Origin of the sequence: Chitinophaga sp. CCNWYY40 (assembly GCF_037483205.1) — a bacterium.
GTDB lineage: Bacteria > Bacteroidota > Bacteroidia > Chitinophagales > Chitinophagaceae > Chitinophaga > Chitinophaga ginsengisegetis.
Window position 1 is genome coordinate 403,701 of the sequence record NZ_JBBHLF010000001.1, and the last position, 115,343, is coordinate 519,043.

Sequence of the window (115,343 nt, forward strand, 5' to 3'; positions counted from 1 at the left end):
GGATCAGTACGGGAAAGAGGGTGTCCAGTTCTGCTACCAGGTGGGTTTTTATCTGGTTTACAATACTATCGCCGATGAACATGGAGAGTACGGGCATTGCTTTGGGTAGTCTTTCCCGCAGGAAGCTGTCCAGGTGTGCTTCTACGAGTGGAATAATTTTTTTGATCTTTTCCGGATCCGTCATTTTGGTTTTGATATCCTCAAAAGAAAACTGTTGCGCTACCAATGCCCCGATGCTGTTGGCCAGGTGTGTTTGTCTTTTTGGGAACAATCCCTGCAGGGTGATAAAGCCGATGTTAAAGGGTTTATACGGGCGGAAAAGCAGGGTAACAGCAAGGCTATTGAGTAACCAACCGATGACAGCAGCGATGAGGGGAAGGAAAAAGATCATTGAATGAATTGATTTTCAGATGTTACAAATGTAAAAAATAGGAAGGCAATAAGTAAATGAATTTTTTGGTTCAGGTAAAGGAGCCGGATTGGAAAAGGTTGGGGAGGCCCGCGGTGAACCATAGGGGCATTTCGTCTGGCGGGATGTGAAAAGTTATGAGATTGTCCTTTTGGGTAGCCAGGTGCAGCACTAATTCTTCAGAAGAATCGAGAATGATAAGGTCGTCAATCAGTTTAAAGTGTTGGTTTAATTTATACAGATTGCCATAATAATTCTTTTCAATTTCATAAACAGGGACATTATGTCCACCATTCATAGCGCGTTTAAATACTCTATCCAGTGATATTTCAAGTGTTGCCAATCCCATAAAGAGCATGTTTATCCGGTATTTCTCCTTTTTAAAGGTGCGTATCAATGACCAGCTCTCTTCTTCTGTAAAATGGCCTTCATATACAAAATCTTCGTTTTGCTCAAGTGCGGACTTATACTGCAACTCAAAGGTTTGATCAACATATTCATCCGCTAGCTTGCCGGCTTCTTTGTATGAACACCCCAGTTGTTTCCGGAATTCTATTTGTTTTAGCGATTTTAGCTTGTCGCCATCAAAAGGGGAGTGCTTTTTTATTAATTCTGTGGGTAACAAATCTGGCCCGGCTGAAGATTTACCAGCGCCGTTAGAGCCTGCAATAATATAAAGCGTTGGCACTAGTTGTGTTTGGAGTTAAGCCTTTTTCTGATCAGATCAGCCTGTTGCTGCGACAATTCGCTTTCAACAATAAAGTCATTCAGTTTACGGGAAACCGAAACGATTTTCATTTTGCCATCAGGGTATTCCATATAGTATTTGCCCTTTGGAAGACTTTTATGATAGATCATAAAAGGGTTGCCTTGCAATAAGGTTTCATCCCGCAGTTTTTTAACCGCAATTTGTGCTCTTTTCTCTATTTCTGTCAATGGCCTTATCATATGCTTAATTTCACGTTAGCGAATTTAAATAAAAAAAATCAAGACGGTGGGTCAACTATTTATACAAACAAAAAAGGCTTCCTTTTACAGAAGCCTTTTTTATTTTTCCGGGTGATTGAAGGGTTTCGAACCCTCGACCCTCAGAACCACAATCTGATGCTCTAACCAACTGAGCTACAACCACCATGTTCAACGGTTACCCCGTTTTTGGGAGTGCAAATATAAGTGAAACTTTTATCTGGCCAAGAATTTTTTTAGTACTTTCAGAAAATAAAAAAGGCCTCTTTTTACAGAAGCCTTTTTTGTTTTTTGGGTGATTGAAGGGTTTCGAACCCTCGACCCTCAGAACCACAATCTGATGCTCTAACCAACTGAGCTACAACCACCGTTTTATCGTCAATTTCGTGTATTATTTCGTTGTTGGGAGTGCAAAGATAAGCGAAACTATTTTTAAATTCCAAATACTTTGAATAAAAAAAATTCAAGGGATTACGTATAGATCATATTCTGCAAATGAAACCCAATATTAAAATCGTTTTCATTTGTTAAAAAGAACCGTTCCTAACATTAACAAGCGCCTCTATTGGAACTTCCGGAAAAGGTGTATCTTTGCGCACTTTCCCATTCCATTCCCATTTTTATAAGTGATTAATAATCAGTAGGATGTTATTTTATGGCATCAAAGAAATCCCTGATTTCAGGCGATTTAATGCCCTTTAGTCCGGATAAGTTAACCAAGACAGGAAATATTTAACAAAATCCCTTTTTCTACTAACTGAAATAAAAGCAAGTATTTAATATTTAATTGTATATACATTATGGATCAGCTTAAACTGAAGTTGCAGGAGTACTATCAGCGTTACCAGCAAATGGACCAACGGGTGAAGCCTGGAAAGGAGGAGCCTGGTTTTGAGGACGTGCTGGACATGGAAAACGATATTCTTTCACAATTTGGATTGCCTACATCCCGGCGCTTTGTGCAGATACTGCATGATTTCGTGCATCATGGCCATGTGAGTGACCAGTTGCTGGATTATGTAAGTAAAAAATTACGCACGGCCGCACGTAAGTATCTATTGGCGCCTGTTATGTCCGACATTGACCTGCTTGAAAGCGCCCGCGAACAAAAACGCAGTGCTTACGATGTGTTGCCCGAGCTGGGATACCCCGCACAGGAATATGCCCTATTCCTCATTGGAGAGCTTTTTTACCGCCGCAATATGGCCGCCGGGGATATCCTCGACGAATTGAAGAAAATGCAGCATTTCGACAGCTGGAACGACCTGATGCTGCTCAGTAAAATACATAACCATACCACTCACGAACTGTACACCAAACTGAAGAAACATGAACTGCGCTTTATCGACGAGTTCATTCAGTTTACCCGCCGCCAGGAACCGTCCAGGCTGGTGAATAAACGTGCTACACCACTGGAAGATGGTTATACACCCAACTATAAAACCATTACCAAAGTACAGGTGGAAGATATCATCTTTGATGAACAAACCACTCCCAGCCTGTTTGGTAAAATAAAGAGCGGCAGGGGATACGCCCGCATCACTATCAGCCTGGAATTTTCAGAGCTGAACCAGATCCTGATGAGCAGCGATGAACTGGGGGTTGAAATCAGCAATCATATTAAAAAACGCCTGGCTAATCCAGCTGCGGAGAAACCAACGGTAATAGATATACGCGCTGAATTCGGTGATGTATTGAAACTGGATAACTGCTACCTGGAAGTATATAAACCCCAGCACAGGGAAGGAAATAAATGGGTGGAAGATAAAGATCACTTCTACTTTGTAGATAAAATTCTTACAAAAAAAGAATTTGAAAAAAGAACCAAAGAAGCGGAAGTAAAACGTAAAATACAGGAATGCCTGGAACTGATCGGCGGCTCTTATGTATATTACCAACGCCTTCGCCGTTTAGGTATCACCGACGAGGAAGCCAAACTGCGCGCAGGTTTACAGGATGAGTTGTTGTTTAAGTTATCGTACTTTCTTAACAAGGTAAAGGAATAGCATTTAAATAATTCAGGAGAAGGGGAGATGGAAGCTGCTGATGCTTTCATCTCCCCTTTCCCATTTTCAGAAACTCCCCGGAATTATTTATGTTTACGTAAAAAGAAATGGAAGAACTAACTCTCGGCGTTGGCTCCCGGGTGCAGCACGCACATTTTGGTCAGGGCGTTATTGTGGCTGTTAAATATGCCCAATACCGCGTTACATTTATGGATCATGGTATTAAGATGATCGATAAAACAGACCCGTTGTTTGAAGTACTGGTGGCTGAAAATGTAACCCCGGAAGTGGAAACCGCTTCAGATGTGGAAACGTCGTTGCTGAAGATCCTGCGCCTCTGGGGAGGTATTACGGAAGTAGTGCCGCTGGGCGACCGCTGGAAAGGTGGTACCCTTATTCTTCAACCCGGCGATACCACGCTGAAAGCAAAAGAGCTGCCCATCGATACCTTCTTCCATAAAATAGTGATGCTGCGCGACCGCCTCCGCGTACTGGAGCAAAACATCAACAGCCACAAAGTACTCACCGATGAAGAAAAGGTGAACATGCAGCAGTACATTACCCGCATCTATGGGTCGCTCACTACTTTCAATGTATTATTCAGGGATAAGGAACACTGGTTTACCGGCGAAAAAAGCGGTAATGATTAATGGGCTTCTATATGATAGATCTGTTCCAGTTCCCACCGGTAAGTTTCCGGTAAATGATGAATGAAGATATTTTTTCCGTCGAACGGAAACTTTTCATCGTAACCGTTCACGGGATGTAAGATCACTGGTGTGCCTGCCGGCGTATAATTGTGACTGGCCACGAAATCCGGTTGCTGATACTCCGGCAGTATTTTTTTTACCCGCTTGTAAGCGAAGTGGCCCAATACCCGCTGCATGCGCCTGGAAGCCCTTTTGGAAGGACGGTCCAGCCGGCCGTACATATAATTCAACGCACCCCGCACCGGCCATTTCTGCTTTCTTAATGCGCCTTTGATATCAGTAAACGGATTCACGGTATTGAAGTCGCGCGTTGTTTGCAAAGAGAAGGGTGTTTCCGGTACCCAGTCGCGTGCATTCACTACACGCAGTCCCCAGCCATCGCGGCAAATAAAATCGAAGTCGTATGCATAATAGAGGTTACCCGGCTTAGGCGCTGCACTGGCATATGTTTTAAAAACAATGTCCTTCGGCAAACCGGGCGCATATTGAAAATAGGAACGCATTAATAAAGAAATGGCGCCTCCCTGGCTATGTCCGAAAATGATAAATTCGTGTATGCCTTGCTGATAGTACTCATTGATCTTTTGTATCATTTCCGGTCCCATAGCTGCTACTGCCAGCATCCACCCGGCATGTACATACGCCCTGGAATCTTCTGCCACTTTATAGGGTACGGTGGTGCTGTCGTTTAATTTTACGACGCCCTGTGCCGGGATCATACCGGCATAGAAATTTTCCAGCCAGGAAGCAGCTGTGCCATTGGTACCACGGATGGAGATGATGCCTACATTGTCTTTTCTTTTCCAGAGATCCCAGCGGTTTACCAATCCTGTTTCCGGGGAACGGTATACCAGCTCACAATCAACGGGCGGGCTGCTTTTTACTTTGGTCCACGGGGTGTCCCTGGAGCGTTCCGCCAACTTCAGCAACTCACCGTATTCGGCGGCATTGAAATTGGGTGACAGGTGCTGCGCAAAACAATTACTTCTTACGGAAAATAAAATTAGAAAAGAGAGCAGAGAAATACGAAACCCCATAGAAAATAACAAATTATGAATGACCAATTACAAATGAATAGTAACAAAAGCGCTGCACTTTAAGATAAAATAAAACAATTGAAATGCTTTCATTGTTCTAAATCCGTTTAACTTTCAGGCCTAAATTACTTTAAATATGGCAAAGAGAATTGAGCACGATTTCCTGGGAGAAAAAGAAATACCGCAGGATGTATACTATGGTATTCAAACCCTTCGTGCAATAGAAAACTTTCATATTACCGGTATTCCACTCAAAGTGGAACCCATGTTCGTGCAGGCCCTGGGCTATGTGAAGAAAGGCGCTGCTATGGCCAACCGCGACCTCGGCGTGCTCGATAAAAATATTGCAGAATACATCATCAAAGCATCCGACCGCGTGATTGCCGGCGAATTTGATGACCAGTTCCTCAGCGATCTGATACAGGGCGGTGCAGGTACTTCTGTAAACATGAATGCCAACGAAGTAATTGCCAATGTAGCGCTTGAAATGATGGGCAAAGAAAAAGGGCAGTATAAATTCTGTCACCCCAATAATCATGTGAACTGCTCACAATCCACCAACGACGCATATCCTACCGCCTTCCGCATTGCACTGATCAATAAACTCACCGGCTACAAATTAACCCTGGGTGAACTGGGAGAGGCTTTCCAGGCAAAAGGAGAGGAGTTTAAAAACGTACTGAAAATGGGCCGCACCCAGTTGCAGGATGCAGTACCCATGAGCATGGGCGATGAGTTCAAGGCTTTCGCTACCAACATCAACGAAGAATTATCCAGGGTGGAAGACAGCAAACGTCTCATCTCTGAAATCAATATGGGGGCTACCGCTATTGGCACCGGCGTAAATGCCCCCAAAGGATATTCAGACCTGGTAACCAAGCACCTGGCGGCTATTACGGGCCTGGATCTCGTGCTGGCGGCAGATCTTATTGAAGCCACCGTGGATACCGGCGCGTATGTACAATTATCCGGTGTCCTGAAACGTACGGCGGTAAAGATCTCTAAAATATGTAACGACCTGAGGCTGCTTTCTTCCGGACCACGGACAGGGCTGAACGAAATTAACCTCCCGCCCATGCAGCCTGGATCGTCTATCATGCCGGGAAAAGTAAACCCGGTAATCCCGGAAGTGGTGAACCAAACGGCTTTCTATGTAATTGGCGCCGACCTTATGGTAACAATGGCTGCAGAAGCAGGTCAGCTGCAACTGAATGTAATGGAGCCTACCATTGCTTTCGCGCTGTTCACCGCCATCACCTATATGAATAACGCATGCAGAGCACTGAAAGATAAATGTGTGGCAGGCATCACTGCCAATGCCGACCGCACCAGGGACATGGTGATGCAAAGTATCGGTATTGTAACACAGCTCAACCCGATCATCGGTTATGAGAAATGTTCCGCTATTGCAAGAGAAGCATTGGAAACGGGTAAGTCGGTGCACGACCTCGCCGTAAAAGAAAAGAAATGGGTGACACAGGAAAAGTGGGATGAGATTTTCACTTTTGATAACCTTATCAGACCCCAGTTTATACAATAAAACCAGCGCGGCTGTTATCTTTTCCCGGTTAGTTTAATCCGGGAAAAGATAACAGCCGCACGGCTAAAACTCCTGTTCCAGTCGGCCTACACTGCCATCTTCACCTATACCTTCTACGACTAAACGAAAACGCTTAGTGAAATCATTGTTGTAGAATTCCACCCTGGCAGTGTGCGTCAGCGTGTCTATGGCTACGTTCGGATTCCAGTAAAGCGTGAGGCGTTTATCAGGTAATGCGTGTACTTCTTTTTTCACGGAGTAGTCCGGTGAATAGAATTGTTTCACGATCTGGTAGCCTGCTTTTTTATACAGTTTAAAGCCCCTGATACTTGGATCATTTTTAGGTGAATTATCGCCGCCTTTTTTGGTATATACCGCAATAGCGCCATTGGCGCCGCCGAAGCCACCCATAAACGGAGGACGGAATACTTTGATGAGTGCAATATCCTGGATGGAGAGGGTGCTCAGCATACTCACATCCGACTGCATTTCATTGAGGTATAATCCCGGTGCACCACCGCGCCAGGAAAGCGTTGGATTGTTATAATCGCCTGTAATCTGCAGCCCTGCTACTTTGGATTGCAGGTACTGGAATACGTTGAGTGCAATGGGTGTTTCTTTTGTTAAATCGAAAGAATAGCCATCACCACCGGAGAACATACCGGAAGCGTAACGTTTTTCCGTGGTTTCTTCCGGTTTCACTTTTTTCGCATTTACGTTTACTTCCTGCAGGTACACCGTTTTATTATTGATGGAGCGGTTTACCTTGTTGCCTTCCGCCGCATTGGCGAGGAATTGTTTCAGTGCGTTATTATCAACCGCAGGCGGTATGCGCAGCGGGTAAGGAATCTTAATTTGTGTAGGACGTTCAAAGAAGTGATTATCGAATTTCACGTTTACATCCACGCCTTTTTTCACCAGGTCGTTGCCCTGGTAGTAGATGTAAGCGGTATCCGGGAATACCATGTTGGCCATCTCAAACTGTCCTTTATCGTTGATGGGAGTAGAAGCAAACATGGAGGAGCTGTCTATCGGGAGACGGATGATCATATCCAGTTTACCGGTAGGCATCGGGCGGCCATTGAGCATGGTGGCTACTCCTTTCATGAGTAAGCCCTGTTCGTATGGGAACCTCACTTCAGGGAATTCGTTATTGATGATCTTTTCCCAGCTGAAACGTCTCCAACCGTTGGTCATCATCACCAGGTCCAGGCCTTTCAGGGTGGAGTCGGCATCATTACGGAAATACCACGACGGATTGTAGATATAACCTTTGATATCGGAGGTGAGCAGGAAAGTAGAGATGATGTTATTGGAATTTTTATCTACCGGTACCGCGTCTGCATCCGTAATGGCTACAGAGATATTTGTTTGCATGGTATCGGGTAATCTCAGTTCAAAGGCATTCTTTGTTCTGGGTTCCTTGTGGGTATCTGCGTCCAGTACATCTATCTGCATCAGGTCATTTTTGCGGACGAAGGCAAGGCGTTCTGCCAGCGGCATGCCTGATTTAGCAAAAAGCGTGATCTGGATAATACCTGATGGGAGATGATCGGCGGGGATAAATCCGCTGATGCGGCCTTCCCCGATATCCAGGTTGGCTTTGTACACCAGCTGGCTACCCATCTGGGCAATGATCACGAGATCGTTGATGGAGGTATCGGTTACGTTGCCGGGTACAGCCTGGTAAAAGATACGGCTGCCTTTATTAAATACTTTCAGGGAGGCGCCGGCAGCTACTGCTGCGGGGAGGGGCACCGTTTTGGTTTGTCCTTTATTGTTTTTTACCGTTGCCTGGAAGATGTCCTGTGCATTGGCAGGGGTGATCTCGAAAGATCCCATACCATCGTGCAGGGTTTTGATCACTGCGCTGCTGGCGCCTTTAGCGTCCTTTACGGCGCCGGATACTTCTACCGGGTAACCATTGTTATCGATGGCCTTAAAGGCTACCACGTTAGGCTGACCCACAATCAGGTTACCGCCTTCGGGGAAAAACTGTACGGCAAAATCCGGTGTGGTGGCACTATCGGCTTCCGGTTGTGTTTTTTTGGAAGGATCAAAGATTTCTATGGTCCGGGTATAACTGAATGCGGGATCAAAGTTGAGCATCCAGGCGGTATAAGCTCTTAGCTGGTATACGCCTGCTTTCTGCGTTTCCGGCAGATCGAAGTTACCGGGTGCGCCGGCGTTGCCAACGGCAAACAGTTTCTTTTGTACAATGTTATTGTTTTTATCCAGCAGCTCCACATACAGGTTGGTAGCGGTGGTGGCAGGCATGCCCTGCAGGGTGAGATAGGCTTTGAACCAGATGGTTTCACCGGCTGCGTAGTAGTCCTTATCAAGATGCAGATATACTTTTTCGGCCGGGTAACGGTTGCCGAAGGTTTGTAGTGCCTTTATAATGCGGTCGGACCAGTCAGTAGGGCGCGTTTGTACAGCCAATGCACTCATTACGCCGCCTAACATAACGGCTGGTATTATCCATTTCAGATGTTGTCGCTTTTTCTTCAGGTTCGATTGCATGCAATATAGTTTGAGCGGGTATAATATATGTCAAAAATATAAACTTTGGAAGATTTAATCAGTAAGATTACGGCAGGTTTGTTATTATTGCGTGTTCAACCTACGGTTTTAACAAGATTTTAATGAGTTCAGGAAAGAAACGTTTAGTGATAGCTGGTGGCGGTGCTGCCGGTTTTTTTTGTGCGGTAAATGCGGCCCGCCTATGCCCGCAACTGGAAGTGGTATTGCTGGAAAAAACAGGCAAGCTGTTATCGAAGGTAAAGGTGAGTGGCGGCGGGAGGTGCAATGTAACCCACAATGCGCCTGACATTACGTATATGGCTAAACGCTATCCCCGCGGCCAGAACTTTGTAAAGAAATCGTTTTCCCGGTTCTTTGTGCCCGATACCATCTCCTGGTTTGGAGAAAGAGGGGTAGCGCTGAAGGCGGAAGACGATGGCCGGATGTTCCCGGTAACAGATAACTCCCAAACGATCATCGACTGCCTCCTGCGGGAAGCAGATAAATATCATCTTAACATCCGCACCAATACAGAAGTAACTTCCTTTAAAAAGGGCAGCGACGGGCGCTGGGAGCTGCAATTGCAGCAAGGCCCTGCGCTTACCGCCGACTATTTATGCATTGCCGCCGGAGGCTACGCGCAGGCGGGTAAATTTGCCTGGCTGGAACAAACGGGTCATAGTATTGTACCACCGGCGCCATCCCTGTTTACCTTTAATATGCCGGGCAACCCCGTTACGGGCCTGATGGGAGTAGCCACCAATGCACAGGTGAAAGTAGCCGGTACCAAACTGCAGGAACAGGGCCCTTTGCTGATCACCCACTGGGGCATGAGCGGTCCGGCTGTATTGCGGTTGTCGGCCTGGGGCGCCCGGGAACTGCAGCAACTGCAATATACTTTTACCGCTATTGTTAACTGGATTCCTTCCTACAATGAAAATACCCTGCGGGAACACTGGCAGGACCTGCGTTTTGAATTAGGAAAGCAGAAGATATATAATAAAAACCCTTTCAGCTTACCACAGCGTTTATGGCAATTCCTGCTGCAACAGGTAGGTATTTCTGAAGAGATGAGATGGGCGGATGTTCCGGCGAAAGACCAGAACCGTTTAATGAAGCTGCTGGTAAGCATGGAATTCCCGGTGAAAGGTAAAACTACCTTTAAAGAGGAATTTGTTACCTGCGGCGGTATTACGCTCAGTGAAATAGACCCGGCCACCATGGAAAGCCGGCTGGTACCCAACCTGTTCTTCGCGGGCGAGGTAATGGATGTAGATGGCATTACCGGCGGCTTCAACTTCCAGCACGCATGGACAAGCGGGTTTGTGGCCGCCAGCGCCATTGCCCAGCGGATGACAACATCCGCATCATAGTTTCAGATAATGCACTCCCGGCTCGTATTCTTTTTCCAGCGCCAGCAGCAGGTGGTCGAAATCTTCCGGCTGCCGGAGGAAATCCACTTTGGTAGTATCTATCATCAGTGTGCGCACGGGATGTTGCTTGATATACTGCATGTACATATCGTGCACATTCAGGAGGTATTCGTCAGGTATTTGCTGCTCGTAGGAGCGGTTGCGGTGACGGATATTTTCCTGCAGCTTTGTAACCGGTGCATTCAGGAAGATCAGCAGCTCCGGCTGCACCAGCTGCGGATTGATGATATCGAAAAGTTTCTGGTAAAGGGAATATTCTTCTTCCGGTAAATTAATCTTTGCAAACAACAGGCTTTTAATGAAGAGGTAATCGGAAATGATCACATCGCTGAAAAGGTCCTGCGACTGCAGCATTTCCTTGAGTTGTTTATACCGTTCTGCCATAAAAAACAGTTCCAGCGGAAAAGCGTATTGCTGCGGGCGTTCATAAAAAAGAGGGAGAAATGGATTATCTGCAAATTCTTCCAATATCAGTTTTGCAGAGAAATGGGTAGCGAGCATGTTGGCCAGCGTAGTTTTGCCGGCGCCAATATTTCCTTCTACCGTAATAAATTTATAATGCATGAAAATGGGTTTAAAATTAAGCCTGGTAACGGTTTGCAGGTAATGTATCCGGACAGCTGGCTGCCAGCTCCCTCACGGTTTTATGCAGCACGGGGTGCATATAGTCCGGGATAATTTCCATTAAAGGCACCAGCACAAATTGCCGGAGATGCATCCGCGGATGCGGTACTTTCAGATCCGGCAGGGAATGAATGCTGTCGTTGAAAAAGATCAGGTCGATATCAATTACCCTCGATCCCCATTTCTCCTGGCGGATACGGCCGATCTTTCTTTCTATCTCCAAAAGTGTATGCAATAACGTTAGTGCATCCAATGATGTGCGGATCTCCACTCCCTGGTTCAGGTAGTCCGGTTGATCCACGGCTCCCCAGGGAGCGGTCTGGTATAAGGCTGAGGTTTGTACCACCTCTCCGGCTGTTTCAGCAATCAATTGTACCGCCTTTTGCAGGTTCCCGGTACGATCACCTAAATTGCCACCTATAAGTAATATTGCTGTATTCATGTATATTTCAGGACTCAAAAGTAGCCATATTCCTTATTTTTGAAAAAATGTATCTTTCTATCTCAGTTTCATCTTAACAAAAAAGTATGCGTTTCTTTAAAGTTTTCCTGGCCTCATTCCTTGCATTCATAGCATTTACGGCAATATGCTTCTTTATATTGCTGATAATGATAGGTAGGGCCATTACCCCTGAAAAGGTAACAATTTCCCCCAATAGCGTACTGGTGCTCGAAACGGGGCAGTCGTACAACGAGCAGAATGTAGTTAACCCACTCGCCAAACTGATAAACAACGAATCAGCAGAACCCCCTGGGTTGTATCAGCTGGTAAGATTGATAGAGAATGCGGCCAGTGATGACAACATCAAAGGCATTTATCTGAAAGTAAACGGTAACCCCAACGGCTTTGCCAGTACAGAGGAGTTGCGCAATGCGCTCCTCCGTTTCCGGAAGTCCAAAAAATTTGTATACGCATATGGAGAAGTGATGGACCAGAACGCCTATTACCTGGCCAGCGCGGCAGACAAAGTTTACCTGAACCCAAAAGGTGGAGTCGATTTTACCGGTTTTGCCAGCCAGGTGATGTTCCTGAAGGGAACCCTGGATAAACTGGAAATCAAACCGGAAATTTTTTACTGCGGAAAATTCAAAAGCGCCACCGAGCCATTGCGTGAAACACAGATGACAGAGGCCAACCGTATACAAACCACCCAGTTCCTGGGAGAGCTGTATGGCACGTTCCTGAAAGGAATAGGCACTGCGCGTAATATTGATACAGCTACTTTACATGGCTATGCCAATGAGAATCTTATCCAGGAACCGGCCGATGCACTGAAATATAAGCTGGTAGATGGTTTGAAGTATGATGATGAAGTAGTGGCAGAACTGAAAAGCAAAACGGGCATTAAACAGGATGAGGAAGTAAGCCTGGTGACCCTCGGAAAATATAACAGCGGTACTGACCTTTCTTCCGGCAGTGGCGAAGGACGGATAGCACTGATCTATGCCCAGGGCGATATCATAGGCGGAGAATCAGACCGGGATAAAACCATTGCGAGCGAGAATTACATCCGCGAAATCCGCAAAGCGCGTGAAGATAAAAATATAAAGGCAATCGTGTTCCGGGTAAACTCCGGTGGCGGTAGCGCACTGGCTTCTGAAGTGATCTGGCGCGAATTGTCGCTGGCTAAGAAAGTGAAACCGATAGTGGTGTCTATGGGCGACTACGCAGCATCCGGCGGTTACTACATTTCCTGTATGGCTGATAGCATTTTTGCAGAACCTAATACCTTAACCGGTTCTATCGGCGTATTTGGTGTGATGTTTAATATGCAGGACTTCTTCAAAAATAAAGTGGGTGTTACCTTCGACGGCGTTAAAACTGCTCCTTATGCAGATCTTGGTTCTATGGGCCGTCCGCTTACCGAAGTAGAGAAGCGCTTTATCCAGAATGGTGTTGACAGTACCTATGCTTCTTTCAAATCACGGGTGGTAGCCGGCAGGAAGCTGAACCCCGCTATCGTGGACAGCATTGCCCAGGGGCACGTATGGAGTGGCCTGCAGGCAAAGGAACTGGGATTGGTAGACCGTATCGGTGGTATCAACGAAGCGCTGGCTTGTGCCGCAAAGCTGGCTAAACTGTCGGAGTACCGCTTACGCGAATATCCGGAGTCAAAAATCTCGATCAGCAGGCTGGTACAAACCTTTAGCGGCAACATGCGCGCGCAGATGGTAAAGCAGGAACTGGGCGCCAACTACGAAATTTACCAGCAGGTAAAGGACGTACAGCAGTTGCATGGCGATATCCAGGCAAGAATGCCGTTTAAATATAACTTCTAAGCGTATTTTGTCTTTCTCAGGATTACGCTGATTTTACTTTTGGATTTTATAAGTGATTTAGGGAGATAAAAGTGAATATACCCGCTTTTATCTCCCATTTTTTTGCCGGAAGCCGGAAACTAAAACCTAAAAGCTGGAAAAACGTTGTAGTTTTACCGCCGGTTTTTAAAATAGCAGAATCAGATGAATGGAGCTAAGTACAGTCAGTTGAGGGCCATGCTGGCCATTACGAAAGGAAGTTTAAGAGGTATTTTCCGTAGTCCTTCCGCAGTAGTGTTCAGTTTGGGTTTTCCGCTGGTATTTATCCTGGTGTTTGGGTTTATTGGTAAAAGTACTGTTTCCGTTAAAGTGGGGGTGGACCGGCGGACTGATATTACCAGCAGGTATTACCAGGAATTGTCGCATGCCGGTACGCTGAAACTGGTCGCCGATCAGCCCGAAGCGGAAATGGAAGATGATCTGAAGAAAGGCCGTTTGGTGGCCATTCTGAACATTGTGCCAAAAGAGGGGGCTGATCATGTAACTGCTTATGATATTAATATCCGGACTTCTACCGCCTCCGATGCCGCAAAAAAAGTAACCCTGTTATCGGTGCTGAAAAGCATCGCCGGCAAACTGGATGATGAAACGTATAAACGCCCTACGGTAGCCACTTTTACACAAACAGAGGTACCGGGGCGTGAATTTAAGACCATCGACTTTATTTTACCGGGTCAGCTGGGCTTTGCCCTGATGAGTGCCGCTGTTTTTGGTACGGCCTTCCTGTTTTATAATATGCGCCAAACGCTGGTACTCAAGCGTTTCTTTGCTACGCCCATCAAACGCACTTATATTGTACTGGCAGAAGCGCTGAGCCGGATGATTTTCCAGCTTATCAGCTCCGTGGTGATTATTGCGCTGGGACATTTTGCCTTTGGCTTTACGCTCGTACATGGCTTTGCCACCTTCCTGGAAATGCTGGTATTATCCGTATTCGGGCTGCTGGTATTTATGGGTTTTGGTTTTGTGGTGAGCAGCCTGGCAAAAAACGAAAGTACTATTCCGCCGCTGGCCAATATTGTTACCCTGCCGCAATTCCTGCTGGCGGGCACCTTTTTCCCGATAGATTCCTTCCCGGGCTGGCTGCAACCGATCTGTAAGATCATGCCGCTCACTTACCTGATAGACGCCCTGAGAAAAGTGGCTTTTGAAGGGCTGCATCTCTGGCATGTAGGCTGGGATATTGCCATCCTTACTTTATGGGGTGTTGTCGTATATGCGGTAGCCGTGAAAGTATTCAAGTGGGAATAAGGCGATTTCGTTAGCTTTGTGATACCTAAATCCAGTCACATGCAAGCCTTTTTCATTATCCTGGGTGCGTTCATTGTCCTTGTGCTGGGGCTTTTCATTTTCAGTTTATTCCTGTCTTCTGCCATCAAGGTAGAGCGTTCGCTGGTAATAACGGCTGCGCCGGGAGATATTTTCCCGCTGGTGAACGTAGCCCGTAACTGGGAGCTATGGTCGCCCTGGAAGGAACAGGATCCCAACGTTAAAATTACTTACGGGGAAAAGGAAAGTGGCGTGGGCGCCGGTTACAGCTGGGAAAGCCGCAACCGGAACGTAGGGAAGGGGCATATGACCATCACGGAATCCAAACCCGATCAGCAGGTGGCCACCCACATCGATTTTATGGGTATGGGCGTTACCAAAGGCTATTTCAGGCTGGATCCTGTAAATGGCGGCACCCTGGTTACCTGGGGAATGGTGTGCGATATGGGGCAACACCCCATCCGGAAAGTAATGGGGCTGATGATGGACAAATGGGTAGGAAAGGACTTTGAAAAAGGACTGGCAAACATAAAGCGGCTCCTTAAAGGATAATATATTTTTTCTATGCGGTTTATTAAGTTGTTACTGATCAGTGTGATCATTTTAGGCGTGGTGATTTTCGGGCTGTCGCTGGCATTTCCTTCTACAGCAGTGGTAGAGCGTACAGGTGTTATCCGGGCGCCTGTTGATACAGTATATGCACATATCAGTAACCTGAAAGCCTGGGATGCCTGGAACCCCTGGACCCGCCCCGATACTACCGCCACCCTGGTATACTCCGATCCGCCGTCCGGCCCCGGCGCCTGGTACAGCTGGGATGGAAAACTCAACAGCGGTAAGGTAACGGTACTGGACAGCGATCCGGCCAAGGGGATTCATTACCTGCTCGATATTAAAAGCGTGCGTCCTGTAAACGGAGGCATAGAACTGAAGCCAACGCCGGATGGCAAAGCCACTGCCATTTTCTGGCATATGGAAATTAAACTGGGCATGCTGCCGTGGTGGAAATTAAGGGGATTTGTAGCCGACAGGGTATACGGCCCGGCCATGAACGACGGATTGACGAAGCTGAGCCGGATCTGCGAAGGAAAATAGTATGGAGTTATTTTACCATTGATCCAATAGTTTTGTTTACGATGGTTTTTATGATTTAAATTGTTGTCGTATCTCAACAACTTCTTACAGAAAAAACTAAAAAAATGAAACATTTCTTTTTGGCAACCTTATTTCTGGCCTTTACCAGCCTCGTTTTTGCTCAGGAGAAGGCACGTAAAAGCCCCCACGTTACAGTAGAAGCCAACGGTATTAAAGTAGTGTACGGCCAGCCTTCCAAGAAAGGCCGCGAAATTTTTGGCAAACTGGAACCATTTGGTAAAGTATGGCGCACCGGCGCTGATGAAGCCACCCTGATCACTTTCAGCAAAGACGTGGTATTTGGCGGCAAACCTGTAAAAGCAGGTACTTACACTTTCTTCTCTATTCCTGATCCTAAAACCTGGACCGTTATCCTGAATGGTAAACTGGGTCAATGGGGCGCTTATGATTACGACAAGAACAAAGGCGAAGACGTAGTATCCGTGAAAGTACCACGCGAAAAACTGTCTACACCAGCAGAAAAACTCACCTTCACTTTACCCGGTAATGCCGTGGTATTTGAGTGGGATGACACTAAAGTATCTGTACCGGTTAAATAATATTACCGGGAAAAATATCAGGGGCACAGACACCGCGTCTGTGCCCTTTTTTATTATGATAAGGTAGCCACCAGTTCCCGGATACTGTTGTACACTTCCTCCAATTGTTCGTTGGTGATGCAGTAGGGCGGCAGTATATAAAGAGTATTGCCCAGCGGGCGCAACATCACTCTTTTGGCCCGGAAGAAGCGGTGCAGCTCATCCGCCAAGGCATTCGTGTAACCGTCGGCGTTAGCCGTTACTATTTCAAACGCCAGGATGGTACCCAGCAATCTTGGATTTTTTATAACGGTGTAAGTAAACAGCTCTTTTAAAAAAGCTGCATGCTTTTCGTGTATACGTTCCCGGTTGACGGCGCAGGCGGGATCGGTAAAGAGGTCCAGGCTGGCCAGTGCGGCTGTGCAGGCCAGCGGATTGGCCGTAAAAGAATGCCCATGGAATAATGTTTTCAGCTTATCTGTGGAAAGAAAGGCTTCATATATCGCCGCAGTGCTGGTAGTTACGCCCAGCGCCATTGTGCCGCCGGTAAGCCCTTTGGAAAGACAAACAATATCCGGTGGCGTTTGCAGGTATTCCATCGCAAAATTTTTACCGGTTCTGCCAAAGCCGGTCATCACTTCATCTGCAATCAGCAGTATATTTTTAGCGGCGCAAAACTGCAGCAGCTGTTCAAAGGCGGCCGCATCATACATCACCATGCCACCGGAGCCCTGGAGCAGCGGTTCAAAAACAAAGGCGGCAATATCTTCCGGTTGCAGTGCAATGATGTTGTTTATTATTTGGGAGATGTTTTCCGCAGTGGGTACTTCAATGAACTGGACATCAAACAGGCGGTCATCAAAAACGCGGGTGAACACACTTCTGCCACTCACGCTCATGGCGCCGAAAGTATCACCGTGATAGGCGTTGTGAAAAGCCAGGATCTTATGTTTGGGTGTGCCTTTGTTATCCCAGTACTGGATCGCCATTTTCAGGGCTACTTCTATGGCAGTAGAGCCATTGTCTGAATAAAAAACGCGGCGTTGATTGGCGGGAAGCAGCGGTAGTAATCGCTCCGCAAGATGAACAGCCGGCGGATGGGTGTAGCCGGCAAAAATGCAGTGTTCCAGTTGCAGCGCCTGGGCGGCCAGCTGCTGCGCAATATGCGGATGCGCGTGACCGTGAATATTCACCCACCAGCTGGAGGTGGCATCTATATAGCTGTTATTGTTTTCGTCGAAAAGCAAAGCCCCCTCACCACGTACAATGCCTATTGGTGCAGGCGCGGTTTGCATTTGGGTGTAGGGGTGCCAGATCACGTCCAGATCACGGGCCGACAAAGAAGATGTTTGCATAATTGCTGGCTGTTGGTGCAGGCGCGAAGGTACTATAAAAGGAGGTTATGTTTTCCGGTGCCGCTCCAGTATCTCCAGCAGATCCTCTGCTGCATAAGGTTTGGGCAGCATGTCTTTTACATGCAAACGGGCCAGTCGTTCGGTTACTTCCGGCATAATGTCGGCCGTTAATACAATGATAAAAGCATCCGGCTGTAGCTGTTGAATGTGCGGAATCGTTTCGTAGCCATTCATCTCCGGCATATGCAGATCGAGTATAATACCGTCAAAAGATTGCTGCTGTATTTTTTGTAGCGCCAGTTTGCCATTACTGGCTGTTTCAATCTGTGCGCCTGAATTTTTCAGCTGCAATTCAAGGATACGGATATTGATGGAATTATCTTCTACTACCAGTAGCTTCATATTTTTCAGATAACCTTCCCGGTGTTTATTTTTCTTGTGCATAGGACCGCGCGCTGTTTCAGGTATTGTAAAGCTGATATCAAAACGGAAGGTGGTACCTTCATTTTTTTTACTTTCCAGGATGATGTTGCTGTTGTGGAGCGCCACCAGTTTTTTGGTGATGGCGAGTCCAAGCCCTGTGCCGCCATGATGGCGGGTAGTGGCTGAATCTTCCTGTACAAACGTATCAAATATTTTAGCCTGCATTTCAGGGACAATGCCCACGCCGGTATCCTTTACGGCAAAGGAAAGGGTACAGGCGCCGGCGGAGGCATTTCTCCGGCGTACATCCAGTGTAACTGATCCCGCGCTGGTAAATTTGATGGCGTTGTTCAACAGGTTATTGAGCACCTGCGATAATCTTACCGGATCGCCCTTCAGGGTGGCCGGCAAATGATCAAGCCGGGAAATCAGTTCAATGCCCTTGCCGGCGGCCATTGGCTGGTAGTTACGCATAAGGCCCGTGAGCAGGGCTTCCGGATCAAACGGAATATTTTCCAGTTCAATTTTCCCCGCCTCCATTTTGCTGAAGTCGAGGATATCATTGATCAGCCCAAGCAGGTGGTGGGCGGAGAATTCCAGGCTGCGCACCACTTCCGCCTGTTCTGCTGCCGGGTTTTCCCCCAGGATACCGGCGATGCCGATAATGGCATTGAGGGGCGTACGGATTTCGTGGCTCATTACGGATAAGAAATCACTTCTCGACTGCGCGGCTTTCTGTGCGTTGTCCCGGGCAGTGGTGAGCGCCAGTTCTGTATCTTTCTTATCAGTAATATCCATGATAATGCCCCTGAAGTGCGTAAGTTGCCCCTGGTTGTCAAATACCGCCCTGCCAATGGTGCGCATCCAGGTGAGTTTGCCTTTGGCGGAAAGGTGCCGCAGTTCCAGGTCGAACGGCTTTTTATGATGGATCAGCGCTTCCCTGGCGGCAATGAAAACGGACCGGTCGTCCGGATGATAAAACTCAACGGACGAATGAAAGGTGAGGGGGTAGTCGTGCGGTACCTCTCTCAGTTCATACACTTCGCGGGTCCAGTAGGTTTCGCCGGTGGCTACATTGAATTCCCATCCACCCATTTTACCCATCTGCTGGCAAATACCGAGCAGCTGGTTACTCCGGTGGAGTTCAGATTGTGCCTGCAGGTAGCTGTTGTTCTTTTTTTCAATTTCCGAGATATTCCGGATCATCAGCAGGATGCGCCGTGGGGCGGGCGACTTATCTTTGATGAGCCGCAACTTCAGCTGGTACCAGTTTTGCAGCCCCTGCCTGATATCGGGGTACACAAATTCCTGGTTTTCTCCTGTTTCCAGCAGTTTATCTGTCAGCCGGTCGAAAGTGCCGGCATGTTCGCCCAGTGCTTCCTTAATGGTTTTGCCGATCACTTCTTCCCTGGGCCGGAACAACAGGCTGTCGTTGCTGCACCATATCCCGGTGAAGATCTTCTGTTCATTCATCTCAAATAAAATATCATCCAGGGTAAGCATCAGCAAATCCCATTCTGATTTTAACCGGGTAAAATCGGTTTGCAGTTGCCTGGTTTCCCTTTCCCGGAGGGCGTGAAAATGAAGATGCCCTAATATTTGCAGCAGTGGTTGCAGGAACGTAACGGTATCTGCAGAGTAGCCGCTGGTGTTGCCTGCCAGTCCTATTATGGCCAGCACCTGCTGCAGGTAGGCAACCGGTAAGCCGATAAATGCGGGCGTGCTATCTCCTGCCGGCACTATCAGCGGTTGCCCGTTGGAGGCCACCTCCTGCAGGGCAGGCGTGAAGTTCCAGCTGTGTTCCGGCGCATGATTAATGATCGTAATGGTATGCAGTTGTGAAGGCGTATCGCTTTTCTTCAATTCTCCCACAAAACCGTAAGTGCTGCCTGTGAGTTCCATCAGTTGTCCTAACAGTTGCTGAACGGCATTAACGGGATGTTCCTGCGCTGTATAATCTGCAGGAATACTACCAATGATGTCCAGTAACTTTTGTTGACGCAGCGCTGCAGTAGCCAGCATGAGCGATGTTGGTTTTAATATTCAGGATTAAAAAAAAAGGCCAGATTATGAATACCGGTGTGGTTACATCGTTAAGATAATACCGTGGAAATAAATTTAGGGAATTAACCGGAGAAACGAACAAGGAATTATTATCACCAGCGGAGGGAACGTTTTTTAGTCGTTCTCTCCGCTGATAGATGTGTTATTTTGCCATACCGCCGTTCTTAAACAGGGAATAGGCAGTTTGATAGGTGGCAATACTGTTTTTCAGGAGTGTGCTGTCCATCGCGGTGGCGCGTTGTTCATTGCGTTCTTTGTTCCAGCTGAAGCATTGCGCTTTTTGCTGCGGACTCAGGATGAGCAGTTTACCCGGCTCCAGGTAGCCCAGCTTTTGATAGGTGCTTACCATTGCGCGGGGCTGGTACCCGGGCTCCAGCACGTTTTTGCCATAAAACTTACTGTTGTAAGTCCAGTGCAGCATACCCAGCAGGGTTGGGTAAATATCTATCTGGGAGCACATGGTGCTGATTTCCTGCGGCGCTGCACCCGGAACATTGTACAGGATACAGGGGATATGATATTTACTGATTTCTATTTCATTTTTACCGGCGCTGCTGGCGCAGTGGTCGGCTACAAAAATGATCACGGTGTTTTTAAACCAGGGTTTGGTGCGGATCTTTTTCAGGAACTGCCCGATGGCATAGTCGGTATACTTTACAGCGCCTTCGCGGCTACTACCGGAAGGGATGTCTATTTTGCCGGAAGGATAGGTGAATGGCCGGTGGTTGGAGGTGGTCATCACAAAATCGTAGAACGGTTTCCCGGCAGCATATTTCTGATCGGCGCTTTTAATAGCGGCGGCATAAATATCCTCATCGCATACGCCCCACGCATTTTCGAACTGTACGGCGCTATCCGGGATGTTGGTGCGGGTGGTGGTGATATGATCATCCACCAGTTTATGACGGAGCCGGTCGGTGATATCATAGCCATTATTCCCAAAGTATTTGTTCATGTTATCGAAGTAGCCATCGCCGCCATAAAAGAACGTACTCTCATAGCCTTGCTGCTCAAACAACTGGCCCACAGAAAAGAGATTTTCATTCTTTTTCCGGCGAACAATGCTTTGTCCGGGTGTGGGTGGTACCGCCAGTGTCAGCGCTTCCATGCCTCTTACGGTGCGGGTGCCGGTAGCGTACATGTTGGTGAACAGGATGCCTTCTTTGGCGATACTGTCCAGCACCGGGGTGATATGCCCGGCGTTACCAAAGCGGTCCATGAAATCAGCACTGAAGCTTTCAATGGTGACCATAATCACGTTGGGCGTAACACGTATAGCCGTATCCGTTATACTCCTGTAAATAGTGTTACCGGCGGCCAGGTAATGGCTGTCGGGCGATTGTAACAGGGTACGCAGGCGGCTGAAGGCGCTGTTATCATCTTCCAGCAAATAATATTTATCATACGCCAGCTCATTGTTCAGGTAGGCAGATATAAACGAATACACACCCGCTTTGGATAACTCCTGCGCATACCGGTTTTTGTTTTTTTCTGCCCAGGTATTATTTACCAGGAAAATATGAAGGAACATCAGGCCGGCCAGGACTGCGAAGATGAGCAGCCGTTTTCCGAACGGCGTGTTCGACTGGAAACTGTTGCGGAAAACTCCCCTGCGCGCCAAAGCCCAGGTAATAAGGGCGGTGAATAATAATACGCCGCCAATCAGTAATGGCAATGGGTACGACTGGTTTATATTACTGATTACTTCATACGTGTAAATGAGGTAGTCTACCGCAATAAAATCAAACCGGCCGGAATATTCTCCCCAGAAGGTAAACTCCGCAAAAAAGGAAAACACGAGGATCACCATGGCCAGGAAGAAACCGGTGTAGGTGAATACCCGGTTAAACAGGGTGTTGTTGAGCCGTTGTGGCAGCAGCAGCAGGTAAAGCGCGTAAGCAATGGTAAAGAATAAGGCTACCCCGGCATCGTAAATAAGCCCTTTGCCATAAATAGCCGGTAAATGGGACAGGCGCAACCCGGATTGTGGGAAAGCCCATACCAGTAAGACAGTTCTAACGAGGAACGACAGGATCAGGAGTACGGCGCCAAAGCCCAGGAGCACCGCATACCTGTTTTTTACAAATTTCATGGTGTATAGAATAGAAAATTAAGACCGCGAAGGTACATTGTTCCTAATAAATTTAACTATAAATTAACTTTCAATGACATATTGATGATTCTTCCATCAACAGGCCCCCATAATTGTGCAAATTCCGGGTGTGTAATAGTACCGGTATAAAGGGGTGTATGCTTGCCCTGTCTTGCATCAAAAAGGTTCTCCCCGTTGAGTACCAGGGTAACGTGCTCTCCAAATTGCCGGGATATCATGGCTGCCCAGAACCAGTAGTTGGGCGTTTGTTGATTGTTATCGTCGTACTGATGGCCTACGCGGCTGTTTTCAATACCAAAGCGCCACTTGCCTTCAATACTGTACGCCAGCGTGCCGGCAAACTTATCCTGTGGTGCAAATGCTATGTTGGTACGGGCGGGATCATTGTACCGGGACACGGTATGATTATATCCCAGGTACAGTTCCAGGTGATCCAGTTCAAAACGGAGGTAGGTATCTGTACCGAGACTGTTTACGGCATAAGGCATATTCTGCAGCAGGTACATCCCCTGGTTACCGGGTTGCCGCACCGGCAGGATGGGATCTTTGATATGGGTGTAGTAGAACGCCTGGTTCAGGGTCATGTCTATCTTACCCAAACTGGTATGGTAGTTCCCGTCAAAGTTAATCCCCTGGCTTCTTTCGGATTTTATACCTGCGCTGAGCGGCAGCAGGTAGCGGTAGCCGATGGTTTGGGTTTGGGTGGTGAAAACAGCGGGCGATTTATAGCCGGTCCCCGCGCTCAGGCGGATGGACAGGTCACTCACCGGTTTGTACACAAATGCCAGTCGTGGTAAAATGTACCAGCCGAACTTATTGTGATGATCCGCACGCAGTCCGGCCTCTGCCATCAGCTGATCCGTGATGCGGAGACCATCCTGTACAAAAGCGCCCACCGTGTTGTACTGGTAGTTGCCCAGCAACGTGCTGTCGCCTTTGGCGCGGTGATATATTTCGCCGGTGTTGTTGATGCCGGCTACCCAGTCGTGCCGGCCGGCAGTTTTATGATAGGAAGCCTCCGCGTAGGTACTGGTTTGATTTCCCAGCAGTGCAAATGTTTCCACGTTATTTTCCAGGTGAAAGAAGCTCCCGGCTCCTTTCACAGACAATGTGCCGCCGGCCAGGTTTTTCCGGGTAAACTGCAGCTCTGCGCTGTGTCTTTCGCTGTTATTGACTTCTGTATACTGATGGATGCCGCCGGCAGCATGATCCAGCACCTGCATATCGCCGCCTTCGCGCTTTTCGATGGTGCCGGTATAACCCGCCACGAAAGTGGTTTGGGGATTGATGTACCAGAAGAAGCGGGGGTGGAGCAGGTATTGGCGCAGGCGTGGTACATCGCTGAAGCCATCTTTATTTACGTCGGTGGCGTTTTGAGTAGTAACGCCGGCAAAAAGAGTCATGCCGGTTTTGCCGTATTTTTCTGCGTAGTAAGCGTTCACATTGGTTTCTTTCAGCGTACTACGATTAACCAGCACCGTTAGTTCGGGTTTGCTGCCGGGCGTTTTGGCGATGAAGTTGATAATACCGGCAATAGCGCCACCGCCATAGAGTGTGGAAACAGACCCTTTTATAATTTCCACCTGTTTAAGATCCAGCGGTGGAATAGACAGCACGCCGAAATTGCCGCTCAGCCCTTCGTAAACAGGCACGCCATCACGAAGCAGCTGGGTGTATTTACCATCCAGCCCCTGCATGCGGATGGCGTTGTTACCGCTCACCGCGGAGGTGTTTTGAATATGGATCACCGACAGGTCGCCGAGGATACTGGTCACGTTACCGGGTTTTATGCCGCTTTCTTCCATCATATCTTCTTTTCCCAGTACTTCTACTTTCATGGGGAGGTCTTCGATACGGCGGTTATTCCGGGTAGAAGAAATTACTACTTCTTCCAGGTCCGATACTTTGCTGATGGTGGTATCTTTAAGCGGTTGCTGTGTAGTGTCTTTAACGGGAACGGGCACACGATTTTGTGCGGTTACAATTTCCACCGTGCTCAATAAAATGACAGCCAGTACTATGTGTTTCATATGCTCCTTTATATAGCAAAGAAAAACACTGAATCTGGAGCAAATCTGAACGGTAGGCTATAGGGTTATCTTGAAGGTATGCTGGCCGTTTGTATAATAATAGGTAAGATGAAAATGATAGGAGTCTGCCATTTTTTTAACGATGGCCAGTCCCAGGCCATTGGAATTGGTGTAGCCGTTGTTGTGTTTTTTAAAGCGCTGAAACAACACATTGGCGGGTATTTCGGGTAGATGGCTGGTGTTGGAAATGGTAAAAGTGTCGGATGTTAACCGGATGGAGATATTACCTTGTGGATAATTGTATTTAATAGCATTCCCGAGCAGGTTGCTGACCAGTATATCGGTGAGTGCCGGATGCAGCGGCCACGGCGCGGTGGCGGTTATTTCTTTATGAATATGCAGCTCTTTTTCTTTGATAAGCTCTTCAAAAAGCAGCAGGTATTTTTCAACAACGGTGCAAAGGTCCGGCTGTTCCGTTACCGGGTACTGCTGGTTTTCTATTTTAGCCAGCAGCAACAGGTTGTGATTGAGGCGCGACAGGCGTTGCAGCTCATCATAACCGGCGAGGATGCTGTTCTGTTGTGTTTCCGAGAGGGTATCGTCCTGCAGCAATAATTCCAGTTTGCTCTGGGCAATAGCGAGGGGTGTTTGCATTTCATGGGCTGCATCTTCCGTTAATTCTTTCATACTGGTATAATCCCCGTGAATGCGGGTAGTCATGGCGCTGAGGGCGGTATTCAGCCTGTTAAATTCAAGCGTGGCGGTATGTTCAAAAACGATGCTTTCCAGTTTGTTCAGTTGCAGCTGTTGTATTTTGTCGAGCGACCGGTAAAATGGTTTCCATACACTTTTGCTGATCAGCCAGTTGGAAAGCAATACAAACAGGAGCAGGCCGCCAAAGGCCACCAGCATTACATGGATAATGTTATTTACCAGATCATCTTTTTCTATCAGCGATTTACGGAGTACCAGTTCATAATTTTTATTATTCACACGGATTACCTGGGTTAGTTGCCGGAAGGGGGCATAAGTGTTTTCCGGTTCCTGGTAAATGTTTACGCCTTTCAGGTTATGTTTTGATTGCACCGGATTTGTAGTGGGATGCAGGTTAAATTCCGGTGTTTTAATACTGAAAACGGGGTTGTTCACACTGGCGGTATCGAGGTACCGCATCCACTGGAGTTTGTCATTCACCAGTTCCTCATCTGTTTCATATTTTATCTCCGTATTGAATTTTGCATACAGGTAAAAAGCGCCTGCTGTAAAAACAGGTAGCATGATCAATAAAAAGTACAGGGTTGTTTTTGTCAGCAGTTTCATGTGCGCGCTGTTTTTTAGTAGATGTTATCCGAAACGGTAACCGGTTCCGTATACTGTTTTGATATAATCTTCGCCACCGGCTTCCAGCATTTTTTTCCGGAGATTTTTAATGTGGGTATAAATAAAATCATAGGAGCCGGCCTGGTCGTATTCATCGCCCCAGAGGTGGCCTGCCAGTGCGGATTTGGTGACTACCCGGTGTTGGTTGGCAATGAAATACAACAGCAGCTGGTATTCTTTCCCGGTGAGGGTAATCGGTTTATTATGTACCAGCACCGTTTTGGAGGCGGGTTTTATAGTGATTTCGCTGAAGTTGACAGTAGTATTACCATCAAAGTTTTTCCGGCGTAAAATGGCATTTATCCGGGCATTGAGTTCTGAAAGATGAAATGGTTTGGTGAGATAATCATCTGCACCGAGTTCCAGGCCGCTCAATTTGTCTTCCAGGGAGTCTTTGGCAGAAATGATAATGATACCGGCCCTGGATTCCAGCAGTTTCAGCTCTTTTACAACATCGAGGCCATTGCCTTTTGGCAGGCCGATGTCTGCCACTATGCAGTCGTAGTCAAATTCATTGACCTTGTCAATGGCCTGTGGAAAATCTGCGGCCAGTTCACAGATATAGCCCTGGTGTTCCAGGTATTCCTGTATGCTTGCCCGGAGAGCTGGTTCATCTTCTATAATCAGCACTTTCATGGGCTAAAAGTAGGGATAATTCCTAAAGGAATTCTGTAGCAGTGGTTTGAGATGGTATGCCTGTTGGAAACGTTGCAGTGGTGGGTTTTGACTGCCTTTATGGTTAGGTATCCATATTATGAAAACCGGAAATATCAAGGGCCGGGGAGAAAAATCCCCGTCCTTATTTTTCATCATTTTTTGGCCGGAATGAAAACTATGTACTCTTGTATCTCGTAGATACAATACCGATATCAAACCATTCATTCAGGCATTCTTATGAGTACTTATTTTAAAATGATGGCAGATAGGCTATTACTGAAAAAGTTACCGGAAGCAGCCATCACACAGCGAAAGGCATCAGATGATGATACGAGGGAATTGTGCGCATTGATGGATAATATCCCTAATGCCAAATCAGTTGCGGCCATGTATCAACAGCTGATAAGAACGGGCAGGCTCACAGAACGTTATACCGGTGGTGATCCTGGCAGAAGGTGGCTCGAAGTGGAGCAGATAGTGCTGGACCGGAACGAGAGAAAGAAAGAAAACAAGCGCAGAATTATATGGATGGTGGTGGTTTTCATCACCGTGGGAATTGCTTCCTATTTCGGAGGCGTTTATCTCATGACCAAAGGAAAACACCTGGCCATGCAGGTAGTAAAATAAGCGTACTTTGTACACCTTTAAAATAATACGTCCAGGTAACGGTTTGTTGCCTGGACGTATTATTTTAACCATTTCTGATGTTATTTTCTTTCGGGCATCTTTACGGTCAGTGGTTTTTCATTACGCAACATTCTGGCGGCCTCCCCGGTCAGCCAGAGATAATGATCTGAGGGCTTCCCATCTAAATTAATAAACGGCGTAGTGGCGCTCACAGGTGGCTGGCCGCTTCCCTTAAAAATAGCAGTGGCTTCATTTACTTCATCAAACATTGCTACATACAGCATAGTGGCGCCGGCGGTGAGCGCGGTGGAAATCTGTTGCCAGTAAAACCGTCCGCCCTGGCGGGGAATGGAGCCCACCGGTTTTACGTCGTCCGGGAATTCATAGCGACTGAGGTTATGCCAGCTGAAGCCGGGATAGATGCAGGGCACATATTCCAGGTGGTTGGCGCGGCACCAGGCCAGGTCGTCGATGAGGTTATCGCGGTAGCGGTCCATATCGTTGTGCAGCAGGGGGGAATACCGTTGCACGGTCCAGGGCAGTACAATGTCCGCCTGTTTAATGATGGTATGCAGGTAAGGATCGGGCAGGCAGTCGGCGTTCAAGGTGCGCCAGGCCGTGGGTACGCCCAGCATCACGGCGCAGCCGCCATAAACAGGATCATTTTTGAGAAAATCGATGAGCCTTTCGAGCCCAATATTCCGGAGGTTATAGGGGCGATCAGGAAAACCGATCCCCCAGATAGCCACTACGGGTTTGCCATTTTGCTGCAGGTAAGTTTTGGCGCCGGGCTGGTTGGTTACTTTCAGCTGATCTACCAGGTATTTCCAGTCTTCAATAATAGCGGAACAATCTTCTCCCGAAGCGCTTAACCCGGAAAGGTCGTACATCACGGCAATAGCCCTTTTATATTTTGATGCCGCCGCAAACGCATTTTTCAGCACAACAGAGGAGGCGCTGTCGTGGCGTTTGGCATTATTAAAAAAACGTTGCATAAAAACGCCGTCCACTCCATACTGCTGCATCCATTTGAAGTGAATGTCCACGGTGCTTTTGTCGTACGAACTGAAGAAACGGGCGGGCTGTCCGTTGGCGAGCTTAAAAGGAGTGGCGTATGTTTTCTCATATTCACTCACATCGGGCCACATATCTATTCCACTGCGGGTTTCATCGCCATAGGAAAAACGCCGGGCGCCGGAGCCATCGCCTTCGGCCCGGAACCATCCCTGGTAGCCGGCCATCACCAATCCATGATAAGTAGGGTACTGCGATTCCCTGCTGTGTTTCAATTGTGCCGCGGCGGATAAGCTCAGCAGGAGGAGGAAAGCTGTTAAAATACGCTTCATATGTATACTGTTTGTTATTAACGTGGAACTTGCTTTTAAAAAGAGGAGAACCCGGCTTGCCCGGATTCTCCAAAGGTTTTGCATTCACCTTAGTTGTGTATTCCGGTTTGTAGCCGGAAGAATAAGATGCAAGTAAAACGGAGAGACCTAACAAAAGCGTTAACAAAGCATTAATTGGCCGTATTAATGGCATATTTCCGCAATTAATTTTCAGGAAAGAGACATGTTGTTACTCTTCATGCAGTAACAGCACGGCAGAATAATATTATCTTCCCGTATACAACCAAAATATTTATGCCCGAAAAAAGAAACAGGTTACTATCCATTTTAATGCTGCTACTCCCGGTTTTACTTAGCGCCACTCCGCAGGTATCCACTGCACAGGCTAAGCCGGTGATCATTGGCTATGTGGGCGGATTCAGGGGATTGGTGAATACAGACGGGATTGCACCGCGGAAGCTTACGCACATCAATTACGCTTTTGTAAATGTGCAGCACAACCGCGCAGTGCTGACCAACGAAAAAACAGATACGGTAAACCTGCGTCGCATCAATGAACTGAAAGCCATCAACCCGGAGCTGAAGATCCTGATTTCTATCGGCGGCTGGGCATGGAGTGAAAATTTCTCTGACGCCGTGTTAACGGATACTTCGCGCAAAGCATTTGCGGTAAGTGCCGTGGATATTATCCGTAAATACAAACTGGATGGCGTGGATATCGACTGGGAATATCCCGGTCGTGCGGGGGAAGAAGGCAATATATACCGTCCGGAAGATAAACAAAACTTCACCCTTATGTTTGCCGCGCTGCGGAAGGAGCTGGATAAGTTGCAAAAGGAAACACATCAGAAAAAGCTGCTCACTACGGCAGTAGGTGGCTTTGCCGCTTTCCTGGAAACATCGGAAATGGGTAAGGCCGCCAGATACCTGGATTATATCAACCTGATGACCTATGATTTTTATTCAGATAAAAATGCCGGTCATCATACCAACCTCTTCACACCGGCCGATAACCCCGGCGCGCTGTCGGGCGATAAAGCGGTGAAAGCCTATGTGGCCGCCGGCGTACCTGTGCAAAAGCTGGTAATGGGCATTGCTTTTTATGGCCGTCGCTTCCAACTGGCCGACAGCACCGGCACCGGGCTGGGAGGGAAGATCGTATCACAGTCTTTCGGTAAAGGCTATACGTTTACAAAGGATAGCCTTGTTAATAAAAACGGCTTTCATGCCTACCGCGATGAAAGCGCCAAAGCGCCCTACCTGTTCAACCCCGCCACACGTGAATTCATCACCTACGATGATGAATGGTCCGTACAAAATAAATGCAACTATGTGACCGCGAATAAAATGGGTGGCGTCATGTTCTGGGAATATTCTTCCGACGAAAAAGAATACCTGCTGGATGAGATCAACGCTACTTTATATCCTAACCGCAGCAAGCCTTTGTTTTCAGCGCTGGTGCTGTATGAAGGTGGCGGCCACCACGTGGCTTTTTCAAAAGTAGCTAAAGCGTGGCTGGATAGTGTTGCTGCAAAGAAACACTTTGCAGTTACCTATATCAACAACACGGATGCGGTTAACGATGACTACTTAAAGCAATACCAGCTTTTTATCCAGCTCGACTATCCTCCTTATGGCTGGAAACCTGCAGCAGCGGCGGCGTTTGAGCGATATATCAATGAAGGCCGTGGTGGCTGGATCGGGTTTCATCATGCCACCCTGCTCGGTGAGTTCGATGGCTTCCCCATGTGGAATTGGTTTTCCACCTTTATGGGCGGCATCCGTTTCACCAACTATATCCCAGATTTTGCCGATGGAAAGGTAACCGTGGAAGATAAAAACCACCCGGTGATGAAGGGCATTACATCTCCCTTTACTATTAACAAAGAAGAATGGTATACCTACGATAAAAGCCCACGCCCGCAAGTGCGTGTGCTGGCCAGCGTGGATGAAAGTTCCTATGTGCCCGCTTCCAACAGGAAGATGGGGGATCACCCCGTGGTATGGACCAACGAACATTATAAAGCGAGGAACGTCTATATTTTCATGGGGCACGGCCCTGCGTTGCTGAATAACCCGGCATATACGCAACTGTTTCAGAACGCTGTTTTCTGGGCAGCCGGTAAATGAATGTGGAAGTTTTTAGTAACTTTAAATACCGCCAAACACCCGCCCGGAAAAAGAACCTGTTGACCTACGGCAATATGGACCAATATACTGTACGCAAGCAAGAAAAAATAAACCATCTAAAATGGAAAAGAAATTTCTTATCAGCAGTATGCTGTATTGTTTCCTCCTGCTGCCGTTGCTTTCAAAGGCGCAGCAATTGCCCATTGGTGCGGCTGCGCCGGATTTTACCCTGCCGGCAACAGACGGGAAAAATTATTCTCTGTCCTCTTTTTCTGACGCAAAGGTACTGGCAGTGGTTTTTACCTGTAATCATTGTCCTACTGCGCAGGCGTATGAAGACAGGATAAAGCAGCTCACTTCCGATTATGCCGGCAAAGGAGTAAAGCTGGTGGCGATTATGCCCAACAACGCCGAGGGGTTGCGTTATGATGAGCTGGGATATACCGACCTGGGCGATTCTTTCGACGATATGAAACAGCGCGCAAAAGATAAACAGTTCAACTTCCCTTATTTGTACGACGGCGACAGTGAAATAGTTTCACGGGCATATGGGCCTGTTGCCACACCGCATATTTTTATTTTTGATAAAGACAGGAAGCTGCGCTACCAGGGAAGGATTGATGACATGGAAAATCCTGCAAAGAAGCCCGGGTCAAAGGATGCGCAGAATGCCATTGAAGCATTGTTGCAGCAGCGGGAAGTGCCGGTGGCCACTACGAAAGTATTTGGTTGTTCAGTGAAGTGGAAAGATAAAAGCGGCAGCGTGGAAAAAGCAACGCAGGCATGGGCAAAGGAGCCGGTAACGCTGGACACGGTGTCGGTGGGCGGCATTAAGGAGTTGTTGAAAAACACTTCCGCCAATCTGCGGTTGATTAATATCTGGGCTACCTGGTGTGTGCCTTGCGTGGCAGAGTTCCCGGAGTTTATTATACTGGCTAAAACATTCAGTGAGCGTGATTTTGAGTTTGTAAGTGTTAGTGCAGATGAACCGGAGAAGAAAGATAAAGTATTACAGTTTTTACAGAAGAAGCATTCGTCCGGGAAGAATTATCTTTTCACCGGGAAGGACAAGTATGAGCTGATTGAAGCCGTGGATCCCAAATGGCAGGGCGCATTGCCGTATACTATTTTAGTGGAGCCGGGTGGAAAAATCGTATATGCGCAACAGGGAGAAATAGACCCGGTGGCGCTCCGGAAATTAATTTTTCATAACCGCATGATCGGTCCCATGTATAAATAGATTGGTGTCCGGCCACTTTGTGGTGGGATCATTTACTGCCTTCCACAACAACCCATCCAGGTCGTTGAAGAAGCTGCTGTCGGTGCGGGTGTTACACAACATTACCCAGTTGAATCCTTTATGGGCGCGTATTATTTCGCTGGCCGTGCCTGGCAGGGAACCGGAGTGCCACCAGTTGTGGTAGGGATTAACCGCCCATCCCAGGGCATAACCCGGATTCGCTTCCGAGCCGGTAGTCATAGCCGTGACAGATTTTGCATTCAGTATATCCGGAGGTAACGGGAACCCATCTACGTAGACAAGCAGGCGGGCGAGGTCGGTGGCGGTGGCTATCCATCCTCCATGTGCATCCATGCGGGTAATGTTATAAATATAAGGTTGTTCGCCATGTTGGCCATAGTACACTACTTCATGTGGTTTTTGTTGGGCCAGGGTGTTGCCGCCTATCTGCATATCAGTGATGCCGCAGGGGAGCAGCACTGCTTTTTTTACATAATCTTCATACGGCATACCGGATACTTTTTCAATTACGCGTCCGAGAATACAGTATCCAAAATTAGAATAGGCGTAAACTGTTCCGGGAATATTATCCAATGGCTGATGATCGATTGTCCATGAAATCAGTTGGCCGGCGTTCATATGCGGATGGCTGAACATAGGATCGGCGCCGTTGTTGGTCCAGCCGCCGGAGGTATGTTCAAGCAGTTGCCGGATGGTGATCTTTTTCAGATCTTCCCGGTAGGGTGGTGTGCCATAAAGGGTACCCAATATAGCGTTGGGGCCAAATACCCGGTCGTTCAGCGATAACTTTTTTGCTTCCACTAATTTTAATATAGCCGTGGCCGTTATACACTTGGATACACTGGCAATGCGGAACAGGTGCTGGGTGTTTACCGGGATATGTTGGGTGGTATCTGCATAGCCATAGTTGCCGGTATATACAAGTTTGCCTTTGTACGTTACTGCGATGGCCATTCCCGGTACGTGGTAGCGATCCATAAAAGCATGTACGGTGCTGTCTATCTGCGGCAGGGATTGTGCGGTAGTGATGTTAACTGCCAGCAGGCATAAGAGCAGTAAACGGGTATATCTCATAAAATTAAGGTACAAAAATATTTCCTTCCAGGTAGGTCTTACAGGTACCGCCTATCAGTACGCGGTCGCCGGCGTCCACGCAGTAGAGCTTTCCTGTTCTGGGAGATACCTGCAGGGCGATCATTTCTTTCTTATCCAGTTGCTGGCTCCAGAAGGGGATGAGCGAGCAATGTGCAGAGCCGGTAACAGGATCTTCGAAGATGCTGGCCTGCGGGGTGAAGAAGCGTGATACAAAATCCACGTGCTTTCCTTTTGCTGTAACAATAATGCCGCCGGGGTCCAGGTTGATCTGGTCAAGGATCGCTTTATCCGGTTGCAGGTTGCGTACTATTTCTTCATCATGATACACGAGGATATAATCCCTTGCTTTCAGTACTTCCATCGGGTATACGCCTATTCCCTTGAGTATTTCTGTTGGAAGGGAAGCGGGTACTGCTGGTCGTGATGGGAAGTTAAGCGTGAGCAGGTCATTATTTTTGGAAACGGTAAGCGCTCCGCTTTGCGTGTGAAAAGTAATCTGGTGCATATCCCATCCGAGATGATTGAACAGCACGTGTGCGCTGGCCAGTGTGGCATGTCCGCAGAGGTCCATTTCTATTTCGGGCGTAAACCACCGGAGTTCGTAGTGTCCCTGCTGACCGGAGGGAATAAAGAAGGCAGTTTCGGGCAGGAAATTTTCCGCGGCAATTTTCCGGAGAATATCTGTTGGCAGCCATGCTTCCAGGAGGCATACTGCTGCAGGGTTTCCGCCGAACAGCTCATGTGTGAAAGCATCTACCTGGTAAATGGGTATATGTGGCATGAGGATTAGTTTTGGTGCTGTACCGTAAAGATATTGCTTTTTTGAGCGTGTACCTTCCGGGGAAGGGTGCATGCCCAGAAAAGCAGTCCTGCGGCGCTGATGACGGCGCCGAGTATGCATACGGCGGTCCATCCGGCGAGGGCATATACCGTGGTGGCGGCAATGCTCCCTAATCCGCTGCCGATGGAATAAAAAAGCATGTACCCGGCCACCATGCGGTTGCGTGATTCGGGTCTGATGGTATACAGCATGCTCTGGTTGGTAACATGCACCGCCTGGATGGCCAGGTCCAGCAGGATGATACCGGCAATAAGCGCCATTAGTGAATGCGTGGCAAAGCCCAGCGGCAGCCATGAAATGAGTAGTAACAACAGCGCGATACCGGTGGTGCGCTGGCCGTGGCCGCGGTCTGCCAGCTTCCCGGCACGGGCGGCGCCTAAGGCTCCTGCCACCCCGATTAAACCAAACATGCCAATCACAGATGCCGGAAAGGAATACGGCGGCGCGCTAAGCGGCAGCACCAGCGACGACCACAACACGCTGAAGGCCGCGAAAATGAAGAAGGCAATGATCGCGCGCACCCTTAGCACAGGTTCCTGCAGGAATAACCGGAATACAGACAACAACAATTGCGGGTAAGTGGTAATGGTTTTCTGCGGATCATGAACGGGCAACACCCGGTAGAGGATACCGGCGGTGAGCAGCATCAATGCAGCAGAGAAAAAATATACCGCCCGCCACCCGGCTATATCTGCCAGGGTGCCGGATATGGTGCGTGCCAGCAGGATGCCCAGCACTACGCCGCTGGTTACCAGGCCCACAATGCGTCCCCGTTCTGCCGGGGCGGCCAGTGTAGCGGCATAGGCCACCAGTGTTTGCGTAACTACCGCCAGTAATCCAACCGCCGCAATGCCGGCCAGGAAAGGCAGTTTGGCCGGCGACCATGCTACTGTGAGCAGTGCCGCTACCGCCAGTAACAGCTGCGTTACAATCAGCTTGCGGCGGTTGAACAAATCGCCCAGCGGCAGCAATAACAGGAGGCCGAATGCGTACCCTGTTTGCGTAATGGTAACAATGATCCCCAATGAGCGGGACGGAATATGAAGATCGCTTCCCATTGTGTTCAGCAACGGCTGCGCATAATAAACATTGGCTACTGCAAGGCCGCACGCAATTGCAAAAAGCAGTGCAGTGGACCTGGTGAATTTTTCCATGAGTGAAGTAAATGTTTTGTACTATATGGTACAAAATAGATGATAAAAAAAGGAACTACGAGGTCCCTTGATTAACCGAGAATTTTTAATTGCGTTTCTATCAGTTCGGAGAGGGCTTCATTATCCGGGTAAATGCGCCGGGTAATACCAAGTCCGTTCCAGTTATTGAGCAGCAGGCGCGCCAGCAGTGCCGGTTCCAGTTTGGAATGCAGCGTACCTTTTTGTTTTCCACGTAGCAATGCATCCAGGAATAACCCTTCCAACCCCTGCAGGTGAGTGGCCGCTCTTTTCATCATAGGGTTTTCGACATTGGAAAGCTCTGCTACTGCGTTGCCAAAGATGCAGCCTTTCTGGTGCCTGGTTTTGGTGCTGTGCGCTATCCTGCGGAAAAATTCCCGGATGTATTCCACCGGGTCTTCTGCAGCATCCAGTTCTCTTCTGAACTGTGCAATCGCCTGATCGCTGTGTTGCCCCAGCGCCTTTTCATACAGCTCCTTTTTACCACCTTTAAAAGCCAGGTAAAAGCTGCCCTTACCTATGCCCATGGCAGCGAGAAGGTCTTCCGTGGAAGTAGCCTCATATCCCTGCCGCCAGAAGACTTCAGCCGCTTTGCTGAGTACTTCCCCGTCGTCAAATATTTTCGGTCTGCCTGACATAGCGCGCTCTTTTACCACCCAAAGATATATTCTTTACCAAATAGTACAAAATTTTTCCGGCACAAAAAAACCTGCGGTATACGCAGGTTAATCTTTTGTGTGGAAAATATGCTGACTAGTGATGCGGGGTTTGCGGATGAAGCAGTTGAAACAATTCTCTTTGCAGATCATCATTATGAAGATTGTTTAACTGCTCCGTTGAAATTTCGTAAAAGGCAGTTTTTTTGCCTAATACGCCTATCACAAACGTGTGTCCGGCCTGCACCGGTTCAGCGGTTTGGGGGTGTTTTTTTGATAGTGTTACCACTACATCTTTGAATTTTGACATGTAGTGAATATAACAAAAATTCCGGATTTTGGGTAAAATCACGGATCAGCTCATTCTCACCCCATGCAGTAATTTCTCCATCGCATTCTGTAAAGACCCTGCCCGTGTGACTTCTCCCGAATTCACAAAAAATATCTCATCGGCATTTTCAATCGTATTCAACCGGTGCGCAATGATCACCCGGGTGGTATTTTCCGGCAGTTTTTCCAGGATTTCCCCCAGCAATTGCTCGGTAACGGTATCAATATTGGCAGTAGCCTCATCGAGAATCAGCAGGTCAGGTTTACGCAGTACTGCCCGCATAAAAGCAATCAGCTGTTTTTGCCCGAGACTTACGCCGTCACCGCCGGAAAGTACTTTTGTTTCCAGCCCGTTTTCAAAAATAGCCAGCAACTTTTCCAGGTTAGCTTCTTTGATCACTGCTGTCAGCTGTTCGTTGGAAAAATCTTTATACGCCGGGTTGCCGTACAGGATGTTTTCTTTCACGGTTCCGGTAAACAGGAAAGGTTCCTGCAAAATGAAACCTATCTTCCGGGAACGTTCATCCGCATCATAACTGCGGATATCCCTTCCATTCAGTAATACAATGCCCTGCGTAGGATCATACAAACGTGCCATCAGCGAAGCCGTGGTGGTTTTACCGCCACCGGTAGGGCCCACCAGTGCATAGGTTTTTCCTTTTTCCAGCGACAGGCTGATGTTATGCAGTATTTCCCTTCCTTCCGGATATCCAAAATGCACATTCCGGAATTCCAGCAATGCCGGGGAAGGACCGTAAGCCGTGGTGGCGTTCAGTGTAATGAGATCCGTTTCCAGTCCGAGTATTTCAGAGATCCGGTCCCAGCCTGCCATTGCCACCTGGAAGTTGGCCCACAACGTAGCCAGTTGTCTTAGTGGATTATAGAAATAAGTAGCATACGCGAGATAACTAACGAGTAAGCCTATACTAAATTCGCCTTGTGTGATCAGGTAGATGCCACCGGTTAGTACCAGCAACTGTGCGATACTGGCGCACATGGCATAAAAAGGCAGGAACACGTTGTTGGCAAGCCCCGTACCAATGGCGCTTTCGTAGTTTTTTTCATTGGCATCCTGGAAGCGCTGCCGGAAATAATCGCGGCGGTTGAAGGCCACAATTACTTTGAAGTTGCTCAGGCTTTCCTGTATTTCCGCACTCATGTTACCTACCGTTTTCAGGTTGGCAGCATTTTTTCTTTTTACCCAGGGAGATAATATCCTTGTAAAGATGAGTATCGCCAAAGCGGGCGCCAGTGTGGCAATCCCGATCTTGTAATTGATGATCAGCAGGAAAACACCGGCGCCGATCATGGTGGAAATATTACCGACAAACTGCATCAGCGATTGTGAAAAAAACTGGTTGAGTTTATCCGTGTCATTATTTACGCGGGAAATAAGGTCTCCTGCTTTATTCTGATTAAAGAAGGCCACCGGCAGCTGCTGTATCTTACTAAAAATAGCATTCCGGAGGGTAAATAACGTACGCTGACCAACACCACCCATCAGCTTTGTCTGGAAGTAACTGGTGAACAACGCTGTGAGATAAATGCCCAGCAGGATCCCGGAAAAGATCAGTACGCCGTGGTATTGCTTATGCTGTACATAATGATCGATGGTATAACCTATTAAAAAGGGGCCGAGCAGGTTAAGTATAGAATTCAGCAGGATGGCTGTTAAAGCCACCGCCAGGTTTCTTCTTTCGTGGGAAATCAGCTTCAGCAAATTCCTGAATGCGGAGTAGTTGGATATCTTCTGCTCCTTCTCCGTAAACTTATTAAGATTGTAATTCATAGTTGCTGGTGCTTTGTTGGGAATTAAAGATCTGAACGTACTCGGGACAGGTATGCAGGAGTTCTTCGTGTCCGCCGGAAGCAATAATCTCGCCCTGCATGAGCAGGATGATCTGATCGTAATGCGCCACCGAAGCAATTTTCTGCGTTACAGACAGGAGTGTGATCCCGGGGTATTCTACCTGTACGTTTGCCAGGATTTTCTTTTCCGTATTCGTATCTACACGGGCTGTGAAATCATCCAACAGCAGGATCTTCGGGTTAATGGCCAGCGCACGCGCCAGCATGATCCGTTGTTTTTGTCCGCCGGAGAGACTGGCCCCTCTTTCAGAAACGATGGTATCCAGTTTTTCGGGAAGCGCGTCGGTAAATTCCTTCAGCTCCGCGGTGTGCAACGCTTTTTCCATCGCCGCTTCGGTAACGGTTTCGTTGAACGCAATATTTTCGCGGACACTCATATTAAAAATGATGCTGTCCTGGAACACAAAGCCCACCTGGCTGTGAAAGGATTCACTGTTATAATCCGCTACCGGGCGCCCGTCTATCAGCACTACGCCGGAAGTGGGTTTGATTAAGCCGGTGAGCAGGTAGAGCAACTGCGTTTTACCGGCTGCAGTGGGTCCGATAATAGCTACTTTTGATCCTGCTTTTATGGAGAAGGAAATATCTTTCAGCACTGGTTTCTGACCGTAGTTTACGTTTACATGCTGAAACTCAATATCTCCCTTAACAGGAGTAGTAAGCGAACCAGCGGGCATAATGTCGGGCATATTGATCACGGCGCTGATTCGTTGATAGGAAGCAGTGGCCTGCGCAATAATATTGCTCATAAAACCGATCACCAGTATGGGGAAGATCAGTAACGCCAGGTAACTGCTGAAGGCTGCAAAATCGCCCAGGCTCATACTGTCGGTGATCACGAAATGACCGCCCAGCGCCAGGATGATGAGGTTGGCAATGCCGGCGGTAAATGTAATAACAGGGATCAGTCCCGCGAAAAGTTTCACAATGGATAACCCGAAATCCATCGCTTTACCATTGGCATCCAGAAATTTCTGATACTCCAGTTGCTGCGAATTGATTACCCGGATCAGCGCCGCACCCAGTATACTTTCGTTAATTACTTTATTCAGCCAGTCCATTACTTCCCGGCTTTTGATGAACAGTGATCTTACTTTACGCAATACCAGGAAAAAGGTGATCCCGATTACGGGTAACGTAGCAATCACTGCCAGTGCGAGTTTCCAGTTAATGGTAAGCAACAGGATGCTGGCGCCTATAATAATAAACAGGGAAGATACCAGCGAAACGATGGCTTGCGAAACAAACAGTTTGATGGAATCCACGTCGGCAATCAGGTTGGTGAGTAACCGGGAAGGATTGGCCTGTTCCACCCAGGCATAGCTCTGACCGGATATTTTATCCGATATTTTGGTGCGCAGGTTGCGCGCCACTTTTTCAGACACATATGTTTGTATGATGTTCTGCAGATAGGTAAACACCAGGATGATGATCACCGCCACTGTGAATTTTATCACCAGCGTATTCAGCTGGAAGGTGCCATGCTCATAGCTGTCGATACCGTTTCCGATAATTTTGGGCAACCACAGGTTGAGGCCATTGCTCAGCAATGTAAACAGGATCAGCAGGCTAACCATACCCGTATATGGTTGCAGGAGACTGAATATGCCGGCTTCTTTCTTTTTACTACCCTCTTCTTGTTTCATTTTTAACTGGATGTTTAGCAGGACGCGGCTTTTAAAGGTTTCCACATGAAGACGGATCCGCTCTGCAAATATTGTATAATATCACAACAAGATATTGATTTTTTAGCGGTTCAGGGAATGGATTTCGATGCGATACCGGGAGTGGAAGGAGAGGAAGCGCCGGAGGAAAGGCCGGTGAAAAGAAGAACCAGCGCAGGTCCCTGCCCGTTGGGAGATGCGCTGGCCACTGACTTAAATGCTAACAGCCGCCTTCTTTTTTTCGTAGATGGCGCTGGCAAGCCAATAAAATTCGTCTATAAACCTGGTGGCTGATTTGGCCGTGTGCTCGCTGGTAAGTTCCTGCGTATCACTGAATGCGCCGTATACTTCCGGTACCAGGAGTTTTACCGGCAGTGCATAAGCGCCAACGCTGAGGATTACCTGCTGCAGCTGTGTAGCTGCGTTGACGCCGCCCAGTTTTCCTGCACTCACCGTAACAATACCGATGGCTTTCCTGGAAAATTCGCTGTAAAAATAATCCAGGGCATTTTTCAGTACGCCGGAGAAGCTGCCGTGGTATTCAGGCGTAACAAATATCATGGCATCTGCAGCATGCAGGCGCTGGCTCAGTTCTTTTACCGCCTGTGGCAGTTGCGGGTGCATACCCACCCGTTCTTCCAGCATGGGGAGCGGGTTTTCTGCCAGGTCTATGAGATCAGTCTCCAGTCCTTTGCCCTGTAATTGTTTTTGCAGGTAATGGGCAATTTTGTGTGATTGCCTGCCCTGCCGGATACTTCCGATTAATATGGCTATTCTCATTGTTTTTTATTTTTTGTGAAGACATGCAGCTCCCTGTACTGAAAGTGATGTTTCAGCAGGAACCGGTTATTCGCATTGTTTGGTTGCTACCAGCCGGAGGGCCCTGCCGACGGTATATAGGAGCGCAGTTTGAAAATACGTATGCCTGCGCGTGGCATGCGTATGAGATCCGCCGGATAAGCGTGCCCGTGTTGCATATCCCGGCAAATCGTTTTCTTTATGGAACAAAGATAGTACCTTTGCTGAATAAACCAAATAAACACTTTGTTTATTATGAATAATAACTTTGCCGATAACGAGCGGGCTGTATGGATACTGAAAACACAGGGGCCGCAACCCTTGTGTAAGTTGGCAGAGGAGCTGAAAGTAACGATGGAAGGTGCGCGGTTTCAGTTGCTCAAACTGGCAAATGAAGGATTGGTGCAGGCTACTACCGAAGCCAAAGGCAGGGGCAGACCTAAACAAATCTGGGCGCTCACGGAAGCGGGCAACGCGCGTTTCCCCGACCGGCACCAGGACCTGGCATTGCGTCTGCTGTGCAACATGAATAAAACACTCCCTACAGATACGATGAACGAAGTGCTGGAAGCCACGGCTCAAAGCACCCTCGAAAAATACGAGGAAGAGCTGAAAGGCATCACCGGACTGGAAAACCGTGTGAGCACATTAGCGGATATCCGTAACCGTGAAGGATACATGGCGGAGTATATCAACGAAGGAAAGGGTTATCTTCTTATAGAAAATCATTGTCCCATACAGGCGGCGGCCAGCTGCTGCAGCCGCTTCTGCCGGTCGGAGCAGGAGATGTTTTCCACTATACTGGGAAAGCAAGCGAAAGTGGAACGGGTGGAACATATACTGGATGGACAACGGAGATGCGTATACAGGATCACAGGGAAATGATAATTATTTTAGATCTATGGAAGCAGTTATTTTTTGTGGCATTCAGGCCACGGGAAAAACATCTTTTTATAAAGAGAAGTTTTTTGAGACACACATGCGGATTTCTATGGATCAACTGCATACCCGTAATAAGGAGCGTCTTTTTTTAGAAACTTGTTTCTCTATACAACAGCCTTTTGTGGTTGACAATACCAATCCTTCAAAAGCTGAAAGGGAAAAATATATCCATCTTGCTAAACAATATAAGTATAAGGTGACTGGTTACTACTTTCAATCGGTATTAGCGGCGGCTGTCCAACGCAACAGTGGCCGTTCAGGTAAAGCCAATATCCCCGAAGCCGGGATCAGGGGGACCTATAAAAGATTGGAATTACCATCTGTAGAAGAAGGATTTGATGAACTATATTTTGTCGGGATACAAGAAGGGAAATTTATAATTAAAGCCTGGAATAATGAAGTTTGATGATCTTGATTTAAAAATGCGGGCATTTGAGACAGCCCAAGACAGGCAGATATTGCCTGAAATGTATATGATAGCCAGAATTGACGGTCGTGGTTTTACACGGTTAACCAAAGAGACACATCCATTTGAAGCCCCTTTCGATGAACGTTTCAGGGATTATATGATCGCCACTACGGAACATTTGATGAGTTGCGGATTTAAAGTAATCTACGGCTATACCCAAAGTGATGAAATTTCGCTGCTTTTCGACTTTAATGAAAGCGCTTTTTCACGGAAATACCGGAAGTATATTTCTATTCTCGCAGGCGAAGCCAGTGCCAAATTTTCAACCTTACTAGGCGATGTTGCAGCATTTGATTGTCGTATCTGCGAACTGCCGAATGAGGGATTGGTGGTTGATTATTTCCGCTGGCGGAATGAAGACGCACATAGAAATGCCCTGAATGCTCATTGTTACTGGCGTTTACGACAGGAAGGATTAACTAAACTGGAGGCGACCAAACGCATTGAAAAACTAAGTACAGCTGAAAAAAACGAACTGCTTTTTTCATTTGGTATAAACTTCAATGATTTACCACGCTGGCAGAAGAGAGGTACCGGTATTTACTGGTTAGAAATAGAGAAAGAAGGATTTGATATAAAACAGCAAACAACTGTAACTGTAAGAAGGAAACAACTGCAAAGAAATATGGAATTACCAATGAAAGACGACTATAGCCAGTTCATCAAAAGTATTATAGGGGGCATTTAACCATGTTTAGCCATGTATTTTCCCCTCATCTATAAATAAATCAGCTTTTATCGGTATTTTTATACCGATAAATCATCGTTTATATTGTCAGGAGGGTGTTTCCAGGGATGATAGAGGAGTATTCAAACAAGGAGCATATTTTACTGCAAAAGTTCGCTGGTGGAGAACAATCCGCTTTCCAATTCATATTTAACCAGCATTACAAAGCATTATGTTATTTTGCCTTTACCATTGTCGCTGACGAACAGGAGGCGGAAGACCTCGTGCAGGAAACCTTTTCAAAGCTCTGGGATAAACGGGGCGATTTTAAATCCGCCACCAACATAAAAGCCTTTCTTTTTATTGCAACCAAAAATGCCTGCCTCAATTTTTTGAAAAGCAGGGAACGGCTCCATATCAAAGAAAAAGAATTCTCTTATTTACAGGAAGAACAGGTAACTACAGAAATAGCCGGCTTCGATCCGGTGCTTACGGAAACAGAAATTATTCAGCAGCTGTACCTGGAAATAGAGCATCTGCCCACCCAATGCCGGCGGATCTTTAAAATGAGCTATCTCGAAGGAAGAAAAAATGAAGAGATAGCCACCTCCCTGCAGATCTCCTACAATACCGTCAGGGCGCAGAAACTACGGGCGCTTAAACTTATCAGGAGCAGTCTCATTAAAAAGAACATCCTGCCATTACTGGGTATCTATATTACCCTTCTCAAATATTATCATCATTATTACTGATCCCGTTAGCCGGTAAATTTTTTTTTGATTTATTTAATCGAAAGCAGTTTTTTATTGTTTCTATAGTAAAAGAGGTGAGTTGGAAGCAGATCAAAACAGTGAAACAAATCCGTTATTGCAGCGAATTGCTTACCTGGTAAGCCGTTATCAGCAGGACATATTAACAGCAGCAGAAGAGGAAGAGCTGCGGGCCTGGCGTGATGCCTCCGCAGACAACCGTCTTTTTTTTGAACAGATGACAGATCCGGATATCCTCCGTGATAAGCTGTTGCAATATGAAAAATTTGATGTTGCCGCCGGTTGGAATACTTTCAGTGCAAAGCATTTCCCGGCAAAAGATAACGTGCCGGTACGCCCGGTGTACCGCTGGTGGAGTGCTGCTGCGGCTGTTTTGCTGTTATTGGGGGCAGGCATATATTTTCTTCGCCCTTCCGCCCCGCCTGCCCCGGTAGCGGCCCTTTCCACCACGCCTATACTGCCCGGAACCAGTAAAGCCACTTTAAGGCTGGCAGATGGTTCGGTCATACCGCTGGATAGCAACGGTAACCGCGTGATCATGCAGCAGGGCGCCCTTATTCATTTGAATAACGGCCAGCTGCAATACAACACGCAGGATTATACTGCACAAACCACCCTGAACACGCTGGCTACGCCGAGAGGCGGGCAGTTCCGGCTCACCCTGCCGGATGGAACCAGGGTATGGCTGAATGCAGCTTCCGCTATTACCTTCCCCACCGCATTCGGGCAAGGGAAACGGGAAGTGGAGATAAAAGGAGAAGTTTATTTTGAAGTGGCGGCAATGGCAAAAATGCCTTTCCAGGTAAAGGTCAGCCACCAAACCAATATAGAAGTATTAGGCACCAGTTTTAATATCAACGCCTATACAGATGAACCAGGCATCAAAACGACCCTTATACAAGGAGCCGTGAAAGTCAATGCAGGCAACAGCTCCAGGGTACTATTACCCGGTCAGCAGGCATTGGTAAAAAGTCCCGGGAATATCGATATTGTAGCGCACGCAGATACTGCGGCAATACTGGCCTGGAAGAAGGAGGAATTTAATTTCCGCGACGCAGACATCCCCACCGTGATGCGTCAGCTGGCCAGATGGTATGATGTAACAATTGTTTATGCAGGTAACATTCCTGCCCGCCGGTTCCAGGGAGAAATTCAACGTAATCTGCCACTGTCGGATGTGCTGGAAGGACTGAAAAGTACCGGTATCCATTTCCGCCTGCAGGGACGCAGCATCATCGTGGAACCATAATGGGTTTATTTTTTAGCTATTGTCAACTGAACATTTATGCACGACCAACTTCAGAGATTGTAATGCCGCTATACGGATAAAAAAACCGGAGGTGATTGGACCCACCCCCGGCGAATATGTCCGGATGATAGTAGCACTAAGCTTGTACATACTTGAATACTGATTATCCATCCTAACAAATGCAAATCTATGCAATTGAATTATTATGGTAAAGTCCTTTCTATGCCCGGACTTTCCCCAACCAAAATTGCACTTACTATGAGATTAACGATTGTTCTCATGATTGTGGCGACATTGAAAGTATCTGCGGGTGCCTTCGGTCAAACAGTGTCTGTATCGGTGAAAAATGCACCGATGGAAGAGGTGTTTACCTCCGTAAAGCAGCAAACCGGCTACCTGTTCTTTTACGACCGGGACCTGCTGCGCACCGTTAAACCGGTAACCATCAAAGCAGAAAACACCCGGCTCACGGATTTTCTCGCGGAAATCTTTAAAGGCCAGCCACTGGATTACACGATCAAAGACAAAACCATTTTCATCAAAAAGAAAGCGCTGCCCGCAGGCAGCAACAACATCAGCACCTCACCGGAAGCCATCCAGCAACCGGTGACAGGTGTGGTGAAAGATGCTGCAGGCGCCCTCCTCATCGGGGTAACCGTTAAAGTGAAAGGCACCAACATTGGTACCATCACAGATGAAAACGGACATTTCTCCCTTGCAGCAGGTCCTGGTGATGAACTGGTGGTAACCTACGTAGGCTACGAACCCTATACGGTTCGTATCGGCAACTACGGACCGTTACAGCTGTTTCTCCGCCAACGCACCAGCAGCCTCGATGAAACCGTGGTGATCGGCTACGGCACCACCAGCAAACGTAACAACACCGGCTCGGTATCCAGCATAAAGGCGGAAGATATTGCCTCACAGCCGGTAATGGACCCGCTGTCTGCCATGCAGGGCAGAATGGCCGGCCTGTTCATTACTTCTTCCAACGGTTTACCCGGTTCCAGTTTTAAAGTAGTGATAAGAGGACAAAGTTCTATCGATCATACAAACGATCCCCTGTACATCATTGATGGCGTACCTTTTTATTCCGATCCGCTGAATCAGTTTACTTCCGCCAACGGCCAGCAAAGTCCGCTGGCAACGATCAATCCTTCTGATATTGAACGTATCGATGTGCTGAAAGATGCCGACGCTACGGCTATCTATGGCTCCAGGGGCGGCAATGGCGTGGTGCTCATCACCACCAAAAGAGGCAAATCAGGTAAAACACAGGCTAACTTCAACGTATACACGGGCGCAAGCAAAGTAGTTAATACGGTGAAAATGCTCAATACGCCTGAGTACATTGCCATGCGTAAAGAAGCTTTCAAAAATGACAATAAACCATACGACGAAGAGAGTGCACCAGACCTCACCCTGTGGGATCAGCAACACACCACCGACTGGCAAAAGTTCATGATCGGCGGTACGGGTAATACTACGGAAGCACAGGGTTCTGTATCCGGCGGCAATGAACAAACACAGTTTATATTAAGCGGCACGTATCACACGGAATCAACGGTAATGCCCGGAAGCCTCGGCTACCAGAGAGGTGCAGGCCATTTTAATTTAAACCATAACAGCGCCGATGGCAAATTTAACATCAGCACTTCTGTGAATTATACTGCCAATAAAGATAATTCGCTGGCAAGCGATCTTACTACTTTCTTCAACATGCCGCCGAATTATCCGCTGTATGATTCTACCGGTAAATACTACTGGTTTTCAACCGCACAAAATCCACAGGCATACCTGTTGCGCCGGTCTGAAATAAATACCAATACCCTTGTGGCTAACAGTACTATCAGGTATACCATCCTGCCGGGATTGAATCTGAAAACCAGCCTTGGATATAATAAGTCCAATATGAAGCAGCTACAGGTATACCCGAATGCTACCTTTAACCCGCTTACATCTACCGGGAGTATGTCTTATTTCGGTAATGCCGATGTTGGATCTTACATCATTGAGCCACAGATCGATTATAACAAAACCATCGCAAAAGGCGATCTGCAGGTAATGGTAGGTGGTACCTGGCAGCAAACCATCAGCCAGGGCCAATCAGTAAAAGCAACGGGTTTCTCCAGCGATGCGCTGCTGGAAGATCAGCAGGCCGCCGGCCTCATCACCCCCAATCCATCGCAGTACGCCTTTTACCGTTACACCTCTGTATTTGGAAGGGTTAACTATAACTGGGATGGAAAATACTTAGTGAATGCCACTTATCGCCGCGATGGTTCCACCCGTTTCGGCCCCGGCAACCGCTTCGGTAACTTCGGCGCTATAGGAGCCGCCTGGATATTTACCAAAGAAGGTTTTATGAAAGAGGTGAGTTTCCTCAGCTTTGGTAAACTCCGTGCAAGTATGGGCATAACGGGTAATGATAAAGTAGGCGACTATCAATACCTTGATAGCTGGAACTCTAATCCATATCCTTATAATGGCTTACCCGGACTAACACCAACCCGCCTGGCCAACCCATTGTATAAATGGGAAGAGAACCGTAAAAAAGAAATCGGACTGGAACTGGGATTCCTGAAAGACAGGGTCCTGTTTAATACCAACTATTATCATAACATTTCCAGCAATCAACTGGTGCAGTATCAGCTATCACCACAGGTAGGCTTCCCGTCTATCACCGCCAACTTCCCGGCAGAAGTGCTTAACAGCGGATGGGAATTTGAAGTGAATACTATCAATATCCAGCAGGCTAACTTTACCTGGAAATCATCTTTAAACCTGACGGTGAGTAAAAATGAACTGAAATCGTTCCCGGGGATTGAAGGCTCTGCTTACAAAGACATATATGTAGTAGGACAATCATTAACCATTGTAAGAGGATACAAGTTTACAGGCATCGATCCGGAAACCGGATTGGCACAGTTCTACAGCAACAGCGGCACTACTACCGATCCGGCAGAATACGACGACTATGTAACGCTTGGCAAAACCATGCCGGCATACTACGGCGGGTTACAAAACAGCTTTACTTATAAAGGTTTCAGCCTTGATTTCCTCCTGCAGTTTGTAAAACAGGAAGGCCCGCAAATTGGCTACGGATACGGCAGCCCGGCGATCGGCACCTTCGCCAACCAGGATCTGCGCACGCTGGACCGCTGGAAAAACAAAGGTGACAACACCACTGTGCCCGGGGCTACTACCTCCGCAGGAACGGCTAACTACAGGAGCTATAGCCTCTCTACTGCCAACTGGGGCGACGCTTCATACATCCGTCTGAAAAATGTATCTGTGAGATATGATCTGTCGAAATATACCAAACGCTGGAAAGTCAATAATATCAGCGTTTACGCATTAGCGCAAAACCTGCTCACCTTTACCAACTATAAAGGTCTTGATCCTGAAACCCAGGGTATGGTAATGCCGCCATTAAAAGCATATACCATCGGTTTACAGTTTGCTTTATAAAGAAATATTCCTGTTTTGCAGATAATAAAAAGATTTACCATGAAACGAATTCATATATTTTTAATCGGCGTTCTCCTCTTCAGCAGCAGCTCCTGCAGCAAGTATGTGGATACGCCGTTACCAAAGAATGAGCTGGTATCCGGACTGGTGTTTACAGATGATAAAACGGCTACTGCTGCTGTTACTGGTTTATATGGCAGCATGTACTCATTCAACTACCAGTTTGCGAATGTGCTTATCAACTACCTCACCGCAATGCAGGCAGATGATATGGCCTATTACTCTTCTTTCGCCAACTATGATGTTTTTAAAGAGAACAGGTTATTGCCCAGCAGCCAGTATGTACAAAGTATGTTTGCTGATCTTTACAGTTATATCTACCAGACAAATGCCTGCGTAGAAGGGCTTTCCACAGCCACTGCATTAACGCCTGCTGTAAAAAATCAGCTAATGGGAGAGTCCCTGTTCATGCGTGCTTTCTGTTATTTTTACCTGGTAAATATGTATGGAGATGTGCCCCTGATCACTGGTACCGACTATAAAGCAAATGGTGTGAAACCACGTGCGCCACGTGCGGAAGTGTATAACACCATCATCACGGATCTTAAAGCAGCAGTAGAATTAATGGGAGATGAATATCCTACGGGGCAGCATATACGCCCCGATAAGTCCGTGGCTAACGCTTTGCTGGCAAGGGTTTATCTTTATAATCAGAACTGGGCACTGGCAGAAACCACTGCATCGCTGGTGATCGACAATGGTCGGTATTCATTGGTAACGGATCTGAATAAAGTGTTCCTGGCTAACAGCAATGAAGCTATCTGGCAGCTGCAGCCGCTCAATGTAGTGGGTGGCCGCAACACCTGGGAAGGATTTACTTCTACCCCGGCTATTAACCCCACCACGGGACTCTTTGGTACAGCGGTATTCCGGCTGGATACCATCAACCTGATCAGGAAATACGAACCGAATGATCAGCGGTTTACCAAATGGATAGCTTTCTACAAAACCACTGCCGGCGTTAGTGTTTACTTCCCTTATAAATACAAAGTAAGAACGAGTACCAGCGCCGTTACCGAATACTCAATGGTAATGCGTCTCGCAGAACAATATCTTATCCGCGCGGAAGCCCGTATTCAGCAAGGAAAGCTCAACGATGGCCGCGCCGACCTGGACGCTATCCGCCAACGCGCGGGCTTACCCGGTTTGTCCGCTTCTCTTACACAACCGGCCTTACTGCTGGCGGTAGAGCAGGAACGCAAAGTGGAGCTGTTCGCAGAGTGGGGCCACCGCTGGTTTGATCTGAAACGCACCAAAAGATCAGACGCCGTGTTAGGCCCTATTAAAGGCGCCAACTGGCAGTCTACGGATACCCTGTACCCGATTCCTTCTGATGCCATCAGAACCAATGTTAACCTTACCCAGAACGAAGGGTACAAATAACTATCGCTGATATGAAGAAGTTAACCATCATATTTTTACTGGCTGCCCTGGCAGCCGGTAAAATATATGCACAACAACGGGTGGTGATTAGCCCGGAATACCCGGAACGTGGTCAAACGGTTACCGTCACCTACGATCCCACCGTGCCGGGAGCAGGGATTCCGGCCACAGCCGCCCCGGTAACACTCGTGTTTTCCTATTCCAATTTTTATAACCTCGCATGGCGTATGAACATGCAGCGCACCGGGAATAAATGGACAACCTCCTTTGTGCTGGCCGATTACACCACCTTCGCCACCTTTTACCTGGAGAGCGGCGAGGCTACCGATAAACCGGCAAAAGACCGGCACTACGAAGTAGCTGTGTATAAAAACAAAGTACCGGTAAAAGATATGGCCCTGTACAAAGCCTACAGCCTCAGCGCGCAAATGGGTAAGTCTCCTTTGCTGGCAGATAAACAGGCCGCCCTTTATAAAGAAGAACTGAAACGCTACCCGGATAACTACGAAGCAAAACTGCGCCTGCTGACCTACGAAATGAACAAGGCAACCACCACCAAAGAAAAAGAAAGGTTCAGAGCAGAAGCACACCAGGTGATTGCTGATAAATTTAACAGCGCACCCACCACTCCGGGCAATATGAACAAGGTAACCATGGGCTACCTGATCATTGGTGAAAACACCCGGCTGGATTCCATCCGGCGCGTAGTCATGGAACGTTACCCGGAATCAGGATTGGGCCGGGATATCATGACAGGCGTAGTCGCTAAAGGAAAAGACACTGCCCGGCAAATCACCTTTTTTGAAAACGAACTGAAAAAGGAAACCCCGGAAAACAGGGAATCCTTCATGGAAATGCACGAGGTACTGTTCCGGTACTATGCGGTGAAAAAAGACAGCAGCAAGGCATTGTATCATGCCCGTTTTATGACCACCGAAAAGGAAAACCCTTACAAGGTGATTACCTGGCAACAGGTTGCGCAAACACTGCTGGATAACACCCTCGCTCTGGATACCGCACGCAGTTATGCACAACGTGCGTTAGACAGCGTACGCAGTTACCCGGTAGGCGTGATCCGTCATTTCCCGGAAACAGGATACATCTATCCATATGCGGACGATAGCACGCGCAACGCCGTGTATAATAAGGCCAGCAGACACCTGGCATCTGTACTTGGCCTTATCGACCTGAAACAGGGACTCCTGGCTGCGGCAGACAAACACATGGAACAAGCCGTGGATTACTATGCAGATAAAGAAACACTCGACAATGCGGAAGCATATTACCAGCAAACCAATAATACCGCAAAGCTGAACCAGCTGCAGGAGTTCCGGAAAAAAATACTAATAGAGAAAGTAAAGAAACAACGGATCAACCGCCCCGCACCGTTGCTGAACACCTTTGTGGATATGAAAGGCCAGCCGGTGTCAGCAGCTTCATTGAAAGGTAAAATTATACTGATCGATTTCTGGGCTACCTGGTGCGTACCTTGTATGCAGGAAATGCCCTATCTCCAACGGTTATACGAACAATATAAACAACACCCGGATGTTGTTTTTATGATTGCCAACAGTGGCGCCAGGAATACCCTGGCCGATGCGCAGGGCTGGAGCGGTAACAAGAAATATACCTTCCCGGTGTATTATAATACAGACCCCGCCATAGGAGATAAATTCAAATTCAATATCATTCCGGCTTCCTATCTCATCAACAAAGAAGGAAACATCATTTTCAGTAACATCGGCTTTGAAGGTCCGGAGGTGGAAGAAAAGCTAAAACAACAGCTGGAAATCCTGTTACACGACTAAATACTTAAACAGTCACCATTAAATACTTAAGTAGTCACCATAACCAGCCGGAAATATTCCCGGAGATTTGTCTTATCAAAAAAATAAAACAAATGGCAACAAAAAACAAAATAGCCCTGGTTACTGGTGGCAGTCGCGGATTAGGTAAGAATATGTCTTTACAACTCGCTAAAAGCGGACACGATATCATCCTTACTTATAAAAGCAACCAGGCAGAAGCCGATAAAGTAGTGGCAGAAATACAGGCCATCGGACAAAAGGCCATCGCTTACCAGCTGGATACCGGCGATACAAAAGCGTTCGACGGGTTTCTCGCAGAAGTAGCAGCACATCTGCAGGAAAATACCGGCGAAGGCAAATTTGATTTCCTGGTAAACAATGCGGGCATCGACAGAAGTTCCCTTATCCCCAACACTACGGAAGAGGATTTTGATGAACTGTATCAGGTGCATTTAAAAGGCGTATACTTCCTCACGCAGAAAGCCTTGCCTTTTATTAATAACAATGGCCGCATTATTAACCTGTCGACCGGACTGGCACGGTTTGCCACACCCGGATATGCCGCCTATGCTTCCATGAAAGGAGCCATAGAAGTATTCACCAGGTATCTCGCCAAAGAAGTGGGCGCACGCGGCATCACGGCCAACGTAGTAGCCCCGGGCATTATTGAAACAGATTTTACAAAAGCTACTTTTGAACATGCACCGCAGGCAATTGAATACATCTCTGCCCATACCGCTCTCGGACGCACCGGTGTACCGGACGATATTGGCGGCATTGTAGCCTTCCTTTGCACCGAAGAAGCCCGCTGGATCACAGCACAACGTATTGAAGCTTCAGGAGGCATGTTCCTCTAAGGGACGCAAACAAATTGTGCAGCACGGCAGACTTCCTGCCGTGCTTTTTTTATGGCGGGTGTTTAAAATGCCCTATTTTTAAAATAAAAAGATGTCTGCCGAAGTAGTACTGAAGAAATTATACTTTCATAAAGCAGGCAGCGCACTGATCATAAATGCGCCTGCTGAATACATCAGCCTCATAGGGAACATTGATTATGACACGGCGGCCGCCTTCAGAGCAGTGGGATTAGACGCTGTATCCAGCATTGTTATTGATGATACCTGGATCGCCCTGAGAGTCCGGCCCTTAAATAAACCATGACCGTAATCGGACACCCCCTGTATTAAAACCGGGCATCCGGTGATCGTTTATGGATACTAAAGCGCTGATTATCATGTCTCCTGATTTCCGGCATCGAATTAGAACGCCCGTATATTATGTTTAAGAATTACTTCAGCATTGCACTCAGGAACCTTTGGAGAAATAAAGGTTTTTCAGCCATCACTATATTCGGGCTTGCCATTGGCATGACCACCTGTTTGCTCATCACCTTATTTGTAACAGATGAACTGAGCTACGACCGGTTCAATAAAAAAGCCGACAGGATTTATCGCATCAACGCCGACTTTTTTGTAAACGGCAACGCCTTTAAAGAAAGATATACCCCCAGCCAGCTTGGCCCCGTATTACAACAGGAATACCCCAACGTAGAAAACTATGTCAGGTTTATCCGCCAGGGAAATATCCTGGTGAAAAAAGGAACCACCACCCTGGTAGAAAAAAATGCCTGCTTTGCAGATTCCACCCTCTTCGACGTATTCAGCTTACAGATGATCAGCGGCGACCCTAAAACCGCGCTCACCCAGCCTCATACAATGGTCATCTCCGAAAGGATGGCTCTCAAATATTTCAACAGCACCGATGTAGTAGGGAAAACACTGCAAACAGATAATGTAGCCACTTACCAGATCAGCGGCGTGATAAAAGATGTACCGGATCAGTCGCACCTGCACTTTGATTTTGTGCGGGCCCTGTCCGAATTGCCCGAAAGCCGGGAAAACGGCGGCTGGATGTCAGACAACTATGCCACCTACGTATTAATGCGGGAAGGCGCCACCGGCGCACAACTGCAAAGCTATGTGAATGCTGTTACCAAAAAATATATGGAAGCCCCGCTGCAGAAGATGACGGGCAGCAACTTTGCAGATCTTGAAAAATCAGGCGGGCATTTCGGGTATAACGTTCTGCCGCTGACAAAGATCCATTTGTATTCCCCGCTTGCAGATGAAGCAGAGCCTTCGGGCAATATCCAATACGTGTACATCTTTATTGCGGTGGCTGTCATCATCCTGCTGATCGCCTGCGTGAACTTCATGAATCTCTCTACCGCCCGTTCTGCGGGTCGCGCCAAAGAAGTAGGGGTGCGGAAGGTGCTGGGCTCCCAGCGTTCTTCCCTGATCTTCCAGTTCCTTACGGAGTCTACGCTGACCAGCTTCTTTGCCCTGTTACTGGCAGTGGTCCTGGCCATTTTACTGCTCCCGTATCTCAACCAGTTATCGGGTAAACACATTACACTGGAGGCCGGGTATTTCCTGTGGCTGCTGCCTTTCCTGCTGGTAACGGCCGGTGTGATAGGGTTGCTGGCAGGCAGCTATCCCGCCTTTTTCCTGTCGGGCTTTGAGCCTATCAAAGTGCTGAAAGGCAGATTGAACAGCGGTTTCAAAAATGGCTGGTTGCGAAACAGCCTCGTGGTTTTCCAGTTTGCTTCTGCCATCCTGTTGATTGTAGGCACCCTGGTGATCAACAGTCAGCTGAATTATATCCGGAATAAAAAGCTGGGGTACAACCGGGAACAGGTGCTGATCCTGGGCAATACACAATCGTTGTGGATTCATGCCCGCAACTTTAAAAACGAGGTGCTGAGTATGCCGGGGGTGGAATCAGGTACCATGACGGCCTCTTTGCCTACCGATATGAGCCTCAACACCAACATCTATTCAAAAGATGCGGCCCGCAGCGCCGGGCAGGTAACCGGAGTACCGGAATGGTATGTGGATGCAGACTACATCCATACAATGGGTATGCAAATGGCCAGTGGCCGGAACTTTTCGCCCACCATGCCTTCGGATACTTTCGCCGTATTGCTCAATGAAACCGCTGCCCGGTTATTTGGCTTTAATGACCTGAATGAAAAATATCTCTATGCAGATGGAAGCAGGCCGCTGAAAGTGATAGGGGTGGTAAAGGATTTTAACGCCGGTAGTTTAAGAAATAAAATACCGCCAATGGTGTTCCGGCTGAGGGAGAATCCCCGCGTAATGGCATTCCGTATTCATACCGGTAATATCCAGGGGCTGATGGCAAAAATCAAAAGTGCCTATGAAGCGCAGCCCGGTATGAGCGGGCAACCATTCGTGTATTCTTTTCTTGATGACGATTTTAACCGCCTGTATATTGCGGAACAACGCACGGGTAAGATCTTTATTTCCTTTGCCGTACTGGCCGTATTGATTGCGTCCCTGGGCGTATTCGGGTTAATCACGTATGCAGCGGAACAACGTACCCGGGAAATAGGTATCCGCAAAGTGCTGGGCGCTTCGGTAACGGGGATTGTGGCCATGTTGTCAAAAGACTTCCTGAAACTGGTGCTGGTGGCTATTGTTATTGCCAGCCCCCTCGCCTGGTATATGATGAGCCGGTGGCTGCAGAATTTTGCCTACCAGGTAAAAATGAACTGGACGATCTTTGTACTGGCGGCGTTTATTGCCATCGCCATAACCATTTTAACGGTTAGCTACCGGGCTATCAGGGCGGCCACGGCCAACCCGGTAAACAGTCTTAAAGCGGAATAATCAGTTGGCCAGCGGGAGTTCCAGGTAGAAGGAACTTCCGCCTTCGCGGTTGTTCTCAAACCAGATCTGTCCCTGTTGCGCGGTAGTGTATTCCTTACAGAGGAATAACCCGAGGCCAATGCCCTTTTCATTATCCGTTCCAAAAGTGGAACGTACTTTCAGGGAGAAAATATCGGGTTGCCTGGACAGATCAATACCCATCCCGCTGTCTCTTACTTCAATTAAACATTTATTGCCGGCCCTGCTGGTTTTGATGAAGATAGTTCCCCCGGAAGGCGTGAACTTGGCGGCATTACCAAGCAGGTTGCGTACAATCAGCTGCAGCATATTGATGTCGGCCATCACTTTTATAGAAGCGTCTATATTGGTATCCAGGCTGATCCTTTTTTTGGATACGGCCATTTTGTTGATCTTCAGAATGGGGTGTATGGCGGATGCAACGTCCACGGGGGTGAGATTTACATTTAGCCCGTCCATTTGCGTTTTAGACCACACTAATATATTATACAGCATCTCCTGGGTACTGTTTACCACATACAGCAGCTCGGTTTCTATCTGGGTTTTATTTTCCGGGTCCAGTTCTATTTCACGCATCAGCTGCAGGTACGACTGTATTGCCGCCAAAGGATTACGCAGGTCATGGGAGATGAGTGAAAAGAGTTTACTCTTTTCTGTATTCATGATTTCGAGGGAGCGTGTCTTTTCTTCCCCTCTCTGCTTCTCTTTATTATACGCATTTTTCAGGTAAACAGTTCCCACGAAAATTACGCCCACGCTGATAATATAGGTAGGAGTCATGTCCGCGAAAATGTCTTTCCTCGTTTTATAAACGGTATCTACCGACGCCGGGTAATAATACTCCCATATGATCAGTCCAAGTACGGTGAACAGGTTCAGCGCCAGCCACCAGTAGTATTGCTTCCGCGGGGAAATCAGCATGCCCAGGAAAAACGCCAGGGTAAAGGACAGGAGGGACGCGCCCTGTATCCCCCCGCTGTAGAAATAGTTAATAGCGAAGCTCACGTTGATCATGATCACGGCAAGGGCTATACTGATATTTACCTTCTTCCGGTATCTTGAAAGAAAATAAATAAAGGAAAATGCAGGCACCAGTAAGGCAAAGATGAGAGAGGTAACAGTAAGACCGGTAACATAATTGTACGGGACGTTAATGGCAATAATAAAGAGGGAGATAGCGCATATGGCATTGAATATACGGTTTTCCAGAGAGAACTGTTGGGGGTCTCCGATCAGGAAATGAGAGAACTGTTTCAATCGTTGGGATATCGTTATGGTTCCGGATGTTGACATGTTACTAATTTAAGCAAAAACAACTGCTGTCGGCAGTGAAAATGCCGGGCTCAGGATAATCATATAATTGTAATGTCATAATTTTTTTTCGCTTTTCTACATACCATCTCATTAATTTTAAAAAAAAAAGCAGCTCAGCCAAAAGAAACGCGGACCGCCACTAGAAGCAATATCCGGGCCATTATCTGTAAGCGGGAATAATATTTCCCCAACGCGAAGGGGTATACGTAAAAGCTATCCCTTTCGGCGGTATTTTGCTAAATGCATTTTACAAAAGCGGGAAAGCTAAAATAATTATCATTAATTTTCGGCCGCGGGAAGGTAACGAGGTATTCACCCACTTTTAATATGCGCGAAAAATGATGAGTGATGGAGACTTATTACAGCTTATAAAAAGAGATGATACAGCTGCTTTTGAATCTATCTATGATAAATATTGGCAGGCCCTTTATTTAAAGGCTTGTCAGCGTGTGGATAAAGATGAAGCGAAAGATATGGTGCAGGAAGTGATGATTACCTTATGGAGAAGAAGGAACGATATCCGTGTAATGCAGGAGGGAGACCTGGGCCGGTACCTATTCACCGCCATCCGGTACCGTGTGATCAGCCACTACGCCTTTAGTGCCGCAGAAATTAAAAAGGCAGATTTTTTTGACACTTTCGACGATTATATTACGACAGATACATTAGAAACCAAAGAACTAAAAGCCAGAATCGAAACCGAAATCGGTAGGTTGCCTGCACGTATGCAGCAGATCTTCCGCCTGAGCAGGGAGGATGATTATACCATCGCTGATATTGCGAAAACACTTAATATTTCAGAGCAAACCGTGAAGAATCAGCTGACAGATGCCTTGAAACGCCTCCGTACTTCATTGAAAGCCTCTTCCACCAGCGACTGGACACTGGTAGTAATATACCTCTTCTCCCAGTTGCATCAACAACAGTAGTCTGCCAGACATGGTGCTTCTCCCCGGTGTACCAGTAACGTGGTGCTCCGGACGGCCTATTCTTTTCCCTTTTGTTACCGGTAAGCTCCCGGCAGGGGAGGCGCAGCGGTGTGCTATCCATTACCCTATACGCCCGGTGCAGGCTCTGGCAGGAAGTGATCGTCTCCCCCGGAAGCCATATCATCCGGGGAAAGCGTTCATTTCCCGGAGATCATGTACCGGCAGGCTCCCTTCTCCCGGAGGGAAAATATTTTTTACCCGGACTAGTACCGGATATTATTTTTTGAGATAAGTAATAAAATCGCGCGCTTTGGAAGTCAGTAAAATCAGACAGCTTTTTAAAAAGTATATGCTGGGGCATAGCTCCGGACAGGAAAACCAGTTCATAGAACAATGGTACCAGTCGTTCGATGCCGAAGCTTTACCGGAAATGGATGAAGCGGAGCAGCAGCATATAAAACGCGAAATGTGGCTAAATATCCAGCCGCAAATTGAAGTCGCTAAAACGTTTTATCTTGCCCGTGGCTGGAGAAGGGCTGCAGCAGCGGTATTGCTGCTGGCAGGCGCCGGAGCCGCCTGGTACCTGCTCAATCCTCATCCGCGTGTCACCTGGACCATCTACGCCACCCGTACCGGTGAAAGAAAAACCATCCACCTCAACGATGGATCTGTAGTGATGTTAAACGCCGGCACCACTATCCGGATACCCGACAACCTCTCCAAAGAAAGAAAACTCGACCTGGTAGACGGGGAAGCCTTCTTCGACGTGAAAACCAATCCCGATGTGCCTTTTATCGTAGAAAGCGGTCCGCTCCAAACCACCGTACTGGGAACTTCCTTCAACATCGCCGCCTATAAAGGCGTACACACGCTTAGTATAGGCGTGATATCAGGTAAGGTAAGCATCTCCGGAAAAACATCTCCCGCACACATCCTGGAACAAAATCAGGAACTGGTGTACAACAGAAGCAACGGGCAAATAAAAGTAGCACCGGCAGATGAACAGCTGCCCGGATGGAAGGAAGGCAAACTGGTATTTAATGATGTCACCTTCCACGACATGGCAGTACTCATGGAAAAGAACTTCGGCATTACCATCACCACCACACAGGAACACGTAAGAATAACCAGGTATACCACGGAATTGCCAACAGATATGGAGCCCGAAAAAGCAGCACAGGTGCTGGCGGCAATCCATCATCTGAAAGTACGCACGATCAATCAGCACACCGTTATTTACGAATAATAAACCAAAGCTAATCGCTTAAAACAACTACATACTAATGCCACGTAAATGGAACCTTTTGTTAATGCTAACAATTAATGCCTAACCACGTATGAAGAAAATTGTAAAAAATTTCAGAAAACGAATGCTTGCAGTCGTTTTGGTCCTGACGTGTGTCCCAGCCATACTGCCGGTATACGCCGGCCAGGGACAAATCCTGCAGGAAACCAGCGTCACCATTGCATTGAAAGGAGGAAGCCTGGAATCTGCCATCAGGGACCTGCACCGCCACACAAAAATTAATTTCGCCTACGACCGGCAACTGCTCAGCGGTTATAAAGTAGAAGGCTATACGTTTTCCAACGAACGGCTGGATTACGTCCTGGAAAAACTACTGCAACACAAATCCCTCGGCTATGCAGAGGTAAATGATATTGTAGTGATCAGTAAACTCACTTCTCCCAAAGCGGCGATGGTCCGCCAGGAAGTAGTGGTGTCCGGTGTTATCAAAGATGAAAACGGCAAACCCCTTCCCGGTGTAAGCGTAGCCGTAAGAGGTGTAAGCACCATGACCACCACCGACGCCAACGGCCGGTACAAGATCATCGTAAACGCCGCTACCGATGTACTGGCATTCAGCTTCATCGGTTATGAAACGGCGGAAATAGTAGCGGGTAGTCAAACTACCATCAACGTACAACTGAAAGTAGCCAGCAAATCGCTCGGCGAAGTAGCCGTAGTAGGTTTTGGTACCCAGCGTAAAGTAAGCCTGGTAGGCGCCCAGTCCACTATCCGTCCTGCGGAGTTTAAACAACCGGCATCAGATATTTCTTCTATGCTGGCGGGCCGCATCGCCGGCGTAATAGGAGTGCAGCGTACCGGCGAACCCGGTAAAGGCAGCGCCGATATCTGGATCCGCGGCATCTCTACCTTTGGCGGCGGTAATAAAGCAACCCCGCTTATCCTCGTGGATGGCGTGGAAAGATCTATCAACAACATTTCCCCGGAAGATATTGAATCCTTCACCATCCTGAAAGATGCCGCTGGTACTGCGGTATACGGTGTACGCGGCGCCAACGGTGTAATTCTCCTGAAAACAAAAACAGGGAAAGTAGGTAAACCACAGATCTATTTTGATTATAACGAAGGCGTGAACTCCTTTACAAAAAGACCGGAAATGCTCGATGGCGTTACTTATATGAACCTCGCCAACGAAGCCTCTACTACCCGCAACCACAACCCGGTGTTCTCAGATGAAACCATCGAAAAAACAAAAAACAATGCAGACCCGCTGCTATACCCGAACGTAAACTGGATGGATGCCGTGTTCAATAAATACGGCCATACCCGCAGCGCTAACCTCAACGCCAGCGGCGGTGTGGAAAATGCCCAGTACTACGTATCACTGGGCTACTACAACGAAAGCGGCTTCCTGAAAACAGACGACCTGGAGAAGTACAATTCTTCCTTAAAATATAACCGCTATAACTTTACGTCCAACCTGAACCTGAAAGTAACAAAGTCTACTAAGCTGGATGTTGGCCTGCAGGGATACTTCTCCAACGGTAACTATCCCGGCATTAGTACCCACGATATTTTCCAGAGCGCTATGGATGCTTCCCCGGTTGTATATCCCGTGATGTACCCCGGTGGCTTTGTGCCCGGCCGCTCTGCCAACGGCGGCTTCAGAAATCCTTATGCTGACCTTACCCGCAGAGGCTATCGCAATGAATTCAGAAACCAGCTGTATTCTAATATCCGCGCTACGCAGGATCTGAAATCCATTACGGAAGGCTTGTCCGCCACTGCCATGTTTGCATTCGACGTATTTAACCAGAACTATATTACCCGCTCCAAACGCGAGGATACCTGGTTCCCGGATATGAATAATCCATATAAACCCGATGGCACGCTCAATCTCTTAAAAACATTTACGGGTAACCAATACCTTGGCTTCGATAAAAATGATGGCGACCGGCAAACCACCCGCCAGTTTTATACAGAAGCAGCCATCAACTACGATCGCGGCTTCGGCAAACACCGCGTAACAGGATTGGGCCTGTTTTATACCAGCGATAAAACCAATACCCTCGCCGGTGATTTTATTAACTCCATCCCCGAAAGATACCTCGGCCTGGCAGGTAAAGCAGCCTACTCTTATGACGACCGCTACTTTATGGAATTCAATTTCGGGTACAACGGCTCCGAATTGTTTGCTCCGGAAAACCGCTACGGTTTTTTCCCCGCCATCGGTTTAGCCTGGGTACCTTCCAATGAACGCTTTTTTGAGCCGTTTAAAAATGCCATATCATTCCTGAAGTTCCGCTACTCAAATGGTAACACCGGTCTTGGTAGCGCAGAAGAACGCTTCCTCTATATCACCAAACTGAATGATAACGATAACGGCTATACGTTCGGGAAAGGGTTTAACGGTGGCAGTGGCATCAGCATCACCCGTTACGCATCAGATGTACGCTGGTCTGTTTCCAACAAACAGGACCTGGGTATAGAGCTGCGCACCCTGAACGACCGCCTCCTCGTAAATGTGGATGTATTTAAGGAACACCGTACCGGTATCTTCCTGCAACGCGCTTCCAACGTGGATTTCATGGGACTGGATAATCAACAGTACGGTAACCTTGGCGCCGTGGAAAACAAAGGGCTGGACGCTAACCTGGAATACAATGCCCGTATCGGAAATGTAGAAGTATCTGTGCGTGGTAATATTACCTGGAACCAGGATAAAGTATTGGAAGATGACCGCCCGCCGCAGCTGTATCCATGGATGGAACACCGCGGCAATAACATCCTGGCGCGGTATGGCTATATCGCAGAAGGCTTGTTCGTAGACCAGGCGGAGATCGACAAAAGCGCCGTTCCGGGCTCCCGTTCACAGGTGAAACCAGGCGATATCAAATACAAAGACCTCAACGGCGACGGTAAAATCAATTCTTCCGATGAAACAAAAATCGGTCGCGGCGATGTACCCGCAATGGTATACGGCTTCGGCTTAAACCTCGCTTACAAAGGATTTAATATCGGCTTCCTGTTCCAGGGCATCTCCGATGCCGACCGTATGTTGCAGGGCAGCGCCATCATTCCGTTCAACGGCGGCGGCGGCGAAAGCAATGCCTATAGCATTGCCACCGATAGATGGACCCCTGAAAACCCACGGCAGGACGCATTTTATCCACGCCTCGCCTACGGGGAAGCAGAAAACGTGAACAACACGCAGCCAAGCAGCTGGTGGGTAAAAGATGTGAGCTTCATCCGCCTGAAATCTGCACAGATTGCCTACAACCTGCCCGCCAGTTTGCTGCAACGTATAGGCGTCCGGAATTCATCTGTTTACTTACAGGGTATCAACCTCCTTACTTTCAGCAAATTCAAATTGTGGGATCCTGAACTGAATACAGACAACGGTTCTACATATCCCAATGTGAGAACCATTTCGCTGGGAGTAAACCTGAAATTTTAATCACGTAAGCAACTGATCATGAAAAAGCTATTATACATTTTACTGGGCATTGTGTTATTGACATCCTGCAAGAAATACCTGGACCAGGTGCCGGACGACCGGTTAACCATCGAAGAAACCTTCCGCACCTGGGCTACCGCGCAGAAATTCCTGAACAACGTATACGTCCGTATCCCGGACGAATTCGGACAACGGAACCCCGGTGATTACAACAACCGCGGCTTGTGGACAGGTGGCTGCGATGAAGCAGATTATGTTTGGGGATTTGTACAATCCAATAGCGTGAACATCGGCAGCTGGGATGCCAAATCCGGTTTTGTGGGCGACTACTGGACCAATTTTTATCGCGGTATCCGCGCAGCCAGCGTATTTATCGATAACGCCGATAAAATAACAGATCTCTCCCCGGATCTTATCACCCAATACAAAGCGGAAGCCCGCGCACTGCGCGCCATGTACTATTTTTACCTGATGCGTATATACGGTCCCGTTGTACTCATGGGCGAAAAGCCGGTGGAAGTGGATGCCAGTCTCCAGATGCCCCGTAACTCTTTTGATGAATGCGTGGCCTATGTGATCTCTGAACTGGAAACTGCTGCCGCCAACCTGCCGGTAATACCCAACAACGACCAGGACTACGGCCGTATCAGCAAAGGAATAGCACTGGCCTTCCGCGCCAACGCCCTGATGTATAGCGCCAGCCCGTTGTTTAATGGCAACACCGATATGGCTGCCCTGAAAAATGCAGACGGCAAACAGCTCATCAGCCAGTCGTACGACGCCAATAAATGGAAGCTGGCCGCAGACGCCTATAAATCTTTCCTCGACCAGTTTGTACCTTCTACCTATAGTTTGTTTAAGAAGAATAATACAAAGGGAGAATTTGATCCTTATCTTTCCTGCAGGGATGTATTCCTGACCGACTGGAACCCGGAAGTGATCTTTGCCCGTCCTGCCAATTCGCTGAATTCCCGTCAGTATGAAATGACGCCATTCCACAGCGGTGCGCCTTCCAGCGATGTGCGGGGAAGCGGCGGCTTAGGCGCTACGCAGAATATGGTAGACGCATTTTTTATGAAGAATGGCAGAAGCATCGATGATCCTTTGTCGCAGTATGTGAAAACAGGCTATTCAGATTTTACGGGTCCTAACGAAACGGCGCCCAGCAATATCTATAACCAATGGGTAAACCGCGAGCCCCGTTTTTATGTAAACATCACTTATGATGGAAGCACCTGGCTGAATAAATCTTTTGGAAATATCGTTACCAGGATTTATAATCATGGTAACTCCGGTAAGGCCACAGGCAACAACGATTACAGTCCTACCGGTTACATTGTGCGCAAGGCGCAGGGCCTCGGCAAATGGGATATAGGCGGCCGTACGCTGATGCTCATCCGCCTGGCGGAGATCTATCTCAGCTATGCAGAATGTGTGAATGAAGCCAATCCGGGCAGTCCCGAGGCATTGAAATATGTAAACCTCATCAGGGAAAGGGCGGGTATCCCGCAATACGGATCTGCAGAACTGCCTGCTCCCGCAGGACAGGCAGCCATCCGCGAAGTGATCCGCAAAGAACGCCGCGTAGAACTGGCTTTTGAAAATAATCGTTTCTTTGATGTACGCCGCTGGAAAATAGCAGAACAAACAGAAAACGGTCCTATCTATGGTTTGAACATCGGATCAGATATGCCCGATTTCCTGCAGGTGGTACCTTTTGAAACCCGCGTATTTGAAAGAAAACACTACCTGTTCCCACTGCCCGCAGATGATGTGGACAACGACAAACAGCTGGTGCAAAACCCGGGCTGGTAAAGATATTCAACATAAACTGCCGGAAGCAGGACCTGTCCTGCTTCCGGTTTTAACCCGATCATATGTACAAGATAACCTGTTTACTTTTTGCGGCATTGTTACTGCACAGCAACTGTTCCAAAAGCAATGGAAAAGAAGATCCGGTAACACCCGGACCAACACCCACGGTATCTTTCACTACCAAAGATGCAGCCACGGCTTACGCCAGCTTTAACCAGTATTTCTACAGCACGGCCGATAAACTCTATTACAGCAACACAGAAAAGAAAGGTATCGGCGCCATCTGGGTCCAGGCCATTTACTGGGACATGGCCATGAACGTATATAAACGCACAAAAGATCCGGCTGATCTCCAACGCATCACCGACATCTTCCAGGGCGGTTATAACCGCTACGATAAATACAACTGGAACAACACCAAAGAATGGTTTATTTATGATGATATCATGTGGTGGGTCATTTCGCTTGCACGCGCCAGCCAGGTTACCGGCAACAAAGCATACCTGGATCTTTCCTTATCAGGGTTCAAAAGGGTATGGGACGGCTCTTACGACCCGGTTAAAGGAGGCATGTTCTGGGATTTTAATCATAGCGGTAAAAACGCCTGTATTAACTTCCCCACAGTGATCGCCGCCATGACCTTATATAAGATCACCGGCGAAGCCGCTTATCTTCAAAAAGCAAAAGACGTGTACACCTGGGGCGTAAATAACCTCTATGACCCGGCCACCGGCAGGGTAGCAGATAATAATGTAAATGGCAACAAAGGCTGGTCTGACTATACCTACAATCAGGGTACCTTTATTGGCGCTGCCGTAATGTTGTACAAAGAAACAGGTACTGCTGCTTATCTTGATCAGGCAAAGCTGGCGGCTACCTACACACAAAAAACTATGAGCGATGTAAATGGTATTATGCCCGCAGAAGGCGACTGGAATGAGCAGGGCATCTTAAAGGCCATCTTCGGACAATATGTGATGACGCTAATCAACGACGCCGGCCAAACGCAGTTCCTGCCCTGGATCCAGAAAAATATTAACGCCGCCTGGGGCAACCGCGACGTTACCCGCGGGTTAACCTACCGTAACTATAAAGTGCCTTGCGTAACCGGTGTGCTGCAATCCTATGAGGCCAGCAGCGCAGTATACATGATGCAGATATGCCCTCCGGCAAATTAATAACATGGCATCGTTTTCATGAGGTAAAACGCTATTTTTGCGCTTCAATTAATGTACCTCATGAAAACGATATTGTTTTTTACGCTGACTTGTTTGTTTACTTCTTTTGCAGCCCCTCTTTTTGCCCAGGACCAGGAACCTGAATTCATCTTTAATACCTGGGGGTTAAATAAAGATGACAGCCGGTATATTTTTGCAGATACCGCACTGGTACGTATCAGCCCCGACACCAAACAGGCCGCCATCGATACCCTGCTGGCCGGCGATGATATTACTGCAGTCGATATATTGGCAGGCAAACTGCTCACCCTTAAAGGTCTTACACTTCCCTGGGTACAGATTAAATACAAAAAAGATGGCGTGGAAAAACAAGGCTACGTATGGGAAGGACTGATCTCTTTTTCTCCAATGCGCAGAGGCGATATGAAATTTGTATTTGCCTACGACCGCCGCGTGGATACGCTGATCGACAATGAGAAACGCCCGCAATATATTGTGAAACTAAAAGCAGTGCAGGCCCGTAAAATCCTCGCTGCTACCGCATTCCGGATAATGGATGATGAATCCGCCGGTTTTTCCTATGCGAAGGTAATGGCCGGTCTGGGTCTTACCAACGTGCAAAATATTATTTCTGTTGGCTTTGGTGGAGCAGCCTGTGGTGTTTCCACAAACTATTATTATTTCGCCTGGATGAAAGATGGACGGATCGCCGCACTGCCGGAAAGAATGGATGTAGGCGATGCGGGGGTATATTATCACAGCGAATCCTTTATTTTCCCCGGAGAAAAAGATGGTATGCCCGATACCATCATCCTGAAAATGCATGAGGAAGAAGAAACAGATAAGCTGGATAAGAACGGAGAACCGGTGATGTCAGTAAAAGAAGAGTTTACTAAATATAGTTGGGATGGTGTGAATGGCGTGTTTAAAAAAATTGGGAAGTAAGAACATAAGTACATCATTTCCAATGGCCGCTTGTCCTGGGAAAATTTAACATGGAAATTCCCGGAGATGCTATGTTTCCACACCTGTTTAGGGTATATTCGTATAAGCCCGTTTAAAGCCTGTATTTCGACCCTGGGCATCATTTTACGCAGATCGTGCGTAAAATGATGCTATCCCTTATGATGTACTTAACCTTCAAATTATTCCCATGAAAAAGTTACTTGTAGCGCTTATTGCTGTCACGCTGTTTGCGTGTAATAAAAAGCAGGATATCATTTCCCCTTCTCCATCTGACATTTCTACCAGAGAAAAAATTGTAATTGTTAACTCAAAAACAAAGGATAGCATCGTCATCTTTAAACAGGATGGGCAGTACTATCTGGCAGATGATATGCTTCTCACTGAAGAACAGGTGAAAGGCATCCGGAATAACTATGAGAATGCCGGCACTATCGATAAATCGATTAGTAAAGCTATCCTGGCAATGGTCAGGGATAAAAACGGCCGCAAAGCAGGACATAGCTTTTCACTTGATTCACTGGCGCGTACTTTCACCAGTGATATTAATAAGTTATGGCCAAACAAAACAGTATTCTATACTATCAATGCCAACATTCCATCCAGTACTGATATATTTATGGCGATGTCTGAATGGCATTTTTCCGCGGGAATTACATTTGTGCCGCGAACCAACCAGGCTAACTATGTGGAATTTGTATTCCACCCCAGTGTGAATAATTCATACGTAGGTATGGTAGGTGGCCGGCAGGTGATCAACCTGGTTAATTTCAACAATATGGGAGTAGTGGTACATGAAATTGGTCATGCAATAGGACTGATGCATGAACAATGCCGTAGCGACAGGGACAATTTTATTACGGTGAATTACAGTAATATTCCGGGCGGAGATCAACATAATTTCAATAAATACAGTGGTTTCTCTGGAGTGGAAATTGGAACTTTCGACTACAATTCCATTATGTTGTATGATGAGTTTGACTTCGCAATAAATACTTCCATAAAAACAATTGAAAGCATAACTGGCACGCCTGTCAACCCCAATGCGCTTTTCCTGTCTGACGGCGATATTGCTACTGTGGAATATATGTATAACCCGGTGTATGTGCGTGGTACCTTTATACAGGACAGCTACAACTCGGGGCCAGACTATTACGAACTAACCGGCCATTCTATTTTTCAGTTTTATGCTACGCCCACTTCAACAACACCCATTCCTTTGCCATATGATGTGAAAATGAAAATGTATTATGCCGAGATGTGGACTTATCCTGTTATGAACTCCGGGGAATACATGGTGAATGTACCTGCCGGTACCCAACAGCTGGAATACGACTTTTTAGATAGTGAAACATCGGATTACGGCAACATATTGTATAAGCAGTATAAAAGTGGTGGGCCGTTGCACATTGTTGGATATGTAATACAATAGGGTAACACTAAACGGGTAAAATAAAAGAAGGCGCTTCATCCGTAAAAGAAGCGCCTTCTTTTATTTTGATCTGCGTTTCTTTGTATCTTAGGTAAATGTTAGCTGTCATGGGAAAATGGATCCTGAAAACAATAGGCGTGCTGCTGCTCCTGTATGCAGCTGTTTGTGTCCTCGTTTACTTTATCCAGGAGCGTTTGCTTTTTTTTCCGGAGAGATTACCAACCGGGTATGTCTTTCAGTTCCCGGAGCCCTTCGAAGAACGCACTATCACCACTGCGGATGGCACACAACTAAGCGGACTGTTATTTAAATCCCGCGGCGACAAAGGACTTATCTTTTACCTGCACGGTAATGCAGGCTCTCTCCGCTCATGGGGAGAAGCTGCCGGGGTATATACCCACCTCGGTTATGATGTATTTATGCTGGACTATCGCGGATACGGAAAAAGTAAAGGAAAGATTTATAGCGAACGACAGTTTTATGCTGATGCGCAAACAGCCTACGACAGTGTAAAAACAGTTTACCCCGAGAGTACAATTACCATTCTCGGCTATTCCCTCGGTACAGGCGCTGCGGCACGTCTGGCGGCCGATAATCATCCGAGGCAGCTCATTCTGCAGGCGCCGTATTTCAGCATGAAAGATATGGCCCGGTATTATTATCCCATCCTGCCTTCCTTTCTATTGAAGTATACATTTCCTAACTACAAGAATATACAACGTACTGTCGTACCCGTTACCATCTTTCATGGCGACCTCGATGAAGTGATTTACTATGGCTCTTCCGAAAAACTGAAAGCATATTTAAAGCCCGGAGATACGCTGATAACGCTGAAAGGACAGGGGCATAATGGTATGACGGATAACCCGGAATACCAGGAGCGGCTGAAGGAGGTGTTGGAATAAACTCATACACCCATCACCGTCACTCCTTTCTTCTTACAATACTTCAGCTCCGCCGGATCGCCATCCGTAATAATCGCATCCACTAACTCCAACCCCGCAAAATTCAAATAGGAGGTTTTCCCGATTTTCCCCGCATCGCATAACAGGTAGGTATAACTACTTTGCATAGCCAGTGCAGTGGCAATAGCGGCTTCCTTTTCGCTGTGTGCAAATAATCCCTGCGCCGAGAGGCCATCTACGCCAATAAATGCTTTGCCGGCTTTATACCGTTGGATGTGTTCTGTGGCCATAGTGCCGTGTATAGCTTGCCGGGCGGCGTCATATTCACCGCCGATAATATTGAGCGATACTGCGGAATGTTGCAGTTCAAATATCACCGGGAGAGAGTTGGTGATCACTTTAATCTTTTTGTTTTTTATAAACTGGCATAGGCGGAAAACAGTGCTGCCACAGTCCATGAAAATAATATCGCCGTCGTTGATCTGCGCGGCCGCTTTTCTGCAGATCTTATCTTTTGCTGCCTGGTTGGCGGCTGCTTTGTTCACAAATTCGAAAGGCGAATCCGGCTCACTCACCGGAATGGCCCCGCCGTGGGTGCGATAGAGGAGCCCATCGTCCGATAATTGATTGAGATCCCGCCGGATGGTGATTTCTGAAATACCCAATGCCCGCGCCAGTTCAGCGGTTTCTACTTCTCCTTTCTCGGTTAACAGCGACAGTATTTTTTGTTTTCTTAGCTGGAAATTCATTTTAAATAATTAACTTGATCAAAAATAATCAAAAACGATCATAAACGATCATTTAATATGAAAACAATCAATATTCTGGAAACGGCCATCCTGTCGGACAACTGGTATACGCTGAAAAAAATTACGTATGAAGTGAAGGGCAGCGATGGAGTAGTGGTAAAGCAGGAGCGTGAAGCATACGATCGTGGCAATGGAGCTACTATTTTGTTATATAATAAGGAACATGGCACCGTAGTGTTAACCCGGCAGTTCCGCATGCCTACCTATATTAATGGCAATGAAACCGGTTTGCTGATAGAATGTTGCGCCGGTTTACTGGATGAAGATAATGCGGAAGAATGCATCCGCCGCGAAACGATAGAGGAAACCGGGTACGAGGTAACCAATGTGGAAAAAGTGTTTGAAGCGTATATGTCGCCCGGCTCTGTTACCGAGATCCTGTATTTCTTTGTGGCAGCGTACTCTAAAGAGCAGAAAGTACACGAGGGCGGCGGACTGGAAGCCGAACAGGAAAATATAGAAGTATTGGAACTCCCGTTTGTACAGGCAATGGATATGATCCGTACGGGGGAAATTAAAGACGGGAAAACAATTATGCTGCTGCAATATGCGGCGCTTCATCACCTGTGCGGCTAAACGAAACCGCACGGGCTTATCCGGCTAACACGGCGTTGCGCTCATCTTTCACCAGCAAAGCCTGTTTCTCTTTGCCCCATTGATCCATTGCCTTAATCAGTGGTAAGGTGCTCAGTCCAACTTCTGTGAGGTAATATTCTACTTTTAACGGAATACCGGCATATACTTTTTTATACAGGATGCCAAGATCTTCCAGCTCCTTCAGGTGCATGGTGATCACGCGCATGCTGGCACCATCCACTTCCATCTCGCGGTGAATGTCACTCGGCCGCCTGATGTCGTCATGGATACACTCAATGATCCAGGCTTTCCATTTACCGCCCAATACCTTCATGAAAATGCTGATGCCACAGTGCAGCTCCGGGATTTTCTTCTCGTACATAGTGTTTCATTTGCCCGAAAGATAAACATTTTACCCTGGTTCATAAAAACGAGCAAACAGCGACGCGCTGTAATGCAGCAGGGGAGCATACCGAAAAAATTTTCCCTGGGGGAAACTTTTTTCGGTTATTGTCTGTCACCGCCATAGTAAAGACATTTGAGGCATAAAAAAATGAGACGATGACAACAAACAAAAGTGTTTCCGTAATTGGATTAGGCCCTATGGGATTTGTACTGGCGCGCACCTTACTGGATAATGGTTATCACGTAACGATATGGAACCGCAGCGCGGAAAAAGCAGCGCCGCTGGTAGCCGATGGCGCCGTACTGGCAGCAGATCCTGCCGCAGCCGTATTGGCAAGCCCGGTGATTATTACCTGTCTCAATAATTACGATACCACCCGTAACATTCTTTCTATGCCGGAAGCAGCAGCTGCCTTAAATGACCGCCTCTTGCTGGAGTTAACCACCGGTACTCCACAGGATGCAAGAACAGCAGAAGCCTGGGTGCAGGAGCTTGGTGCACACTACCTGGATGGCGCCCTGCTGGCCACACCCCGGCAAATAGGAAAAGCGGATACGCCTATTTTTTTATCAGGACAAATAGCTGCTTTTGAAAAAGGAGAGACCGTACTGAAAGTATTGGGTGGCAACCTGATGTACATGGGCGCAGCAGCCGGCGCTGCTGCTGCATGGGACCTGGCCATACTTTCCAGCCTGTTTGGTTTGATCACCGGCTTCCTGCAGGGCGCACGGATTTTTGAATCGGAAAAGCTGGATGTAAACGCATTGGGCGATATGATCAACAACATTGCACCGGTACTCGGGGAAATGGTGCGGCATGAAGGCGCGGTGATCAGCGCCAATAATTTCACATATCCCGAAAGCAGCCTGAAAACCTGCGCAGTATCTATTGCTTTAATGGTGAAACAGGCCGCTGAATCAGGCATTCCCGGGGAAGTGCCCGCCTTCATCCTTAACCTCATGAATAAAGGCATTAAAGCCGGTTATGGAGAAGAACAGCTGGGAGCATTGATAAAAGCCATGCGGTAAGTACGGGCGTTAGTGTTTAGTCCGCAGCGGACTAAACACTAATTATGCGTATCTTTATAAACACCTAATTTGTTACCACATGAACATGGAAAGTTATCTCCCGTCAGCGATCCTTTCTCCTTATGTCAGCGCTTATCTGATCATCGAAAGCAAAGACGGTATGGAGAACCGCGTAATGCCGGATACTGCTGTGGTGATGTCTTTCAGGTTTGGTGGTAAAGTGATGACCGGAGATGCCGGAGAAGCAACCGATCTGCCGGTAACAGCGCTGGCAGGTTTGCGCAGAACTTCCCGTCTGTTACATTATGCGCCCGGCACCGGCAATGTGTTGGTGAAGTTCAGGGAAGGTGGGGCTACGGCCTTTTTCAAAACACCCCTGCATGAACTTTTTGATACGCATGAATCGCTCGATCAATTGGTACAGCGCCATAAAATAAGAGAGGTGGAAGAACGGTTGTATGAAGCGAAAAATAACCTGCAGCGGATCGCTATTGTGGAACAGTTTCTTATCGCTGCACTCAGCAGCCGGCAACCGGACTTACTCATCCGCAATGCGGTACAGCAAATTAAAACCGCCGCCGGCCATGTAAAGATCAAATCACTGGCAGCAGACCTGTATATCAGTCAGGATGCCTTTGAAAAACGCTTCCGGCGCAGTGTGGGAACTACTCCCAAACAGTTCTCCGCCATCGTAAGATTACGGCACCTGCTCGATCATTTCCCGGAAGCTGATAGTCTTACGGAAGCTGCCTATGACGCCGGCTATTACGACCAGGCGCATTTTATAAAAGATTTCCGCGCCTTCACCGGGCAAACACCACAGGCATTTTTTCAGCAGGCCACCTGGTGGTAACATCATACCGCCACTGGCTCTTCCTTCTTTTTCATCAATGCCTCAAATTCGCCCTGGTAGGCTTCTCCCCATTTATCCATCGCATCCACTACGGGCAACAACGAGGCGCCAAAATCAGTAAGATAGTATTCTACTTTCGGTGGCAGCTCATGATAAATAACACGTTTGATGATCCCGTGAAATTCCAGTTCCCTTAGCTGCAAATCCAGTACCCGCCTGCTCGCAGAAGGCATCGCCCTTTGCAGTTCACTGGGCCTTCTTACCCCTTTGTTGATCAGGTACACCATATAGGATTTCCATTTACCACCAATAATTTCCATGATGATCGCCATCCCGCACGCAAAACTTTTTGGAATCTTTTTTTCATACATAACCAATCGCTTTTCTGATACGGACAAATTTATCCCTAATAGCCGGATTCCCGGCATACGGATAAAATTTTCCGTATAGGAACATAATATCCGTTATTGTTCTGTTCACCCGATCTGCGTCACTTTGCAACATTGATCATCAAAAAAAATAACATGACCAGCACAACAAATAGTTACAAGGGAAAGAAAGCAGTAATCACCGGCGGTACACACGGTATGGGAATGGCAGTGGTTAAAATGCTGATAGCAGGAGGGGCAGAAGTATTGCTCACAGGAAAAAATCCAAAGAACCTGGAAGCAGCCAAACAGGAACTGGGTAACAGTGCGCACATCATCGCTTCTGACACGTCGTCGATGACCGATATCGAAACCCTGCGCAACACCGTGGCTGCTACTTTTGGACAAATCGATTTCCTGTTTGTGAATGCCGGCTTCTCTTTGCTGGAGCCATTCGATAAAGTAACGGAGGACACTTACGATAAAACTTTTGCCATCAACACCAAAGGCGCGTATTTCACGGTGCAGCAACTGGCGCCACTGATAAAAGATTACGGTGCAATTGTGTTCACTACTTCCATCGCCAACAACGCCGGTTATGCAGGCATGAGCGTATATGCCGGTGCAAAAGCGGCGCTGGCTTCGTTTGTAAAAGGCTTTGCTGCCGAATTGCTGCCCAGGAGCATCCGCGTAAATGCGGTAAGCCCCGGCTTTATCAACACCCCTACTATGGGCGTATCCGGCGCATCAAAAGAAGAACTGCTGGCCTTCGAAAAAATCGGGGAAGCAGTAACGCCGCTGAAACGCAACGGCAGCACGGAAGAAGTGGCAAAGGCCGCACTGTTCCTGGCCTTCGATGCTACATTTACTACCGGTGAAGAGCTGACAGTGGATGGCGGTCTTTCTAAAAGTCTCACCCCGCCCGATCTTTCACACTAATTTCAAAGGGCTGGCTATAAAATCAATAGTCAGCCCTTTCCTGAAATCCCCCTGTCTCAAAAAAAATATTTTAAAATGAGCAATCGCTCACTTATCTTTGTGTCGCATGAGATACAGAGACGAAAATAAGATACAGGCCATCCGTGAGTGTGCCATTGAAATGGTGGCTAAGGATGGACTCGAAAATTTTGGTATCAACCGGCTGGCAAAGGCAGCGGGTGTATCTCCGGCTACTATTTATATTTATTATAAAGATAAAGAGGACCTGCTGACGAGTATCAGCATTGAAGAAGGAATAAAAATGACGCAGGCCACCCTGAAAGATTTTGACCCGAAAATGAGTTTTAAGGAAGGGCTGTGGGTGCAGTGGAAAAACAGGGCCGCTTTTGCACTGGATAACCACCTATCCGCCAACTTCTTTGAACAGCTGCGTAATTCTACTTACAAAGACAAAATGATGGAAACCATCACGCATGAATTCCGCAGGGCAATGGGCGACTATGTGCATAATGCGGTAACACGGGGAGAGATCGACGAAATGCCCCTCGAAGTATACTGGTCCGTTGCCTTTGCGCCATTGTACTCGCTGATAAAATTTCATAACGAAGGACAAAGTCTCGGTGGCCGTAAGTTTAAGTTCTCAGAGAAGATCATGAAAGAAACATTCGACTGTGTGGTAAAAGGATTGATGAAATAGCTCTTTTTTTTGTCAAATTAATAAATGAACGCTCGCTCACAAAACAAAATAGTCATGCAACACGTTCTTATTTTCAAAACAAACATTGCCACTGCGCAAGCCCGCTCCAAAGTAGCCCCGTTACTGGACCAGCAGCCCTTTATTGAAAAGTGGACAGTAGACATGGAAGACGTAGATTGCGTGCTGAGAGTGGTAGCCGCTGAACCGGTGCCGGATCGCATCATCGCATTGATCAACGCCAGCGAGTACGAATGCGCAGAGCTGGAAGACTAACAAATACATAAGCTGAAAATCTCCCTGAATGAAACAAACATCACCCGCATTTTCCGGTCACCAGAAAATGATAGTAGCCCTGTTGGCACTCACACAATTCACGGTCATCCTCGATTTTATGGTGATGTCGCCACTCGGCGATATGCTCATGAAATCGATGAGCATAAAACCCAACCAGTTTGGACTCATCGTATCGGCTTACGCCTTCAGCGCCGGTATCTCCGGGCTGCTCACCGCCGGCTTTGCCGATCGCTTCGACCGTAAGAAATTACTGGTATTTTTTTACGCCGGCTTTATCCTGGGCACGTTGTGCTGCGGACTGGCCAACACCTATTACACGATGGTTGCCGCCCGTATTATCACCGGTTTATTCGGCGGTGTAATCGGATCTATTTCGCTGGCCATCGTTACCGATCTTTTTGATATCTCACAACGCGGCCGCGTAATGGGATTTGTACAAATGGCATTTGGTGCCAGCCAGGTACTTGGTATTCCCATCGGGCTATACCTCGCCAATGCCTGGGGATGGGAAGCCCCCTTTTTCCTCGTAGCCGGCGTAGCCGCTATTGTAATGCTGCTGATCATCCTGCAGCTGCAACCGGTTATTGCGCACCTGGCTGTACAACGCGATAAAAGCGCGTTCACACACCTGTGGCATACCGTGAGAAACCGCGATTACCGCATCGGTTTCAGTGCCACCGCACTGATGTCTGTAGGCGGATTTATGATGATGCCTTTCGGTAGCGCGTTTGCCGTAAATAACCTGCACGTTACACACGAGCAGTTGCCTTTATTGTTCATGGTTACCGGCGTAGGTTCCCTGTTCATTATGCCGGTGCTGGGAAAATTAAGTGATAAAAGAGACAGGTTCACGCTCTTCTCCATTGCTTCCATTTATGCGTTGGTAATCATCATTATTTATACACACTTAACACCGCAACCGCTCTGGATCATCATGTGCCTGAACGTATTGATGATGGCTGGTATCATGGGCCGTATGATCCCCTTCACCGCCTTAACTACCGGTATCCCCGACCTGTCGGACCGTGGCGCATTTATGAGCGTGAACTCCTCCCTGCAACAAATTGCCGGCGGAATAGCGGCAGTAATCGCAGGCATGATCGTAGCACAGAAAGATAAATTCAGCCCGTTGGAACACTACGATACACTCGGATGGGTAATTGTGGGGTTAACGCTTCCCTGTATTTACCTGGTACACCGCGTAAGCCTGATCGTTAAAAGAAAACTCGCCAAAGGCGCCGTGGTGAATACTACGGAAGTAGTGGCGGAGATGTAATATTTTTGGGGAAGCCGGTAATACCGGCTTCCCCAAAAATATTTAATAAGATAAAGGTACTTTCATCACCCGTTTAGGGTTGATTCCGAGAAACTTTTATCTTAGATTTGAATTATGAAACAGATCTCCATTCTCGTTCCCAAAGGCGCTGTTGCGCTCAGCTGCATTGAAGGCCCGTTTGTACTGTTTACCAAAGCCAACGATTTCCTGGAAAGCGTTGGAAAGGACCCGCTGTTTAACGTTAAGCTGGTAGGGCTCTCCAAAGAAGCGCACGAATACGACCGGTTCTTTAAAGTAACCCCGGATGTAGTGATCACAGAAAAACATAAAGCCGACCTGATCATCATTCCCGCAGTGAACGGGGAGCGTGAAACGGTAATAGAACAGAATAAAGATTTTTATCCGTGGATTGTACAGCAGCATGAGGGAGGATCAGAAGTGGCGAGCCTTTGTGTAGGCGCCTTTTTACTGGCGTCCACGGGCCTGCTTAAAGGAAAGCGTTGTTCCACGCACTGGCTGGCAGCCAATGAATTCAGGAACATGTTTCCTGATATAGAACTGGTATCTGAAAAAATCATTACAGATGAAAAAGGTATTTATTCCAGCGGTGGCGCCAATTCCTTCTGGAACCTGCTCATTTACCTGATAGAGAAATACACCGACCGCGATATGGCCATCCTGGCATCCAAGTATTTTGAAATTGAAATAGACCGCACCAACCAGGCTACCTTCACCATCTTCAAAGGTCAGCGCGAACACCAGGATGAATCAGTAAAACAGGCGCAGGAATTTATTGAACAGAACTGGCAGGAAAAGATCACGGTGGAACAGCTGTCATCCATGTTTGCCGTAGGACGCAGAAGCCTCGAAAGAAGATTTAAAAAAGCCACCAGTAACACGGTGTCGGAATATATTCAACGGGTTAAAGTAGAAGTGGCCAAAAAAAGCTTTGAAAGCAGCCGTAAAAACATCAATGAAATTATGTGGGAAGTTGGGTATTCGGATACAAAGGCATTCAGAACCATCTTTAAGAAAACCACCGGTTTGTCACCGCTGGAGTATAGGAACAAATACAATAAAGGAGCAACCGCTGCTAAATAAATCCTTTATTTTTCTGTACCTGTGGAATTGGAAAAGATCTTATGCCACCGTCCTTCCAATACGCCTTTCAGCATGGTGCATAGTTCCTGGAAAGTATTGGGCTTGGTAAGGAATAATTTTGCACCCAGCCGCATAGCATCTTCCATGTCTTCTTTCATATCAGAAGTACTCAGGATCACAATATTTGTTAACTGATGCTGCAGGATTTTCTTCAGCTCTATCAGGCATTCCCGCCCATTCATCAGCGGCATGTTGAAATCAAGGAAAATGTAATCGGGAGCAGGAATTTTATTCTCCTGGAACATAGCTATCGCTTGTATTCCACTGTCACATACATGCGTTTCTATAACCGGGGAAATATTATTGATGGCTTCCTGGAAAAAAATTCTGTCATCCGCATCGTCATCAATAATCATTATTTGTTGTGGTCTTGTCATGGCTAAAATTTTAAGCATTTAGGTCTTCACATTCGTTTGGATCTTCGGCGGGGAAATATGAAGATAAACAAAAATGCGTCTGCATTCAAATTAAAGATTTTGTAATACATATGGTCGCGTTCCTTTAATTACTACACCAGTGGCGCAAATATTGTGAAGATGATAGTATCACCCTGAAAGTACATCCCCATGAAAAAATATTTGTTGTCACTCGTATTGTTGTCCTTCATTTATCAGCTGTCCGCACAGGATAGCGTTCACTTACCGTTACCTGCAAAATCACATACCAACTACAGCCAGGTACGGGGCTGGAAACCGGGAGAAACGCCCATTGCCCCCGCGGGATTCCATGTTTCGTTATATGCGGATGGTTTTGAAAATCCGCGGTGGATGTATGCACTTCCCAACGGGGATATCCTGGTGGCAGAATCCAACAGCAACCACTCCTTTTTTACCAGGATCGGTGCAGCCATTATTGGGGCCAATAAATCCAATAGTATGAAGCATAGTGTGGACCATATTACCCTGTTGCGGGATGCTGATCACGATGGCATACCGGAATTGCGCAGTACTTTCCTCACCGGCCTGGAGCAACCCTTCGGTATGCTGCTGATAGGCAACCATTTTTATGTGGCCAATACCAACGCTTTACTCCGCTATCCCTACAAAACCGGGGACACCGTGATCACCGTGGCGCCGGAAAAAATAACTGACCTGCCGGCAGGAAAAACAAACCGGCACTGGACCCGTAATATCATCGCAAATAAAGACCAGTCAAAAATCTATATCGCTATCGGCTCAGGCTCCGACCACGCAGAAAAAGGTATTGAAAAGGAACAATCAAAAGCAGCCATCGTGGAAATTAACCCGGATGGTACAGGGCGCCGCATTTACGCAGCAGGGTTAAGGAATCCCGTGGGCATGGACTGGGCGCCGGGTACTTCCACTTTATGGGTAACGGTAAACGAAAGGGATAAGCTGGGCAACGACCTGGTACCCGACTACCTCACCGGCGTAAAGGAAGGCGGTTTCTACGGATGGCCGTGGATGTATTACGGTCAGCATAAAGACACCCGCGTGAAAGATCCCGCCCCGCCGGAAGTGAACAATACCATTATTCCCGATGTACAACTGGGCGCTCACACTGCTTCCCTGGGGCTGGTATTTTACCGGGGAGATAAATTTCCGGAAAGATATCACCAGGGCGCGTTCATTGCCCAGCACGGATCCTGGAACCGCAAGCCCATCTCAGGATACAAGGTATTGTTTGTACCTTTTGCCAATGGAAAACCCACCGGTAAACCGGAAGATTTTCTCACCGGCTTTGTAAAAGATTCCACCACGGCAGATGTAAAAGGCCGGCCGGTAGGACTGCTCGTATTAAAAAACGGCGCCCTGCTGGTAACAGACGATAAAACCAACCGCATCTGGAAAGTGGTATACGGACAATAACGAAATGTTTAACTTGCACCGCATGAAAATATTCCAGCAGGCATTACAGCTACAGCAAAGAAGAAGAGGGTTTCATATTATCACCACAGAAATCATACAGGCATTTCCACAACTCTCCGAAATAAAAACGGGGATGCTGCAGGTATTTATCCAGCATACTTCCGCATCACTCACCCTGAATGAAAATGCAGATCCCACCGTGCGGAAAGATTTTGAAATGTATTTCAATAAAGCAGTCCCCGAAAATGATCCGGAATACCTGCACGATGATGAAGGTTCCGACGATATGCCGGCACACCTGAAAGCTGCCCTGCTGGGAAGTTCTGTTATGATCCCTATCCGCAACGGACGCCCCGCATTAGGCACCTGGCAAGGCGTGTACCTCTGCGAACACCGCAACTATGGCGGCCCGCGGAACCTGCTGCTCACCGCATGGGGCGAATAACAATCAGCTTAACGCATCATGAAAAATAATGCCCAGCGTATGCCGGTTGCCGGTATGCACCGGGCTTACGCCATGCTTCATGTTCACACGGTAATATCCCTTACTGCCTTTTACGGGCCGGAAATTGGTGGTAAATATCAGCATGTCGCCCCGTTGTGGCAGCAGCACATTGGCTTTGGACTGCGCCCGCGGAATCTGTTCTGTTAATACAAACTCACCCCCGGTATAATCTTCTTCCGGCTCATTCAGGAACACTACCAGCTGCATGGGGAAATAAATATCGCCGTACAGATCCTGGTGCAACGTGTTAAAGCCATCCTGGCCGTATTTGAGGATCAGGATAGTAGGCTTTGTTTGTCCGTTGGCATGGCAATATTCTTTTAACGCTGTATGCGTAGCAGGGTACCGCTGCGTAATATTTAATACCTCCATCCATTTGTTCGCTACCGGCGCAATAAACGGGTACACCGTTTCGCGGATAGTGGTAATCAGTTCCGGCAGCGGATATTGAAAGTATTTATATTCTCCTTTCCCAAAACGGTAACGCTCCATCACAATGGTTTTACGATAGGTGTCATCTGCCTGGTAGGCATTGATCAGCGAATCACATTCCTCTTTGCCCAGCATGCCTTTCAGCAAGGTATAGCCATGATCGTTCAACTGTGCTGTGGCGTGCTGCCAGTCGTGCGCCAGCAACCGCTTTTTAATATCTTTCATCTGGTGTTTTTTTTATGGAGATACAAAAATAGCTGCACGGGCCACCACAGAAAACCCGGTTCTTGCGAATGGTACTATTTAACGGAACAATTGTATTTTTCAGGGTTTATTATTGCGTGAAATATGCAACGCATAAATTAAATTGTAACGTTGCAAATATCAAAATGAACAATGGAATGTTGAAGCTGGCCATCATCAGTGATATCCACGCAAACCTGCCTGCGTTGATATCCGTATTGGAAGACATAGAACAGTTTGGCGCCCACCAGGTATATTGCCTGGGTGATCTTACAGATGCGGCGCCGTGGCACAATGAAGTAATAGACCTGATCCGGCAAAAGAACATCCCGGTAATTATGGGTAATCATGATGAACGCATTGCCTTTGATCATCCTGTATATCCGCTCAGTAAACACACGCCGGAAGAACAGGCAGCGCGGCTCCGGGCCATCAACTATACAAAAGAAACCATCATGCCGCAACATGCAGCTTTCCTCGCAGAACTGCCGCGTTCTATACAGGTGGATGTTGCCGGCCTAAAAGTATTACTGGTACACGGCAGCACCCGGAGCAACGATGAATACCTTTACCACGATCATGATGAAAATGATTTGCTGGGAATGATGGACGAACACCATGCAGATATTATGGTGACCGGGCATACCCATCTCTCTTATATACGCCCGCTGAAAGCGGCGGGAAAAATGGTGATCAACACCGGTTCCGTAGGCAGGTCAAAGGAAAAAGACCGGTTGGCTGCTTACCTGCAACTAACGGTTGCCGGCAGTGAAATTACGCCGGTTATCCGCAAAGTGCCGTACCCGGTGGAGGAAACAATAGCGGGTATCCGGAACAGTCCCATCCCGGATTTCTATGCACATTTTTTAGCGGGGAGCGATAAAGTGTAGGATGTATCAGGGCTACCTGGCAATTGAAACCGGCCGGGTAGTATCCGCCATGATTACCAGGTCTCTCAATATCGTATATAGTTGTTCAATATTTACCGGCTTGCTTAAAAATCCATCTGCGCCGGAAGCAATCACTTCTTCCTTTACTTCACTATAGGCATTGCCGGATACCAGTATAAAGGGGATCTGCCGCAACTGGTGGTCGGCCCTGAACTGCGACAACATTTCCACACCGCTGGTATAGGGCATGATCATGTCCATCAATATCGCATCCGGTTGATGCAGCCGCGCTTTGGTAAGTCCCTGCGGACCGGAATCGGCCAGGATCGCTTCTATACCCATGCGTTTCAGCGCCAGTGAAAACGCGAGGTGATTCAGGTGGTCGTCGTCTACTACCAGTACTTTCAACCCGTTTAATATGGAATAGTCGATGATATGATCGGTAGCAGGAGGGGGCGTCGTAGTTTCCACCGGCATCCGCAGCGTGAAGATGCTGCCGCCGCCATCCGGGTTATCTGTTACGGAGAGATCGCCTCCCATCATGCGGGCCATATGCCGGGCAATGGGCAGTCCAAGCCCGCTGGATTCTGTATGTTGCCCCGGTTCACTCACATACGGATCAAAGATGTGTTCCTTCCGGTCGGCGGAAATGCCCACCCCCTGATCGGTTACGGAAACCACCAGCTGGTTGTTTTTCATGCCGGCCTTCACGGTAATGATCGACCGGAACGTGGTAAACTTAATGGCATTGCTGAGCAGATTCACGATAATAGTGCGAAGCTTGGATTTGTCTGCCAGGATATACTCCGGCAGGTTGTCGCTCAACGAAATATTTATATGTACAGATCTTCTTTTGGCGAGGTATTCATAGGTGTCGCATAAATGCTGTACCCAGTCGCTGAAGTGGAACGGCGAATGACAGATCTCATCTTTTCCTTCCTCAATTTTCGACCATCCCAATGCGTTGCTCATCACCAGCTGCATATCCTGGCAGGCAAAATGTACTGCTTCCAGGTGGGCAATGCCTACCTGTACCGTCTTTTTTCCCTGGTCGGCTGTTTCAATATAATTTTGCAGGATGCTGTTCACCACATTTAATGGAGATCTTATTTCGTGCGTGGTTTCACGCACATAGATGCGCATGGCCTGGTTGGCTTTGTCAAGCTGGTTTACCAGTGATTTGAGTTGTTTATTCTGAAACCTGCTTTCCTTTGCAAAATAATACAGGGCCGTTCCGTTCAGGAAAGTGGCAGCAATGATCACCAGCCAGTGTAAGTATAATTCGGTTTCCTTACTAAGTGGAAGTGAAGCAATGACCGGGTACCTGAAATTAAGCACCACCAGTATCATTACTACCGCGCTGGCAACAAGCGCCAGTACCTGCGACAACGGCTTTTCAAATACCAGGAATACACAAAAAGCAAGGAAGGGGGCAAACAGGTAGATCTGGGAAGCAGGTCCCAGCAACACGCCAAAAAACCAGATAGAAATACTGTGTAATAAAAACATTAACTGTTTCCCGTAAACCGGTTTACTGTACCGGGTAATCAGCAGCGTGGAAAGAAAGAGGGCGCTTTCCAGCATGGCCGGGTAAAAAATAATTCCGTAGCCGGTCATATAATATAACAGGCATCCAAGCGTAAATGCCAGCAGGCTGGCGCTTATAGCCAGGGAATTGACAATCTTTATAATCCGTTCCTTTGTTTCGTTTGCCTCCGCATTACGGCTGTTCATCCTGGTAAGGGTAATGTTGTTTTTCATAAAATCCAGGTTTTCATGTTAAGGGGTTGCAGGTTTTTCTTTCCTGACGCATTCAAGGTAGAAGAATGTAGATTATCAAGTGTAAATTCTTTGTAAACAACATTCTTGTTTTAACAGAGGTTTAAAATTACCGGGTGAAGATTTGAACAATTAACGCACATTTTTTTGTCAGTTATAAACACTACTTTCATATTTAAATTATTATGTAGATGAATGTCCGTTTGTTTTACCTGGTCATCTGGCTGTTTATCATACCCGTGGCGGGGAAAGGCGCCATCGTTATTGAAGGGCAGCTACCTGCAAATCCGCACAGCCTTATCACCCTGTACGGCTATGCTGATTATATCAGTAAAGCACCGGTGGAAATACTAAAAGTACATACAAACGGCGCGGGAAATTTCCGGGTAACCGTAACGGATTCCTGCGGCCCATTGCTAAAACTGCTGGTGGAAAACAGGTCGCTGTCCTTTTTTGCACTGCCGGGCGGCGCCTATACCATCCGGGATACTACCGGCCAGCTTGCAGTAACTGATGCGGCCGGCGTTCCCGTGAACCAGCTCCTGCATAACATGGAACAGGAGCTACTGAAAAACTGGTATTCCTTATTTGTGGATACCACCGGTAATTTCCGGCTAACCATGCCGGCAGATACCGTTTTTCAGCGCTTTCACAACCTAGTATTAAAATATACCGGAGATATTACATCAGCAGCCTACCCGCTGCTACGCTATGATGCGGCGGGCTATTACCTGGCATTTATCCGTCAGCTGCCGGATACCATTGGTTTGATGGATCATTTTGAGAATGATTATTTCAATAACCCGCGCATCCAGGAAAGAAATCCGTTCTATATGGCACTGCTGGGAAATGACATGATGATAAGAATACTTTACCTGGCCCATCAGCGATACAAAGGCCCCCCCGGTCAACTCATCGATAAGGTGACCCACGAAGCCGCTTACTTTAAATCGCCGCAGCTGCAACAACTGGCACTGGTAGCCGGCTGCAACCAGGCATACCGCATCAGCCGCGAACCGGAGCTGAAAGATGAACTGTCGCGTCGTATCCGCGCCACTATCCCGGATAGCCTCTCCAACTTCCGCATCAGGAACATGCTTTCCCGTGTTATCTCGGAAAATACCCGCGCCCGCATCGGGAATAAATTTCCGCTGCTCACACTGAAAAATGAAAAGAATGAAACCGTGAATTTTGGAGATATCAAATCCGATCTTATCCTGGTCGACTTCTGGGCCACCTGGTGCTGGGGCTGCGTGGAAGGAATGAAAAGCTTTCCCGCATGGATCAGCCAATGCAACGGCAAACTAACCATTGTTACTGTTTCCGTTGACGACAATCTTCAGGCAATGAAAGCATTCCTGGATAAACGCGAAAAGGTTCCCGGGGTACTGTCGCTGTACAACGGCCGCACCGGCGGCTATCCCGATAAATTGCAGCTTACCGGCTACCCCACCTATATCCTTCTTAATAAAAAACGCGAAATAATTGCCATGCCCGGTTATACCTCTGCTGTGGCAGAACAGCTGAAAGCCGCACTGCACTAACGTGTATGGATAGTTGAAAAAAACAGCTGTCGCAATCCGGAAAAATAAATCCCCCGAAAAATTCCCGATATCGAAAATGCTTTGAGCAATATACGTCTACTTTTGCAGGAGGTCAGATACCTGTAAGTATGCTGTATGCTGAATACCCGGATACCTTATGCCCTTGCCTGTACATCGTTTCAATAAAAGCTGTTTAAAATGTATATCAGAAAACTAAAGCTTCAGTTGCGCTCACGGTTAATGGCGGAAAGATGACGGCAATCGCCAAAGCAGATTATTGATATTACTTTTTATGCAGAAAAATATGAATGCAAGTTCAAAGAAAATGGCCGTGAAAAAAGCAAACTCCCGGTCGCTGTTTTACCGCATCTCCGCCTGGCTGCATTTGTGGCTGGGCATTGCTTCCGGTATTATAGTAGTGATCGTATGTATAACAGGGTGCATCTATGTATTCAATGAGGAAATAACCGGCTGGATGGAACCGGAAGCAAATGTTCCGGTGCAGTCGCAGCCGCTCATCGCTCCTTCAAAGATCCTGGAAGTAGCAGCGAAAGAATATCCCGGCAAATCTGTAGGATATGTACTTTATAAAGAAGGCAAAGCAGTGGAAGCCAACATCGGCGCGAGGAGAGGAGGTTCTACCCTGAAGCTGAACCCCTACACCGGCGCGGTGATCAATAAGGTAAACCGTAAAGAAGGAGAACTGAATTTCTTCAGATGGGTGCTTAACGGGCACCGCTTCCTCTGGCTGCCGTTTAAGATCGGCCGCCCTATTGTGAACTACAGCACCCTGATCTGCGTAATCACCCTCATCAGCGGCCTGGTATTATGGTGGCCGAAAAGATGGAATAAAAGTACCCGTAACCAAAGCTTTAAAATAAAGTGGGGAGCCAGCTTCAAACGGGTCAACTACGATCTGCACAACGTACTGGGCTTTTACGCACTGCTGGTACTTTTTGCTATAGGCGTTACCGGTATGGTATACGGTCTTGAATGGTGGAGTAAAAGTCTCTACTGGGCTACTTCCGGTGGAAAAACACTCCCCGAATTCAGGGAGCTGAAATCCGACTCCCTGCAGGCTGGCAAAAAACACTATGATAACCTCGGCCAGAAAATGGACATCGCCTGGAAAACAGCGGTGGATAAACATCCGGAGGCATCCGGTTTTTACATGGCCTTCCCGGATACTTCCAAAGCCACGGCTTCTATTACCGTTATTGTATATCCTGAAAAAGGACAGTACTACAACAATCAGCGGTACGTATTTGATCAGCACACGTTGGAACCACTTACCGGTAATAAATTATATGAACAGCGCTTCGAAGAAGCTGAATTTGGCGCTAAGCTCAGGCGAATGAACTATGATATCCACGTAGGCAGCATCCTGGGTTTGCCCGGTAAGTTCATGGCATTTTTCGCCAGCCTGATCGGCGCCACATTGCCCATCACCGGGTTTATTATCTGGTGGGGTAAAGGCCGGAAAAAGAAAACGCCGGCGCCCGTAAAAAAGAAGGCGCAAACAGCAGCGGCATAAAGCAAATGTTCCCCGGATATATAGATTCAGAAAAGAAGGGTATCATTCATTTGGTACCCTTACCATCGCCTTCAGCTCACACCAGTGGAGATAAAGAGTGTCATACTGCCATAAAGAAGGATCATCAACCGGTATTGATACAGGAAATGTACAGAATTATACCATTAATGTACAGGGGAATAGCGGCATTATAGGTATAAATTTGCGCATATAAATCCTGGAGTATGAAAGCAATTGTTTTGAATAGCGCAGGAAGCGTAGATAATTTAGTACTTACGGACCTGCCGGTACCTGTACCGGCTGAAGCCGAAGTGCTGGTAAAAGTAAAGGCCATCAGCATTAACCCGGTAGATGTTAAAACCCGTGCCGGCAATGGCCGGTACAACATCCTGAAAGAGGAAAACCCCCTGATCCTGGGTTGGGATATTTCCGGTGTGGTAGTAGCCTCTAATTCGCCGCTGTTCAAGGAAAACGATGAAGTATTCGGAATGGTCAATTTTCCCGGTCACGGCCGTGCCTACGCGGAATATGTCGCGGCGCCGGCGGCGCACCTGGCGTTAAAGCCGGCGAACATCTCTCATGAGGAAGCGGCTGCAGCTACCCTGGCGGCGCTTACCGCCTGGCAGGCATTGATAGATCATGCCAGCATAAGGCCCGGCCAGAAAGTGCTGATCCATGCAGCCGCGGGCGGTGTTGGTCATTATGCAGTGCAGCTGGCCAAACGCCTCGGTGCGTATGTTATCGGTACTTCTTCTGCTGCCAATAAAGACGTAATCCTGGGATTAGGTGCAGATGAGCATATCGATTATCACAACCAGCGGTTAACAGACCACGTACCGGAGGTCGATTTTGTGCTCGATACCATCGGCGGCGATACCATTGATCAGTCGCTCGAAGTAATGAAACCCGGCGCCACCATCATCAGCATTCCTTCCGGTTTCCGGGAAGCTGTAACTGCCAAAGCGGAAGCAAAAGGCATGATCGGCTTTTTCATCCTGGTGGCTTCCAACGGGGCAGAAATGGCCAGCATCGCTGCTTTGATGGAACAGGGCCTGCTCAGGTCCATCGTGTCCAAAACGTTTTCCCTGGAGGAAATGAAGCAGGCACATCTACAGATAGAAACCGGCAGAACGGTAGGTAAAATTATCGTACAGGTTTAACCGTTAGTAACGATCCCATTATAACAGCAGCGCAGTTTACACAGGCGGTGGCCCGGCCGCCGGCGCTGTTGATTTTTTTAGAGAGATGTAAAGAAATATTTCTATCTTGTGGCCCATAATCAAACACAAATGCACCGTATTTATTCAAGCACACCTCCTCCTGCTGTTGTTGTTTTGTTCGCAAAATAACCAGCATTACTACGGCTCTTAGCTATTCCTGTTGCGGGAATCAGTTCGTCATTTATATGCACTAAGTCTGTTTATTGACCTGGTTATTTTCGTGTACCCGTATTCTCTCTTATTTTTTACACAACCGAAAATAATGACCAGGTATATATTAATTATTAATGGTTTTCGCCGGCGCATGCAGCTTCGGCATCCTCTCTACTTTTGTAAAATTAGCCTACCGCGAAGGCTATACTGCCGCGGAAATATCCGTTACACAAGCCTTTACAGGCATGATTGTTTTATGGCTCCTGTATCTCATCACCCGGCGGCAACGCCACCCCATGAAGCCCCGCGATTGGGCCTGGATGCTGATTACAGGCGGATGTATTGGCCTTACCAGTTTCGTATATTATGTGTCAGTGGCTTATATACCGGCATCAGTAGCCATCGTGATCCTCATGCAGTTCACCTGGATTGGCCTGCTGATGGAAGCACTGCTGTTTAAAAAGAAGCCATCCGCATTACAGCTTATCACCACCATACTGATCCTGGTGGGAACCTGGATGGGCAGCGGATTGGCTGGCGGCGGCCTAGCCGGGCTGTCGATGAAAGGCATGCTGTATGCCGGCGCCTCCGCTTTTTTATATGCAGTGTATGTGATTGTCAACAGCCGCGCAGGCAAATCGCTCGATGCCGGTAAGAAAAGCGCAGTCACCATCACCGGGTCCACGCTGTGCATCTTCCTCGTGAATGCGCCGCAACTGGTGGCCAGCACTCACTTCGATATAGGGCTGCTAAAGTGGGCGCTGTTCCTGTCGCTTTTTGGCACCATTATTCCGCCATTGCTGTTTGCAAAAGGAATCCCTAAAGTAGGTGCGGGCATCAGCGCCGTGATCATGACTGCCGAATTGCCGGTAGCCATTGTATGCTCGCATTTTATCCTGCATGAACCGGTGAATGGCCTGCAGTGGGCGGGCGTTGCACTAATGCTGCTGTCGATGCTGCTGCTCAATGCACATTATTTCCGCAAATAGAGGAGGGGACCGGGCATTTTGCCCGGTCCTTTTTTCATGCTGCCACGAATTTCACGCAATCGTTTGTGCCGGAAAAGTCCGCTGAAATCGCCTAACATTATCCTCCGTTCAACAGCTGCAACCCATGAAAAGAAGATCCGTTTTTATTGCCATCTTACTGCTCTCCCGTTTATCTTTATCTGCACAGGTGTATTATGCCGGTACCGCCCCGGCGGCAGCAGTGGCGCGACCCGCCACCAATACACTGGGAAATAATATCCTGGAAGTAAAAGTAAGCGTATCGAAAAACCATCTGCAACAGGTGGCATTCACCGATAAACTGTCTGCAAAAAACATCTCCTTTCCTCAACATAATTTGTTTGAATTAAAATTGAAAGATGGTACCGTATTAACCGCCGCCGATTTCCAGGTTAGCACAAAAGACGCGGGTAACATCGCTTCCTCACCGGCAGCAGTACGGCTGATAGACCGCCTGCCGGGTAAGCAACTCACCTTTACATTGGTAAATACCGCAAAGGATATCCACGTGATCTGGCAGATCACTTTACATGATAGCTGTAACTTTATTCAGCAACATTTTCATATCACCGACCCTGCGTCTGCCGTGGATGAACTGCTACTGGTAAATGTTCCATCGGCGTATCAGCCGCAACTCTCCGGCACAGTGGATGGCTCACCGGTGATAGCCGGCAACAACTTCTTTGCATTGGAACATCCGATGGCGCAGGGACATGTAACAGATAAAGGCGTTCAAAGCAGCGTAGCGGCATCTGCCACACTGCGCTCCGGTAATGGGTTTGATGTGAGCGTGGCTTGGGGCATTACCCCGGAAAAACAACTGCGTCGCGGCTTCCTCTGCTACCTGGAAAAAGTACGCGCCGTACCTTACCGTCCTTTCCCGCATTACAACTCCTGGTACGATGTGGGCTACGACGGCAGGGAAATTACGGAAGCCAACGCAATGGACCGTATCCGCCTGTTTGGCGACAGCCTCGTGGTAAAACGCAAAGCAAAGATCAGCGCTTTCCTGTGGGACAGCGGCTGGGACGACTATAATAAACTCTGGTATTTCAGCCGTCACCTCCCCAACGGGTTTAAGAAGATGGAAGCGCTGGCCGCTAAATATCATTCCGCAATGGGTGTATGGGTGTCGCCCTGGGGTGGCTACGACCAGGAAAAGATCAGTCGCCTTGCCAGCATTAAAACGCTCCATCTTCCTTTTACACCCAACGACAACGGCCTAAGCCTGGCAGATAAAAACTACTTTGATTATTTCAGAAAACTAACTACCGGTTTTGTAAAAGACCAGGGCGTGGTAAGTTTCAAATTCGACGGTGTAGGCGCAGGCAACGGCGCCAGCGGGGCAGGAGAGAAGTATGCCAGAGACGTGGAAGCATTTTTACGGGTCATCACCGATCTGCGCAAAATGAAACCCGACCTCTTCTTTAATTTAACGGTAGGCACCTGGCCTTCTCCCTACTGGCTTAACTATGGCGACGCCATCTGGCGCGCCGGCGGCGATATGGATGTACAGGGCGCCGGCACCAAAAGACAGCAATGGATCAACTACCGCGATGCGGAAGTATATAAAAATGTAGTGCAGCGCGCAAAATTATACCCCCTGAACGCGATGATGTATCACGGTGTGGTAATCAATAATGAAAATGGCGTGGGCGCCGGCTTTACCAACGACGACAAAGGCATTGCAGAAGATATCTGGGAGTTTTTTGGCAACGGTACCGGCATGCAGGAACTGTATATCAACCCGCACCTGATGAGCAGCAACAGCTGGAATGTATTGGCCAAAGCCATGCGCTGGTCCGAAAAACACCGCGATGTATTATCCGATGTACACTGGATTGGCGGTGACCCCGGCAAACAGGAAGTGTATGGCTTCGCCGCATGGAACCACCGGGAAGGCACCCTGACCTGGAGAAACCCATCTCCCGAAACCAAAAAAGTTGCTTTCCGGTTAAATGAAGTACTGGAATTACCGGTTGGCTATCATGGAAAATTTTCCGTCTTTAATGTAAGGGAAGATGTAAAACAACAAAGCGAAATGGATAGTGATGAAACGATTATGTTTGAACTGGCTCCGTTCGAAGTGAAAGTGCTGGAACTGAAACCGGTGAAATGATTCCCGGTTATTTATGACGGGCGATTTTTATTACAATGTTTAATGCTGCTAAAAACAAATCAGCTTCCTTTTTATTTCTAATAGACATGGAAAGGCTATCATTGCTTAAAGGCTGTGCGGAGGTATCCTCAACTGGCTTGCCAACCTTGTTGAAGCCTGCCGCAAGCTGGATATTTTTTGTCATAAAGCACTTTGTTTAAGTACATGACGAAGACATAAATAGTAACATATTTTTTCAAATTCAAAACAGAAGGCGCCTCACTTCTCCGTGAAGCGCCTTCTGCTCCTCATTTAAACGGGTCCGCATACTTAGGCTCCGTTGCCAACGACTGATCAGTCAGTGTTTTAAGAAAAGCAATAATATCATTTTTGTCTTTCGCGGAAAAAACCAAACCTCCGCTTTGTATTCCCGAAAACTGTATCCCGATATTTGGATTTTGTTTGATCCCGGTGGAATAGTGTTCTATCGCGTCTTCGAGAGTGGCAAAGCGGCCATCGTGCATATAAGGGGCGGTCAGCTCCACATTCCGCAGGCTTGGAATTTTAAACGTGCCCTGGTCGGCGGGTTTGTGGGTGATCTCACCAATGCCTTTGTCGGTGTAGTTACTTTCCAACCCGTTGTTGGAGCCAAAGCCGGTATTCACGCCGGTATTGTCCACAATGAGGTAAGAGGCATTTTTCCCTACTCCGGCAGTGGAGAAATCGCTGTGACATTCAGTGCAGAAATCCGCCTGCATCAGCCGCATACCATTCTTTTCTGAAGCGCTGAAGTTGCTGAATTGCGTGGCTACTCCCTGGTCATATCTGGAATTGAAGGATACAATGCTCCGCAGGAACTGCGATAACGCCCTGGCTATTTTATCGGAGGTAACCCCTTCGTTTCCGAAAGCAGCTTTAAATAGTGCAGGGTAGTAACTAATACCTGTTAACTTCGTTTCAAGAGCAGCGAGGGAAGGTATGCCCATTTCTATATGATCCAGGATCGGCATCAGCGTTTGCGTTTCAATATCTTTGGCACGCATGTCCCAGAACATGGTGGCCGACCGGAAGAAGCGGAGATTCACCACCGGCATACTGTTACGCCGGGTTAAATTCCCTTCAAATCCTTCAGATGTTGCTACGCCGTCGGTAAAGCCTTTTTCCTGGTGGTGACAGGAACCACACGACCGGGTGTTATTCACCGACAATGCCTTATCATAAAATAATACCCGGCCCAGGGTAGCTCCGGCATTGGTAATAGGATTGCCAACAGGAGTATTGTCCAGGGTGGGATTGGCGTTCATAAATGCCTGCATGTAAGGCGGCATATTGTTGCGGGTGCCCACATAGTCGTAAAGTGTACCCGGCAGGTTGGGAGCGGTAGGATCGTTTCCTCCGGGTTCCGGGTTCGGCTCATTGGGTATAGGAGCGGGTGTGTCGCCGTTGTTCTCCTTTTTACAGGAAACCGAATTTAAAATAAGGAGGGCTACCCCGGCTATCAGGCAAATCAGGTTTCTTTTGCTGATGGTTTTCGTCATGAGTACAGATATTTGGGCTAATACACTTCAATTCATTTTTACCCTTACCGGGAACCATTAAAAAATTATTTTTGAAACAGATAGGGGGATTTGAAAGCTGAAGTGTATAATCAGGGAACGATCACTTCAATCACGGTAACCGGTTTTGTATTGAACGCACATATTGGCAAGGTAGATGACCTGTACAGGCAGATAGAGACATACTTTCATACTTATTTTGAAGGTTTGCACCGCTATGCCTTTACCATACTAAAAGATAATAATGAGGCGAAAGATGCAGTACAGGCGGTTTTCCTGAAGTTATGGGAGAAAAGGGCAACAATAGACGGACAGCAGTCGGTGAAATCCTATTTGTATACTGCCATCTACCATTATTGTCTTAATATAAAAAGACATGAAAAAATAAAAGATCATTACGTATCAACCAACAATCATACTACCGGCGAATTCAGGAATACCCTGGTCAGCAAAGAAACTCAGCAACGGATCATGGTATGTATCGAAAAATTACCGCCACAATGTAAACTGATTTTCACCAAAAGCAGGTTTGAAGGAAAGAAGTATGCAGCCATTGCAGCAGAAATGAACCTTTCTGTAAAAACCGTGGAAGCCCAGATAGGAAAAGCCTTGAGGATCCTTCGTGAGGAGCTGTCGGACATGATGATCGCTGTATTTATTTTACTTTTATTACAACCATAATGAGCAACGGGGAGCTGTTATACGGGTTATTAGGGAAGTACTTTTCCGGGGAAGCCTCTCCGGAAGAAGCGATGACCGTGGATGACTGGATCATGCAGCACCCGGATCACCGCAAATTATACAACGAAGCAGCAGCAGCCTGGGAGGCAGCAGGGAACAATCCGCACCACCAGTTGCCGGATAAAGCGCTCTTATTTCAGGAAATCACACAAAAGACAGCAGGGCATAAACCGAAAAGGAGCACCTGGCGCATGGCGGCAGTCATACTGGTGCTGATAGGCGCCGCTACCCTTTATTTTGTATGGCGGCCATCTTCTGCAGACACTCCTTTGGTCATCAGGCAAACCACCACCGGCATTTACCGCGATACCCTGCCGGACTACTCCCAGGTAGTGGTGAACAGCCACTCGGCTATAAAGTATACCCCGGGACTCGCAGATAAAACAAGGTTCATTCAGTTAACCGGGGAAGCCTGGTTCAATGTAACTTCTGATCCGTTAAAACCGTTTATAGTATCAGCAGGGGATCTGCGCATTAAAGTATTGGGCACTGTCTTTAATGTCCGCGGACTGGCAAATGTGATTGAAGTAGCGGTTACCAGCGGCGCTGTATTGGTCAGCAAGGGAGATACAAGTATCACAGTAAAAGCAGAACAACAGCTGGAGTACAATATCATTTCCCAACGTTTCAGTATCACCCGCGCTTTTAATCCTAATAAAACAGGGTACGCTACAAGGATCTTTAATTTTGAAAATGCCTCGTTGAAAGAAATCATCGCCCAACTGGAAAAAGCATACAACATTAAAGTGATCCTGGAAAATGAACGCCTGGAGAACTGTACCATGAGCAGTGCCTTTGAGAATAAACCAATACAATACGTATTTGAAGTGATTTCAGTTACGTTGAATGTACAATGTAGATTTGAGAATGACAGGGTATATATCAGTGGGGCAGGATGTAATTAGTCTGCTATCGAAATTTTTTATAGCTGTAGGGTTAACCTTTTTAACAGCCACCGTTTTTGCTCAGGAAGCTACAGTGAACTTACAGAAAGAAGTAACTGTTCCGGTTGCAGACATGCGCCTGGACGCCTTGTTGACCCTCGTCAGCAAACAGGCAGGCATCCGGTTTTCCGTGAACACACGGAAGTTTCCTACCTCCAGGACCGTACATGTGAAAAAAGGCCCGCAATCTTTATTAAGGCTGCTCACAGATCTGCGTGAACATACCGGTATTGATTACCGCGTGCTGGGTGGTCATATTATTTTTGTAGATGCCCTGGCGCTTATCCTCACAAAAAAAAATCCTGCGGTTGTAAAACAGGAAAGAGTAACACCCCCCGCCCGTTTTGTAATTATCCCTGTTTCCCCGGTAACTACCAAACAGACAGACGCAATATTTCCCGCGTTGAACACAGTGAAAACAGATACCGGCTACATCAGGCCGAAGGCCATAGCATTCCCCCCGGTTCCGCAGCGGTATGCAGAAAACGGCAACACACCCATTGCCGGTGGCGTTAAAAGAAACGGCCCCGTGTTTTCGTTGAAACCATATGCCGCCGCAGGAATGGTAGCAGATGAATCTTTTTATGTGAATCCAACTATCCAGGCAGGACTCCCATTCCTTTACGCACTGGGCTCCTGGAGTACTAACTTCTCCTTCTCTATGCTCCGTTATGGCGCAGGTACCTCCATACGTTTATCAGACAGCTGGCGTTTACATCTGCAGGGTACTACAGGAAACATGGAAGCGGGCTACGACTCGCTGGGATATATACAAAAAACAGTAAAGGTGCAGCTACACAAATTGGCACTCGTTGGAGAAAAACAAATAGGTAATCATTGGCGGCTTCAGCTTGGGGCAGTACTGAATAGCCTGCAAACAGCCTATTATACAGATGGCAAACCCGCCGCCCTGAAAATGGAGGAGAGCGAGGCGCTCGCACATGTAAAATATTTTAAACCACCTTATACTATCAGTAATAATTTCTCTCCGGATGCAACCCGCAGTAATAAATTATGGATAGGTTTTCAGATCGGGATCTTCTACCGCCTTAATTTTTATAAAGAATAATAAGGTTTTTTTCTCCATTTACGAAGAGAACAATAAAAGTATCATAAAAAAGAAGCCGTCTCACGATATGGAGACGGCCTTTTCCTTTTAATGGTTGGTAATATCATCAGAAGCCCGTCATCGGAACGCTTGCTGGTTGCGATGCTTTGGCCTTCGTGCCTTTGGAAATGCCCTCCTTTATTTTTGCTTCTGCATCATCACTGTACCCGGTGAATCTTTCCATAATTTTACCTTCCGTATCCACGAGATAAAGCGTGGGAATACCGGAAAACTGGAACTGTTCCATCGTTTTATCCTTGTTATCGCTCAGTAACTGATCCCATGGCATTGCTTCTTCTTTCATGGCTTTCTTCCACGCATTTTTATCTGTGTCTATGGAGATGCTTACTACTTCAAATCCTTTGGCTTTATATTCATCATACAGTTCCTTTACTTTCGGAATAGCCTGGCGGCAGGGACCGCACCAGCTTGCCCAGAAATCTACCAGCAGGTATTTACCCTTGTATTTCTCCAGTCCGGCCAGTGCACCGTTGGCATCGGGGTATTTTACGGTTGGCATAGGCTGACCGGTTTTCAGTTTCATCGCCTGCGCTTTATTGGTGATAATGGTTTGCTTTAGCTGTTTGGCCTCAGATAGCCACGGGTAACGCGCAATGAGCTTGTCGAGCAGCTGCATGGCCTTGTCGTATCTGGCGCCGGCCTCTGTGCCTGCCATGCCGCGAAGGGCGTATACCAGTACCGGGCGATCGGCATAGGAGCGGGTGAGCACTTCTTCCCGGATGCTGAAATCTTCCCGCATAGGATTATACTTCTTTGTATTTTTCATATATCCGTACCAGGTAGTATCGGTTGCTTTTTTGGCGTAATACTCCATGTTGTACTCATCAATCATTCTACGGTAATTCAGCTCACCGTTCAGCGTCATCAGGTTAATGAAATTGTTATCGTAAGATCCTTCTACATAGTTATAATGCGGGATTTTAATTTTATAGAAAGAAGTATCATAACCCCTCAGATCCATTTTTACATCTGCATCGCTCCAGAAAGTAGCCCGGTCCCAGTGAAGGGCGTCTACCGTATAGATGCCCTGGTGGTCCTGTTTGATCTTAAAGGTGAAGGTATTGTCTTGCGCCAGCAGGCAGGAATCTACCACTACAGGCTTTCCGCTGAAATTGTCTTTCAGCAGCCATATTATATTGCTGCTGCTTTTAGGATCGGTAAATTCCACGGTACCCTTTACGGTGATAGATTTTACCACGTTGTTCTGCTGTGCCAGCAGGGCTGACGGGGCAGCTAAAAGGGTCACGGGTAGGCACATCGCATAAACTGCTTTCTTCATTATTGGTAGTAATTTATTTTTTATGAATGTACCGGCAAAGTAAACATCGTTTCTTTGATGCTTACAGATAATGGACATACCGGGTACAATAATGTACGAACCGGCAGGAGCTGGGGACCAAAAAAATACCCGCTGTTTTATGGAAAAACAAAGAGGGTATATAGTACCTTCAGCACTTGTTGAACAGTAAACGCACATATAAACCATACCGGTACCTGGTACATCTCGCCGTGTGGATGGCGTTAATATTCTTATACGCCTTTCCCATGATCCGGGTAAACTGGCCTTCATCTTTTGGGATGAAGTGGGTGTTGGTACGCGAGGTGTTGTATGGCTGTATTAACTTCCAGTTGTTTTACCTGTTGGCATTTGTATGGCTGCCCCGGCCCCTGAAAGAACGGAAGTACCTGGAAGCAGCCGCCGGTGCGTTGCTGCTGATCGGTATCTTTTCTGTGATCAAGTACGCAGCAGGCTATTTCTTTTTCCCCGACCAGGTACTGCTGGGCATGATCCCGCTCATTGGATTTCCTAAAGTATATATGCCGTTTACCACTTATTTGCCCGCTACGCTTAAAACCGGCGCTGGCGTGTCTTTGCTGGCATATGGCTATTACCTGTTCCTGCAATGGCGCAATACAGATCCTGCCGATCGCCTGCTGGCTGTCACCGCAGCCCAGGCCCATGCACGGTATGAGCGGATGCACACCGGCTCGCGGCAACTGCTTCACCACCTGCAGCTGCTTACACCGGTACTGGAAGATGAACGGACACGCGAACACGAAGGTACACAGGCCATCCTGCTGCTATCCGACCTGCTGCGGTATATGTTGTACGACAAAGCACTGGAAAACGAACGGGTGACGGTAAAAAAAGAACTGGTGCATTTTGAGAAGTATGTCCACCTGCACGCATTGCTGATAGCCACTCCGCATTTACATCTCCGGGTAACCGGGGAAGAACATCCGGGCCTCATTGCTCCGCTACAGTTACAACAGCTAACGGAAGAAAGCCTGCAACAGTTCAAAGACACAACCGCGGATATTAATATCACGGTAGAAGTGCATACGCATGAACTAACGCTGTTACTCACACAGCGCGACATTGCTCTTGCTCACAAAATAAAACTATATGCATAGCGCCCGTAAACATATCAGCCAGTTTTTGCTCCTGCTGCTGGTATGGATGCTGCTGGTATATGGCGTGAGTCTCCTGATGGCCACCCGGCACATTCCGCAGGTGCTGTGGCGCATCACCATCAACGACGGATTATTTGGCTTCCTGAACTTTATCCAGTTTTACATTTACCTGAAATGGATCCTGCCACCTTTCCTGGAAAAGAAGAATGTGGCAAAACTGTTTAGCTGGCTGATACCAATACTGCTGGGATTTATCCTGTTGAAGTATGCCGTGGCAAAAAACTTTTTCCCGGAAGAAACATTGTACAGAGGCTACCGGATAGAACAGGGGCAACGGGTGGAAATATATACCACACTGCCGCAATACCTGGTAAACGGATTATGGAGCGGAGCCGTCATCATAATAGCCGCTTTTTCCGTACATCTTTTTATGTTGTGGCTGGACGAAGATAAACGCAGGGCCATTTTACAACAGAAGCAATTACAGGCAGAATCAGGTTTTTTAAAGATGCAGCTGAATTCACATTTTCTTATCAATAGTCTGAACAGCATTTATTCACTGGCGCTAACAGGCTCGCCGGAGGTAGTGCCGGCCAATAAAACCCTCACTAACCTGCTCGCCTATATGGTAAATCAGCCGGCTGATATTGAGGGCCGGGAACCGGTATTGGCGGAGATCCGCTACCTGCAGGATTTTGTAGCCCTGCAGCGGATCCGCACAGGTTGTGAGCAAGGTGTTATTTTCAACTGGCCCGCGCAACTGCCGGATAAAAGTATCGCGCCGCTGTTGCTGGTGCCTTTCGTGGAAAACGCTTTTAAACATGGGATCACTAATCGCCCGGAGAAGCCGGTCACCATTACGTTGCAGGGAAGTGAGCAACAACTGGTGTTTAGTGTGCATAATTTTATTTCCGGCGCTCATCACGATAAAACAGGCGGCATCGGACTGGATAATGTGCGGAAACGTTTACAACTGATCTATCCCGGTCAGCATCAGCTGGAGATCACCGAAAGTAAAGCAGAATATTTCATTAACTTAACGGTCAACTGGTAACAATATGGCAGTAAAGTGTATAGTGGTAGATGATGAGCCACTGGCCGCACAGGTATTGGTGGCCTTCATCAACAAAACGCCGGATCTGCAGTTGTTGAAAACATTTCATCATCCGCAGGAAGCGCTGGCATTTGTAAAAAATGAGCCGGTAGATTTAGTATTCCTGGACATACAAATGCAGGAACTCAGCGGCATAGAATTTATGCAGCTCGCACCGGGCGGCATGCAGGTAGTGATTGTTTCTGCCTACGATGAATACGCCGTGGAAGGCTTCGACCGCGAAGCGGTGGACTATCTCCTGAAACCCGTATCGTTTGAGCGCTTCGCCCGTACTGTACAACGGGTGCTGGCAAAAAGCGCTCCCGCTATATCGCAGCCCGCAGGCACCGACTATATTTTTGTGCGCACCGATAAACGCATCGTGCGGGTAGATGTAAAGGATATCCTTTTTGTAGAAGCGCTCCGTAACTACGTAGCTATACAAACTGCCAAACAGAAGATCCTTACGCTACAAAACCTCCGCAGCTTTGAAGACATCCTGGCGCCCTTCCGTTTTTTGCGCGTGCATAAATCGTTTATCATCTCCCTGGATAAAATAGACAGCATAGAACGGCAACGTATTTTCACCGGCGATCATCATGTACCTATTGGAGATGCGTATCTGAAACAGTTCATGGAAGCGATTAATATGCAGCGGTAACATTATTGCATTTAAACTAAAAATGGCCCGCCAACCGGCAGGCCATCTTTAATTTGAACCCCTGAAACCCGGACTCCTCAGGTCCCCGGGGCTACTCCTTTTCTAATCCTCCGCCTCATGAATCGCCATCACCGTTTTTATGATTGCATCTGGTGTAACTGAAATACTATCTATACCTAACTGAACAAGGAATTTGGTGAAATCCGGAAAGTCCGATGGACCCTGCCCGCAGATTCCTACCTTTACGTTCTGTTGCTTCGCTACCTTGATCAGGTGTGCAATCAGCCGTTGCACGGCGGGATTACGCTCGTTATAAAGATTGGCCACCAGGGAAGAATCCCTGTCGAGACCAAGTGTGAGCTGTGTCAGATCATTGGATCCTATCGAGAATCCGTCTATGTATGCAGAAAATTCTTCGGCCATCATGATGTTGGATGGCAGCTCGGCCATCAGGTATACTTCCAGTCCGTTCTGTCCGCGGCGCAGTCCGAATTCCTCCATCGTAGCCAGCACCAGCTGAAGCTCTTCCACGGTGCGGCAGAAGGGGATCATCACCACTACATTCTTTAGCCCCATTGTTTCCCTTACTTTGAGGATGGCTTTACACTCCAGTTCAAAAGCAGGTTTGTATTCGGGGGAATAGTAGCGGGAAGCGCCTCTCCAGCCTATCATAGGATTTTCTTCAGTTGGCTCAAAGTATTTACCGCCTAATAAATTGAAGTATTCATTACTCTTAAAATCGGAGAAGCGAACAATTACTTTTTCCGGGTAAAAGGCGGCGGCAATTTTTCCTACGCCATACGCGAGTTTATCAATAAAGTAATCTGTTTCACTGGCATGTCCCTGGATGAGTTGTGCAATCTTTGCAGACAGTTCGGGATCATTCAGTTCTTTGTGTTTCAGCAACGCCAGCGGATGCGCTTTGATGTAGTTGTTGATGATAAACTCTTCGCGGGCAAGTCCCACGCCTTTGTTTGGCAGGTGTGTGAACTGGAATGCCATCGCGGGAGATCCTACATTCAGCATCAGTGGCGTGCGGATGGAAGGCAGCGTGCTCAGGTCCAGTTTATCTTCCCGGAACGGCAGGATACCTTCATATACAATACCATCGCTGCCTTCTGCGCAACTCACGGTGATGTCCTGGCCGGCGTTTAATTTTTCGGTAGCATCGCCGCAGCCAACAATGGCGGGAATGCCCATTTCACGGGCTACTATGGCAGCATGACAGGTACGTCCGCCCTTATTGGTTACAATAGCGGAAGCCATTTTCATGATAGGTTCCCAGTCGGGATCAGTCATGTCTGTAACGAGGATGTCGCCCGGTTTAAATTCGCTGCCGGTAATCAGGCGGTTGTCGAGGGAGAAGAGGATATTCACTTTGCCCACTGCAATCTTATCGCCAACGGCGATGCCTTTCAGCACTTGCCGGGGAAGCGTACCGTTATGATTGATTGCATAGGTGGTGATCTGGTTATGATCTTTGCGCGAATGAATGGTTTCCGGCCGTGCCTGTACGATGAACAGTTCATTGGTAAGGCCGTCTACCGCCCACTCTACGTCCATCGGGCACCAGCGGCCTTTTTTCTCAGAGTAGTAAGTTTCAATGCAGCGCACCCAGGTAGCCAGCTGCATGATCTGTGCATCGTTTAAACAAAAATGTTGCTGCTGCTTTTTTTCTACCGGGATAATCTTTGTTCTTTCATCACTGCTTTCTCCGTACACCATTTTCTTATCCTTCACCCCCAGTTTCTTTTCAATGATAGGAGTGTAGCCGTCTTGCATACAGGGTTTGAACACAATAAATTCATCCGGTGATACGGCGCCCTGCACAACCATTTCTCCCAAACCAAAAGAGCCGTTGATCACCACTACTTCCTTAAATCCGGATTCGGTATCGAGGGAGAAGGCTACGCCGGAGGCGCCAAGATCCGCACGCACCATTTTCTGCACACATACGGATAAGCCTATACTAAAATGATCATACCCGAAGTTCTGGCGGTAGCTGATGGCACGGTCGGTGAATAAGGAGGCAAAACAGTTTCTTACAGCATCAATTAAAGCCGCGGGGCCTCTTACGTTGAGGAAGGTTTCCTGCTGACCGGCGAAGGAGGCATCAGGAAGGTCTTCCGCGGTAGCAGACGACCTCACGGCCACATCGGTTTGTTCCTGTCCGTATTGATGCGATAAAGCATAATACGCGGCAATGATTTCTTCGCTCAGCTCGTGCGGAAAACGGGTGCTGCTGATAGCCTGCCGTATTTTCTGACCCGCCCTGCGCAGGGTGATGATGTCGCTGTAGTCTACCGTGGCCACCTGCTCTGCAATAAATTGTTCGAGCCCGCTTTGCTTCATAAAATCATAGTATGCTTTGGTGGTGATGGCAAATCCGGAAGGAACCGCTACGCCTGCTTCCGATAAGTTGGCAATCATCTCACCCAGCGAGGCCGATTTACCGCCAACTAAGGCAATAGCATCCATGCCCACCGCGTGGAGCGGCAGTACAATACTTTCTCTCATGTAAAAATGAGTTTAGTGAATAATAATATGGAAGGACGGTTTTTTGTCTCCCAAAACGTGGTTAGATTTCTATGACACCAAATTAGATCATGCGGAAATGGAATAACGGCAACCCGGATAAAAGCGAAAACAAATCTAAAAAAAGGGGATGCCGCCGATTTTTTTTCATCAAATCAGTAGCAGTATCATTATTTTTGATAAAAAATCGGCCCATGAATTTTATACCTGACCAGATTGATATGTGTATAATGGACATATTGCAGGAGGACGCCAGGACCACAAATAAAGAGATTGCCGCCAGGTTGGGTAAGTCAGTTACTTCTATATTTGAAAGAGTGAAACGCCTGGAAGCAGAGGGGTATATTTTACGCTATATCGCCGTACTTAATAAAAATAAACTGGGCAAAAATCTCGTGGCCTGGACCAGCATCACCCTCAAAGAGCATGGCCAGGACCGGTTTCCGGAGTTTGAACAAAAGATCAATACCTTCCCCGAAGTAATGGAGTGCTATAAAATGAACGGGCAGTTCGACTACCTCCTGAAAGTACTCATCGCCGACATGGAAGCCTATGAAGTATTTAATTTCACCAAATTATCCAAGCTGGATAATATCTATAAGATCCGCAGCCTGTTTGTTTTAGCAGAAACAAAACAGGAAGTGGAACTAAACCTCAAAACAGGACTGCAAACAAAACTGCAACAGAAAAATAAATAATTTTAAAAAGTAGGGAGACGGTTTTTTTTCCGGATTATCGTAATTTCAGGAAAAGTTAACCCACATGGCAAAACAAACCGGGATACTCCAGTTCACCGGCAGGCTCGGTAATATTATCGGCTACAGGCGAAACGGATCCTACTTCATTCGCACCATGCCGGAAACAGTCCGGCAAACTTCCGCTACCCGCAAGGCAGCACAGCATTTTGGCATAGCCAGCAGGAAAGGTAAACTGATCCGGCACGCTATTTCCCCTCACCTGGATATCAGGTCCGATGGGGCATTGGTAAACCGCCTGAACAAAATACTTATTCCGGCAGGGCGTGAACATCTGAAGGCCCTCAAAGGATTCCGGTTTAACCGGCATTGCGGCCTGGAATATTTCTTCCCGGAACAACCGGTTATGCAGCACAACACCCTGCAAATACCTGCGCAAATAATTCCGTCACAGGAAACAGCTACCCACCTGGTTGTAAAACTCATTGCGGTACGGCTCTGCTTCAAAGAACGTTGTATCGAAAATGCGCACACTGCCACAGCTACCATTGATCTGAGCCAGCCCTTCAACGGCATGGAACTGGAAACAGCCGTTCCCGGAAAAGGATCGCTACTGGTAATATTACAGGTGCAGCCTTTCAACGGTACCTATGCCATACAGAACAAACGCTCCATGGTAGCGGATATCATAGCAGTAGCCGCACCCGCCCCCATGAAACGAAAGACCATCACAATAGCATCTGATCACCGCATCAAGTCCACCTTTTCTGCACGCATTTGGCGTGTCCTAAGCGACCCCTCGCCTAATCCTCCGCCACTGTTTAGTACCCTTAATGGCCATTCACCACCGGGAATTGTGAAATCCGCAACTTAGTACTTCCAAAAGGCACCAGTGTAATCTCTTCTTCTTCGCCTGTTTCCATACCATAGGTAATACTATACGGAATGGGGCCGGTCATCTCATTGTATAACTGCCAGGAAGGAATCCTTTTTGCCCTTGTTTTAAGGGAGATGGGTACCTGCCCGGGATTCCACGGCCAGCCGGTTTTATTACCATGTTGCACTACCTGGTAACGTGCGGCCAGCTTATCATCCGGAGTGGCTATCAGCGCATAATTCCACGGAGTAGTGGGACGCACTTCCAGGTAACCGGCGCCATATTCCACCGGGTCCTTATCATTTTTTACGGCAGTCACTTCTTCGCCTATCTTCAGCGCATAGGTAACCGGACCGCGTTCTACCGATATCGAATTTTCAAACCAGCGTTGCTGGTAGATATGCATCGGCAACGCCAGCTCCATTACATCACCCGGCTGCCAGGTTCTTTCCACTTTCACTACCTGGTTACCTGCGGCCTCCTGCCATACTTTACCGTTGATCTTTATAATCCCTTTCTTACACCACGCAGGTATCCGCAGGTGAAAAGGAAAGCTTACTTTTTTAGGTGTGTTAACCGTAAACGTAACCGCTTCTTCAAAGGGGTAGTTGGTTACTTCCTTCACCGTAACAGGTGTTTGCCCGGCTACATATATTTTCACTTCGCTGGGGGCATATACTAAAGCCGCCACGCCACTGTCGGCGGTGGCATACCAGAGGTTTTGCGCAAACTTGGGCCAGCCCTGGTGCATATTGGATGTGCAGCAAGGATAACCGGACAACAACCCATAACAAAGATCCGTACCGCTGTGGTTCATATCAAAGTTGCGGATATGCCGCGTAGCCATCACCTGGTTGGCCTGCTGGAAATACTGCCGGCTCATAAAGTCTTCCGTGATCTGCGAAGGCAATACATTAAAGGCAATCTTCTCCAGCTGATCGGCATACCTTACGTCGCCGCTTATCTCCAGGATGCTTTCCAGTGAGAACATCATTTCTACGGCCGTACACAGCTCCGATCCCTGCGTGGGGTTGTTGCCATGCAGGGATTCATCCCCACCATAAAGACCATTCGCCATCCCATTGAATGTACGGAGGTCATCAAACCCTTTGGCGGTGGCCTGCGGGTATAGCGTATCGGGGTGCTGCTGGAAATAGATCATGGGTTCTTTGATGCCCTGTGCAAGGTTTACGCCATGAATGCTGCCTGTGGTAGATAACAGGTTGGTATGCATAAATGCGCCGGCATAGTCGAAGGTTTGTTTATGGAGCAGGGCTGCAAGGTCCAGCAGGAATGCATCTCCCGTAATATTATATAACCAGTATACTACCATCAGGTTATCACCGGCGCGGTACTTTGCCCAGAAAGTCCAGTGATCCAGCGGCTTTTGCGGCAGCTCTTTCAGCTGGTAGCGGAAGTAGTTGGTCATGAGCGTAATGATCCGCGGATCGGCGGTAGCGTCGTAGTATTGCTTCAGTACTTTCAGCATCACCATCTTGGGCCACCAGTCGCGGCTGTTATCCCTTTGAATCCCCGCTTCATAGGGATAGTCTTTCGCCGGTCCAAAATAACCATCGGGTTGCTGGCTTTTGATAGACCATTCTACCCAGGGTTTTACTTTGGCAATCAACGCCTCATCTTTCAGGAGATAAGCCAGCGGCAGGAGCCCATCGATCCAGTAAGGACCGCGTTCCCACTGGTCGCCATCCCCGCCCAGCCATCCGTTCCGCTGGTTCATTACCAGCGGATACAATTTATCCAGCTCACCGGTAGCGCCGTTCTTTTGCTGCACCAGTACGGTGCGCAGCCATCCCTGTGGCGTAATAGCGCCCAAAGGAAGCATGGAGTAAGGTTTGGGATGGAGGGGAGCCCGGTTGCCGTAATAATGCGGCACAGGCGCTGTATTCTTTTTTCCCTGTGCCGCTGCCTGTAAAGTAAGACCCAGCAATATCGTGGAAACTATAGCAAAATGTTTCATAAATGATTTGTAGCGTGGCATAATGAAACGCCAATATATGCCTTATTTTATACGGGTAGTTATCCCGGTTGACTCATTCTTTCTATAAAATGTCTCTCTATATTTTCTTATGTTTGAAAGAAAAAGATGAATCGTATACTGGCAATCCTGTTACTTGGAATTTTAGGAATCAACACATCAAAGGCACAAACCACTCCTTTTACTTTAGGCGAAACACACCAGCTGTCTTCCGCTGTATTGAATGAAACACGCACCCTGAATGTATATCTTCCCGATGGATATGCACAGGCCGTAAACGCCCGCTACCCGGTGGTGTACCTGTTGGATGGATCTGCCAACGAGGACTTTATCCATATCGCCGGCGTGATGCAGTTCCTGACCATGATCCAGCATATGCCGCCCACTATCCTGGTAGGCATCGCCAACAAAGACCGGAAGCACGACTTCACCTTCCCCACCACCGTGAAAAAAGATAAGGCCGATTATCCCACTACAGGCGGCTCGGAAAAGTTTATCCGCTTCCTGGATACAGAACTGAAGCCATACGTACAACAACATTTCCGCACCAACGATACCACCACCCTCGTCGGACAATCACTCGGCGGATTACTGGCTACCGAAATATTACTCAAACACCCGGCAATGTTTAATAACTATATCATTGTAAGTCCCAGCTTATGGTGGGACCAGGAGTCATTATTGAAACAGGCCGGGAAGCTACTGGCTACCGCAGGCAGCGCACAGGCCAACGTTTTTCTTACCGTAGGTAAAGAAGGAAAAATGATGGAAGAACCTGCCCGTCAGCTGGGAGATGTACTGAAGGCTAATCCCGGGGTACGTGTTCATTATGTACCACTGCCGGATGAAACACATCTTACTATTTTACACAACGGGGCGTACAAAGCGTTTCAGTTGCTGAACGGGGCAAAATGATCTACTCATAGTGTATCTGGCAGTTGTTGCAGAAAAAGCTCCGCCGGTTGGTTTTACCCAGATAGGCTTTGATGAGCGGAATCTCACAACGCGGACAAATCGTTTTCGTATGTGCGAGCCAGTGCTTTTTCAGTACAAATGCTTTCTTCCATACAAGAAAGTCGTAACTGTATTGCACGGCTTCGCGCACGAGTTCCTTTTTCTTCTTCAGCGGCAGCTTTCCCACTAAACTTTGCGGATGCACACGGATGCGGAACAACACTTCATTCTTGATAATGTTCCCTACGCCGGCAAAAATATCCTGGTTCAGCAGGGCATCACAAACCAATGCATCGGGTATCTTTTTAAGTTTAGCCATTGCCTTTGAGGCATCCCAGTTTTCATTCAGCACGTCGGCGCTCCAGTCGTATACTTCATCCAATGGCTCGTCTATGACCCTGATGGAAGAAGTATAAAAATTCAGTTCTCCGCTGGCAAACTGCAGATGTAAACGGGCAGGCATATCTTTGGTTTCATTGATCCGGTAAGTGCCAAACATCAGGAAGTGGATTCGGACTGTAAAGCCGGGGAAACAGATCAGGAAATGCTTTCCCCAGCTTTTAAAGGCAAGGATCTTTTTCCCCGTCATCCGGTTGAAATCAATGGTTTTGGAATTGCCGGAGGCGGTGATCACCTTCTTCCCGGTAAAGCGGGTTGCTTCTTCTTTTAATATAACTATAGAAGGTCCTTCTGGCATAAAATTGATGTAAATTTATCTATAGTAGTTTTACTAAATTATGTGCCGTATATATGTCGCAGTTAAGTTTTTTTGATGACAACGAAAGCCTGCGCTTCCCGGAGAACCTCCTGGAATACTATCCTCATTTCCTGGAGGCAGGGCCTGCGCTGGCACTTATGAACGAGCTGATAGCCACGGCGCCGTGGAAACAAACCACGCTCACCATCAAAGATAAAGTACTGCTTACCCCGCGGCTCACGGCCTGGTATGGCGATGCGCAGAAAAGCTACCGGCTGTCGGAGAAACAACTGCACCCATTGCCCTGGACGCCAGCGCTGAGTGTGCTGCGGGAAAAGGTGGAAGCCTTTACACATATGCATTTTAACAGCGTATTGCTGAATTACTACCGGGATGGAAATGATTCCGTAGCCTGGCACAGCGACAATGAAAAAGAACTGGGCCAGCATCCCAACATTGCCTCCCTGAGCCTGGGGCAGGCGAGGAGCTTTGATTTCCGGAATAAGAAAGATCATCAGCAGAAGTATTCCCTTAAATTAGGCAACGGCTCCTTATTAATCATGAAAGGGGATCTGCAGCACCATTGGGAACACCGCATCCCGAAATCGGTCCGGCCCCTGCAACCAAGGATTAACCTCACCTTCAGGATTATTTATTAGGAGGTATTATTACACAGTTGAGGAATAATTGTCACACCCGCTCATGACATCTTGTTACAAATGCCTACTTTCGCAATACGTTAAACACCTGTTTTATGAATCTATACACGGCAGTAGCATTACCGTTATTCCTTTTGACCCTGCATCCACAGGATGTGCACAGCAAAGACAAAGCTGATACGGAATTTCCGGCTCCAAAACCCCAGTCAAGGATTTCTATCGGCAACGGTATAGATCTTATTGTAAAAGGACTCGGTCTGAACATCGACAATGTCCGTTTTATCAAAGCGCCCAAAGCCACCGATTATTTTAAAAAGGCCAACGATAAAGCATCGTATGCACCTTCACTTATCATTGCGGCGGTTAACGGCGTGGAGTCGCTGCGCGATGTAAACCCGGAATCGCCGGCTACCCGCGAACAGTTTGCCCTGGCGCTGTACGACGCTATTCAGTCGACCGGCCAGTACCCCGTGAATATGATGTTTATTAACATCAAGGATGAAAAGTCTTTTGTAAGCGGCGGGATGAATGCCGTGCAAACATTGATCAAGTTTAATGTGGTGGCACTGGAAAATGGTAACTACCGTCCAAAGGCGTATATCACCAAAACAGAAGCGTCAAAAATGGTGAAGAAGGCAGCCGCCTTTATCCAGTCGCATAAAAGCGCAGCCGTAGAACACAGCGGAAAGGAAGCCGCCAGCTTTACTTCTACACCGGTGAATGATAAAGTAAACAGTGTGGTGATTACCGCGGAAAACCAGCCTACATCCGGTTATTCCGTAAAAGTAACCAGTATTGTTTTTACAGAAGCAGGCGAAGCAGAGATCCATTATAAAATCATTGCACCGGCTTCCGGCAGTATGAACCTGCAGGTGATTACATCGCCAACAGCAGAAACATTTGTACCTGCTAACTATAAGGTGGTATTAAAACAAGACTGATAATCTATCACAATAAAAAGCGGGCATTTCGTATGTGAAATGCCCGCTTTTTTATTTTTAGTTTTTTATTCAGATGGAATCCTTTCCTATCACGGTCCAGTCGTCGTTGCCGTGTCCCTTTTCAATCCACCGGTCCATTTCTGCGGCAATGGCCGGCAATACTGCCAGTTTCACATCGCTTTTATTTGCCGCGTCCATAAACAGCTGCGTATCCTTGCGCGCCATGCTCAGTTCCCAGGAAGGGCTGCTGTAGTTGCCGGAAGTCATGCGTTGTAAACGTGCGGGCAATGCTCCTCCGGGGTTCCAGGAGTTAAAGAGGGTACTCACATCGCTCAGCGGAATTGCCAGCGCTTTGGCCAGCGACAGGGTATCTGCAAGTCCGGCGGTGAGCCCCACGAGGAAGCTGTTCCCGATGAGTTTCATGCCGGCGGCCTTACCGGGTGTATCCCCGAAATTGATCACCTTTCCGGTCATTTGGGAGAGCGCGGGTTCCCATGCACTAATCACCGCCTGATCGCCGGAAACCAGCATATAACCGGTACTATCCAGCGCATTTGCCGGACCCATAAATACCGGTGCATGCAGGTAGGTGAATCCACGTTCCTTCCATTCTTTTGTTCTGGCTACTGCGCCTTCGGCGGAAGTGGTAGTATGATCAATGATTACCGCGCCTGGTTGAAGCCCTGCGGCGGCGGCGGCCAATACTTCATTTACAGTATGATCATCTTTTAAGGTAAGATGAATGCGGTTTGCACCATGCACAGCAGCGGTTACATCAGGAAATGCTTTGGCGCCGTATGCTTCCAGCGCTGTGGCTTTTGAAGCAGTGCGGTTCCACACCTGTACCTGTTCACCCTTGCCAATCAATGCCCTCACGAAATTTGACCCCAGGAGGCCCATGCCTAAGAATGCTATCATAACCTTTTTTTTCCGAAGGTAGGAAAAAGTTAATCCTCCTGCAGGATCGCTTCTTTCAATTCTTCTTCATGCTCATCTGCCCATTCTCCCAATGTTTTTATTACTGGAATGAGGGATGCACCCAGCGCTGTAAGACTATATTCCACCTTTGGCGGCGCCTGTGCAAATACTACTTTCGACACCAGCCCGTGCTTTTCCATTTCATTGAGCTGGATGTTCAATACCCGGCGTGTAGCATCGGGAATCTGCCGCTGTAGCTCACTCGGGCGCTTATGCCCTTCATGGATGAAATACAGCAGGCGCACTTTCCATTTACCGTAGAGCACTTCCCCTACGAGGTCGAGACCGCAATTCAGCGTAATGGGTAGTTTTTTTACATACATGATTCAAAAGTACTTTATTGTTCTTAAACAGGCTATAGGGATAAATTCCACTCTATGCGAATCGTTTTTCCGTTATTGTCAGGCAAGGTTGATTGACGGATTTTTGCTGAAAATAATAATAACAGATGGAACCAAGATTAAGTTTTGATAACGAGTTATCCGGTAAAACAGCCCTGGTAACAGGCGGTACAAAAGGAGCAGGAAAAGCCATAGCAACACGACTGGCCAACGCCGGCGCAAAAGTGATTATCACAGCCAGAGCAAAGCCCGCAGATACTGACCCGGCGTTTCATTTTATAGGCGCCGATCTGAGTACCCCGGCAGGCACTACTACGGTGGCAAACGAAATAAAGGAAAACTATGGCGGGGTAGACATCCTCGTTAATAATATGGGCGGCTCCGAAACGCCCGGTGGCGGCTTTGAAGTACTAACAGATCATCACTGGGACGCCACCCTTCAAACCAACCTCCTGGCGCCGGTGCGGTTGGACAGAGCCCTGCTGCCGCACATGCTGGCAAAGGGTGCCGGCGTGATTATTCATATCGCTTCCATACAAGGCACCATGCCACTTTATGATTCCACACTGCCCTATGCCGCTGCAAAGGCCGCATTGATCAACTACAGCAAGGGGCTGTCAAACGAAGTGGCGCCAAAAGGAGTGAGGGTACTCACCGTATCTCCGGGCTTTATTCAAACCGCTGCCGCTGATAAAATGATCCAGGAAATGGCCGGCCGCGCCGGCAGCAGCTTCAACGACGCCTTACAGCAACTCATGCAGTTCCTGGGAGGCATTCCTATGGGGCGTCCCGCCAAACCGGAAGAGGTAGCCGAATTTGTGGGCTTCCTCGTATCCCCGCGTGCGGCGTATTTAAGCGGCACGGAATATATCATTGATGGCGGTACTATTCCCACCATTTAAATAAAAAAAGATTGGGAAGATGAAAATGCTGTTGTCATTTTCATCTTCCCAATCTTTTGCTGTATTTATATTTTCTTCCCGCGGAAACTATAAATTTACAGCATGAGTCATCACCCGCGTTTTACTGAAATGGCCTCTGCAGCCATCCATGCAGCCCAATCCAATATGGCCGAACACGCCCACCTGGTGCCGGTTTTCGCCACTGCTACCTTTACATTCGACGATGCACAACAGGGCATGGACCGTTTTAAAGGAACCGCCCCCGGCTATATTTATTCCCGCTTTGGCAATCCCACTGTAACAGTGGCCGAAGAGCTGATCGCCGCCCTGGAAGCTTTTGGCATTACCGCCGCAGATGGAGAGCCCCTGCAGTTGAAAGCCCTGCTGCACGCCAGCGGACAATCGGCGATGGCCAGCATGTTCCTCTCTAATGTAGTAGCCGGAAATACCATTCTAACGCATTACTCCCTCTATGGCGGCACGCACGAATTCCTGTTCGATTTCCTGCCGCAATTCGGCGTAAAAGCACTGATTGCGGACCTGCATGATACTGTTGCCGTAGCTACCTTGCTGAAACAGGATCCCTCTATTAAAATGATTCATATCGAATCGCCCGCCAATCCATCTATGCGCTGTGTGGATATTGCGGACATCTGTAAAATAGCCGCTGCACACGGTGTAAGAGTAAGTGTGGATAATACCTTTGCTACACCTTACCTCCAGCAACCGTTCCGCTATGGCGCTGATTTCGTTTTTCATTCCACTACCAAATTCCTGAACGGTCATGGTACCGCTATTGGCGGTGTGCTCATCGGAAAAGATATTCCCCTGATGCAAACGAAAGTCAATAAAACAGCGAAGCTACTCGGTGGCTGCGCCAATCCGTTCGATACCTTTTTACTGATCCAGGGCATCAAAACACTGGAACTGCGCATGAAGCAACATTGCAGCAATGCACAAACAGTAGCGGAATTCCTGCATGCGCATCCCGCCGTAGCGCAGGTAAATTATAACGGCCTCCCTTCCCATCCGGATTATGCACTGTCGGCCAAACAAATGCGCTATCCCGGTGCAGTGATGAGCTTTGAACTGAAAGATGGGTTTGATGCCGCCGTACGTTTTATTGACCGGCTGCAGATGTGCTTACGTGCTGTATCACTGGGCGCCGTGGATACATTGGTATCCCACCCCGCTTCTATGACGCATTCCGGGATGAAGAAAGAAGACAGGGAGAAAGCAGGTATTTCTGATGGATTGATACGGATAAGTGTGGGACTGGAAAGTGTTGGGGATATTGTGGCGGATTTGAAGCAGGCATTGGAAGGGGAAGGGTAGTTTTATGAAAACGGTTATAAGAAGAGAAGACAAAGGTTAAAGCCTTTTTCGTAAATTTGTGGATGCCCCGACAATCAAAATATCACATAGGGATCGAAGTAGACAAACTGACCAACAGTATCTTAAATACTATTTCCGGAGACAGTTTTGAGACTGTTGTTAATCCGCTTGCAAAGGAGGATTTAAAAGGACTATCATTGAAGAATGGATGGAAATTTGATTGGAAAAAGGAGTTTAAAATGACGGATAGAGAAGTTTATAAACTTACTATCGAAGGAAATAGTCACATATTACAAGGGTTAGCAAGTTTGAGCGACTATGGCGATCATTTTTATCTCCATCTCATTGAAAGCGCGCCTTTTAATTTAGGAAGTACGAAGTTGTATGAAGGGGTTCCTGGTAATCTATTTGCTTTTGCCTGTCAATTATCTATAGACCGTGGCTATGAAGGGTTTATATCTTTTACATCCAAGACTAAACTCATTTCGCATTACGAAAAAACACTGGGTGCAGTGCATATTGGTAACCATAAAATGATTATCTTTCCAGACGCAGCTTTAAAGCTGGTTATTAAATATTTTAACAATAAATAACATGGGATATATTAAAGAACCTAAGGGGGTAAATTTTGTCGTGGATCCTAAGCCTGTTACAGAAAATGATAAGAAATTGATCAGTGAAGTAATTGCTCATTATAAGGCAACAGGAAAGAAGAAACGGGTAGTAATAAGTAAAACTGCAAATAAGCCAAAGGATAGTAAAAAGCCATCCCGTTAGGAGCTTTTTTGTTTACTACACCGCCAGCACCAGCGACAACAAATACACCAACCCCACCGACACCAACCCCATTACCACAGTCCCCGTACTATACACCCGCAGCATATCTTTTATTTCCAGCCCGGAGAATTTCGAGATCACCCAGAAGTAAGCGTCATTGGTGTGTGAAATCATCATAGACCCTGCGCCCATCGCCAGCACACAAAGGATACGGCCATTGGCAGAATCCAGGCCCATTACGGGCAGCAGTGGTTGTACAATGGCTGCTGCGGCAATCACTGCTACAGTAGAGGAACCTTGCGCTGTTTTCAGCAGCGCGGTGATAAGGAAAGGAAGAAATAATCCCAGCGTAGCGATAGACTGGTTCTGCGCAATATGGCTGCCGATATCCGCTTTGGCGAGAATAGCCCCAAAGGCGCCGCCACCGCCAATAATCACCAGTATGCCTGCTGCTTTTTCAGCCCCTTCCTGCAGGATGGCGCCCATATTATTTTTCAGTTGGGATAGCGCCAGCAGGATACCCACGCTGATAGCTACTTCGGGGATGCCTAGTATAGAAATCACCTGCAGTGCGGGAGACGGATGTGTTAATTCCAGTCCGCTCAGGGAACGGATGGCAATGAGTAGTACAGGAACAGCAATAGGAAGTACTGACATCAGCACAGAAGGACCGCGGCGTGCCTCTTCCGCAACGTCTGCTGTGTCACTAACGTCAACGGCTATGCGTCGCCTGGCGAATATGGACCACAGGTAGCCTGCAGCCGATGCCGGGATGGCAATGAGCAATCCATACAGCATTACCCTGCCTGTTTCTGCATGTATGGTACCGGTGGCAGCAGTAATGCCGGGGTGCGGCGGCATCAGGCAATGAACGGCATACAGGCCGGTGGCCAGTGAAGACGCCATTACAATCATGGAGATACCGGAACGTTTGGCCAGCGCTTTATTTAGTCCGCTTAATACAATAAAACCGGAGTCGCAGAAAATGGGCATGCCTACCAGGTAGCCGATGATATTCATAGCCAGCGCAGAGCGGCCGGTACCGGTACGGCGCAGTACGTAGTTGGCCAGCACGGTAGTGCTGCCGGTATGTTCCAGGATGAGCCCCAGCGTAGTGCCGAGTATGATGAGCAATCCTAATGAGCCTACAATATTCCCCATACCGCTTTTAATACTGCCGAGGATTTCCGTTACGGGCAACTGTAAAATGATACCGGTGAGCACACTGGCCAGCAGCAAGGCAAAGAAAGCATACACCCGGAAGCGCGCAGTGAGCAACACAATGAGCGCAATGCCCGCCAGCAATCCCAGCATGCTTTGTATCAAAGGAATGGTATTCATATCTCTCCAAGATAAAAAGAATTACGCAATACCCCGTATAGGTGTTACCGTAATAGTGTTATAACATTAACGCATATATGTTTTTGTAAATATTAGAGATTATTTATGCAACAGCTTGATAATGGCTATTTTACATACCTTTGCACCTTAATACAGCGGATATGAAAAGAATGTTATTGACCTCACGTTATTGCCTGATGGCAATAGTGTCCATTGTTGTAATGGCTTCCTGCGCGTCTTCCCGGAAAAGCAGCAGCCAGCATGCTTATATGAACAAGCAGTATGAAGAGCTGAAAAATACGTTGAATGATGCGGAAGTAAGTATCATCAAAGACAGCCTGAAAGTGATCTTCCCCAACAACGTATTGTTTTCATCGTCTTCCGACCAGGTGAACGAAAGCGTAAAGCCCACCTTCAAACATTTTGCAGATGTGCTCAACAAATACAATAAAACAAAGATCCTGATCACCGGGCATACGGATAACACCGGCACGGCAGAATACAACCGTGAGTTATCTGAACGCCGCGCAACAGGCGCAAAACAATTGCTCAACAGCTTTGAAGTGAACAACGACCGTATGTTTACCTGGGGCCTGTCGGACCGTGATCCTATTGCCACCAACAATACAGAGGCAGGAAAGGCAAAGAACAGGAGAGTGGAGTTTGTAATTTTGTATGATGTAAAGAACTGATTTTTTTATAAAGATAGCAGCCGCTCCGTAAACCCGGAGCGGCTTTTTTTTTTGATATAATTTCCTGGATAAATTTTGTATTATTAAGGAATCAATGAAACCCAAATCTCCCGTCATGAATACTCGTCGTGATTTTTTACAGAAAATTGCCGCCTCCGCTATGGTACTGCCCCTGATGCCGCTTGCCGGTTGGGCAAAAGACCTCCAACACTACGATGGCCCGGTATTACGTGTAGCCATTATGGGATTAGGCAGCTATGGCAGCCGCGTGGCAGACGCCATGCAGGCCTGCGTAAAAGCAAAATTGGTAGGCGTGATCAGTGGTACTCCGTCTAAAATAAAAGACTGGCAGAGCCGGTTCTCTATCCCCGACAAAAACTGTTATAACTACGAAAACTTTGATCGCATAAAAGATAACAAAGACATTGATGCGGTATACATTACCACACCCAATGCCCTGCACCACGACGAGGCGATCCGCATAGCTGCGGCGGGTAAACACGTGATCTGTGAAAAGCCAATGGCACTGAATGCCAAACAGGGCCAGGAAATGATTGCCGCCTGTAAAAAAGCAAACGTAAAATTACTGGTCGGATACCGCATGCATTTTGAAGCCAAAACACTGGAAGTTATCCGCATGCGCAAAAACGGCGACTTTGGAAAAATCATGTTCTTCCAGGGACTATGTGGTTTCCGCATTGGCGACCCCACACAGTGGCGCCTCAATAAAGAACTGGCCGGCGGCGGGTCCTTAATGGATATTGGAATCTATGCGATTAACGGCTCCCGGTATATGACAGGCGAAGACCCCATCTGGGTAACGGCCCAGGAAACCAAAACAGACCCGGTGAAATTCAAGGAAGGCGTGGACGAAACCATCCAGTTCCAGCTGGGCTTCCCCAGCGGCGCCGTGGCCTCCTGTCTCTCTACTTACAACATGAACTACCTCGACCGCTTTTATCTCAACGGTGAAAAAGGATTTGCAGAGATGCAACCCTCCACGGGCTACGGTCCCATCCGCGGACGCACCCATAAAGGAGAACTCACCCAGCCACATGTTACCCATCAAACCGTGCAAATGGAAGAAATGGCCGGAATCATCCTGGAAGGGAAACAACCAGTGGTTGCTGTGGACGGAGAAGAAGCGCTGAAAGACCTGAAAATTATTGATGCCATTTACCACGCCGTTAAAACAGGACAGAAAGTAGACCTTAAACTGTCATGATCCTGAACGATCTGCCGAGGAAATTTCCCGCGTGATAGTGAAAAACAGCAGGATCATCTATTAGTGGTCCGGGCGCAGCAATTCGCATCTGATCAATTCGTTTCTTTATGGTTAAAATCATCAGCTATGA

At 47.6% G+C, this 115,343-nt stretch carries 103 protein-coding genes and 2 tRNA genes (2 of these 105 cut by a window edge); 65 read left to right on the plus strand and 40 right to left on the minus strand.

Annotated elements, in window-relative coordinates:
* The 5 genes from V7S65_RS01605 to V7S65_RS01625 form a co-directional block, all read right to left on the minus strand.
* Positions 1-391, minus strand: partial view of a DUF445 domain-containing protein gene (locus tag V7S65_RS01605; RefSeq protein WP_336386437.1) — the 5' portion only. Its footprint begins 197 nt before the window's first position; the window shows 391 of its 588 coding nt (coding positions 1-391); its start codon is at positions 389-391; its stop codon lies off the left edge, out of view.
* Between the two features lie 70 nt (positions 392-461).
* On the minus strand, positions 462-1,097 hold the full coding sequence (locus V7S65_RS01610; protein ID WP_336386436.1) for a zeta toxin family protein: 636 nt from the start codon (positions 1,095-1,097) through the stop codon (positions 462-464).
* Positions 1,097-1,357, minus strand: a complete 261-nt coding sequence (locus V7S65_RS01615) for a hypothetical protein (RefSeq protein ID WP_133256272.1) — start codon at positions 1,355-1,357, stop codon at positions 1,097-1,099. Before V7S65_RS01615 ends, V7S65_RS01610 begins: the two co-directional genes overlap by 1 nt.
* 110 nt (positions 1,358-1,467) lie before the next feature.
* Positions 1,468-1,541, minus strand: a tRNA-His gene (locus tag V7S65_RS01620).
* A gap of 128 nt (positions 1,542-1,669) precedes the next feature.
* Positions 1,670-1,743: transfer RNA gene (locus V7S65_RS01625), tRNA-His, on the minus strand.
* A gap of 432 nt (positions 1,744-2,175) precedes the next feature.
* Between V7S65_RS01625 and V7S65_RS01630 the strand changes: the two genes are divergently transcribed.
* Together V7S65_RS01630 and V7S65_RS01635 are read left to right on the plus strand one after the other, a co-directional pair.
* A complete protein-coding gene (locus V7S65_RS01630) occupies positions 2,176-3,381 on the plus strand; it encodes a hypothetical protein (RefSeq protein WP_079468539.1) in 1,206 nt (401 codons plus the stop codon).
* Positions 3,382-3,488: 107 nt separating this feature from the next.
* The gene (locus V7S65_RS01635; RefSeq protein ID WP_079468538.1) at positions 3,489-4,031 is read left to right on the plus strand and encodes a hypothetical protein; all 543 of its coding nucleotides are present in this window, start codon (positions 3,489-3,491) and stop codon (positions 4,029-4,031) included.
* Here the strand turns inward: V7S65_RS01635 and V7S65_RS01640 are convergent.
* Complete coding sequence (locus V7S65_RS01640) at positions 4,028-5,128, minus strand: lipase family protein (RefSeq protein WP_336386435.1); 1,101 nt, start codon at positions 5,126-5,128, stop codon at positions 4,028-4,030. The genes V7S65_RS01635 and V7S65_RS01640 overlap by 4 nt on opposite strands.
* A 136-nt stretch (positions 5,129-5,264) precedes the next feature.
* Here V7S65_RS01640 and aspA point away from each other — a divergent pair, with 136 nt between their 5' ends.
* A complete protein-coding gene (gene aspA, locus V7S65_RS01645; protein ID WP_336386434.1) occupies positions 5,265-6,668 on the plus strand; it encodes an aspartate ammonia-lyase in 1,404 nt (467 codons plus the stop codon).
* Positions 6,669-6,731: 63 nt separating this feature from the next.
* Here the strand turns inward: aspA and V7S65_RS01650 are convergent, their stop codons facing one another.
* On the minus strand, positions 6,732-9,191 hold the full coding sequence (locus V7S65_RS01650) for an MG2 domain-containing protein (protein WP_336386433.1): 2,460 nt from the start codon (positions 9,189-9,191) through the stop codon (positions 6,732-6,734).
* Between the two features lie 122 nt (positions 9,192-9,313).
* Here V7S65_RS01650 and V7S65_RS01655 point away from each other — a divergent pair, with 122 nt between their 5' ends.
* A complete protein-coding gene (locus V7S65_RS01655; RefSeq protein ID WP_079468534.1) occupies positions 9,314-10,564 on the plus strand; it encodes an NAD(P)/FAD-dependent oxidoreductase in 1,251 nt (416 codons plus the stop codon).
* Here the strand turns inward: V7S65_RS01655 and V7S65_RS01660 are convergent.
* Positions 10,559-11,188: a deoxynucleoside kinase gene (locus tag V7S65_RS01660; RefSeq protein ID WP_336386432.1), complete on the minus strand. Its 630-nt coding sequence runs from the start codon at positions 11,186-11,188 to the stop codon at positions 10,559-10,561. The genes V7S65_RS01655 and V7S65_RS01660 overlap by 6 nt on opposite strands.
* 16 nt (positions 11,189-11,204) lie before the next feature.
* Positions 11,205-11,690 (minus strand): 2-amino-4-hydroxy-6-hydroxymethyldihydropteridine diphosphokinase, encoded by a 486-nt coding sequence (folK, locus tag V7S65_RS01665; protein ID WP_336386431.1) that lies wholly within the window; start codon positions 11,688-11,690, stop codon positions 11,205-11,207.
* Positions 11,691-11,776: 86 nt separating this feature from the next.
* Between folK and sppA the strand changes: the two genes are divergently transcribed.
* From sppA to V7S65_RS01690, 5 genes are all read left to right on the plus strand, one after another.
* A complete protein-coding gene (gene sppA, locus V7S65_RS01670) occupies positions 11,777-13,528 on the plus strand; it encodes a signal peptide peptidase SppA (protein WP_336386430.1) in 1,752 nt (583 codons plus the stop codon).
* Between the two features lie 183 nt (positions 13,529-13,711).
* On the plus strand, positions 13,712-14,818 hold the full coding sequence (locus V7S65_RS01675; protein ID WP_079468530.1) for an ABC transporter permease: 1,107 nt from the start codon (positions 13,712-13,714) through the stop codon (positions 14,816-14,818).
* Between the two features lie 39 nt (positions 14,819-14,857).
* On the plus strand, positions 14,858-15,388 hold the full coding sequence (locus V7S65_RS01680; protein WP_079468529.1) for an SRPBCC family protein: 531 nt from the start codon (positions 14,858-14,860) through the stop codon (positions 15,386-15,388).
* 12 nt (positions 15,389-15,400) lie between these two features.
* Entirely contained in the window at positions 15,401-15,931 is a 531-nt protein-coding gene (locus V7S65_RS01685; RefSeq protein ID WP_079468528.1) for an SRPBCC family protein, read from the plus strand.
* A 104-nt stretch (positions 15,932-16,035) separates the two neighbouring features.
* Positions 16,036-16,530 (plus strand): DUF2911 domain-containing protein, encoded by a 495-nt coding sequence (locus V7S65_RS01690; protein WP_079468527.1) that lies wholly within the window; start codon positions 16,036-16,038, stop codon positions 16,528-16,530.
* Positions 16,531-16,583: 53 nt separating this feature from the next.
* Here V7S65_RS01690 and bioA read toward each other — a convergent pair whose 3' ends face one another.
* The 6 genes from bioA to V7S65_RS01720 form a co-directional block, all read right to left on the minus strand.
* Positions 16,584-17,864 (minus strand): adenosylmethionine--8-amino-7-oxononanoate transaminase, encoded by a 1,281-nt coding sequence (gene bioA / locus V7S65_RS01695; RefSeq protein WP_336386428.1) that lies wholly within the window; start codon positions 17,862-17,864, stop codon positions 16,584-16,586.
* Between the two features lie 45 nt (positions 17,865-17,909).
* On the minus strand, positions 17,910-20,309 hold the full coding sequence (locus V7S65_RS01700; protein ID WP_336386427.1) for an ATP-binding protein: 2,400 nt from the start codon (positions 20,307-20,309) through the stop codon (positions 17,910-17,912).
* Between the two features lie 184 nt (positions 20,310-20,493).
* Positions 20,494-22,443: an LTA synthase family protein gene (locus V7S65_RS01705; RefSeq protein WP_336386426.1), complete on the minus strand. Its 1,950-nt coding sequence runs from the start codon at positions 22,441-22,443 to the stop codon at positions 20,494-20,496.
* Positions 22,444-22,499: 56 nt separating this feature from the next.
* Positions 22,500-24,494, minus strand: coding sequence for a TonB-dependent receptor plug domain-containing protein (locus tag V7S65_RS01710; protein ID WP_336386425.1), 1,995 nt, complete (start codon positions 24,492-24,494; stop codon positions 22,500-22,502).
* A gap of 57 nt (positions 24,495-24,551) precedes the next feature.
* Entirely contained in the window at positions 24,552-25,814 is a 1,263-nt protein-coding gene (locus V7S65_RS01715; RefSeq protein ID WP_079468522.1) for a sensor histidine kinase, read from the minus strand.
* Between the two features lie 24 nt (positions 25,815-25,838).
* Positions 25,839-26,510 (minus strand): response regulator transcription factor, encoded by a 672-nt coding sequence (locus V7S65_RS01720; RefSeq protein ID WP_079468521.1) that lies wholly within the window; start codon positions 26,508-26,510, stop codon positions 25,839-25,841.
* Between the two features lie 258 nt (positions 26,511-26,768).
* On the opposite strand from V7S65_RS01720, the gene V7S65_RS01725 reads away from it, so the two are divergent.
* The gene (locus V7S65_RS01725) at positions 26,769-27,158 is read left to right on the plus strand and encodes a hypothetical protein (protein ID WP_111580048.1); all 390 of its coding nucleotides are present in this window, start codon (positions 26,769-26,771) and stop codon (positions 27,156-27,158) included.
* A gap of 80 nt (positions 27,159-27,238) precedes the next feature.
* Here V7S65_RS01725 and V7S65_RS01730 read toward each other — a convergent pair whose 3' ends face one another.
* Positions 27,239-28,504, minus strand: coding sequence for a glycoside hydrolase family 71/99-like protein (locus V7S65_RS01730; RefSeq protein ID WP_336386424.1), 1,266 nt, complete (start codon positions 28,502-28,504; stop codon positions 27,239-27,241).
* 294 nt (positions 28,505-28,798) lie between these two features.
* Between V7S65_RS01730 and V7S65_RS01735 the strand changes: the two genes are divergently transcribed.
* Together V7S65_RS01735 and V7S65_RS01740 are read left to right on the plus strand one after the other, a co-directional pair.
* On the plus strand, positions 28,799-30,634 hold the full coding sequence (locus V7S65_RS01735) for a glycosyl hydrolase family 18 protein (RefSeq protein ID WP_336386423.1): 1,836 nt from the start codon (positions 28,799-28,801) through the stop codon (positions 30,632-30,634).
* 121 nt (positions 30,635-30,755) lie between these two features.
* Complete coding sequence (locus V7S65_RS01740) at positions 30,756-31,874, plus strand: redoxin family protein (RefSeq protein ID WP_336386422.1); 1,119 nt, start codon at positions 30,756-30,758, stop codon at positions 31,872-31,874.
* On the opposite strand, the gene V7S65_RS01745 is transcribed toward V7S65_RS01740, so the two are convergent.
* From V7S65_RS01745 to V7S65_RS01780, 8 genes are all read right to left on the minus strand, one after another.
* Positions 31,833-32,969 (minus strand): serine hydrolase domain-containing protein, encoded by a 1,137-nt coding sequence (locus V7S65_RS01745; RefSeq protein ID WP_336386421.1) that lies wholly within the window; start codon positions 32,967-32,969, stop codon positions 31,833-31,835. The genes V7S65_RS01740 and V7S65_RS01745 overlap by 42 nt on opposite strands.
* Positions 32,970-32,973: 4 nt before the next feature.
* On the minus strand, positions 32,974-33,771 hold the full coding sequence (locus tag V7S65_RS01750) for a PhzF family phenazine biosynthesis protein (protein ID WP_111580052.1): 798 nt from the start codon (positions 33,769-33,771) through the stop codon (positions 32,974-32,976).
* Between the two features lie 5 nt (positions 33,772-33,776).
* Positions 33,777-34,985 (minus strand): MFS transporter, encoded by a 1,209-nt coding sequence (locus V7S65_RS01755; protein WP_336386420.1) that lies wholly within the window; start codon positions 34,983-34,985, stop codon positions 33,777-33,779.
* A gap of 71 nt (positions 34,986-35,056) precedes the next feature.
* On the minus strand, positions 35,057-35,641 hold the full coding sequence (locus V7S65_RS01760) for a TetR/AcrR family transcriptional regulator (RefSeq protein ID WP_111580054.1): 585 nt from the start codon (positions 35,639-35,641) through the stop codon (positions 35,057-35,059).
* 115 nt (positions 35,642-35,756) lie between these two features.
* A complete protein-coding gene (locus V7S65_RS01765) occupies positions 35,757-35,969 on the minus strand; it encodes a hypothetical protein (RefSeq protein WP_079468513.1) in 213 nt (70 codons plus the stop codon).
* 45 nt (positions 35,970-36,014) lie between these two features.
* Entirely contained in the window at positions 36,015-37,778 is a 1,764-nt protein-coding gene (locus V7S65_RS01770) for an ABC transporter ATP-binding protein (protein ID WP_336386419.1), read from the minus strand.
* Positions 37,762-39,504: an ABC transporter ATP-binding protein gene (locus tag V7S65_RS01775; RefSeq protein ID WP_336386418.1), complete on the minus strand. Its 1,743-nt coding sequence runs from the start codon at positions 39,502-39,504 to the stop codon at positions 37,762-37,764. The genes V7S65_RS01770 and V7S65_RS01775 overlap by 17 nt, the downstream gene beginning before the upstream one ends.
* A 231-nt stretch (positions 39,505-39,735) precedes the next feature.
* Positions 39,736-40,302: an NADPH-dependent FMN reductase gene (locus V7S65_RS01780; protein WP_079468510.1), complete on the minus strand. Its 567-nt coding sequence runs from the start codon at positions 40,300-40,302 to the stop codon at positions 39,736-39,738.
* 273 nt (positions 40,303-40,575) lie between these two features.
* Here V7S65_RS01780 and V7S65_RS01785 point away from each other — a divergent pair, with 273 nt between their 5' ends.
* From V7S65_RS01785 to V7S65_RS01835, 11 genes are all read left to right on the plus strand, one after another.
* Positions 40,576-41,205 carry a helix-turn-helix transcriptional regulator gene (locus V7S65_RS01785; protein ID WP_336386417.1) on the plus strand — a complete coding sequence of 210 codons (630 nt, stop codon included), beginning with the start codon at positions 40,576-40,578 and terminating at the stop codon, positions 41,203-41,205.
* Positions 41,206-41,221: 16 nt separating this feature from the next.
* Complete coding sequence (locus tag V7S65_RS01790) at positions 41,222-41,668, plus strand: AAA family ATPase (RefSeq protein ID WP_111580058.1); 447 nt, start codon at positions 41,222-41,224, stop codon at positions 41,666-41,668.
* Entirely contained in the window at positions 41,658-42,419 is a 762-nt protein-coding gene (locus tag V7S65_RS01795; protein WP_336386416.1) for a tRNA(His) guanylyltransferase Thg1 family protein, read from the plus strand. Before V7S65_RS01790 ends, V7S65_RS01795 begins: the two co-directional genes overlap by 11 nt.
* Positions 42,420-42,514: 95 nt before the next feature.
* Entirely contained in the window at positions 42,515-43,150 is a 636-nt protein-coding gene (locus tag V7S65_RS01800) for an RNA polymerase sigma factor (RefSeq protein WP_336386415.1), read from the plus strand.
* Between the two features lie 79 nt (positions 43,151-43,229).
* Positions 43,230-44,417, plus strand: a complete 1,188-nt coding sequence (locus tag V7S65_RS01805) for a FecR family protein (protein ID WP_336386414.1) — start codon at positions 43,230-43,232, stop codon at positions 44,415-44,417.
* A gap of 258 nt (positions 44,418-44,675) precedes the next feature.
* On the plus strand, positions 44,676-47,888 hold the full coding sequence (locus V7S65_RS01810) for a TonB-dependent receptor (protein ID WP_336386413.1): 3,213 nt from the start codon (positions 44,676-44,678) through the stop codon (positions 47,886-47,888).
* 39 nt (positions 47,889-47,927) lie between these two features.
* A complete protein-coding gene (locus V7S65_RS01815; protein WP_079468504.1) occupies positions 47,928-49,331 on the plus strand; it encodes a RagB/SusD family nutrient uptake outer membrane protein in 1,404 nt (467 codons plus the stop codon).
* Between the two features lie 11 nt (positions 49,332-49,342).
* Entirely contained in the window at positions 49,343-51,139 is a 1,797-nt protein-coding gene (locus tag V7S65_RS01820) for a TlpA family protein disulfide reductase (protein WP_336386412.1), read from the plus strand.
* Between the two features lie 92 nt (positions 51,140-51,231).
* Positions 51,232-51,996 carry an SDR family NAD(P)-dependent oxidoreductase gene (locus tag V7S65_RS01825; protein ID WP_336386411.1) on the plus strand — a complete coding sequence of 255 codons (765 nt, stop codon included), beginning with the start codon at positions 51,232-51,234 and terminating at the stop codon, positions 51,994-51,996.
* Between the two features lie 91 nt (positions 51,997-52,087).
* On the plus strand, positions 52,088-52,300 hold the full coding sequence (locus V7S65_RS01830; protein WP_336386410.1) for a hypothetical protein: 213 nt from the start codon (positions 52,088-52,090) through the stop codon (positions 52,298-52,300).
* A 116-nt stretch (positions 52,301-52,416) separates the two neighbouring features.
* Positions 52,417-54,831, plus strand: coding sequence for an ABC transporter permease (locus V7S65_RS01835; RefSeq protein WP_336386409.1), 2,415 nt, complete (start codon positions 52,417-52,419; stop codon positions 54,829-54,831).
* Here V7S65_RS01835 and V7S65_RS01840 read toward each other — a convergent pair whose 3' ends face one another.
* Positions 54,832-56,142 (minus strand): sensor histidine kinase, encoded by a 1,311-nt coding sequence (locus V7S65_RS01840; protein ID WP_336386408.1) that lies wholly within the window; start codon positions 56,140-56,142, stop codon positions 54,832-54,834.
* A 359-nt stretch (positions 56,143-56,501) separates the two neighbouring features.
* Here V7S65_RS01840 and V7S65_RS01845 point away from each other — a divergent pair, with 359 nt between their 5' ends.
* The 8 genes from V7S65_RS01845 (at position 56,502) to V7S65_RS01880 (ending at position 68,088) form a co-directional block, all read left to right on the plus strand.
* Positions 56,502-57,092, plus strand: a complete 591-nt coding sequence (locus tag V7S65_RS01845; RefSeq protein WP_111580068.1) for an RNA polymerase sigma factor — start codon at positions 56,502-56,504, stop codon at positions 57,090-57,092.
* Positions 57,093-57,402: 310 nt separating this feature from the next.
* The gene (locus V7S65_RS01850) at positions 57,403-58,338 is read left to right on the plus strand and encodes a FecR family protein (protein WP_336386407.1); all 936 of its coding nucleotides are present in this window, start codon (positions 57,403-57,405) and stop codon (positions 58,336-58,338) included.
* Positions 58,339-58,462: 124 nt separating this feature from the next.
* Positions 58,463-61,795, plus strand: coding sequence for a SusC/RagA family TonB-linked outer membrane protein (locus V7S65_RS01855; RefSeq protein WP_336386406.1), 3,333 nt, complete (start codon positions 58,463-58,465; stop codon positions 61,793-61,795).
* Positions 61,796-61,813: 18 nt separating this feature from the next.
* A complete protein-coding gene (locus V7S65_RS01860; RefSeq protein WP_111580071.1) occupies positions 61,814-63,610 on the plus strand; it encodes a RagB/SusD family nutrient uptake outer membrane protein in 1,797 nt (598 codons plus the stop codon).
* A gap of 62 nt (positions 63,611-63,672) precedes the next feature.
* Positions 63,673-64,788, plus strand: coding sequence for a glycoside hydrolase family 76 protein (locus V7S65_RS01865; protein WP_336386405.1), 1,116 nt, complete (start codon positions 63,673-63,675; stop codon positions 64,786-64,788).
* A gap of 60 nt (positions 64,789-64,848) precedes the next feature.
* Positions 64,849-65,733: a hypothetical protein gene (locus V7S65_RS01870; RefSeq protein ID WP_336386404.1), complete on the plus strand. Its 885-nt coding sequence runs from the start codon at positions 64,849-64,851 to the stop codon at positions 65,731-65,733.
* Between the two features lie 208 nt (positions 65,734-65,941).
* Positions 65,942-67,183 carry a M12 family metallopeptidase gene (locus V7S65_RS01875; RefSeq protein WP_336386403.1) on the plus strand — a complete coding sequence of 414 codons (1,242 nt, stop codon included), beginning with the start codon at positions 65,942-65,944 and terminating at the stop codon, positions 67,181-67,183.
* Positions 67,184-67,290: 107 nt separating this feature from the next.
* On the plus strand, positions 67,291-68,088 hold the full coding sequence (locus V7S65_RS01880; RefSeq protein ID WP_111580075.1) for an alpha/beta hydrolase: 798 nt from the start codon (positions 67,291-67,293) through the stop codon (positions 68,086-68,088).
* A 2-nt stretch (positions 68,089-68,090) separates the two neighbouring features.
* On the opposite strand, the gene V7S65_RS01885 is transcribed toward V7S65_RS01880, so the two are convergent.
* Positions 68,091-68,837 (minus strand): DeoR/GlpR family DNA-binding transcription regulator, encoded by a 747-nt coding sequence (locus V7S65_RS01885; protein ID WP_336386402.1) that lies wholly within the window; start codon positions 68,835-68,837, stop codon positions 68,091-68,093.
* Positions 68,838-68,894: 57 nt separating this feature from the next.
* Here V7S65_RS01885 and nudK point away from each other — a divergent pair, with 57 nt between their 5' ends.
* On the plus strand, positions 68,895-69,473 hold the full coding sequence (gene nudK / locus V7S65_RS01890) for a GDP-mannose pyrophosphatase NudK (RefSeq protein WP_336386401.1): 579 nt from the start codon (positions 68,895-68,897) through the stop codon (positions 69,471-69,473).
* Between the two features lie 16 nt (positions 69,474-69,489).
* Here nudK and V7S65_RS01895 read toward each other — a convergent pair whose 3' ends face one another.
* Complete coding sequence (locus V7S65_RS01895; RefSeq protein ID WP_079468494.1) at positions 69,490-69,855, minus strand: winged helix-turn-helix transcriptional regulator; 366 nt, start codon at positions 69,853-69,855, stop codon at positions 69,490-69,492.
* Between the two features lie 179 nt (positions 69,856-70,034).
* Here V7S65_RS01895 and V7S65_RS01900 point away from each other — a divergent pair, with 179 nt between their 5' ends.
* Together V7S65_RS01900 and V7S65_RS01905 are read left to right on the plus strand one after the other, a co-directional pair.
* The gene (locus V7S65_RS01900; protein ID WP_336386400.1) at positions 70,035-70,907 is read left to right on the plus strand and encodes an NAD(P)-dependent oxidoreductase; all 873 of its coding nucleotides are present in this window, start codon (positions 70,035-70,037) and stop codon (positions 70,905-70,907) included.
* 79 nt (positions 70,908-70,986) lie between these two features.
* The gene (locus V7S65_RS01905; protein ID WP_079468492.1) at positions 70,987-71,760 is read left to right on the plus strand and encodes a helix-turn-helix domain-containing protein; all 774 of its coding nucleotides are present in this window, start codon (positions 70,987-70,989) and stop codon (positions 71,758-71,760) included.
* 2 nt (positions 71,761-71,762) lie between these two features.
* Here the strand turns inward: V7S65_RS01905 and V7S65_RS01910 are convergent, their stop codons facing one another.
* On the minus strand, positions 71,763-72,131 hold the full coding sequence (locus tag V7S65_RS01910; protein ID WP_111580079.1) for a winged helix-turn-helix transcriptional regulator: 369 nt from the start codon (positions 72,129-72,131) through the stop codon (positions 71,763-71,765).
* 153 nt (positions 72,132-72,284) lie between these two features.
* Here V7S65_RS01910 and V7S65_RS01915 point away from each other — a divergent pair, with 153 nt between their 5' ends.
* The 5 genes from V7S65_RS01915 (at position 72,285) to V7S65_RS01935 (ending at position 76,435) form a co-directional block, all read left to right on the plus strand.
* Complete coding sequence (locus V7S65_RS01915; protein ID WP_336386399.1) at positions 72,285-73,067, plus strand: SDR family oxidoreductase; 783 nt, start codon at positions 72,285-72,287, stop codon at positions 73,065-73,067.
* Between the two features lie 106 nt (positions 73,068-73,173).
* Positions 73,174-73,764 carry a TetR/AcrR family transcriptional regulator gene (locus tag V7S65_RS01920; protein WP_079468489.1) on the plus strand — a complete coding sequence of 197 codons (591 nt, stop codon included), beginning with the start codon at positions 73,174-73,176 and terminating at the stop codon, positions 73,762-73,764.
* A gap of 54 nt (positions 73,765-73,818) precedes the next feature.
* Entirely contained in the window at positions 73,819-74,037 is a 219-nt protein-coding gene (locus tag V7S65_RS01925; protein ID WP_079468488.1) for a hypothetical protein, read from the plus strand.
* 28 nt (positions 74,038-74,065) lie between these two features.
* A complete protein-coding gene (locus V7S65_RS01930) occupies positions 74,066-75,334 on the plus strand; it encodes an MFS transporter (RefSeq protein ID WP_111580081.1) in 1,269 nt (422 codons plus the stop codon).
* A gap of 114 nt (positions 75,335-75,448) precedes the next feature.
* Positions 75,449-76,435 carry a GlxA family transcriptional regulator gene (locus V7S65_RS01935; RefSeq protein WP_079468486.1) on the plus strand — a complete coding sequence of 329 codons (987 nt, stop codon included), beginning with the start codon at positions 75,449-75,451 and terminating at the stop codon, positions 76,433-76,435.
* Between the two features lie 5 nt (positions 76,436-76,440).
* Here the strand turns inward: V7S65_RS01935 and V7S65_RS01940 are convergent, their stop codons facing one another.
* Complete coding sequence (locus V7S65_RS01940) at positions 76,441-76,872, minus strand: response regulator (RefSeq protein ID WP_159454209.1); 432 nt, start codon at positions 76,870-76,872, stop codon at positions 76,441-76,443.
* Between the two features lie 189 nt (positions 76,873-77,061).
* On the opposite strand from V7S65_RS01940, the gene V7S65_RS01945 reads away from it, so the two are divergent.
* Together V7S65_RS01945 and V7S65_RS01950 are read left to right on the plus strand one after the other, a co-directional pair.
* The gene (locus tag V7S65_RS01945; RefSeq protein WP_336386398.1) at positions 77,062-78,324 is read left to right on the plus strand and encodes a PQQ-dependent sugar dehydrogenase; all 1,263 of its coding nucleotides are present in this window, start codon (positions 77,062-77,064) and stop codon (positions 78,322-78,324) included.
* Positions 78,325-78,346: 22 nt separating this feature from the next.
* Positions 78,347-78,769, plus strand: a complete 423-nt coding sequence (locus tag V7S65_RS01950; protein ID WP_079469993.1) for a secondary thiamine-phosphate synthase enzyme YjbQ — start codon at positions 78,347-78,349, stop codon at positions 78,767-78,769.
* A 3-nt stretch (positions 78,770-78,772) separates the two neighbouring features.
* On the opposite strand, the gene V7S65_RS01955 is transcribed toward V7S65_RS01950, so the two are convergent.
* Positions 78,773-79,486: a 2OG-Fe(II) oxygenase gene (locus V7S65_RS01955; protein WP_336386397.1), complete on the minus strand. Its 714-nt coding sequence runs from the start codon at positions 79,484-79,486 to the stop codon at positions 78,773-78,775.
* 176 nt (positions 79,487-79,662) lie between these two features.
* Between V7S65_RS01955 and V7S65_RS01960 the strand changes: the two genes are divergently transcribed.
* Positions 79,663-80,394: a metallophosphoesterase family protein gene (locus V7S65_RS01960; RefSeq protein WP_339545046.1), complete on the plus strand. Its 732-nt coding sequence runs from the start codon at positions 79,663-79,665 to the stop codon at positions 80,392-80,394.
* 12 nt (positions 80,395-80,406) lie between these two features.
* On the opposite strand, the gene V7S65_RS01965 is transcribed toward V7S65_RS01960, so the two are convergent.
* Entirely contained in the window at positions 80,407-82,155 is a 1,749-nt protein-coding gene (locus V7S65_RS01965; protein ID WP_336386395.1) for an ATP-binding response regulator, read from the minus strand.
* Between the two features lie 209 nt (positions 82,156-82,364).
* On the opposite strand from V7S65_RS01965, the gene V7S65_RS01970 reads away from it, so the two are divergent.
* The 5 genes from V7S65_RS01970 (at position 82,365) to V7S65_RS01990 (ending at position 89,750) form a co-directional block, all read left to right on the plus strand.
* The gene (locus V7S65_RS01970) at positions 82,365-83,717 is read left to right on the plus strand and encodes a TlpA family protein disulfide reductase (protein WP_336386394.1); all 1,353 of its coding nucleotides are present in this window, start codon (positions 82,365-82,367) and stop codon (positions 83,715-83,717) included.
* A gap of 304 nt (positions 83,718-84,021) precedes the next feature.
* Positions 84,022-85,251: a PepSY-associated TM helix domain-containing protein gene (locus V7S65_RS01975; RefSeq protein WP_336386393.1), complete on the plus strand. Its 1,230-nt coding sequence runs from the start codon at positions 84,022-84,024 to the stop codon at positions 85,249-85,251.
* Positions 85,252-85,475: 224 nt separating this feature from the next.
* Positions 85,476-86,411, plus strand: a complete 936-nt coding sequence (locus V7S65_RS01980) for an NADP-dependent oxidoreductase (RefSeq protein WP_111580089.1) — start codon at positions 85,476-85,478, stop codon at positions 86,409-86,411.
* 347 nt (positions 86,412-86,758) lie between these two features.
* Positions 86,759-87,613: an EamA family transporter gene (locus tag V7S65_RS01985; protein ID WP_336386392.1), complete on the plus strand. Its 855-nt coding sequence runs from the start codon at positions 86,759-86,761 to the stop codon at positions 87,611-87,613.
* A 124-nt stretch (positions 87,614-87,737) separates the two neighbouring features.
* Complete coding sequence (locus tag V7S65_RS01990) at positions 87,738-89,750, plus strand: hypothetical protein (RefSeq protein WP_336386391.1); 2,013 nt, start codon at positions 87,738-87,740, stop codon at positions 89,748-89,750.
* Between the two features lie 7 nt (positions 89,751-89,757).
* Here the strand turns inward: V7S65_RS01990 and V7S65_RS01995 are convergent, their stop codons facing one another.
* Positions 89,758-89,934: a hypothetical protein gene (locus V7S65_RS01995; protein WP_336386390.1), complete on the minus strand. Its 177-nt coding sequence runs from the start codon at positions 89,932-89,934 to the stop codon at positions 89,758-89,760.
* A 103-nt stretch (positions 89,935-90,037) separates the two neighbouring features.
* Positions 90,038-91,267, minus strand: coding sequence for a cytochrome-c peroxidase (locus V7S65_RS02000; protein ID WP_336386389.1), 1,230 nt, complete (start codon positions 91,265-91,267; stop codon positions 90,038-90,040).
* A gap of 90 nt (positions 91,268-91,357) precedes the next feature.
* On the opposite strand from V7S65_RS02000, the gene V7S65_RS02005 reads away from it, so the two are divergent.
* The 3 genes from V7S65_RS02005 to V7S65_RS02015 all read left to right on the plus strand — a co-directional run bounded on the left by V7S65_RS02005 (position 91,358) and on the right by V7S65_RS02015 (position 94,039).
* Positions 91,358-91,966: an RNA polymerase sigma-70 factor gene (locus V7S65_RS02005; RefSeq protein ID WP_111580093.1), complete on the plus strand. Its 609-nt coding sequence runs from the start codon at positions 91,358-91,360 to the stop codon at positions 91,964-91,966.
* Positions 91,966-92,931: a FecR family protein gene (locus V7S65_RS02010; RefSeq protein ID WP_111580094.1), complete on the plus strand. Its 966-nt coding sequence runs from the start codon at positions 91,966-91,968 to the stop codon at positions 92,929-92,931. Before V7S65_RS02005 ends, V7S65_RS02010 begins: the two co-directional genes overlap by 1 nt.
* A gap of 73 nt (positions 92,932-93,004) precedes the next feature.
* Positions 93,005-94,039, plus strand: a complete 1,035-nt coding sequence (locus tag V7S65_RS02015) for a hypothetical protein (protein ID WP_339545051.1) — start codon at positions 93,005-93,007, stop codon at positions 94,037-94,039.
* Between the two features lie 106 nt (positions 94,040-94,145).
* On the opposite strand, the gene V7S65_RS02020 is transcribed toward V7S65_RS02015, so the two are convergent.
* Entirely contained in the window at positions 94,146-95,378 is a 1,233-nt protein-coding gene (locus V7S65_RS02020) for a TlpA family protein disulfide reductase (RefSeq protein WP_336386387.1), read from the minus strand.
* Positions 95,379-95,554: 176 nt separating this feature from the next.
* Here V7S65_RS02020 and V7S65_RS02025 point away from each other — a divergent pair, with 176 nt between their 5' ends.
* From V7S65_RS02025 to V7S65_RS02035, 3 genes are read left to right on the plus strand one after another with little or no spacing between them, the layout of a single operon-like run.
* The gene (locus V7S65_RS02025) at positions 95,555-96,514 is read left to right on the plus strand and encodes a hypothetical protein (RefSeq protein ID WP_336386386.1); all 960 of its coding nucleotides are present in this window, start codon (positions 95,555-95,557) and stop codon (positions 96,512-96,514) included.
* Complete coding sequence (locus V7S65_RS02030; protein WP_336386385.1) at positions 96,507-97,568, plus strand: sensor histidine kinase; 1,062 nt, start codon at positions 96,507-96,509, stop codon at positions 97,566-97,568. Before V7S65_RS02025 ends, V7S65_RS02030 begins: the two co-directional genes overlap by 8 nt.
* Positions 97,569-97,572: 4 nt before the next feature.
* Positions 97,573-98,268 carry a LytR/AlgR family response regulator transcription factor gene (locus V7S65_RS02035; RefSeq protein WP_079468473.1) on the plus strand — a complete coding sequence of 232 codons (696 nt, stop codon included), beginning with the start codon at positions 97,573-97,575 and terminating at the stop codon, positions 98,266-98,268.
* Positions 98,269-98,370: 102 nt separating this feature from the next.
* Here the strand turns inward: V7S65_RS02035 and ppsA are convergent, their stop codons facing one another.
* Positions 98,371-100,785: a phosphoenolpyruvate synthase gene (gene ppsA / locus V7S65_RS02040; RefSeq protein WP_336386384.1), complete on the minus strand. Its 2,415-nt coding sequence runs from the start codon at positions 100,783-100,785 to the stop codon at positions 98,371-98,373.
* A 212-nt stretch (positions 100,786-100,997) separates the two neighbouring features.
* Here ppsA and V7S65_RS02045 point away from each other — a divergent pair, with 212 nt between their 5' ends.
* Positions 100,998-101,501, plus strand: coding sequence for an Lrp/AsnC family transcriptional regulator (locus V7S65_RS02045; protein ID WP_079469990.1), 504 nt, complete (start codon positions 100,998-101,000; stop codon positions 101,499-101,501).
* A 64-nt stretch (positions 101,502-101,565) separates the two neighbouring features.
* The gene (locus V7S65_RS02050; protein ID WP_336386383.1) at positions 101,566-102,372 is read left to right on the plus strand and encodes a hypothetical protein; all 807 of its coding nucleotides are present in this window, start codon (positions 101,566-101,568) and stop codon (positions 102,370-102,372) included.
* On the opposite strand, the gene V7S65_RS02055 is transcribed toward V7S65_RS02050, so the two are convergent.
* Positions 102,329-104,353 carry a beta-L-arabinofuranosidase domain-containing protein gene (locus V7S65_RS02055; RefSeq protein WP_336386382.1) on the minus strand — a complete coding sequence of 675 codons (2,025 nt, stop codon included), beginning with the start codon at positions 104,351-104,353 and terminating at the stop codon, positions 102,329-102,331. The genes V7S65_RS02050 and V7S65_RS02055 overlap by 44 nt on opposite strands.
* A 126-nt stretch (positions 104,354-104,479) precedes the next feature.
* Between V7S65_RS02055 and V7S65_RS02060 the strand changes: the two genes are divergently transcribed.
* Positions 104,480-105,286, plus strand: coding sequence for an alpha/beta hydrolase (locus V7S65_RS02060; RefSeq protein ID WP_336386381.1), 807 nt, complete (start codon positions 104,480-104,482; stop codon positions 105,284-105,286).
* A gap of 1 nt (position 105,287) precedes the next feature.
* On the opposite strand, the gene V7S65_RS02065 is transcribed toward V7S65_RS02060, so the two are convergent.
* Positions 105,288-106,022 (minus strand): DNA-formamidopyrimidine glycosylase family protein, encoded by a 735-nt coding sequence (locus V7S65_RS02065; protein ID WP_336386380.1) that lies wholly within the window; start codon positions 106,020-106,022, stop codon positions 105,288-105,290.
* A gap of 53 nt (positions 106,023-106,075) precedes the next feature.
* On the opposite strand from V7S65_RS02065, the gene V7S65_RS02070 reads away from it, so the two are divergent.
* The gene (locus tag V7S65_RS02070) at positions 106,076-106,681 is read left to right on the plus strand and encodes an alpha-ketoglutarate-dependent dioxygenase AlkB family protein (RefSeq protein WP_336386379.1); all 606 of its coding nucleotides are present in this window, start codon (positions 106,076-106,078) and stop codon (positions 106,679-106,681) included.
* A gap of 95 nt (positions 106,682-106,776) precedes the next feature.
* Positions 106,777-107,622 carry a protease complex subunit PrcB family protein gene (locus V7S65_RS02075; protein ID WP_079468469.1) on the plus strand — a complete coding sequence of 282 codons (846 nt, stop codon included), beginning with the start codon at positions 106,777-106,779 and terminating at the stop codon, positions 107,620-107,622.
* Positions 107,623-107,691: 69 nt separating this feature from the next.
* On the opposite strand, the gene V7S65_RS02080 is transcribed toward V7S65_RS02075, so the two are convergent.
* Positions 107,692-108,540 carry an NAD(P)-dependent oxidoreductase gene (locus tag V7S65_RS02080; protein ID WP_336386378.1) on the minus strand — a complete coding sequence of 283 codons (849 nt, stop codon included), beginning with the start codon at positions 108,538-108,540 and terminating at the stop codon, positions 107,692-107,694.
* Positions 108,541-108,569: 29 nt separating this feature from the next.
* On the minus strand, positions 108,570-108,923 hold the full coding sequence (locus tag V7S65_RS02085) for a winged helix-turn-helix transcriptional regulator (protein WP_079468467.1): 354 nt from the start codon (positions 108,921-108,923) through the stop codon (positions 108,570-108,572).
* Positions 108,924-109,048: 125 nt separating this feature from the next.
* Here V7S65_RS02085 and V7S65_RS02090 point away from each other — a divergent pair, with 125 nt between their 5' ends.
* The 4 genes from V7S65_RS02090 to V7S65_RS02105 all read left to right on the plus strand — a co-directional run bounded on the left by V7S65_RS02090 (position 109,049) and on the right by V7S65_RS02105 (position 111,955).
* Complete coding sequence (locus tag V7S65_RS02090; protein WP_336386377.1) at positions 109,049-109,843, plus strand: SDR family oxidoreductase; 795 nt, start codon at positions 109,049-109,051, stop codon at positions 109,841-109,843.
* A gap of 102 nt (positions 109,844-109,945) precedes the next feature.
* Positions 109,946-111,178 (plus strand): trans-sulfuration enzyme family protein, encoded by a 1,233-nt coding sequence (locus V7S65_RS02095; protein ID WP_336386376.1) that lies wholly within the window; start codon positions 109,946-109,948, stop codon positions 111,176-111,178.
* A 62-nt stretch (positions 111,179-111,240) separates the two neighbouring features.
* Positions 111,241-111,771 (plus strand): hypothetical protein, encoded by a 531-nt coding sequence (locus V7S65_RS02100; protein ID WP_079468464.1) that lies wholly within the window; start codon positions 111,241-111,243, stop codon positions 111,769-111,771.
* 1 nt (position 111,772) lies between these two features.
* A complete protein-coding gene (locus tag V7S65_RS02105) occupies positions 111,773-111,955 on the plus strand; it encodes a hypothetical protein (RefSeq protein WP_336386375.1) in 183 nt (60 codons plus the stop codon).
* 15 nt (positions 111,956-111,970) lie between these two features.
* Here V7S65_RS02105 and V7S65_RS02110 read toward each other — a convergent pair whose 3' ends face one another.
* Positions 111,971-113,296 (minus strand): GntP family permease, encoded by a 1,326-nt coding sequence (locus tag V7S65_RS02110; RefSeq protein ID WP_336386374.1) that lies wholly within the window; start codon positions 113,294-113,296, stop codon positions 111,971-111,973.
* A gap of 161 nt (positions 113,297-113,457) precedes the next feature.
* On the opposite strand from V7S65_RS02110, the gene V7S65_RS02115 reads away from it, so the two are divergent.
* From V7S65_RS02115 to V7S65_RS02125, 3 genes are all read left to right on the plus strand, one after another.
* On the plus strand, positions 113,458-113,988 hold the full coding sequence (locus V7S65_RS02115) for an OmpA family protein (RefSeq protein WP_079468461.1): 531 nt from the start codon (positions 113,458-113,460) through the stop codon (positions 113,986-113,988).
* A 115-nt stretch (positions 113,989-114,103) separates the two neighbouring features.
* Positions 114,104-115,213: a Gfo/Idh/MocA family protein gene (locus V7S65_RS02120; RefSeq protein WP_079468460.1), complete on the plus strand. Its 1,110-nt coding sequence runs from the start codon at positions 114,104-114,106 to the stop codon at positions 115,211-115,213.
* Between the two features lie 126 nt (positions 115,214-115,339).
* Positions 115,340-115,343: the beginning of a porin family protein gene (locus tag V7S65_RS02125; RefSeq protein ID WP_111580111.1), read on the plus strand. 590 nt of this gene lie beyond the right edge of the window; the window shows 4 of its 594 coding nt (coding positions 1-4); the start codon lies at positions 115,340-115,342; its stop codon lies beyond the right edge, outside the window.

Bases quoted from the DNA above. Each gene is read 5' to 3' on its own strand.
- V7S65_RS01615 (WP_133256272.1), bottom strand. From the start codon at position 1,357: ATGATAAGGCCATTGACAGAAATAGAGAAAAGAGCACAAATTGCGGTT.
- V7S65_RS01630 (WP_079468539.1), top strand. From the start codon at position 2,176: ATGGATCAGCTTAAACTGAAGTTGCAGGAGTACTATCAGCGTTACCAG.
- V7S65_RS01635 (WP_079468538.1), top strand. From the start codon at position 3,489: ATGGAAGAACTAACTCTCGGCGTTGGCTCCCGGGTGCAGCACGCACAT.
- V7S65_RS01640 (WP_336386435.1), bottom strand. From the start codon at position 5,128: ATGGGGTTTCGTATTTCTCTGCTCTCTTTTCTAATTTTATTTTCCGTA.
- aspA (WP_336386434.1), top strand. From the start codon at position 5,265: ATGGCAAAGAGAATTGAGCACGATTTCCTGGGAGAAAAAGAAATACCG.
- V7S65_RS01650 (WP_336386433.1), bottom strand. From the start codon at position 9,191: ATGCAATCGAACCTGAAGAAAAAGCGACAACATCTGAAATGGATAATA.
- V7S65_RS01655 (WP_079468534.1), top strand. From the start codon at position 9,314: ATGAGTTCAGGAAAGAAACGTTTAGTGATAGCTGGTGGCGGTGCTGCC.
- V7S65_RS01660 (WP_336386432.1), bottom strand. From the start codon at position 11,188: ATGCATTATAAATTTATTACGGTAGAAGGAAATATTGGCGCCGGCAAA.
- folK (WP_336386431.1), bottom strand. From the start codon at position 11,690: ATGAATACAGCAATATTACTTATAGGTGGCAATTTAGGTGATCGTACC.
- sppA (WP_336386430.1), top strand. From the start codon at position 11,777: ATGCGTTTCTTTAAAGTTTTCCTGGCCTCATTCCTTGCATTCATAGCA.
- V7S65_RS01675 (WP_079468530.1), top strand. From the start codon at position 13,712: ATGAATGGAGCTAAGTACAGTCAGTTGAGGGCCATGCTGGCCATTACG.
- V7S65_RS01680 (WP_079468529.1), top strand. From the start codon at position 14,858: ATGCAAGCCTTTTTCATTATCCTGGGTGCGTTCATTGTCCTTGTGCTG.
- V7S65_RS01685 (WP_079468528.1), top strand. From the start codon at position 15,401: ATGCGGTTTATTAAGTTGTTACTGATCAGTGTGATCATTTTAGGCGTG.
- V7S65_RS01690 (WP_079468527.1), top strand. From the start codon at position 16,036: ATGAAACATTTCTTTTTGGCAACCTTATTTCTGGCCTTTACCAGCCTC.
- bioA (WP_336386428.1), bottom strand. From the start codon at position 17,864: ATGCAAACATCTTCTTTGTCGGCCCGTGATCTGGACGTGATCTGGCAC.
- V7S65_RS01700 (WP_336386427.1), bottom strand. From the start codon at position 20,309: ATGCTGGCTACTGCAGCGCTGCGTCAACAAAAGTTACTGGACATCATT.
- V7S65_RS01705 (WP_336386426.1), bottom strand. From the start codon at position 22,443: ATGAAATTTGTAAAAAACAGGTATGCGGTGCTCCTGGGCTTTGGCGCC.
- V7S65_RS01710 (WP_336386425.1), bottom strand. From the start codon at position 24,494: ATGAAACACATAGTACTGGCTGTCATTTTATTGAGCACGGTGGAAATT.
- V7S65_RS01715 (WP_079468522.1), bottom strand. From the start codon at position 25,814: ATGAAACTGCTGACAAAAACAACCCTGTACTTTTTATTGATCATGCTA.
- V7S65_RS01720 (WP_079468521.1), bottom strand. From the start codon at position 26,510: ATGAAAGTGCTGATTATAGAAGATGAACCAGCTCTCCGGGCAAGCATA.
- V7S65_RS01725 (WP_111580048.1), top strand. From the start codon at position 26,769: ATGAGTACTTATTTTAAAATGATGGCAGATAGGCTATTACTGAAAAAG.
- V7S65_RS01730 (WP_336386424.1), bottom strand. From the start codon at position 28,504: ATGAAGCGTATTTTAACAGCTTTCCTCCTCCTGCTGAGCTTATCCGCC.
- V7S65_RS01735 (WP_336386423.1), top strand. From the start codon at position 28,799: ATGCCCGAAAAAAGAAACAGGTTACTATCCATTTTAATGCTGCTACTC.
- V7S65_RS01740 (WP_336386422.1), top strand. From the start codon at position 30,756: ATGGAAAAGAAATTTCTTATCAGCAGTATGCTGTATTGTTTCCTCCTG.
- V7S65_RS01745 (WP_336386421.1), bottom strand. From the start codon at position 32,969: ATGAGATATACCCGTTTACTGCTCTTATGCCTGCTGGCAGTTAACATC.
- V7S65_RS01750 (WP_111580052.1), bottom strand. From the start codon at position 33,771: ATGCCACATATACCCATTTACCAGGTAGATGCTTTCACACATGAGCTG.
- V7S65_RS01755 (WP_336386420.1), bottom strand. From the start codon at position 34,985: ATGGAAAAATTCACCAGGTCCACTGCACTGCTTTTTGCAATTGCGTGC.
- V7S65_RS01760 (WP_111580054.1), bottom strand. From the start codon at position 35,641: ATGTCAGGCAGACCGAAAATATTTGACGACGGGGAAGTACTCAGCAAA.
- V7S65_RS01765 (WP_079468513.1), bottom strand. From the start codon at position 35,969: ATGTCAAAATTCAAAGATGTAGTGGTAACACTATCAAAAAAACACCCC.
- V7S65_RS01770 (WP_336386419.1), bottom strand. From the start codon at position 37,778: ATGAATTACAATCTTAATAAGTTTACGGAGAAGGAGCAGAAGATATCC.
- V7S65_RS01775 (WP_336386418.1), bottom strand. From the start codon at position 39,504: ATGAAACAAGAAGAGGGTAGTAAAAAGAAAGAAGCCGGCATATTCAGT.
- V7S65_RS01780 (WP_079468510.1), bottom strand. From the start codon at position 40,302: ATGAGAATAGCCATATTAATCGGAAGTATCCGGCAGGGCAGGCAATCA.
- V7S65_RS01785 (WP_336386417.1), top strand. From the start codon at position 40,576: ATGAATAATAACTTTGCCGATAACGAGCGGGCTGTATGGATACTGAAA.
- V7S65_RS01790 (WP_111580058.1), top strand. From the start codon at position 41,222: ATGGAAGCAGTTATTTTTTGTGGCATTCAGGCCACGGGAAAAACATCT.
- V7S65_RS01795 (WP_336386416.1), top strand. From the start codon at position 41,658: ATGAAGTTTGATGATCTTGATTTAAAAATGCGGGCATTTGAGACAGCC.
- V7S65_RS01810 (WP_336386413.1), top strand. From the start codon at position 44,676: ATGAGATTAACGATTGTTCTCATGATTGTGGCGACATTGAAAGTATCT.
- V7S65_RS01815 (WP_079468504.1), top strand. From the start codon at position 47,928: ATGAAACGAATTCATATATTTTTAATCGGCGTTCTCCTCTTCAGCAGC.
- V7S65_RS01820 (WP_336386412.1), top strand. From the start codon at position 49,343: ATGAAGAAGTTAACCATCATATTTTTACTGGCTGCCCTGGCAGCCGGT.
- V7S65_RS01825 (WP_336386411.1), top strand. From the start codon at position 51,232: ATGGCAACAAAAAACAAAATAGCCCTGGTTACTGGTGGCAGTCGCGGA.
- V7S65_RS01830 (WP_336386410.1), top strand. From the start codon at position 52,088: ATGTCTGCCGAAGTAGTACTGAAGAAATTATACTTTCATAAAGCAGGC.
- V7S65_RS01835 (WP_336386409.1), top strand. From the start codon at position 52,417: ATGTTTAAGAATTACTTCAGCATTGCACTCAGGAACCTTTGGAGAAAT.
- V7S65_RS01840 (WP_336386408.1), bottom strand. From the start codon at position 56,142: ATGTCAACATCCGGAACCATAACGATATCCCAACGATTGAAACAGTTC.
- V7S65_RS01845 (WP_111580068.1), top strand. From the start codon at position 56,502: ATGATGAGTGATGGAGACTTATTACAGCTTATAAAAAGAGATGATACA.
- V7S65_RS01855 (WP_336386406.1), top strand. From the start codon at position 58,463: ATGCTTGCAGTCGTTTTGGTCCTGACGTGTGTCCCAGCCATACTGCCG.
- V7S65_RS01860 (WP_111580071.1), top strand. From the start codon at position 61,814: ATGAAAAAGCTATTATACATTTTACTGGGCATTGTGTTATTGACATCC.
- V7S65_RS01865 (WP_336386405.1), top strand. From the start codon at position 63,673: ATGTACAAGATAACCTGTTTACTTTTTGCGGCATTGTTACTGCACAGC.
- V7S65_RS01870 (WP_336386404.1), top strand. From the start codon at position 64,849: ATGAAAACGATATTGTTTTTTACGCTGACTTGTTTGTTTACTTCTTTT.
- V7S65_RS01875 (WP_336386403.1), top strand. From the start codon at position 65,942: ATGAAAAAGTTACTTGTAGCGCTTATTGCTGTCACGCTGTTTGCGTGT.
- V7S65_RS01880 (WP_111580075.1), top strand. From the start codon at position 67,291: ATGGGAAAATGGATCCTGAAAACAATAGGCGTGCTGCTGCTCCTGTAT.
- V7S65_RS01885 (WP_336386402.1), bottom strand. From the start codon at position 68,837: ATGAATTTCCAGCTAAGAAAACAAAAAATACTGTCGCTGTTAACCGAG.
- nudK (WP_336386401.1), top strand. From the start codon at position 68,895: ATGAAAACAATCAATATTCTGGAAACGGCCATCCTGTCGGACAACTGG.
- V7S65_RS01895 (WP_079468494.1), bottom strand. From the start codon at position 69,855: ATGTACGAGAAGAAAATCCCGGAGCTGCACTGTGGCATCAGCATTTTC.
- V7S65_RS01900 (WP_336386400.1), top strand. From the start codon at position 70,035: ATGACAACAAACAAAAGTGTTTCCGTAATTGGATTAGGCCCTATGGGA.
- V7S65_RS01905 (WP_079468492.1), top strand. From the start codon at position 70,987: ATGAACATGGAAAGTTATCTCCCGTCAGCGATCCTTTCTCCTTATGTC.
- V7S65_RS01910 (WP_111580079.1), bottom strand. From the start codon at position 72,131: ATGTATGAAAAAAAGATTCCAAAAAGTTTTGCGTGCGGGATGGCGATC.
- V7S65_RS01915 (WP_336386399.1), top strand. From the start codon at position 72,285: ATGACCAGCACAACAAATAGTTACAAGGGAAAGAAAGCAGTAATCACC.
- V7S65_RS01920 (WP_079468489.1), top strand. From the start codon at position 73,174: ATGAGATACAGAGACGAAAATAAGATACAGGCCATCCGTGAGTGTGCC.
- V7S65_RS01925 (WP_079468488.1), top strand. From the start codon at position 73,819: ATGCAACACGTTCTTATTTTCAAAACAAACATTGCCACTGCGCAAGCC.
- V7S65_RS01930 (WP_111580081.1), top strand. From the start codon at position 74,066: ATGAAACAAACATCACCCGCATTTTCCGGTCACCAGAAAATGATAGTA.
- V7S65_RS01935 (WP_079468486.1), top strand. From the start codon at position 75,449: ATGAAACAGATCTCCATTCTCGTTCCCAAAGGCGCTGTTGCGCTCAGC.
- V7S65_RS01940 (WP_159454209.1), bottom strand. From the start codon at position 76,872: ATGACAAGACCACAACAAATAATGATTATTGATGACGATGCGGATGAC.
- V7S65_RS01945 (WP_336386398.1), top strand. From the start codon at position 77,062: ATGAAAAAATATTTGTTGTCACTCGTATTGTTGTCCTTCATTTATCAG.
- V7S65_RS01950 (WP_079469993.1), top strand. From the start codon at position 78,347: ATGAAAATATTCCAGCAGGCATTACAGCTACAGCAAAGAAGAAGAGGG.
- V7S65_RS01955 (WP_336386397.1), bottom strand. From the start codon at position 79,486: ATGAAAGATATTAAAAAGCGGTTGCTGGCGCACGACTGGCAGCACGCC.
- V7S65_RS01960 (WP_339545046.1), top strand. From the start codon at position 79,663: ATGTTGAAGCTGGCCATCATCAGTGATATCCACGCAAACCTGCCTGCG.
- V7S65_RS01965 (WP_336386395.1), bottom strand. From the start codon at position 82,155: ATGAAAAACAACATTACCCTTACCAGGATGAACAGCCGTAATGCGGAG.
- V7S65_RS01970 (WP_336386394.1), top strand. From the start codon at position 82,365: ATGAATGTCCGTTTGTTTTACCTGGTCATCTGGCTGTTTATCATACCC.
- V7S65_RS01975 (WP_336386393.1), top strand. From the start codon at position 84,022: ATGAATGCAAGTTCAAAGAAAATGGCCGTGAAAAAAGCAAACTCCCGG.
- V7S65_RS01980 (WP_111580089.1), top strand. From the start codon at position 85,476: ATGAAAGCAATTGTTTTGAATAGCGCAGGAAGCGTAGATAATTTAGTA.
- V7S65_RS01985 (WP_336386392.1), top strand. From the start codon at position 86,759: ATGGTTTTCGCCGGCGCATGCAGCTTCGGCATCCTCTCTACTTTTGTA.
- V7S65_RS01990 (WP_336386391.1), top strand. From the start codon at position 87,738: ATGAAAAGAAGATCCGTTTTTATTGCCATCTTACTGCTCTCCCGTTTA.
- V7S65_RS01995 (WP_336386390.1), bottom strand. From the start codon at position 89,934: ATGACAAAAAATATCCAGCTTGCGGCAGGCTTCAACAAGGTTGGCAAG.
- V7S65_RS02000 (WP_336386389.1), bottom strand. From the start codon at position 91,267: ATGACGAAAACCATCAGCAAAAGAAACCTGATTTGCCTGATAGCCGGG.
- V7S65_RS02010 (WP_111580094.1), top strand. From the start codon at position 91,966: ATGAGCAACGGGGAGCTGTTATACGGGTTATTAGGGAAGTACTTTTCC.
- V7S65_RS02020 (WP_336386387.1), bottom strand. From the start codon at position 95,378: ATGAAGAAAGCAGTTTATGCGATGTGCCTACCCGTGACCCTTTTAGCT.
- V7S65_RS02030 (WP_336386385.1), top strand. From the start codon at position 96,507: ATGCATAGCGCCCGTAAACATATCAGCCAGTTTTTGCTCCTGCTGCTG.
- V7S65_RS02035 (WP_079468473.1), top strand. From the start codon at position 97,573: ATGGCAGTAAAGTGTATAGTGGTAGATGATGAGCCACTGGCCGCACAG.
- ppsA (WP_336386384.1), bottom strand. From the start codon at position 100,785: ATGAGAGAAAGTATTGTACTGCCGCTCCACGCGGTGGGCATGGATGCT.
- V7S65_RS02045 (WP_079469990.1), top strand. From the start codon at position 100,998: ATGAATTTTATACCTGACCAGATTGATATGTGTATAATGGACATATTG.
- V7S65_RS02050 (WP_336386383.1), top strand. From the start codon at position 101,566: ATGGCAAAACAAACCGGGATACTCCAGTTCACCGGCAGGCTCGGTAAT.
- V7S65_RS02055 (WP_336386382.1), bottom strand. From the start codon at position 104,353: ATGAAACATTTTGCTATAGTTTCCACGATATTGCTGGGTCTTACTTTA.
- V7S65_RS02060 (WP_336386381.1), top strand. From the start codon at position 104,480: ATGAATCGTATACTGGCAATCCTGTTACTTGGAATTTTAGGAATCAAC.
- V7S65_RS02065 (WP_336386380.1), bottom strand. From the start codon at position 106,022: ATGCCAGAAGGACCTTCTATAGTTATATTAAAAGAAGAAGCAACCCGC.
- V7S65_RS02070 (WP_336386379.1), top strand. From the start codon at position 106,076: ATGTCGCAGTTAAGTTTTTTTGATGACAACGAAAGCCTGCGCTTCCCG.
- V7S65_RS02075 (WP_079468469.1), top strand. From the start codon at position 106,777: ATGAATCTATACACGGCAGTAGCATTACCGTTATTCCTTTTGACCCTG.
- V7S65_RS02080 (WP_336386378.1), bottom strand. From the start codon at position 108,540: ATGATAGCATTCTTAGGCATGGGCCTCCTGGGGTCAAATTTCGTGAGG.
- V7S65_RS02085 (WP_079468467.1), bottom strand. From the start codon at position 108,923: ATGTATGTAAAAAAACTACCCATTACGCTGAATTGCGGTCTCGACCTC.
- V7S65_RS02090 (WP_336386377.1), top strand. From the start codon at position 109,049: ATGGAACCAAGATTAAGTTTTGATAACGAGTTATCCGGTAAAACAGCC.
- V7S65_RS02095 (WP_336386376.1), top strand. From the start codon at position 109,946: ATGAGTCATCACCCGCGTTTTACTGAAATGGCCTCTGCAGCCATCCAT.
- V7S65_RS02100 (WP_079468464.1), top strand. From the start codon at position 111,241: ATGCCCCGACAATCAAAATATCACATAGGGATCGAAGTAGACAAACTG.
- V7S65_RS02105 (WP_336386375.1), top strand. From the start codon at position 111,773: ATGGGATATATTAAAGAACCTAAGGGGGTAAATTTTGTCGTGGATCCT.
- V7S65_RS02110 (WP_336386374.1), bottom strand. From the start codon at position 113,296: ATGAATACCATTCCTTTGATACAAAGCATGCTGGGATTGCTGGCGGGC.
- V7S65_RS02115 (WP_079468461.1), top strand. From the start codon at position 113,458: ATGAAAAGAATGTTATTGACCTCACGTTATTGCCTGATGGCAATAGTG.
- V7S65_RS02120 (WP_079468460.1), top strand. From the start codon at position 114,104: ATGAATACTCGTCGTGATTTTTTACAGAAAATTGCCGCCTCCGCTATG.